At 43.3% G+C, this 115343-nt stretch carries 123 protein-coding genes, 2 pseudogenes and 1 riboswitch (1 of these 126 running past the window's edge); of the genes and pseudogenes, 98 read left to right on the plus strand and 27 right to left on the minus strand.

Annotated elements, in window-relative coordinates:
- Positions 1 to 246: pseudogene (locus G601_RS27305) on the plus strand (group II intron reverse transcriptase/maturase); the annotation flags it as partial.
- Between the two features lie 108 nt (positions 247 to 354).
- Here G601_RS27305 and G601_RS0106945 read toward each other — a convergent pair.
- Positions 355 to 798 carry a hypothetical protein gene (locus tag G601_RS0106945; RefSeq protein WP_026664932.1) on the minus strand — a complete coding sequence of 148 codons (444 nt, stop codon included), beginning with the start codon at positions 796 to 798 and terminating at the stop codon, positions 355 to 357.
- A gap of 253 nt (positions 799 to 1051) precedes the next feature.
- Between G601_RS0106945 and G601_RS0106950 the strand changes: the two genes are divergently transcribed.
- From G601_RS0106950 to G601_RS26055, 13 genes are all read left to right on the plus strand, one after another.
- Positions 1052 to 2182, plus strand: coding sequence for an AAA family ATPase (locus tag G601_RS0106950; protein ID WP_026664933.1), 1131 nt, complete (start codon positions 1052 to 1054; stop codon positions 2180 to 2182).
- 12 nt (positions 2183 to 2194) lie between these two features.
- Positions 2195 to 2359, plus strand: coding sequence for a hypothetical protein (locus tag G601_RS27185; protein ID WP_330368815.1), 165 nt, complete (start codon positions 2195 to 2197; stop codon positions 2357 to 2359).
- Complete coding sequence (locus G601_RS27190; protein ID WP_051205656.1) at positions 2353 to 2589, plus strand: hypothetical protein; 237 nt, start codon at positions 2353 to 2355, stop codon at positions 2587 to 2589. The genes G601_RS27185 and G601_RS27190 overlap by 7 nt, the downstream gene beginning before the upstream one ends.
- A 656-nt stretch (positions 2590 to 3245) precedes the next feature.
- Positions 3246 to 6695, plus strand: coding sequence for an SIR2 family protein (locus G601_RS0106960; protein ID WP_026664934.1), 3450 nt, complete (start codon positions 3246 to 3248; stop codon positions 6693 to 6695).
- 189 nt (positions 6696 to 6884) lie between these two features.
- Complete coding sequence (locus G601_RS0106965) at positions 6885 to 7640, plus strand: type IV toxin-antitoxin system AbiEi family antitoxin domain-containing protein (RefSeq protein ID WP_026664935.1); 756 nt, start codon at positions 6885 to 6887, stop codon at positions 7638 to 7640.
- A 147-nt stretch (positions 7641 to 7787) separates the two neighbouring features.
- Positions 7788 to 8240, plus strand: a complete 453-nt coding sequence (locus G601_RS0106970; protein ID WP_026493048.1) for a PaaI family thioesterase — start codon at positions 7788 to 7790, stop codon at positions 8238 to 8240.
- A gap of 366 nt (positions 8241 to 8606) precedes the next feature.
- Positions 8607 to 8720 carry a DUF3387 domain-containing protein gene (locus G601_RS26790; RefSeq protein WP_242834393.1) on the plus strand — a complete coding sequence of 38 codons (114 nt, stop codon included), beginning with the start codon at positions 8607 to 8609 and terminating at the stop codon, positions 8718 to 8720.
- A 63-nt stretch (positions 8721 to 8783) separates the two neighbouring features.
- The gene (locus G601_RS0106980; protein WP_026493467.1) at positions 8784 to 9026 is read left to right on the plus strand and encodes an AbrB/MazE/SpoVT family DNA-binding domain-containing protein; all 243 of its coding nucleotides are present in this window, start codon (positions 8784 to 8786) and stop codon (positions 9024 to 9026) included.
- Positions 9026 to 9331: a type II toxin-antitoxin system PemK/MazF family toxin gene (locus G601_RS0106985; RefSeq protein WP_026493468.1), complete on the plus strand. Its 306-nt coding sequence runs from the start codon at positions 9026 to 9028 to the stop codon at positions 9329 to 9331. Before G601_RS0106980 ends, G601_RS0106985 begins: the two co-directional genes overlap by 1 nt.
- Before the next feature lie 358 nt (positions 9332 to 9689).
- Entirely contained in the window at positions 9690 to 10253 is a 564-nt protein-coding gene (locus G601_RS0106990) for an AAA domain-containing protein (protein WP_026664936.1), read from the plus strand.
- A 25-nt stretch (positions 10254 to 10278) separates the two neighbouring features.
- On the plus strand, positions 10279 to 10644 hold the full coding sequence (locus G601_RS22295; protein ID WP_155829618.1) for a hypothetical protein: 366 nt from the start codon (positions 10279 to 10281) through the stop codon (positions 10642 to 10644).
- A 79-nt stretch (positions 10645 to 10723) separates the two neighbouring features.
- Positions 10724 to 11077, plus strand: coding sequence for a PspC domain-containing protein (locus G601_RS22300; protein WP_035790468.1), 354 nt, complete (start codon positions 10724 to 10726; stop codon positions 11075 to 11077).
- A 10-nt stretch (positions 11078 to 11087) separates the two neighbouring features.
- Positions 11088 to 11258, plus strand: coding sequence for a hypothetical protein (locus G601_RS26055; RefSeq protein WP_155829620.1), 171 nt, complete (start codon positions 11088 to 11090; stop codon positions 11256 to 11258).
- 214 nt (positions 11259 to 11472) lie between these two features.
- Here the strand turns inward: G601_RS26055 and G601_RS0107015 are convergent, their stop codons facing one another.
- Genes G601_RS0107015 through G601_RS0107030 form a run of 4 tightly spaced genes read right to left on the minus strand, consistent with a single transcriptional unit; the run spans position 11473 to position 14873 of the window.
- A complete protein-coding gene (locus G601_RS0107015; RefSeq protein WP_196808833.1) occupies positions 11473 to 11931 on the minus strand; it encodes a DUF3592 domain-containing protein in 459 nt (152 codons plus the stop codon).
- A 21-nt stretch (positions 11932 to 11952) separates the two neighbouring features.
- Positions 11953 to 13005 carry a DUF3592 domain-containing protein gene (locus tag G601_RS0107020; protein ID WP_026664937.1) on the minus strand — a complete coding sequence of 351 codons (1053 nt, stop codon included), beginning with the start codon at positions 13003 to 13005 and terminating at the stop codon, positions 11953 to 11955.
- Between the two features lie 18 nt (positions 13006 to 13023).
- Complete coding sequence (locus tag G601_RS0107025; RefSeq protein WP_026664938.1) at positions 13024 to 13323, minus strand: hypothetical protein; 300 nt, start codon at positions 13321 to 13323, stop codon at positions 13024 to 13026.
- 29 nt (positions 13324 to 13352) lie between these two features.
- Positions 13353 to 14873, minus strand: coding sequence for a hypothetical protein (locus G601_RS0107030; protein ID WP_155834483.1), 1521 nt, complete (start codon positions 14871 to 14873; stop codon positions 13353 to 13355).
- Positions 14874 to 15887: 1014 nt separating this feature from the next.
- On the opposite strand from G601_RS0107030, the gene G601_RS0107035 reads away from it, so the two are divergent.
- From G601_RS0107035 to G601_RS0107105, 15 genes and pseudogenes are all read left to right on the plus strand, one after another.
- Positions 15888 to 16247 carry an arsenate reductase family protein gene (locus G601_RS0107035; protein WP_026664940.1) on the plus strand — a complete coding sequence of 120 codons (360 nt, stop codon included), beginning with the start codon at positions 15888 to 15890 and terminating at the stop codon, positions 16245 to 16247.
- A 20-nt stretch (positions 16248 to 16267) separates the two neighbouring features.
- Positions 16268 to 16663 (plus strand): annotated as a pseudogene (locus tag G601_RS27310) ((deoxy)nucleoside triphosphate pyrophosphohydrolase); the annotation flags it as partial.
- Positions 16664 to 16732: 69 nt separating this feature from the next.
- Positions 16733 to 17257, plus strand: coding sequence for a class I SAM-dependent methyltransferase (locus tag G601_RS27315; RefSeq protein WP_242834396.1), 525 nt, complete (start codon positions 16733 to 16735; stop codon positions 17255 to 17257).
- Entirely contained in the window at positions 17244 to 17771 is a 528-nt protein-coding gene (locus G601_RS0107050; protein ID WP_026664941.1) for an NUDIX domain-containing protein, read from the plus strand. The genes G601_RS27315 and G601_RS0107050 overlap by 14 nt, the downstream gene beginning before the upstream one ends.
- A complete protein-coding gene (locus G601_RS0107055) occupies positions 17771 to 18859 on the plus strand; it encodes a macro domain-containing protein (RefSeq protein WP_026664942.1) in 1089 nt (362 codons plus the stop codon). The genes G601_RS0107050 and G601_RS0107055 overlap by 1 nt, the downstream gene beginning before the upstream one ends.
- Before the next feature lie 124 nt (positions 18860 to 18983).
- Positions 18984 to 19655 (plus strand): vWA domain-containing protein, encoded by a 672-nt coding sequence (locus G601_RS0107060; RefSeq protein ID WP_026664943.1) that lies wholly within the window; start codon positions 18984 to 18986, stop codon positions 19653 to 19655.
- A gap of 91 nt (positions 19656 to 19746) precedes the next feature.
- Positions 19747 to 20856 (plus strand): TlpA disulfide reductase family protein, encoded by a 1110-nt coding sequence (locus G601_RS24840; RefSeq protein WP_051205658.1) that lies wholly within the window; start codon positions 19747 to 19749, stop codon positions 20854 to 20856.
- Between the two features lie 98 nt (positions 20857 to 20954).
- The gene (locus G601_RS26415; RefSeq protein ID WP_196808834.1) at positions 20955 to 22304 is read left to right on the plus strand and encodes an ElyC/SanA/YdcF family protein; all 1350 of its coding nucleotides are present in this window, start codon (positions 20955 to 20957) and stop codon (positions 22302 to 22304) included.
- Positions 22305 to 22432: 128 nt separating this feature from the next.
- A complete protein-coding gene (locus tag G601_RS22320) occupies positions 22433 to 23962 on the plus strand; it encodes a S10 family peptidase (protein ID WP_196808835.1) in 1530 nt (509 codons plus the stop codon).
- 105 nt (positions 23963 to 24067) lie between these two features.
- Positions 24068 to 24370, plus strand: coding sequence for a Dabb family protein (locus G601_RS0107080; protein ID WP_026664944.1), 303 nt, complete (start codon positions 24068 to 24070; stop codon positions 24368 to 24370).
- Positions 24371 to 24408: 38 nt separating this feature from the next.
- Positions 24409 to 25101, plus strand: a complete 693-nt coding sequence (locus G601_RS0107085; protein ID WP_026664945.1) for an AlkZ-related protein — start codon at positions 24409 to 24411, stop codon at positions 25099 to 25101.
- A gap of 66 nt (positions 25102 to 25167) precedes the next feature.
- Positions 25168 to 25842: an HAD family hydrolase gene (locus G601_RS0107090; RefSeq protein WP_026664946.1), complete on the plus strand. Its 675-nt coding sequence runs from the start codon at positions 25168 to 25170 to the stop codon at positions 25840 to 25842.
- A 139-nt stretch (positions 25843 to 25981) separates the two neighbouring features.
- Entirely contained in the window at positions 25982 to 26137 is a 156-nt protein-coding gene (locus tag G601_RS26060) for a hypothetical protein (protein WP_155834484.1), read from the plus strand.
- Positions 26138 to 26341: 204 nt separating this feature from the next.
- Positions 26342 to 26494 carry a hypothetical protein gene (locus tag G601_RS26065; protein WP_155829623.1) on the plus strand — a complete coding sequence of 51 codons (153 nt, stop codon included), beginning with the start codon at positions 26342 to 26344 and terminating at the stop codon, positions 26492 to 26494.
- Between the two features lie 200 nt (positions 26495 to 26694).
- Positions 26695 to 26916: a GlsB/YeaQ/YmgE family stress response membrane protein gene (locus tag G601_RS0107105; RefSeq protein WP_081673441.1), complete on the plus strand. Its 222-nt coding sequence runs from the start codon at positions 26695 to 26697 to the stop codon at positions 26914 to 26916.
- A gap of 587 nt (positions 26917 to 27503) precedes the next feature.
- Here G601_RS0107105 and G601_RS0107115 read toward each other — a convergent pair.
- Positions 27504 to 27737 (minus strand): hypothetical protein, encoded by a 234-nt coding sequence (locus G601_RS0107115; protein ID WP_026664948.1) that lies wholly within the window; start codon positions 27735 to 27737, stop codon positions 27504 to 27506.
- A 239-nt stretch (positions 27738 to 27976) separates the two neighbouring features.
- On the opposite strand from G601_RS0107115, the gene G601_RS26070 reads away from it, so the two are divergent.
- Positions 27977 to 28141 carry a hypothetical protein gene (locus G601_RS26070; protein ID WP_155829624.1) on the plus strand — a complete coding sequence of 55 codons (165 nt, stop codon included), beginning with the start codon at positions 27977 to 27979 and terminating at the stop codon, positions 28139 to 28141.
- A gap of 47 nt (positions 28142 to 28188) precedes the next feature.
- On the opposite strand, the gene thpR is transcribed toward G601_RS26070, so the two are convergent.
- Complete coding sequence (gene thpR / locus G601_RS0107125) at positions 28189 to 28701, minus strand: RNA 2',3'-cyclic phosphodiesterase (RefSeq protein ID WP_026493482.1); 513 nt, start codon at positions 28699 to 28701, stop codon at positions 28189 to 28191.
- A 175-nt stretch (positions 28702 to 28876) separates the two neighbouring features.
- Between thpR and G601_RS0107130 the strand changes: the two genes are divergently transcribed.
- The 6 genes from G601_RS0107130 (at position 28877) to G601_RS0107155 (ending at position 33579) form a co-directional block, all read left to right on the plus strand.
- On the plus strand, positions 28877 to 29896 hold the full coding sequence (locus tag G601_RS0107130) for a nucleotidyltransferase domain-containing protein (protein ID WP_026493483.1): 1020 nt from the start codon (positions 28877 to 28879) through the stop codon (positions 29894 to 29896).
- Positions 29893 to 30657: a nucleotidyltransferase domain-containing protein gene (locus G601_RS0107135; RefSeq protein ID WP_026664949.1), complete on the plus strand. Its 765-nt coding sequence runs from the start codon at positions 29893 to 29895 to the stop codon at positions 30655 to 30657. Before G601_RS0107130 ends, G601_RS0107135 begins: the two co-directional genes overlap by 4 nt.
- A gap of 38 nt (positions 30658 to 30695) precedes the next feature.
- A complete protein-coding gene (gene bcp, locus G601_RS0107140; RefSeq protein WP_026664950.1) occupies positions 30696 to 31148 on the plus strand; it encodes a thioredoxin-dependent thiol peroxidase in 453 nt (150 codons plus the stop codon).
- Positions 31149 to 31324: 176 nt separating this feature from the next.
- Positions 31325 to 31660, plus strand: a complete 336-nt coding sequence (locus tag G601_RS0107145) for a helix-turn-helix transcriptional regulator (protein ID WP_026664951.1) — start codon at positions 31325 to 31327, stop codon at positions 31658 to 31660.
- Positions 31661 to 31673: 13 nt separating this feature from the next.
- Positions 31674 to 32456: an ImmA/IrrE family metallo-endopeptidase gene (locus G601_RS0107150; protein WP_026664952.1), complete on the plus strand. Its 783-nt coding sequence runs from the start codon at positions 31674 to 31676 to the stop codon at positions 32454 to 32456.
- 16 nt (positions 32457 to 32472) lie between these two features.
- Positions 32473 to 33579 (plus strand): hypothetical protein, encoded by a 1107-nt coding sequence (locus G601_RS0107155; protein WP_026664953.1) that lies wholly within the window; start codon positions 32473 to 32475, stop codon positions 33577 to 33579.
- 140 nt (positions 33580 to 33719) lie between these two features.
- Here G601_RS0107155 and G601_RS0107160 read toward each other — a convergent pair whose 3' ends face one another.
- Complete coding sequence (locus G601_RS0107160; protein WP_026664954.1) at positions 33720 to 34361, minus strand: trimeric intracellular cation channel family protein; 642 nt, start codon at positions 34359 to 34361, stop codon at positions 33720 to 33722.
- A gap of 28 nt (positions 34362 to 34389) precedes the next feature.
- Positions 34390 to 35376 (minus strand): WYL domain-containing protein, encoded by a 987-nt coding sequence (locus G601_RS0107165; RefSeq protein WP_026664955.1) that lies wholly within the window; start codon positions 35374 to 35376, stop codon positions 34390 to 34392.
- A 337-nt stretch (positions 35377 to 35713) separates the two neighbouring features.
- Between G601_RS0107165 and G601_RS0107170 the strand changes: the two genes are divergently transcribed.
- The 6 genes from G601_RS0107170 (at position 35714) to G601_RS22325 (ending at position 41652) form a co-directional block, all read left to right on the plus strand.
- The gene (locus tag G601_RS0107170) at positions 35714 to 37186 is read left to right on the plus strand and encodes a DUF2828 family protein (protein ID WP_026664956.1); all 1473 of its coding nucleotides are present in this window, start codon (positions 35714 to 35716) and stop codon (positions 37184 to 37186) included.
- Positions 37187 to 37238: 52 nt separating this feature from the next.
- Positions 37239 to 38456 (plus strand): RNA-splicing ligase RtcB, encoded by a 1218-nt coding sequence (locus G601_RS0107175; protein WP_026664957.1) that lies wholly within the window; start codon positions 37239 to 37241, stop codon positions 38454 to 38456.
- Between the two features lie 125 nt (positions 38457 to 38581).
- Complete coding sequence (locus tag G601_RS0107180) at positions 38582 to 39628, plus strand: M42 family metallopeptidase (protein WP_026664958.1); 1047 nt, start codon at positions 38582 to 38584, stop codon at positions 39626 to 39628.
- Between the two features lie 148 nt (positions 39629 to 39776).
- Positions 39777 to 40622 (plus strand): metallophosphoesterase, encoded by an 846-nt coding sequence (locus G601_RS0107185; RefSeq protein WP_051205659.1) that lies wholly within the window; start codon positions 39777 to 39779, stop codon positions 40620 to 40622.
- A 159-nt stretch (positions 40623 to 40781) separates the two neighbouring features.
- Complete coding sequence (locus G601_RS0107190; protein WP_026493495.1) at positions 40782 to 41153, plus strand: hypothetical protein; 372 nt, start codon at positions 40782 to 40784, stop codon at positions 41151 to 41153.
- A gap of 100 nt (positions 41154 to 41253) precedes the next feature.
- On the plus strand, positions 41254 to 41652 hold the full coding sequence (locus G601_RS22325; protein ID WP_035790469.1) for a hypothetical protein: 399 nt from the start codon (positions 41254 to 41256) through the stop codon (positions 41650 to 41652).
- A gap of 15 nt (positions 41653 to 41667) precedes the next feature.
- On the opposite strand, the gene G601_RS26075 is transcribed toward G601_RS22325, so the two are convergent.
- Positions 41668 to 41832, minus strand: coding sequence for a hypothetical protein (locus G601_RS26075; protein WP_155834485.1), 165 nt, complete (start codon positions 41830 to 41832; stop codon positions 41668 to 41670).
- Between the two features lie 177 nt (positions 41833 to 42009).
- On the opposite strand from G601_RS26075, the gene G601_RS22330 reads away from it, so the two are divergent.
- The 14 genes from G601_RS22330 (at position 42010) to pulA (ending at position 57288) form a co-directional block, all read left to right on the plus strand.
- Positions 42010 to 42522, plus strand: a complete 513-nt coding sequence (locus tag G601_RS22330) for a sprT domain-containing protein (protein WP_051205660.1) — start codon at positions 42010 to 42012, stop codon at positions 42520 to 42522.
- Positions 42523 to 42606: 84 nt separating this feature from the next.
- Complete coding sequence (locus tag G601_RS0107210) at positions 42607 to 43119, plus strand: O-acetyl-ADP-ribose deacetylase (protein WP_026664960.1); 513 nt, start codon at positions 42607 to 42609, stop codon at positions 43117 to 43119.
- Positions 43120 to 43230: 111 nt separating this feature from the next.
- On the plus strand, positions 43231 to 44034 hold the full coding sequence (locus tag G601_RS0107215; protein WP_026664961.1) for a hypothetical protein: 804 nt from the start codon (positions 43231 to 43233) through the stop codon (positions 44032 to 44034).
- A gap of 757 nt (positions 44035 to 44791) precedes the next feature.
- A riboswitch (FMN riboswitch) is annotated at positions 44792 to 44906 on the plus strand.
- Between the two features lie 394 nt (positions 44907 to 45300).
- Entirely contained in the window at positions 45301 to 46530 is a 1230-nt protein-coding gene (gene ribD, locus G601_RS22335; protein ID WP_081673428.1) for a bifunctional diaminohydroxyphosphoribosylaminopyrimidine deaminase/5-amino-6-(5-phosphoribosylamino)uracil reductase RibD, read from the plus strand.
- Positions 46515 to 47150, plus strand: a complete 636-nt coding sequence (ribE, locus tag G601_RS0107235; RefSeq protein WP_026664963.1) for a riboflavin synthase — start codon at positions 46515 to 46517, stop codon at positions 47148 to 47150. Before ribD ends, ribE begins: the two co-directional genes overlap by 16 nt.
- Positions 47122 to 48315: a bifunctional 3,4-dihydroxy-2-butanone-4-phosphate synthase/GTP cyclohydrolase II gene (locus G601_RS0107240; RefSeq protein ID WP_026664964.1), complete on the plus strand. Its 1194-nt coding sequence runs from the start codon at positions 47122 to 47124 to the stop codon at positions 48313 to 48315. Before ribE ends, G601_RS0107240 begins: the two co-directional genes overlap by 29 nt.
- A 98-nt stretch (positions 48316 to 48413) precedes the next feature.
- Positions 48414 to 48881 (plus strand): 6,7-dimethyl-8-ribityllumazine synthase, encoded by a 468-nt coding sequence (gene ribH / locus G601_RS0107245; protein ID WP_026493499.1) that lies wholly within the window; start codon positions 48414 to 48416, stop codon positions 48879 to 48881.
- A gap of 85 nt (positions 48882 to 48966) precedes the next feature.
- On the plus strand, positions 48967 to 49137 hold the full coding sequence (locus G601_RS0107250; RefSeq protein WP_026493500.1) for a hypothetical protein: 171 nt from the start codon (positions 48967 to 48969) through the stop codon (positions 49135 to 49137).
- A gap of 35 nt (positions 49138 to 49172) precedes the next feature.
- Positions 49173 to 50912, plus strand: a complete 1740-nt coding sequence (locus G601_RS0107255) for an ABC transporter ATP-binding protein (RefSeq protein WP_026664965.1) — start codon at positions 49173 to 49175, stop codon at positions 50910 to 50912.
- 80 nt (positions 50913 to 50992) lie between these two features.
- Positions 50993 to 51583 carry a TetR/AcrR family transcriptional regulator gene (locus G601_RS0107260; RefSeq protein ID WP_026664966.1) on the plus strand — a complete coding sequence of 197 codons (591 nt, stop codon included), beginning with the start codon at positions 50993 to 50995 and terminating at the stop codon, positions 51581 to 51583.
- Positions 51584 to 51765: 182 nt separating this feature from the next.
- Complete coding sequence (locus G601_RS0107265) at positions 51766 to 52611, plus strand: ABC transporter ATP-binding protein (protein ID WP_026664967.1); 846 nt, start codon at positions 51766 to 51768, stop codon at positions 52609 to 52611.
- Complete coding sequence (locus G601_RS0107270; RefSeq protein WP_026664968.1) at positions 52608 to 53291, plus strand: fluoroquinolone export ABC transporter permease subunit; 684 nt, start codon at positions 52608 to 52610, stop codon at positions 53289 to 53291. The genes G601_RS0107265 and G601_RS0107270 overlap by 4 nt, the downstream gene beginning before the upstream one ends.
- A complete protein-coding gene (locus G601_RS0107275) occupies positions 53288 to 54001 on the plus strand; it encodes an ABC transporter permease (protein WP_026664969.1) in 714 nt (237 codons plus the stop codon). The genes G601_RS0107270 and G601_RS0107275 overlap by 4 nt, the downstream gene beginning before the upstream one ends.
- Before the next feature lie 551 nt (positions 54002 to 54552).
- Positions 54553 to 57288 (plus strand): type I pullulanase, encoded by a 2736-nt coding sequence (pulA, locus tag G601_RS0107280; protein ID WP_026664970.1) that lies wholly within the window; start codon positions 54553 to 54555, stop codon positions 57286 to 57288.
- A gap of 1 nt (position 57289) precedes the next feature.
- Here the strand turns inward: pulA and G601_RS0107285 are convergent, their stop codons facing one another.
- A complete protein-coding gene (locus G601_RS0107285) occupies positions 57290 to 57634 on the minus strand; it encodes a winged helix-turn-helix transcriptional regulator (RefSeq protein WP_026493507.1) in 345 nt (114 codons plus the stop codon).
- Positions 57635 to 57754: 120 nt separating this feature from the next.
- On the opposite strand from G601_RS0107285, the gene G601_RS0107290 reads away from it, so the two are divergent.
- The 8 genes from G601_RS0107290 to G601_RS0107320 all read left to right on the plus strand — a co-directional run bounded on the left by G601_RS0107290 (position 57755) and on the right by G601_RS0107320 (position 65290).
- A complete protein-coding gene (locus tag G601_RS0107290; RefSeq protein WP_026664971.1) occupies positions 57755 to 57952 on the plus strand; it encodes a 4Fe-4S binding protein in 198 nt (65 codons plus the stop codon).
- A 26-nt stretch (positions 57953 to 57978) separates the two neighbouring features.
- Entirely contained in the window at positions 57979 to 58572 is a 594-nt protein-coding gene (locus G601_RS0107295) for a 4Fe-4S binding protein (RefSeq protein WP_026493509.1), read from the plus strand.
- 102 nt (positions 58573 to 58674) lie between these two features.
- Complete coding sequence (locus tag G601_RS0107300; RefSeq protein WP_026664972.1) at positions 58675 to 59067, plus strand: C-GCAxxG-C-C family protein; 393 nt, start codon at positions 58675 to 58677, stop codon at positions 59065 to 59067.
- Positions 59068 to 59076: 9 nt separating this feature from the next.
- Positions 59077 to 59364, plus strand: a complete 288-nt coding sequence (locus G601_RS26615) for a hypothetical protein (RefSeq protein WP_207638029.1) — start codon at positions 59077 to 59079, stop codon at positions 59362 to 59364.
- A gap of 344 nt (positions 59365 to 59708) precedes the next feature.
- Complete coding sequence (locus tag G601_RS0107305) at positions 59709 to 60800, plus strand: radical SAM protein (protein WP_026664973.1); 1092 nt, start codon at positions 59709 to 59711, stop codon at positions 60798 to 60800.
- A gap of 78 nt (positions 60801 to 60878) precedes the next feature.
- Positions 60879 to 61694, plus strand: coding sequence for a nitroreductase family protein (locus tag G601_RS0107310; protein ID WP_026493514.1), 816 nt, complete (start codon positions 60879 to 60881; stop codon positions 61692 to 61694).
- Between the two features lie 10 nt (positions 61695 to 61704).
- Positions 61705 to 63054: an MATE family efflux transporter gene (locus tag G601_RS0107315; protein ID WP_026664974.1), complete on the plus strand. Its 1350-nt coding sequence runs from the start codon at positions 61705 to 61707 to the stop codon at positions 63052 to 63054.
- A 79-nt stretch (positions 63055 to 63133) separates the two neighbouring features.
- Positions 63134 to 65290: an ATP-dependent helicase gene (locus tag G601_RS0107320; RefSeq protein WP_026664975.1), complete on the plus strand. Its 2157-nt coding sequence runs from the start codon at positions 63134 to 63136 to the stop codon at positions 65288 to 65290.
- Between the two features lie 60 nt (positions 65291 to 65350).
- On the opposite strand, the gene G601_RS22340 is transcribed toward G601_RS0107320, so the two are convergent.
- From G601_RS22340 to G601_RS0107345, 5 genes are all read right to left on the minus strand, one after another.
- Positions 65351 to 66022, minus strand: a complete 672-nt coding sequence (locus G601_RS22340; RefSeq protein ID WP_081673429.1) for a helix-turn-helix domain-containing protein — start codon at positions 66020 to 66022, stop codon at positions 65351 to 65353.
- A gap of 72 nt (positions 66023 to 66094) precedes the next feature.
- Positions 66095 to 66754 carry a hypothetical protein gene (locus G601_RS0107330; RefSeq protein WP_026664976.1) on the minus strand — a complete coding sequence of 220 codons (660 nt, stop codon included), beginning with the start codon at positions 66752 to 66754 and terminating at the stop codon, positions 66095 to 66097.
- Position 66755: 1 nt separating this feature from the next.
- Positions 66756 to 67415, minus strand: coding sequence for a hypothetical protein (locus tag G601_RS0107335; RefSeq protein ID WP_026493518.1), 660 nt, complete (start codon positions 67413 to 67415; stop codon positions 66756 to 66758).
- A 17-nt stretch (positions 67416 to 67432) separates the two neighbouring features.
- Complete coding sequence (locus G601_RS0107340; protein WP_026664977.1) at positions 67433 to 68344, minus strand: ATP-binding cassette domain-containing protein; 912 nt, start codon at positions 68342 to 68344, stop codon at positions 67433 to 67435.
- Position 68345: 1 nt separating this feature from the next.
- Positions 68346 to 68720, minus strand: a complete 375-nt coding sequence (locus tag G601_RS0107345; RefSeq protein ID WP_026664978.1) for a GntR family transcriptional regulator — start codon at positions 68718 to 68720, stop codon at positions 68346 to 68348.
- A gap of 74 nt (positions 68721 to 68794) precedes the next feature.
- Between G601_RS0107345 and G601_RS0107350 the strand changes: the two genes are divergently transcribed.
- The 12 genes from G601_RS0107350 (at position 68795) to G601_RS0107410 (ending at position 80482) form a co-directional block, all read left to right on the plus strand.
- On the plus strand, positions 68795 to 69220 hold the full coding sequence (locus tag G601_RS0107350; protein WP_207638030.1) for an ATP-binding protein: 426 nt from the start codon (positions 68795 to 68797) through the stop codon (positions 69218 to 69220).
- A 1040-nt stretch (positions 69221 to 70260) separates the two neighbouring features.
- Positions 70261 to 71601, plus strand: a complete 1341-nt coding sequence (locus tag G601_RS0107355; protein ID WP_026664980.1) for an MATE family efflux transporter — start codon at positions 70261 to 70263, stop codon at positions 71599 to 71601.
- A 30-nt stretch (positions 71602 to 71631) separates the two neighbouring features.
- Positions 71632 to 72297, plus strand: coding sequence for a zinc dependent phospholipase C family protein (locus G601_RS0107360; protein WP_026664981.1), 666 nt, complete (start codon positions 71632 to 71634; stop codon positions 72295 to 72297).
- Positions 72298 to 72553: 256 nt separating this feature from the next.
- On the plus strand, positions 72554 to 73759 hold the full coding sequence (locus G601_RS0107365; RefSeq protein WP_026664982.1) for an ABC transporter substrate-binding protein: 1206 nt from the start codon (positions 72554 to 72556) through the stop codon (positions 73757 to 73759).
- Positions 73760 to 73783: 24 nt separating this feature from the next.
- Positions 73784 to 74671, plus strand: a complete 888-nt coding sequence (locus G601_RS0107370) for a branched-chain amino acid ABC transporter permease (protein ID WP_026493526.1) — start codon at positions 73784 to 73786, stop codon at positions 74669 to 74671.
- 3 nt (positions 74672 to 74674) lie between these two features.
- Positions 74675 to 75871 carry a branched-chain amino acid ABC transporter permease gene (locus G601_RS0107375; protein ID WP_026664983.1) on the plus strand — a complete coding sequence of 399 codons (1197 nt, stop codon included), beginning with the start codon at positions 74675 to 74677 and terminating at the stop codon, positions 75869 to 75871.
- Positions 75872 to 75874: 3 nt separating this feature from the next.
- A complete protein-coding gene (locus G601_RS0107380; RefSeq protein ID WP_026493528.1) occupies positions 75875 to 76723 on the plus strand; it encodes an ABC transporter ATP-binding protein in 849 nt (282 codons plus the stop codon).
- Positions 76724 to 76876: 153 nt separating this feature from the next.
- Complete coding sequence (locus tag G601_RS0107390; protein WP_035787343.1) at positions 76877 to 77593, plus strand: ABC transporter ATP-binding protein; 717 nt, start codon at positions 76877 to 76879, stop codon at positions 77591 to 77593.
- An 833-nt stretch (positions 77594 to 78426) separates the two neighbouring features.
- Positions 78427 to 78921 carry a hypothetical protein gene (locus G601_RS0107395; protein WP_026664984.1) on the plus strand — a complete coding sequence of 165 codons (495 nt, stop codon included), beginning with the start codon at positions 78427 to 78429 and terminating at the stop codon, positions 78919 to 78921.
- Positions 78922 to 78966: 45 nt separating this feature from the next.
- Complete coding sequence (locus G601_RS0107400; protein ID WP_026664985.1) at positions 78967 to 79440, plus strand: hypothetical protein; 474 nt, start codon at positions 78967 to 78969, stop codon at positions 79438 to 79440.
- 119 nt (positions 79441 to 79559) lie between these two features.
- Positions 79560 to 79910 carry a hypothetical protein gene (locus G601_RS0107405; RefSeq protein ID WP_026493532.1) on the plus strand — a complete coding sequence of 117 codons (351 nt, stop codon included), beginning with the start codon at positions 79560 to 79562 and terminating at the stop codon, positions 79908 to 79910.
- A 14-nt stretch (positions 79911 to 79924) separates the two neighbouring features.
- On the plus strand, positions 79925 to 80482 hold the full coding sequence (locus G601_RS0107410) for a DUF2087 domain-containing protein (protein WP_026664986.1): 558 nt from the start codon (positions 79925 to 79927) through the stop codon (positions 80480 to 80482).
- 110 nt (positions 80483 to 80592) lie between these two features.
- Here the strand turns inward: G601_RS0107410 and coaBC are convergent, their stop codons facing one another.
- Complete coding sequence (gene coaBC, locus G601_RS0107415) at positions 80593 to 81789, minus strand: bifunctional phosphopantothenoylcysteine decarboxylase/phosphopantothenate--cysteine ligase CoaBC (RefSeq protein WP_026664987.1); 1197 nt, start codon at positions 81787 to 81789, stop codon at positions 80593 to 80595.
- Positions 81790 to 82053: 264 nt separating this feature from the next.
- Between coaBC and G601_RS0107420 the strand changes: the two genes are divergently transcribed.
- From G601_RS0107420 to G601_RS0107460, 9 genes are all read left to right on the plus strand, one after another.
- Entirely contained in the window at positions 82054 to 82677 is a 624-nt protein-coding gene (locus tag G601_RS0107420) for an ECF transporter S component (RefSeq protein WP_026664988.1), read from the plus strand.
- A gap of 65 nt (positions 82678 to 82742) precedes the next feature.
- Positions 82743 to 83510 carry a type III pantothenate kinase gene (locus G601_RS0107425; RefSeq protein ID WP_026664989.1) on the plus strand — a complete coding sequence of 256 codons (768 nt, stop codon included), beginning with the start codon at positions 82743 to 82745 and terminating at the stop codon, positions 83508 to 83510.
- 229 nt (positions 83511 to 83739) lie between these two features.
- Entirely contained in the window at positions 83740 to 85860 is a 2121-nt protein-coding gene (locus G601_RS22345; RefSeq protein ID WP_051205661.1) for a PAS domain-containing hybrid sensor histidine kinase/response regulator, read from the plus strand.
- 3 nt (positions 85861 to 85863) lie between these two features.
- Positions 85864 to 87483: a response regulator gene (locus G601_RS22350; protein ID WP_051205662.1), complete on the plus strand. Its 1620-nt coding sequence runs from the start codon at positions 85864 to 85866 to the stop codon at positions 87481 to 87483.
- Between the two features lie 21 nt (positions 87484 to 87504).
- Positions 87505 to 87867, plus strand: coding sequence for a response regulator (locus G601_RS22355; RefSeq protein WP_051205663.1), 363 nt, complete (start codon positions 87505 to 87507; stop codon positions 87865 to 87867).
- Positions 87868 to 87920: 53 nt separating this feature from the next.
- Positions 87921 to 89585: a response regulator gene (locus G601_RS0107445; RefSeq protein WP_026664990.1), complete on the plus strand. Its 1665-nt coding sequence runs from the start codon at positions 87921 to 87923 to the stop codon at positions 89583 to 89585.
- 105 nt (positions 89586 to 89690) lie between these two features.
- The gene (locus G601_RS0107450; RefSeq protein ID WP_026664991.1) at positions 89691 to 90713 is read left to right on the plus strand and encodes an NAD-dependent epimerase/dehydratase family protein; all 1023 of its coding nucleotides are present in this window, start codon (positions 89691 to 89693) and stop codon (positions 90711 to 90713) included.
- Between the two features lie 106 nt (positions 90714 to 90819).
- A complete protein-coding gene (locus G601_RS0107455) occupies positions 90820 to 91464 on the plus strand; it encodes an MBL fold metallo-hydrolase (protein WP_026664992.1) in 645 nt (214 codons plus the stop codon).
- Positions 91457 to 93001, plus strand: coding sequence for a Y-family DNA polymerase (locus G601_RS0107460; RefSeq protein WP_330368818.1), 1545 nt, complete (start codon positions 91457 to 91459; stop codon positions 92999 to 93001). The genes G601_RS0107455 and G601_RS0107460 overlap by 8 nt, the downstream gene beginning before the upstream one ends.
- A 9-nt stretch (positions 93002 to 93010) precedes the next feature.
- Here the strand turns inward: G601_RS0107460 and G601_RS0107465 are convergent, their stop codons facing one another.
- Positions 93011 to 93214, minus strand: coding sequence for a hypothetical protein (locus G601_RS0107465; RefSeq protein ID WP_035790470.1), 204 nt, complete (start codon positions 93212 to 93214; stop codon positions 93011 to 93013).
- A 53-nt stretch (positions 93215 to 93267) separates the two neighbouring features.
- Here G601_RS0107465 and G601_RS0107470 point away from each other — a divergent pair, with 53 nt between their 5' ends.
- Positions 93268 to 93834, plus strand: a complete 567-nt coding sequence (locus G601_RS0107470; RefSeq protein WP_026664995.1) for a rhomboid family intramembrane serine protease — start codon at positions 93268 to 93270, stop codon at positions 93832 to 93834.
- A gap of 83 nt (positions 93835 to 93917) precedes the next feature.
- On the opposite strand, the gene G601_RS0107475 is transcribed toward G601_RS0107470, so the two are convergent.
- Positions 93918 to 94139 (minus strand): hypothetical protein, encoded by a 222-nt coding sequence (locus G601_RS0107475; RefSeq protein ID WP_026493544.1) that lies wholly within the window; start codon positions 94137 to 94139, stop codon positions 93918 to 93920.
- Positions 94140 to 94367: 228 nt separating this feature from the next.
- Between G601_RS0107475 and G601_RS0107480 the strand changes: the two genes are divergently transcribed.
- The 3 genes from G601_RS0107480 to G601_RS27200 all read left to right on the plus strand — a co-directional run bounded on the left by G601_RS0107480 (position 94368) and on the right by G601_RS27200 (position 99318).
- On the plus strand, positions 94368 to 96926 hold the full coding sequence (locus G601_RS0107480) for a glycoside hydrolase family 3 protein (protein WP_051205664.1): 2559 nt from the start codon (positions 94368 to 94370) through the stop codon (positions 96924 to 96926).
- 156 nt (positions 96927 to 97082) lie between these two features.
- A complete protein-coding gene (locus G601_RS22360; protein WP_035790471.1) occupies positions 97083 to 98678 on the plus strand; it encodes a glycoside hydrolase family 9 protein in 1596 nt (531 codons plus the stop codon).
- A gap of 334 nt (positions 98679 to 99012) precedes the next feature.
- Positions 99013 to 99318, plus strand: coding sequence for a PspC domain-containing protein (locus G601_RS27200; protein WP_081673432.1), 306 nt, complete (start codon positions 99013 to 99015; stop codon positions 99316 to 99318).
- Positions 99319 to 100030: 712 nt separating this feature from the next.
- On the opposite strand, the gene G601_RS0107495 is transcribed toward G601_RS27200, so the two are convergent.
- A complete protein-coding gene (locus G601_RS0107495) occupies positions 100031 to 101401 on the minus strand; it encodes an MATE family efflux transporter (protein WP_026493547.1) in 1371 nt (456 codons plus the stop codon).
- A 459-nt stretch (positions 101402 to 101860) separates the two neighbouring features.
- Here G601_RS0107495 and G601_RS27205 point away from each other — a divergent pair, with 459 nt between their 5' ends.
- The 6 genes from G601_RS27205 (at position 101861) to G601_RS0107530 (ending at position 105774) form a co-directional block, all read left to right on the plus strand.
- A complete protein-coding gene (locus tag G601_RS27205) occupies positions 101861 to 102340 on the plus strand; it encodes an aldo/keto reductase (protein WP_330368819.1) in 480 nt (159 codons plus the stop codon).
- A 49-nt stretch (positions 102341 to 102389) separates the two neighbouring features.
- The gene (locus G601_RS0107510; RefSeq protein WP_026664999.1) at positions 102390 to 102602 is read left to right on the plus strand and encodes a hypothetical protein; all 213 of its coding nucleotides are present in this window, start codon (positions 102390 to 102392) and stop codon (positions 102600 to 102602) included.
- Positions 102603 to 102636: 34 nt separating this feature from the next.
- Positions 102637 to 103146, plus strand: a complete 510-nt coding sequence (gene msrA / locus G601_RS22370) for a peptide-methionine (S)-S-oxide reductase MsrA (protein ID WP_035790473.1) — start codon at positions 102637 to 102639, stop codon at positions 103144 to 103146.
- A gap of 108 nt (positions 103147 to 103254) precedes the next feature.
- Positions 103255 to 104496 (plus strand): hypothetical protein, encoded by a 1242-nt coding sequence (locus G601_RS0107520; protein WP_026665000.1) that lies wholly within the window; start codon positions 103255 to 103257, stop codon positions 104494 to 104496.
- An 81-nt stretch (positions 104497 to 104577) separates the two neighbouring features.
- Positions 104578 to 104886, plus strand: a complete 309-nt coding sequence (locus G601_RS0107525; protein WP_026665001.1) for a hypothetical protein — start codon at positions 104578 to 104580, stop codon at positions 104884 to 104886.
- A 36-nt stretch (positions 104887 to 104922) separates the two neighbouring features.
- Complete coding sequence (locus G601_RS0107530; RefSeq protein WP_026665002.1) at positions 104923 to 105774, plus strand: endo alpha-1,4 polygalactosaminidase; 852 nt, start codon at positions 104923 to 104925, stop codon at positions 105772 to 105774.
- On the opposite strand, the gene G601_RS0107535 is transcribed toward G601_RS0107530, so the two are convergent.
- On the minus strand, positions 105771 to 106292 hold the full coding sequence (locus G601_RS0107535; RefSeq protein WP_442852393.1) for a response regulator: 522 nt from the start codon (positions 106290 to 106292) through the stop codon (positions 105771 to 105773). The two genes, G601_RS0107530 and G601_RS0107535, sit on opposite strands and share 4 nt — an antisense overlap.
- Between G601_RS0107535 and G601_RS0107540 the strand changes: the two genes are divergently transcribed.
- The 3 genes from G601_RS0107540 to G601_RS0107550 all read left to right on the plus strand — a co-directional run bounded on the left by G601_RS0107540 (position 106197) and on the right by G601_RS0107550 (position 107809).
- On the plus strand, positions 106197 to 107093 hold the full coding sequence (locus G601_RS0107540) for a hypothetical protein (RefSeq protein ID WP_026665004.1): 897 nt from the start codon (positions 106197 to 106199) through the stop codon (positions 107091 to 107093). The genes G601_RS0107535 and G601_RS0107540 overlap by 96 nt on opposite strands.
- A 37-nt stretch (positions 107094 to 107130) precedes the next feature.
- On the plus strand, positions 107131 to 107448 hold the full coding sequence (locus G601_RS0107545) for a WXG100 family type VII secretion target (RefSeq protein WP_026493562.1): 318 nt from the start codon (positions 107131 to 107133) through the stop codon (positions 107446 to 107448).
- Between the two features lie 61 nt (positions 107449 to 107509).
- Positions 107510 to 107809, plus strand: a complete 300-nt coding sequence (locus tag G601_RS0107550; protein WP_026493563.1) for a WXG100 family type VII secretion target — start codon at positions 107510 to 107512, stop codon at positions 107807 to 107809.
- 143 nt (positions 107810 to 107952) lie between these two features.
- On the opposite strand, the gene G601_RS25695 is transcribed toward G601_RS0107550, so the two are convergent.
- The 6 genes from G601_RS25695 to G601_RS0107580 all read right to left on the minus strand — a co-directional run.
- A complete protein-coding gene (locus G601_RS25695) occupies positions 107953 to 109488 on the minus strand; it encodes a redoxin family protein (RefSeq protein ID WP_081673435.1) in 1536 nt (511 codons plus the stop codon).
- Positions 109481 to 109921, minus strand: coding sequence for a CD1871A family CXXC motif-containing protein (locus tag G601_RS26810; protein WP_035790474.1), 441 nt, complete (start codon positions 109919 to 109921; stop codon positions 109481 to 109483). The genes G601_RS25695 and G601_RS26810 overlap by 8 nt, the downstream gene beginning before the upstream one ends.
- A 44-nt stretch (positions 109922 to 109965) precedes the next feature.
- A complete protein-coding gene (locus G601_RS0107565; protein ID WP_026665005.1) occupies positions 109966 to 111831 on the minus strand; it encodes a S41 family peptidase in 1866 nt (621 codons plus the stop codon).
- A 21-nt stretch (positions 111832 to 111852) separates the two neighbouring features.
- A complete protein-coding gene (locus G601_RS24845) occupies positions 111853 to 112743 on the minus strand; it encodes a TlpA disulfide reductase family protein (protein WP_051205665.1) in 891 nt (296 codons plus the stop codon).
- Between the two features lie 173 nt (positions 112744 to 112916).
- A complete protein-coding gene (locus tag G601_RS0107575) occupies positions 112917 to 115151 on the minus strand; it encodes a CocE/NonD family hydrolase (protein WP_035790475.1) in 2235 nt (744 codons plus the stop codon).
- Positions 115152 to 115153: 2 nt separating this feature from the next.
- Positions 115154 to 115343, minus strand: the final stretch of a protein-coding gene (locus G601_RS0107580) for a hypothetical protein (RefSeq protein WP_026665007.1). The gene runs 494 nt beyond the window's last position; 190 of the gene's 684 nt are visible here — the last part of the coding sequence; its start codon lies off the right edge, out of view; the stop codon is at positions 115154 to 115156.

The raw sequence follows: 115343 nt of genomic DNA on the forward strand, positions 1-115343 counted from the left end.
AATATCAGGTATCGACTTCGCATGTGCATTTGGAAACACTGGAAAACTCCACAGAACAGAGCGAAGAACTTGGTAAAGCTAGGAATACCCAAATGGGCGGCATATAGAACCGCCTATAACGGAAAAGCGATTGCAAGCGTATGCTCAAAGACAGATGTGCAGAGAGCAATAAGCCCGAAAAGGCTTAAGCAATTTGGACTTATCTCAATGTTAGATTACTACACCGAGAGGTGTGTCACTTGTTAAGTTGATTGAACCGCCGTGTACGGAACCGTACGCACGGTGGTGTGAGAGGTCGAAAATGTCTCTATAATGAGACATTTTCTCCTACTCGATTTTTCTCAAATCAAATTCTTATGCAAAAAAGAGAACCAGAGCTGTGGCTCCGGCAACACTGATAAGCATTACTATTGCAAAGAATCTGAGCTTCGCGCCGCATTTATCTGTCTGAATCTCAGGAACACCATTGCGGGTAAGTGCATGAACGTCAAGATATTGCCCGGCCTGAAGATCTTTCTTGTTCGATAGAACAATCCCGCGGAGCATTTGACCATTGTAATTGTATTCTACCTCGTATTTTTCAAACGTCTGATAACATGGGGAATGTCCCGAGATGTAGGTCGCTTCCTTAACGGTTCCAAGACTTTTGATCACCCGGCCCGTATAAACATCTGCGCGATAATAATTGATCATGCCGATAAGGTCTGCTGACATGCGCCATAAAAGGTAGGCCAGAAATAATACCAGCACAATCTCGCATGAATTATCGAAAATTTTATTCCAAATTTGATCCCACATTATAAGTTCTCCTCCCAACTATAAATAGATAATACTCTGAAAATGTGAGGAGTTGAAGCGCTTGTATGGCAAGATATGGTGGGGTAATTTGTAAAACGAAAAAACGAGAGAATAAGAACGTGAAAACATTAAGGTGCGAATCAAAAATATTGAAAACGGAAAACACGTTGATAAATCTCTAAAATGACTATATAATCAAATTATTAGAAGATTAAAAACGCTAAATCCGAGAATAATAATTTGGGGTGATTATATGAAGATTATAGGAATACATGCAGAGGGACTTCCGCTATTTAAAAATGAATTGAATATAGGTTTTACAGTAACTCAGAGGGTATCAGATGATGATAAGGGATCTCTGATTCAGTTGTTCAATAATATTTACCTGAATCCCACAGAGGCAATTATCGGAATCAATGCGTCTGGAAAGACATCGGTTCTTAAAGTAGTGCTACTAGTGCTTGGATTATTAAATAATGAACCCATAAATCACCTTTACGTTAAGGATATTCTTGGCAAATCTGATGAAGTTGTGATAAGCACAGTCTTCTTTTCAAATGATAGTTTGTATAAGCTTAAAACAAAGATTAGCTTTAAGGATGACAGATACATAATTACTGATGAAGTACTAATGAGAAAGTCGGTAAATGATGTAAAGTCAAGAAAGACTATGTTGGAGTTTGACGACTCAATGATTATGACTACTCGTAAACAGGATGAGGAGTTTTTATCAGATGACGTAAGCATCGTTATAGCGCACAATAAGAAGAATAAAGAGCATATGCTTGTTGAAGATATGCTTTCATTTACGAATATAAATGTGTTGCCTATATCGGATGAGATTCCCCTGTCGATAATCTCTTTTTTAGATCCGACTGTAAAAGAGCTTTCATTTGAGAGACAAAATGGCAAGGAGCTTATTCATCTAGTATTCAAGGGGCAGGATGAGATTGTACTAAATAATGCTCGCGAACTTGAGAACTATCTTTCTTCTGGAACCATAAAAGGCATCATAACATTTAGCAAGGCAATGGAAGTGTTACGTCTTGGCGGATATATGGTCATTGATGAGGTAGAGAACCATTTTAATAAAGAAATAGTTGCTACACTTATCAGATTTTTTATGGACAATAAGCTTAATAAAAATGGTGCAGTATTAGTGTTTTCAACACATTATCCGGAATTGCTTGATGAGTATGACAGGAATGACAGTATCTATATAACAAGAAATCGTGATGGAATTGAACTGAAGAGATTGACAGAAGTCCTTAGCAGAAATGATATTAAGCGAAGTGAAGCCTATCAGAGTGGACTTCTTGATGGTACTACTCCTGCATATGAAGCATACATGCAACTAAAGAAAAGCATCGCAGCGTATGTATAAAGGAGGCTGCGGATGGAATTAAAACTTAGCAAGTATAAAGCATGTATCTGCGAGGGTTCTGCGGAAAATGCGATCATTGATATTCTCGTAGACGAGCATTTGCTTATATTTGAAAGAGAGGAAATGCTTGATGAGGAAGTCATCAGATGTAGGAACGCAAAGAGATTGAAATGCTGATTATTCTGAGTGAAGGGAAGTATAATCAATTTAAGAAATCAGGCAAAAAGCCAAGTGATTTCTGCAAACAGGATCTTAAAATGAGCAATGTAAAATCATATGATTTTGTTCATGACTATTTCAGCGATTCCAAGAATTTGGTTGATGCTATAAGGAAATATTTAGAAGTATCTAAAATTCAGAGGGGAGAATATACGCTCCTTGATTTACTTAGGCATAAAATGAAATAGAATGTCGATGCATTCAATAGAGAATATTGTTACACGAAAAAAGCCGGATTTTGTCCGGCTTTTCTCGTAGTGTCATCCTTACGCTCTGGAGGAAACTCCTTAGCGATAGAAAATTAAATCATTTGATATCTTTGGGTGAAGCATCGCCGCCCTGAATATCTTTCCCCTCAACAATGAACCGCAGGTTTTTCCTTGGCTTAGGTAAAGCATCGCTACCTTTGCTGGAATTTATCCTTTCGACTTTGGACTAGGCCTTAGTAAAGCATCGCTACCGTGGCTGTCCTTGTCTTATGTTCTGAGTTAATAATACTCTTGGAAATATCACAGAAGTATCACACAAGAAGAACCATGATTAAATATATAGAGGAGGACATAAATCATTGGGAGAGTGTGCTGCTTAATATAGTGGAAGTCTAGATCTTGATGGAGAATTTGATTAGAATGAATCGGTAGGTAGAGAGATTTGGTGATAAAAGAGGAAGTGAATTATGGAGATGTTTTAAAGTGATGTAGCTATGACATCACTTTTTTACTGTACTTTTTATGGGATATATAAAGTGGCACTAATAGAGTTGGTAGTGCTTTGTGAAGTGCTAATATAGAAACAGAATGGTAACTTACTGAAAAAAGCTGATAGAGTTAGAGAGGGTGATTAATTGTATATTAATGATATTTATTATCCAAATTCAATAGTGGATTCAATCAAGAGTGAAGGATTAGTTGTTTTTGCAGGAGCAGGAGCATCTATGGGGAGTCCAACATCATTACCAGACTATGAAAAACTGACTGAGAAAATTGCAGAAGGAATGGGGATAGCTATTCCTGAGGAGATTCAATATGATGTTTTTTTGGGGAAGCTGAAAGCAAATGGGGTTCCGGTTAATGAACTGGCTGCTGAAATGTTATCCAAAACATGTATAGAGCATAATAAATTGCATGAAGCAATTATTGACTTGTTTCCCAATTCAGAAGACATAAAAATAGTTACAACTAATTATGATGAGATGTTCGAACAAGTTTTGATAGCTAGAAAAAAAGCTTGTGCAATCTATAATGCTCCAGCATTACCGTTGGGGAATGACATTAAAGGTATAATTCATATTCATGGAAATGTAAAAGATCCTAAATACATGATTGTTACTGATGAGGATTTTGGAAAAGGTTATCTTACAGAAGGGTATGTTTCCAGATTTTTAATAAAATTATTTGAGACATACACAGTCTTATTTATTGGGTATAGCTATAATGACACTATTATGAGATATCTAACGAGGGCAATGTCCAGACAAAATATTGGTAAAAAATATATTTTGACTGACGATGGTAAATCAGATTGGTCGGCACTGGGCATTCAACCAATATTGTTCCCCAATAAGGATTTTTCCAGAATGAGAGAAAGTTTAAAAAAGTTTGGAAATTGTGTCAGAAGAGGGCTACTGGATTGGGAGAAGTTTTTTCTTGAGATAAAAGATGCTCCTCCTAAAGACTTAACTATAGGGGCAGAAGTTGATTATTGCATCGAGGATATCCAAAGAGCACGAATTATGGCGAAGATTATCCATGGAAAGGGGTGGATTGAATATTTAGATAGGAGACAAGTGTTTGATAAAAGTTTTTCAAAAAAGATAGATTTTTCTGAACATGATTTTTTATGGGCTGATTGGTTGTGTAGTAATTTTGTCGGGAAAGAAGATGATGCAATACTTGGACTTATGCTAAGACACAATAATATTGTTAATCAAAAGTTTGCAGAAATACTAGTACAAAAACTTATAAATAATTCTGAAATAAGTGGACGTATACTTGCAAGATATATTGTTTTGCTGAATGAGTTCTTGACAAATAGTTGGACTATTACTAGGTTGGTTAAAATGCTATTTAAGAGAAAAGAAAACCATTTGGCGTTTATTTTATTTAAAAAATTATTTGATTGTAGATATGTTCTTCAGAATGGTTGGGGATTGGAGAAGTCATATGAATTTGAGCATAGATTTTTGGGGGGCTATTATGAAATAAATGATACGTGGAAATTGATTGGAAAAGCACTCTGTAAGGATGATGCTTTGGGGTTGATATCATTTGTACAGATGACGATTGAAGAAATGTGCTATAAATATGCAAGCTTAAATTCGGTTTCAAGGGGTAAAGAACCATGGGAATTATCGATGCTGGTCATTGAAGAACGTGAGGAAGAAAGATTTAATGATGAGGAGCTTGATATATTGGCTGAGATCTATTTGGAGGCTATAAATAGTATTCAGGGTAGGAATTTAATATTGAGAACTATTCTTTTGCAACATCTTGATTCAGAATCTACACTTTTGAAAAAACTTTCATTAAAAGCCGTTAGAACTACTAAAGTTTTTGAACCAGGAGAAGTATTAAATATTCTTTTGGAACGTGAATTAATTGGCGAGTTCTTTGTAAAAGAACAGGTATTTTTACTTATAGCAGAGATTTTTTCAAAGCTGAATGAGAGAGAGAAAGATAGTGTGATTGATGCAATAGAAAGTTTGGATCAAGATGATGATGATCTGCTCGGAAAACGAAAAGTATATGATTGGTGTGAATGGATCCAAAGAGAATATGATAAGAATTCTAGATTAAATGGAATAATAAGTAGTTATAGCACTGAGTATGGCTTCAAACCCCATAAACATCCAGAATATATTATGGAACCCACAACGGTTACTTGGATTCAAGATATAAGTCCTATTTCAGAGGCCGAGTTAAAACAGCAATCGTATGCAGAGGCTGTAAAGTATATTAAAAATTTTAAGCCTGATCCTTTCGAAGGACCCAATAGATATGGACTGTTGAAGATGTTGTCTTCTTGTATTTCTAAAGATTACAATTGGACCAAAGGAATCGTTGGGGAACTGATTATTCAAAAAACGAAAGACGAACTACTTTGGCAGTATGTTTTCAGGGGAATAGAAGATGCTCACTTTGAGTTGAATCAGACTGTCGAACTTCTAGAATACTTGTCTTTATATATCGCTAATTGTAATTATGATAAGCATTTGTCGAGCTTTTTGTATGAAGTGACTAAGCTCGAAGATATAAAGAATTGCTTTGATAAATATGAGAAAAGACTATATTCAGTAGCTGAGATTATTTGGAATAATCGCAGTCATAAACAGATAAAGTTTGAAAGAAAAATTGATGCAACACTTAACACAACAAGTGGACTGATTCTTCTATCATTGATAAATATGCTCTATTGCTATAAAGAGTTGTGTTTTCCGTCAAAATATAAGAGATGCTTTGAACAAGCATTAAGAATACGGTCTTGGGAAAAAGATGTTTCAGTGTGTATTTTAGCAGGTCATTTCAACTTCTTTTATTATAGAGATAAGAAGTGGACAGTTGATAATTTAGAAGTGTATTTGAATGGTAAAAATAAAAGATATTTTTTAAGTGCGTGGGAGGGCATGACATATTTTTCCAGAAGAATTAACAAAGATACTATAGATATTATCACTCCTATCTATTTAGAGGCTTTGAAACATTTGGAATTACTTAAGGGTGAAACAAAGCATGGTTTTATTAATCTGCTATTAATTCTTATGATTTATGCTATTGAAAAACCAACATTGGAGTTTATTCCTGCACTTTATAATTATGCTACTGAGGATGATATCAGATTGTTTATCAGTGCAATAAGGAATCGATTAGCGGACATGGACGAGAACGACAAGACTAATTGGTGGAACCAATGGCTAAGGCTTTTTATAGATAATAGGAAGAAGAACAAACCTATTCCAATGTATGAAAAAGAAAAGATGGGCCTTTTATACTTGCTGACAGAACTTGATTGTGTTTTTGAGGAGGCTGTAGAAGTAATATGCAAAGGAATGTTGCCTAAGAATATCGATGGGGTGTTTTGGTGCTCTTTTGACGAGAAACAATTAGCGGCTAAACATCCACATAGTACAGTTGTTGCTATTACAAGCATTTTAGATGCTGTTACAAGTGTGGGGTATGATGATTTATTTATCAAAAATATTGTTAGTAAACTTAAAGATTTGAGTACAGAAGAGCAGCGGCAATTGCAAGAAGCACTTTTAAGGAAAAATATAACAATATCAGAAACTGGCAGATAATGATTAAATTTCTCTCGATTCTTTTGAATTCCTTATGTACTTTTGACAAACTAAACGGTTTATAAACGCTACATAATAATTTATAAATGAGTTATATTGCGATATATATAAACTTGATATGAATTTCAGATGGGTTTATAATTGTAACAAAATAAGTTGTAAACAGGTTATAATGCGAGGATTATAAACATGAATCTGTATTTCAAATTATTAAATAAACCCGTATTTAGGATAGCTGATGTAAACGAGCATTTTTGTAATATATATAGCGCACGTTCTGCGGTACAAAGATTGTTAAAAGCTGGGATGGTTAAGAAAATCAGAAATGATCTTTATACATGTGCGAATGGTGAGAATGGGATGGCTATTGCTAATCGTTTTCAGATAGGTAGTGCAATTAATGAAGGTGCATATATCTCACATCATTCTGCTATGGAATACTATGGAATTACAGATCAGGTATTTAATGATGTCTATGTTTCATCACCCAGGGTGTTTAATGACTTTGAATTTGAAGGATATAGTTATCATCATATTAAGCCTGGGATATCACAAGGAATACGAAAAGAAGAGTTTTCTGGAGGTATCGTTGTTACCGATAGAGAACGTACGGTTCTGGATTGTATAAAGGAAATGGACAAAATAGCAGGTGTTGAAGAAGTTATAGCTAATATTGATTCGATTGGTAGGCTTCAGGAAAAGAAATTACTTCAATATTTGGAGCAATATAACAACCAGTTCCTTTATCAAAAGGTAGGTCTTCTTCTAGAGCAGGCAGATGACAAGCATGGTTTATCAGACGCCTTTTTTGCAACTTGTAAAAGTAAGATAGGGAAGAGCAAAAGATATTTTACTACTTCTTCAAAGGCAGGAACATATAACGGGATATGGAGATTGGTGGTGCCAGAAAAAATATTTAGTATGAAAAATGGAGAAGGAATATGAATTAACTGAGGATATATTAGTAGGTTCGCATAGATTTTTGTAAGGTTATCGTCTGTCATTTCAAAATAAAATAGTGATATAATTGGCAATGGGGAGCTACTGCTTCCCTGTTGTTTTACATAAAAATAAATTAGAGGATACAGTTACATGAGAAAAGCAAGAACAGAAAAAGAAAATGCAATCAGAGAGAAGATGCTCGCTGAACTTTATGCGAATGAGTATAACAAGTTTATTGGATTCGAGGTGATGGAACTTAGTCCGACGTATAGTAAATCAAGGATCAAGTGTGATGAAAGACTTCACAATACATATGGAAGTATTCATGGAGGAGCACTGCTTTCCTTTGTTGATGTTATGGCAGGTGCTACAGGAAGTATGAGCGGTTACTATGTTACAACGGTTTCGGCTAATCTGAATTTCTTATTGCCAGCAGTTAATACTGAGTACATATATTGTGAATGTATGAAACTCAAGACAGGAAAGCATATCCTGGTATTCGATATCAGAGTTACAGATGATAATGGAAATCTCCTTGATAGCGGTGAATTTTCATTCTTTGCCAGCAAGGTACCGGTACTTGGAGACAGTTTGAAGTTTTAAATATATAAAAGCTGCATTTCTGCAGCTGAATTTTAGAGGGGCGCTGCCAGGTTATTATTAATCTGGCAGCTTGTGTTATGAAGAAAAGTTTCTATGAGGGGTTCTCAAGAGGTTTGCTTCTCTTGATAGGTCTAAGTTTAGAGTATTATCCTAAAGCGAAGCTAAAAGATATAGGGTAGAATGTGAAAGGTTTGTGAATTGCAAGGTATATAACTATAACGATTTTTTAAATATTCCACGAAAGAATATTTAATGGAATGCTCACAAATGAGAAGGTTATTGCTGAAATACTGAATTTGGCAAGGCAAATGTAGGCTGCGTAAGAAAGACAGCAATTAGGAATAACTGCGGGTGAGCTTGCTTTGTATGATGATCAAGAAGCTCATAAATAAGCATAAGTATCCACCGGAAGGAATTGATGATGTTATTCAGATAGTTATGAGCTGTGGACTGAAAACAACGATATGGATGAGCGTGTGAATACATACTTGATATAATCATATATCGGATATACAATGTATATACATAAAGGAGGTATATATTATGCAGACTCAGGTAAAAACTTGGGGTAATAGCCAAGGCATAAGACTTCCAAAAGAAGTACTTCAGGAAGCAGATGTGACTGTTGATGATATGCTGGATGTTAAAGTTTCGAATGGCGTCATAATGCTTACTAAACCTTTTAGACATAAATCATTGGAAGAGCGTGCTGCTGAATATGGTGGAAAGCTAGATCTAGATGGAGAATTTGACTGGGGTGAACCGGTAGGAAGAGAGATTTGGTAATGAAAGGAGAAATAAATCAGGGAGATATTCTTAAAATTGAAAGAATAAAAATGCCGGTATTGGTCGTAAGTAAGGATTTCTTCAATCAAACAGGGGAGATTATTGGTTGTCCTGTATATAAAAATGGGGAATCCGGAGCATTACATATAAAGATTGAAACAGAAGAAGTTACTGGCTATGTGCAATGTGAAAAAATGGCATTACTTGATATGAATAAAAGAGGGTATTCTAAACTGGATAGAATACATATACCGGCGATTATTGATATTACTGATGCAATCCAAAGCATTTTTGATTATGTATGATTTGGATAATAGTTAATTGCTAATATTTTTATTTATGTTACCGGCACTTTAATAGGGCCTGAAGTTTTAAATATATAAAAGCTGCATTTCTGCAGCTGAATTTTAGAGGGGCGCTGCCAGGTTATTATTAATCTGGCAGCTTGTGTTATGAAGAAAAGTTTCTATGAGGGGGTCTCAAGAGGTTTGCTGCTCTTGATAGGTCTAAGTTTAGAGTATTATCCTAAAGCGAAGCTAAAAAACATGAGTGAAAGTGTGAAAGGTTTGTGAAGGAGGAACATCTGGATGAGTGCATGAATGGAATACTTAAGCTATAATTGGTATGCAATAATTATATGTTCCTCAGATAGTTTGTGCTGCCATGAGCGCAAAAGAAAAGCTTGTCTTGGTAGGAGATTTTAGGCAGCTGCAGCCAATTGCGCAGGATCATAGAGAATCGGATATCACGGATATTGCATGTTCAACAGTTCACCAGTTCCAAGGATCAGAAAGAGACGTCATTATTTTTGATGCAGTGGAAAGTTATCCATCAACCAAGGCTGGCTATTTGATGAGCAAAGATATGGACTCAGTTACTAGGTTGGTGAACGTTGCTGTAACGCGAGCAAGAGGTAAGCTGGTTGTAGTTGCTAATACAAAGTTCTGGGAAAGAAGATTTGAAGGGACACAGCATATTTTCTATAAGCTTATTCAATTCCTCAAGGATAAGAGTAATATTACATCTACCCACGGGAAAAAACTGCATAAGTATATAATGCAACTTCCGGAGACAAAGAAAATTAAGAATTATCAAAATCTTGATGACGCAATAAAGATGTTTTCAGAGGATGCTGCAAAGGCACAGGAAAAGATAGTTATATCTATCCCTGATGGTGAGCTTGATTCCAAAACTCATGAGCAAGTCTTTAAAATCATTTTGGCTTGATGAACTTTTCTGGGATTTGATAGGCATGGAGAGCAATAAAGATGAACCGCTGTCTCTTAGGGCGATTGGTGCATTTGCGGTTTATGGAACACGGATTCGGGAGGATAGTACTGTCCTTGAAAATTGGTCAGAAGATGAGCTAAAAGAAGCTCTTACAAAATATATAGATCAGTTTTGTGATGATATAAAGAATGTGCCCGGCACTGCTTTTACAGAAAAGTTTGCTGAAGGTTATCATGGCGAGCTGCGTGAAGCGTTATATTACATCCATAATGGCGAGTACCAAAAGGCGCTTGAGGCAGTTGGGGATAAGAGAGGCTGTTTTACTAATGGCGATGTTAATATAAACGATGCTATACGAAATCTTTGTATGGAGGAGATTCGGAAATGAACACAATCAGTGCGACTCGTGACAGCGTGTGCATGGGGGATGATTGCGACGCACCGCATTTTGAGAGCTTTAGCTACGGATGAGAGGAGATGCTTTCGGAGTTTTTGACGAAGCTGTATGGTTATGTGGCCTGCGTTGGAGGCAGAACGATCAGATGGTTTGTGGTGTATGCGGAGGCCTTGGTGAGTATTTTGGGATTGATCCTACAATCATAAGAGTCATCTATATGATCCTCTTATTTACAACCGGTATCGGAATCCTTCCGTATATCATCCTTGCTATAGTAATGGATGAAGCACCTGAGAGCGAAAAGACCACTACTTACAATAGAAATACAAACAGTTACTCGGCAAATGATTATTATGAAACTAGTGAACCCGTTGGCTTTAAGCCCTTTTCAGATGATTCTGAGATAAAAGGATTTACTATCTAAGGAGATAAGGATGAAAATGACATCAAGATCAAGAGTAGTATTGGGAATAGTTTTTGCAGTGAGCGGAATTATGTGCCTCGTTGGAGGAAAAGCTCTTATGTCTGGTGTATGGTTTCTTTGCACAGCAGCTCACTTCTTTGATGCTTACAGGCTGCATTGCAAGGAAAAAGAAGAAATTTGACACGAGAACCATTAAAGGAATAGTAAAGAAAAAGCTTGTAGATTACTAAACAGTCTACAAGCTTTTTTATGTTCACTAATATTGAGGATTGTCATTTGGTGTAAATAATTCTCTAAACTCATTTCTGCCCGGAACCCATGCCTTCTCGTAGATATGTGTAAAATGATTTTTTACGGTTTGCTCTGAAATAAATTAAAAACTTAGGGGACCTTATCTAAATGACATTGGAACCGTCCCCTTTGACACGTTTATGGACAATAACGATACTGACACATCCGGCTATAATTGCCGCCGCGCCAAGTGATATCAGCAGTATGGGAAGCCACAGACCGGTCCATGCCCCCACATCCGTCGGATCATCGGGATTATAGTCAACCGTAACCGTGGAACCTATCTTCATATTATCTCCGCTGTCAATTGACCCTTCATATTCCTGTCCGTCAACGGTGTATTTGATATAATTCCTATATACTCTGCTATCATTATTATCCTCTGAATCATAACTTCCACTTAAAAGTTCGGAATCTGTAACTGTTGCCTCACACCTTGGATAGTCCTTCCTGTCACCATAAATAGTACTTGCATAGATACCGATCGCGATCACTATTATTCCGATGGGAATAACAGACCTTGCAAAGACATAATCCCTCATAAAATTAACAAATTTGCTCATCTTAACCATATTCTCCTCTTATCATATATTTCCTTCATTATTTTTTATTTTATCAAGTGTTCCAAGTATAGCTCCGTAGGTGCCGCCCTTGTCATCACCGGCTCCGCTTCTGGCGAAGGCCATAAGCGTAACAAACAGCAGATCAAGATATACCTCTGTCGTCCAAATACGATAAAAGCCCGGAATAGGTATCTTGCCTTCCACTTTATGTGCGTCTGTATCTTCCTCATGCGGGAACTGACTTGTCTGCACAGCGTGTGCAATTTCTTCTCCGTCCCGCAAAATGCGATATTCCATTCCTACAAGCGCACCCTCACCCGCTGTGACAGATGACTCGACACTTATGCCGTTTTGCTTCAAATGCTTCCATATATCCACGCCGTCAAATTCAAATGTATCATGAACATCGGCAAGAAGAGTACCCCAGGTGCTCTCAAGCACCTGTCCTACGAGATGTGGAACAGTCTTTCCATGTTCATGGTCTATGAAATCAAATTTATAGTCAACAGCCACACCGAAATTTGTCATTTTTGCCTCATAAAGCACTCTTCTGTTTTCATCTTCAATTCGATGACCCGCCTTGGGGGTGCCAAGGTCAGTAAGGAAATAGAGTTCTCTTTCCCCTCCCACAACATGCGGAGCATAACCTGTATATCCACTTAATTCCTGACGTTCCTTGTTTTCCTGCCTTTCTCCTCTTCCCTTGAAAATAGAGATTAAAACAAATGCCAGAATAAGCGGGCAAACGATCAGCAGATAAATGCCCATCCCGTTTTTGACATAGGCAAGCTCCGGGTTTGACGGATCGTATAAAACAGTGATCGTATTACCTACACTATCGGCTTTAACGGAATTATCAAGCTTAACGTTATAAGTTTCGCCGTCAACCTCATACTCCACAGTGGGCCGATAGGTTGTATCATCGCCGCTTCCTTCCTCTGTAAGGTCTGTAATCACGGCTGTTGTTTCCGCAAAACCCCGGGTCTGAAAAAAGGTGACGTTCACACCAACGCACAGACCTATAATTGCCAGTATCCCGGCAATAATTTTAACCATAGACTGATGAAAAATCATATACTAAATTCCTCCGTTTTACCTCTTCTTAGTAAACTCCTTCACGACAGATTCAATTCCGTCCTTTCTGGTGTATGAAGTTCCTCCGTCTCTCATATCTTCGGTTTTGACCGTTGAAGCAACGAAAGTGTTCTGATCGACTATCCTGTAAACTTCGCAATCTGCTTTCATACCCTTTGTCAGCAGTGTTTTCTCCACAGAGTCAAAATCATCAAAAAGCACAGAGCCTGCCGGAACTGTATCAGGATCCAGATCATCAATCTGCTGCATGTAATTAAGATAACCGACGCAGAATTTAAGTGATTCCTCGTAAATCACAGAAAAAACTTTTTAGGAAAAATACAGGTTCATTTTATTGTAAAATGATACTCTTTGGGCACGTTGTTCAGGTAATAGGCTTCCGGTACGGATCTGTCGGTATTCATATCCAAAGTGACTGTATAATCGCCGGGATCCCATGACACGACTTTATCTCCGTCCTGATTGAGATTGATCATATAGGTGTCGCTCGCAGTACAATAATAAATGGGATCGTTTGCGACAAACCGATCCTTTGCAACGACCGAACCATCGTCGTCACGTACAACTTTCCAGTCCACGATAAGATCCTTACCCTTCAGGTAATCCTCATCCAATATTACGCCACCCCTGTTGGCTATCAGGAAATTCAGATTGACCGGATCGCCGGATGAAAATTCAGTGACCGGTGCGGTATTCAGCGTTTCTCCGTAAAGATCTGCGATCGGCTCCGGCTCACTCGTTGTGAATAGAAGGTCCAGCGACAGATCCACGCTGTCATATGCGGTTTTTGTACCTTCCGTTTCCGTATTTGCCGCAATGATATCCTCGCTGTAATGCGGAAGTTCCTCCACTTCATAAAGGACCATTACCGTATCATATCCTTCATCTGCATAGCCATTCATCAGCCAATAAGGAGCATCGTTTACATCTTTACTGCGTTGCAAGTTATAAACCGTAACCGAATTCGGCCGTGCTTCCTTTGCAGCATCCTTCTGTTCTATCGTCGGGTTCTCACCTACACCGTCAGCCTCTGAGGGATGGGCATCATTATCCGGATCCACGATCACGATCGCTTTCATGCTTTCTTCTGTACCCACTGCATTCGGATCCGTAATGACTCCGACTACAGAAACAGCGTGATCGGCCTCAAGCAGTTCCCCTTCCGATTCAATCTTACCTACGCTCCCTATAAAACACACTGCGTCACTGTCTTGATCACCACAGTGCTTCAAGACTTCGATATTATTGGGTTCCTTGGTCAGGTCATATCCCGTAACCAGATTCGAACTGAAGAAAGATTTCATCAGTCCATCCTCCGAACGTAACTGGTCAATAAGCATGGCACTGTGCATGCTTTCATACGGTGCCATATAAAACTCACCCATAAAGAAAAAATCAACTGCAGCATCCGTATCGGCTCCGTCGTTTGTGATCTTCCGGTTGTAGTACCTGAAAACATCGTCCTCGGAAGAAAAGGTATTCCCTGTGATCGGATTCTGCAGTTTTTCTGCCCATCCGTTTACCCAGAGCGCATCGGCAAGAGCACCCGCCCAGCATTGCAAGGAATCATTATCCAGCTCCGGATCCATTTCAGCATGGGAAATAAGAGTATCCGAATCGGCATAATCATCATACTTTTCCGCATCGGCAAAAGCATCATCATAGATCGTAAGTCCATCTTCACTATCCGCATCGTAATACAAGGACAGGGCTTCAATCATGGCATCCTTGTTCTCATCCTTCAGCCCGTTCATGAAAAGATTATACTGATTTCCCTTTTGATCCGTAAAAGTCTCATTTACCGAAATATATCCCGCACCTCTTGTTGCCTTGCTGTTAAGATGCACGGTATGTTCTTCCATATCCGCGGTGATCGCGGTATCCGATGCCTCATTTTCAGATCTGTCTTCTGTTTCGTCGTCTGAACCGCTCTCCGAGGCCTCACTTGGCTCCTCGGTCTTGTTTAAATTAGCGTTCACATTTGCGCCGTATCCCGTCACCGAGAGGGTTGTCAGCATCAGGGCTGCTATCAACGATAATGCGCATCTATATTTCTTTTTAATACTCATGGAACATTCCTCCAATTATTCGCAAAAATCTTTACACCGCTCTCATTATGACGGTAAATGCTTACTTTCAATTATATGTATTGAATTGTATTCAATATATCCTATTCTTCCAGAAGTTTATCTAAATTATCTAACACCTCAAGTAGATCTGCATTCTCATAATTTAAATAAATCGGTTTGCAAATTAATTATATCAATATTCAAAATGCTTAATTCTTAAAAGACAATAAATAAGTCGGTATGTATTTTTAGTACAAAATCTAACGTTCAAATAAAAATATATAAATGAGATCTTGTCGATTATGACAATATGAGTAAAGGTCTGTAGAATGAATATAGCTGGGATGTCATAGTTTATTGATGATGAGCTAAAGGGGCTGTACTCGGATTTATTTGATAAGCATTTTACAGAAGAAAATAAGTAAGAAGGGACGTAAAAATTCTGAGATCTATACAGCTGTCAATGTTTTCAAATGGTTATAAAACATAAGAAGTATCAGGATTTTCAAGATATAAAAGAAATAGCAGAGGGATATATCTATGCTTTGTTAGCATTCTGAATGTAACGACTTAGAGAAAGCATGACAAATTGTAAAACAGAATATAATATGAAAAAAATTATGTTTGAGACAGCAGATTATCAAGGTTGTGGTCTGCTGTTTTGATATTGAACCTTCTGAAGGAAAAGCTTTTTTTAAAATAATCCATATTTCTATTGTAATGATAAAATAGAAGAGAAATGTTTTTATGAAAACCAATTCTAGAATGTTTACAGACAGGTAGGAGGTGCACATGAACAAAGTATATTGCTATTCAAAATGCTCCACATGTAAGAAAGCCCTGAAATGGCTTGATGATAACAATGTTAAGTACGAGCTGATCGACATCAAAGAGAACAACCCCGACGAGGATTCTTTGAGAAAATATCATAAAGCTAGCGGCCTTCCGCTGAAGAAGTTTTTTAATACCAGCGGGAAGATTTATAAGGATATGGAGTTGTCCAAGCGTTTGCCTGGAATGAGTGAAGATGAGCAGTTTAAGCTCCTTGCATCCGATGGAATGGTTGTGAAGAGACCTTTACTTGTAACTGACAAGAAGGTGCTGACAGGTTTCAAGGAGAGCGATTGGCAGGAAGCATTATTAAAAAAATAAAAACAGCGAGAGATTAAGGCATGAAAACAGTAAACGTTGTCGCAGCAATTATCTGCGATGATTACAAGAGAAAAACAAAGATATTCGCAACTCAGCGCGGATATGGGGATTATAAGGATGGCTGGGAATTCCCCGGAGGGAAAATTGAAGAAGGTGAGACTCCTGAAGAGGCGCTGGTTCGTGAGATTAAAGAAGAGCTTGGTGCTGAGATCGAGGTACATGATCTGATAGACATAATAGATTATGACTACGAGACTTTTCATCTTCATATGAACTGCTACTGGGCGACTGTTGCTGAAGGTAAGCTGCAGCTCCTAGAGCACGAAGCTGCGAAGTGGCTTGAGGTAAGTGACCTTAGAAGTGTGGACTGGCTTCCTGCGGATTTAGATCTTCTTCCCAAGCTTGCAGAAGCGATGGTTGATAAGAATGTAGAGTATTATGACGAGAATGCTGACTCCTTCTTTGCGGGAAGTGTCAATGCTGACATGTCCTATGAGAGAGACAGGTTCGTTGCGCTTCTTCCGGAACATGGTCATGTTTTGGATGCGGGCTGTGGTAGCGGACGAGATTCTAAGGCGTTCATGGATGCAGGCTTTTCTGTGACAGCTTTTGATGCTTCCAAAGAGATGAGGAAGAGAGCTTCTGAATATCTGGGGCGGGAAGTTCTGGATATGAGGTTCGAGGATATCAATTTTAATAATGAGTTCGACGGAGTCTGGGCCTGCGCTTCACTTCTTCACGTTCCTGTGGATCAGCTGCCGGAGACCATGAGGAAGCTGAACGCTTCGCTAAAAAGTGGCGGTGTTATCTACGCTTCTTTTAAATATGGCGATGGTACGAAGATGCGTGGCAGCCGTACCTTTAGCGATTTTAATGAGAAGAGCATAGTTCCGTTATTTGAAGATGCAGGATTTGAGATTCTGTTCAATGAGTCCGGAAATGACAACAGACCCGGAAGAGCAGATGAGATGTGGGTTAATGCCATAGCAAGGAAAAATGGAATATATTGAGATTTTTACAAGAGAAGGTAAGTCCACCGGGAAGATAATAGAAAAGCACGAGAAGAAACAGCCCGGGGACTATATAAAGCACGTTCTTATTATTATGAAGATCAGTGACAGTCCTGCTCCCGGAAAGGGCGAGGGCAGATATGTTGTTCAGCAGAGATCACTACTTGCAAAGTATTACGCCGGCAAATGGGATATGACAGGCGGCGGAGTAAGAGCAGGAGAATCTCCAAAAGAGGCAGCAGTCAGAGAATTGTCGGAAGAGCTTGGAATCAAGGTATCGCCTGATGATATGGAACTGGCCTTTGAGTATATTAAGGACTGGGATGACGGGACAGGATTACTGGCCTCGGTTTTCATGCTTCGTGTCGAGGTTCCTGAAGGCGGATTTGATTTTGACCGTTATGAAGTAAACGATGTAAGGGTTATGCCTTTTAGTGAGTTCTATGATCATATCATGGACCATAACGATGAAGAGATGGGCCGGGGTATCAGAGATATCGAGGGGAGACTATAATGCCATTTTCAATTATCAGAAATGACATAACAAAAGTAAAAGCAGACGCTATCGTAGACACAGCCAATCCTGATGTGGCAATAGGTGGTGGCGTTGATACTGCAATATATAAAGCTGCAGGTGAAGACAAGCTGCTTGAAGCCAGAAAACAAATAGGATATCTTGCACCAGGAGAGGTAGGAATAACTCCTGCGTTTAATCTCGATGCCAGATTCATCATCCACTCAAGCGGCCCCTTATGGGAAGGCGGAGATAAGGGCGAAGCAGAGCTACTTAGGAAATGCTACGATAAGTCCCTTTCTCTTGCTGCAGATAATGGCTGCGAGTCTATAGCTTTTCCGCTCCTTGCAACCGGGACCTATGGGTTCCCCAAGGAGCTTGGTCTTCAGATAGCGATTGATTCATTCACAAAGTTCCTTACAGACCATGAGATGGAGATCACTCTGGTTGTTTTCGGAGATGATGCCTATCATATATCCGGCAGAATCTTTGATGATGTTAAGAGCTTCATCGATGATGAGTATGTGGGCGGTGCTCTTGAGGCAGAGAATTACTACGAGAGTATGCCGGTAAACCGTATGATGTGCATGAAGGCTGCGGCTGTTAATCTCTATGTAGCTGATGAGGATTCTGATCTGGAGGCCCTGTACGGGGAAGAGGAATCAGAAGAATCCGCTTATTACGAAGCTGACATGATGTTTGGCGCTTCTAAGGAGAAGAGCCTTGACGAAGAACTTAAGGAAATGTACACGGATTCCTTTGCCAAGCACCTGCAGCAGCTTATAAATAAGAAGGGCCTTAAGAACTCAGAGGTTTATGCGGCTGCGAACATTTCCAAGCAGTACTTTTCCAAGCTCCTTAAGGGGCAGGTTAATCCTTCAAAGGAGAAGGTGCTGGCGCTGGCTGTGGGACTAAGGCTGAACCTTGATGAGGCGGTGGATTTCCTGGGACTTGCGGGATATGCCCTATCGCCGATCTCCCAAACGGATGTAATAGTAAAATATTATATAGTTCATAAGGAATACAACGTTTTGAATATTGATGTAACTCTCTTTGAATTCGGACTTGATCCGCTGTCGAAGGGATGATAAGGATGGTCGCCTGCGGGTTGACCATTTTTATTTGCCTTAGTAGTAACATGACACTATCAGATAGAGCTCCGCTGCAGAGGAGTATTGAACAATAAGTGTTTGAGACTATGGAGGTATAGATATGAGTAAAGGTTATACAGAGATTGTTTATATTCTGGACAGAAGCGGATCAATGGGCGGACTTGAGCTGGATACAATTGGTGGTTTCAATTCCATGATAAAAAAGCAGCGTGAGACTGGGGAAAAGGCATATGTTTCAACAATCCTTTTTGATGATGCGACAGAGGTCTTACATAACAGAGTCGATATCAGAGAGGTTAAGGATATTACTCCTAAGGAGTACTACGTCAGAGGCTGCACAGCGCTTCTTGATGCAGTTGGCGGAGCGATCAAGCACACGGTTAATGTTCACAGACACGCACCTAAGGGCGAGAAGCCTGAGAAGACTATTTTCGTAATAACTACTGATGGAATGGAGAATGCCAGCTGCAGATATTCCTACGGTCAGATTAAGAGGATGATCCAGCATGAGCAGAAGAAGTATGGATGGCAGTTTATTTTCATAGGTGCGAATATCGATTCCTACGCTGAGGCTCAGAGGTTTGGTATTAAAAAGGAAAGGGCTGTCAACTATATGCATGATGCGATGGGTACCGAGAAGCTCTACGCCGGTGTGTCCAAGGCGGTTTGCTCTGTGATGGTGGCGGATAGTGACATGGATCTGGAAGAAGAGCTTGATTTATGCGGCTGGGATGATGAAATTCGCATGGATTACGCTATGCGTCATAAATAATAAAACTTTAAGACAAACGTCATAGCAGCTTTATGGTTGTTTTTTATAATACCCATGTAGAGTGTTTTTCTAACAATGGGAGATTATGCTTATGAATAATAAGGTTATCAGATTTTTATGTGTACAAACAGTTGCTATGAGTATGGTGGCAGGACTTTGCGGCAGTGGCATGAAGGCTTCTGCGGTAAATGCCAAGGCGCCTGAGGTTTCAAGAAGAGAAGTTGACATGGATAATGTTACGCCTAATGAATTTAAGGACGAGGGCGTTACGCTTTATCTTCCACCTGAGTATACTGAGTCAAAGGGCATTGTCGATTTTACTGCAACGGATCTTACTTCCGGTGACGGAGTATACCTGGTAGAGGCTACCTATCGCGGAATGACGCAGGAGGATGTTGAGGCTCTTCAGGCAAAAGAAGACCGCACCGAGGAAGAGATGGACAAATACTATGGCTGCCAGCTGCCGATCTTCGAAATTGTCGCAATAGATAAAAACAGGGACGCTTCTGATCTTATTAAAATTGTTAATACGATGCTTGAAGGCTATGGTGCTGATGATAAGAGTGCAAAGGAGAGTGACCTTGACAAGATCGTTACAGTTGATGATTGCACCTTCTTTAGATCGATATTGGCTGAAGACGAGAATTACAAAAATCTCGAGCCGGAATTTAAAGAAGAGTATGATGTGCTCCTTTCTTATGCTGATTCGATAATTGAAAATGCAGATTATTATAAGCCCGAAGGAATGTTCCAGGGAATTATCGGGAAAAAGATTTCCTTTGAAACCACGGATATTGACGGAAATCCCATTAAGAGTGAGGATCTGTTTGCTGAGCACGATATCACTATGATAAATGTCTGGGCTACCTGGTGTGGCTGGTGTATCTCAGAGCTTCCGGAGCTCGAGGAGATAAATGGCAGAATCACTAAAGACAACTGTGCAATTGTTGGATTCCTGGGCGATGGAAATGACGATGAAACGATAGAGGAAGGCAAGGGACGACTTGCTGAAGCTGGTTGCACCTATACCAACATTCTTCCCTTCGATGGATGGGCGGAGATATTCGATATGAGCCAGGGATGGCCGACTTCGTTCCTTGTTGATTCAACAGGTACTATCATTGCAAGGCCCATAGTCGGAGCAAGGATCGGCATGTATGAGGACGCGATATATGATGCTTTAGAAGGAATAACTAAGTAGGCCACCTGTTCTGACGTTACCGAGGTGCCTGAAAAAGAATAAATTGCTATAATGATATCTGTTGTGAATATAATGAAGGGAATTTTTACGAGAGAATTATGACATACAGATTTATAGCATTATTCTGGATTGCGGTATTCTATGGAATCTATTTTACAAAGATGTTTATTCAGAGAAGGAAGGGGATTGTCACCAACCAGATCGCCAAGAGTAAGGTTCATGATAAAAGTTATCACATCGAGATGGTGATGAAGTATGCGACGATCGCAGTTCCGGTGGTCGAGGTTATATCAATAGTACTGGGCACATCAGGGCTTACCATCATCTGGAGAGTCATAGGTATGCATCTGGCCTTTCTTGGTAATGTGGTGTTCCTTCTTGCGGTCATTACCATGAAGGACAGCTGGAGAGCAGGCGTTGCCAGGGAGGAAAAGCGCGGACTTATAAAAAACGGCATATATAAATATTCGAGAAATCCCGCTTTCCTTGGCTTTGACCTGGTCTACATCGGAATTATGCTCATGTTTTACAATCCGGTTCTTATGGTGATAACTGTATGGGCCATGGTGATGCTTCATCTTCAGATCCTTCAGGAGGAAAAGTACCTTGAAGGGGAATTTGGTGATGAGTATACGGAGTACAAGGCTCAGGTTTCAAGGTATGCCGGCTGCGGCAAGGTAACCTTTGATAAAGCCGTTATGTATGTCTATTTTGTTCTGGGGATATGGTCTGTTATGTACTTTTTCACATGTCTTGCCTATGGCGGCGGTCTGAAACTGTCATGGGTGTGGCTGTGGATTCTTATTGCGGCGTTTTCCTTTATCAGAGTATTTATGCAGAAGAGGAAAATAGAAGGCAGCCCTGTCATTCGCCTTCCTAAAGTATTGGTTTGGATTTACAGGGCTGTTTTTGTTGCGTTGCTCACATTTTTCATATTCACTGAGACAAAGATTATCGGTGCAATGACAGCTGAGCCTAAGGAGAACCTTGATTACATCATCGTTCTTGGGGCAGGTCTTCGAGGAACTGAGCCGTCTAACCCCTTCAGAGTGAGGATTGAAAAGGCAGCCCAGTATTTAAAGGAAAATGAGGGCACAATTGTTGTGGCTTCCGGCGGTCAGGGTAAGCATGAGTCCATAAGTGAAGCGGAGTGCGCAAGAAGGAAGCTTACTGAGGTTTATGGAATCTCTGAGGACAGGATTATCCTGGAGGAGAAGTCTACGGATACGGAGGAGAATCTTAAGTACAGTCTGGAGATTATAGGTGATCCTTCCAAGAGTGCCGGCATTGTTACAAACGGATTTCATGAGCTCAGGGCTCTTTCTATAGCAAATGAGGTTGGGTATGAGAATGTATCATCAGTTCCTGCGGTGACTCTTATGCCTGTTGGAATTCATTACACTGTCCGCGAGTTTTTCGGAATGGTGGAGTTTTATTTAAAACACTGATGGTTGGCGGACTTTAGCTTTTCTTTCCAGTCTTTTTATAATTGGATAATTATTTCTTCAAACGGGAAACTGTATAATTATGATTGTTAAATGGTTATGCGACAATCAAATTTAAGCGAGGTATGGTTATGAAAAAAATGTTTCCCGCAAGATCCCTGGCAAAAAGATTTATAGGTCTGGTGCTTATGGTGAGCATGCTTACGATGTGCGTAGGTATGAATGATGAGGCTGATGCAGAAGCAGCGCCGTCCGGCACTTCAGAGCAGGCTGATCCAGATACAGTCACCACCAAGCACCAGGTTACCATAGATGGTAAGAAGGTTGCCTACACCGCAACTGCAGGTATGATGCCTGTGACTGCAGATGACAACGAATGTTTCATTTTTTATACTGCTTACACTTTGGATGGCGTAAAGGATAATAGTGAAAGGCCTGTAACCTTCGCATATAATGGCGGTCCCGGCTCATCATCCGAGTGGGTGCATCTTGGTTTTCTTGGACCACGCCGCGTAGAAACGGATGAGGCTGGTGAGCCAACTGAGTTCCCTTCTAAAATCGTAGATAACGAAAATTCCATTCTTGATCTTACGGATCTGGTTTTCATAGATCCCATAGGAACCGGGTATTCTCACGTGGGAGAAGGCGTTGATGAGGCATTTTTCTCAAACTATCAGGAGGATCTGGCTTCAATAGGCGAATTCATCCGTCTGTATACGACTAAAAACAATCGATGGTCATCACCTAAATATCTGGCAGGTGAGTCTTATGGTACATTTCGTTCTGTGGCCCTGGCTGACTATCTCTCAACAAACTTTGCTATGGGACTAAACGGCCTGATGCTTATTTCAAATTTAATGGATTTTTCTATTCTTAATGAATGTACGCAGAATGATCTTTCCTATGTGCTGCTGTTCCCTTCTTTGGCTGCATCAGGCTACTATCACAAGGTAGTGGACAAAAAATATCAGGATATGGAGCTTGAGGACTTCCTTAAAGAGGCCAGGACTTTTGCTGAGGAAGATTATCAGACCGCACTTTTCAAAGGGGAGAGGATCAGTTCTTCTGAAAAAGAGAGTGTTGCCAGGAAATATTCAGAACTTACAGGTCTTGATAAGGACTATGTTGTAAAGAGTAACCTCAGGGTATACCTTCTTGATTTCTGCATGAAACTGCTTGCTGATAAAGGAATGATGATAGGCAGGCTCGATAGCCGATATACAGCGCCTTTGGTAGGAAAAAGTGTAGAGGATTATGATGATCCTTCAGATTCGGTTCTTGATGCGTCTTTTAGTGCTGCGATCAACCAGTATATCTCTGAGGAATTGGGCTATCATACGGATAGGGTATATAATACATTGAATATGAAGGTAAACATGGACTGGACTTATAATAGTGATAATCAGATAATGGACCTTAAGGATAAAGTCAATAAGGTTATGTCCGATAATAAATATCTGAAGGTCTGGGTATTGGGCGGATATTACGATCTGGCGACTCCGTTTTGCAGTGCGGAATGGGTTTATGACCATGTACCGCTTCAGAAGGAGACAAGGAAAAATCTATCCTTTAAGTTCTACCAGTCAGGCCATATGATCTACATGCATCAGCCTTCTCTTGAAGAGTTCAGAAAAGACGCAAAAGAGTGGTACGCGAAGTAATATGTAAATTTGCAAAATTCGAGCCATTTGACAGTTTAATTGCTGTTGAATGGCTCTTTTTCTGATATATTTAAAATAGTATGACAGACTGAAAGGAGAACAGGAATGGTTAAGCATGTAATTATATGGACACTGAAGGATGAGCTTTCTGCAGAGGAGAAGGCATCTGTAAAGCAGGGAATCAAGGAAGGGCTCGAAGGCTTAAAGGGTAAGGTGCCCGGAATTGTGGATATCAAGGTTAATATAAATGGTCTTGCATCTTCCAATGCGGATCTGATGCTTGATTCAACTTTTGAGAATGAGGATGCGCTTAAGGGTTATGCGGTTCATCCTGAGCACGTAGCAGTAGCTGATACTAAGGTTAGACCTTATACAAAGATCAGGAGCTGCCTGGACTTTGAGGTTTGATTTAGGGCTATCGATTTTTATCAATGAGGGTTCAAAAGATGATCGATTCGGATATAAGGCGCAGAGAGGATCTGGTAGAGCTTGTTAATGAGATAGGTTTCCTGCCTTTCTTTTCAGGAAGGATAGAGGGATTCTCGCTGGAGGAGAATGTTTCATACGAGGCCTGGTATCAGGGACGCTGGAGTGGCAGAGTCCGCTGGGATGCCTGGGACTGGAAGGGTGAGGTTCTTCAGAACAGGGAGCTTGTGTATGGCAAGTTTTTTGAAAAGAAGGCCGGCTTTATCAGTAAGGATTTATGGCCTGATTTCTGCAATTATCGCAGGGATGGATATGATTTTGATGCCAGGTTCGATGATGGCCTCGCGCCCTACAAGGATAGGGATGTCGTGAATTATATTGAAGGCTCCGGAGCTATGCTGACGCGCGAGATCAAGCAGAATCTTAATTACAAAAAGGGCGGCAACAAAGGATTCGAGACGGTTATCACAAGACTTCAGATGCAGACCTATGTGGTGCCGGTGAACTTCGAATACAGTAAGCGCAAAAATGGCGAGGAGTACGGCTGGGGCAATTGCCGCTACGATGTTGCTGAAAGCTTCTGGGGAGATAAGCTCTGCAGGTCAGCCTATAAGCGAAGTCCCGAGGAGTCATTGGACAGGATCATAAAGCATATCAGAAAGGTTCTGCCCAGGATGGATGAGGAGGATCTGAGGGCGTTACTTAAGGGGTAAGGATGATTTGAGCTTGCTTCTTAGGGAGGAGTATAAAAAGTATGAATGCATGAGGGAGAATAAGGCATGATTAAAGCAGTCATATTTGATATGTTTGAGACGCTGGTTACGCTTTTTGAGGGGAAAACATATTTTGGAGAGAACATCGCAGCAGATGTTGGCGTTGATCCAGGGGCTTTCAGGAAAGAGTGGCATGCCATTGAAAAAGAGAGAAGCACAGGTGTATACACGATTGAGGAAGGCCTTGAGATTGTCTTAAAGAGGCTCGGTGCATATACAGAAGAAAATGTGCAGCTGGCTGCCGCAAAAAGAAGAGAGAATCTTGAGGATACTTTTAATGGAATTCCCGATGATTCAGTAAGGCTCCTGCAGGAGCTAAAGAAAAGGGGCATAAAGGTTGGCCTTATCACCAATACCTTTTCAGATGAGAGAGATTTTATAAGAAATAGTGAGATATTTAAGTATTTTGATGTGGCTTTGATTTCCTTTGAGCTGGGAATTTGCAAGCCGGACCTTGAGCTGTATAGGAAGATGACAGAGCTTCTGTGTGTAACAGCAGACGAGTGCCTGTATGTGGGAGATGGCGGATCAAAAGAATTATATGCCGCCAGAGAAGCGGGAATGCACCCGGTGCAGTGCTCCTGGTTCCACGAGCTGGCATTTGAGCCGCATATTCCTTGTCCTATACTTGAGGAATTTGATCAGGCTAAGAAGCAGCTTGATGTTTTGGAGTTTTTATAGACAAATCAGTGTAAAGCGGACCGTTATGAGTGTATTATGCGGTCTGCTTTTTATTGTGTGGTAAATATATTATCAGAAACATATAAAACACCACGTGGTACAATCAGTAACCAAGAAACTTATGAGAGGAGGATCCATTATGAGATTTCGAGATGTACAGGATTTAACAAAAACAATCAAGAGTGAACGTAGAGATGCAACCTATAACAGAATGCATGATGAGTTCCTCGACAGACTTTCAATGTTCTGCAGCAACAGGATGGTATCGATGTTTGGCGCTAATTTCTTTTTTTAATCAGCGCAGATATTGAATAAATGGAACGCTAAGCGTCAGAATCTTTGTGCTGAAGATTTTGGCGCTTTTGTTTCGTTATATAAAAAGTAAAGCCTGAGACATTTGTTGGACAGGGAGTGATAAAACTGTGATATAAGGATTGCTAATATTACATCATCAGGAAGATAACAACGAAAAAATATAGATTAGAGAGGTATATGGCTTATGCGTAGTTTTTTTGAAAGCTTTATGGAAGAAATTGGTTTCATCGACACAGCATCATACAGAAAGCCTTTTGGCAGACTTGATGAGTCAGATTACAGCAGAATCGAAGCTGAGCTTATAAGATTTGTGGATGAGCTGGCAGTAGGAAGATAATCTTATTTTACTGCATGCGGAGAATATAGTTATCGATATTGCAATCATGAATGTATATCCTGACATGAATCCACTATATACTTGTTTTATCGACGGAAACATTGATTTTGATGGTAAATAGGCTATCATAGATGATGGTGCCGCAATGGTACAAGAGAACAAAAATAGTGGAGGAAAGTATGATGTTGTTACTTTTGATTTTGAGTTTACTTTGGGGACTTCTTGCAGGATTTATTGCAAGTAAGATTATGGGTGAGAAATCAGGTACTCTTAAGAACATGATTCTTGGTGTGCTTGGTAGTGTTGTAGGACATTTCCTGTTTAAGCTTATCGGCTTTACTGCAACAGGATGGATCGGAAGCCTGATCGTTCCTGTGGTTGGTGCTTGCATTTGTATCTGGCTTGGCAGAAAGCTGTTTTAAGATTGTGGGAATGGGTAATTGAGTATATTGAGAATAATCTACACTCTTTTTGGGTGTGGATTATTTTTTTGTTGTTTTGCTGGTGGGGGGTGGATCTTGGTGGGGATTCTTGACGGGACTTTCTTGTTGGGGGAGCTTTGTGGGTTTTGGGGTAGGTTTTTGTGGGGATTTCTTTGCGGGGGCGGATTTTTTGTGGGGAGATATCTTGCAGAGGTTGCCATTACTTGCTTTTTACTTTGGCTCTTTTTTTATCACGTAGCTCTATTTTTCGTTCGGGTAGGAACTACGCGACATTTGGTTGAACAGGGATTAGTCGCGTAGGAAATGACCGCATTGAAGCATGCGATTACGTGAAAATTGCCAAGACATAGATAAGTCGCGTAGAAAAAGTAGATATTGGATCAAAAACTACGCGACTTTTGTTACAACCTAAGATAGGTCAAGTAGAAAAGACTATATTGATGCAAAGTACTACGTGAAAATAACCAAAAAGAAAGATTGCACAAGTAATGACGGCCGGTTGAGTAATAGTGGCCTTTAAGTAATAGCGGCCTTCCGGGAATTTTTCCCAATAGAGCTGAGGCGCGTTATCTCATATACCCGCAGGTTTCCTTCTCGGGCCCTTCGATTCCGGATTCATAATGCGCCCTAAACTCCATATTTATATCACGGATTTCTTTTAAGCCATCGATATAAGGCTGGTACATATCAGCGAGGCCTCCCATACATCCGTCACAGGATCCGCTGATATTTCCTATAGATTCAGCAACTATCTGCTCACGTTCTTCCTTTGTTGTATCCTTAATAAGAATCGACTTCATAAGTTCCTCCTTAGCGGTGGTCGGTATCTCTAGACCAAATTCCTTTGGTATTATAGTACATCTATTTGTGAATTAAAATTTCAAAAATCATCTCTAAAAAAGATATAAAAAAACATTTAAAAAAGCCCTAAAGGATTTGGGGTACCCCATCGATATATTTCCTGTAAGCGAAAAAGAACATTCAAAATGGCCAGTATGAATGAAACAACATTAAAAAAGATTTAATGGAGGTCACTCTTATGTATATGTACGAACTGTTTCTTTCAAATGATGTAGAAGGCAATAACATTCACTTTATCCAGACAAATCACAAGGTTGATAACCTTGATAAGTGGCTTAAAAAGCTCGTAAAAGACAACGTTATCTCTGAAGATGTAGCTAACGCAGTAACATTTGTTTGGTAATCGCTTTAACAACGGTTACCAATTCCCGGTTGAAACATTGGTGGCATTTAAAATGCCCTAACATAACCAATTTCGGTGTAGATCATTCCGTGCTTTCCCTGCTCGGATTTCATTAACGAAATACCTTTAACTCGCATAGTTTCTTCGATTTCAGCATCTGTCTGAATCGGGAATTCTCTATTGCCGCTAGCTCTTCTGACAAGTGTGATATGAGACATGAATTTTTTCCTGTCAAAATCAATATCATTGTCAGAAAGAGCCCTTCTAAGGCGTTTCACATAATCGTGAAGATCAGGATTATCCAGAACATTAGCAAAAACCATATCCTTAAAGCGTCTTGTTCCGGAAACCTTGATAGAAAAAGATCTTAGCGGGACATCCCGCATTATTTCCTCAATCTTTTCAGGTTCATCATTTTCACCGATGAACGCAAGAGTCATGTGCAGGTTTTCAGGTCTTGTAAAATGTCCTTTTATACCGGATCTCATAAGATCATCCTGCATCTCGATAAGTGCATCTGTCATATTCTCGTCTAAGATAATTGCAATGAATAAGCGCATAAAACAATCCTCCTGTTAGTGTATCATTATTGTTGATACGCTTTTTTCATGTGTATTTACGATTTCTTTGAGCTAGAATAAATGTTAGAGTTATTTATAGTATAAAATAAATGAATGGTAGATGGAAACCAGGGAATGATATGTCCCGATTAAGTTGAAAGAGGTTTTGTAATAGATGGACTTTAAGAAGCTTATGAACTCGGAGGAGTACGATTTCCTTCGCACAAATGAAAGACTAGGGAACAGGATAATGCTGCTGGGACTTGGAGGCAGCTATTCATACGGGACCAACAATGAGGGCAGCGACATTGACTTTAGAGGCGTGACACTTCAGATGCCCTCTGATCTTTTGGGGATGACTGAATTCGATCAGTACGAGGATGACAAGACCGATACGGTTATTTATGGATTCAACAAGCATGTAAAACTGCTCCTGGAGTGCAATCCCAATACCTGCGAGATTCTTGGGCTTGACGAGGACCAGTATCTGATCAAGTCGGAGCTTGGACAGGAGCTGATCGATAACACCAGTATTTTCCTGTCTAAAAGAGCTATCAAATCATTCGGGGGATATGCTGATGCGCAGCTTCGCAGGCTCCAGAATGCTATCGCGCGGGACACGCTTCCTCAGAGTGACAGGGAGAAGCACATATTAAAATCGGTCATGAATGCCCTTGATGATGTGAACAGAAGATATTATGGAAAAAATGGCAGCATCAGACTTTACATCGATAAGGCTGAAAATCCCGAGCTCGACACGGAAATCTTTGTTGATGCAAATTACGAGCATTTTGCGCTAAGAGATTACGCTGATATCTGGGGTGTGATGAGGAGCGTCATTCGTGATTACGACAAGATAGGAAAACGCAACAAGAAAAAGGATGACAACCACCTTAATAAACACGCCATGCACCTTATCAGACTTTTCATGATGGCAATTGATATTCTTGAAAAGGGCGAGATCATCACACACAGGACAGAGGACCTTCCGACACTTCTTGCAATTCGCAGAGGTGATTTCATGAAGGCGGATGGCACATTTTCCGAGGACTTCTATGAAATACTTGAGGAGTATGAGAGAAGATTAGATGAAGCCGCAGCGAACACCAGGCTTCCCGATAACCCTGATATGGAGAAGGTTGAGAAGTTTGTGGAGAGAATCAACAGATATGCGGCAACCGGTGAACTGTTATGAGAGATATTGAAAAAGAGATAAATGAAAAGCTTGATGAAATTGAAGAGAGGGAAAACGTGCGCATTCTGCATGCGGTTGAGTCCGGAAGCAGGGCCTGGGGATTCGCATCTCCTGATAGCGACTATGATGTGAGGTTTGTTTACGTCAGGAAAAAAGAGGACTATCTTCGGCTTGATGAGCCAAGGGACGTCATTGAGTGGCAGCTTGACGAGGTTCTGGATATAAACGGATGGGATCTCAAAAAGGCGCTGAAGCAGTTCGCCCGCGGAAATGCCACACTTTTCGAGTGGAGCGGCTCTCCTATCGTCTATAGAACAACTCCTGAATGGAAGAAGATAACTGAGGTGTCCAGGCAGTATTTTTCAGAAAAATCGGCGGTCTATCATTACTACGGCACGGCCAACAAAACATATAGCGAGTATCTTACAGGTGATATGGTGAGATACAAGAAGTACTTCTATGCGCTGCGGCCGCTGATGGCAGCTTTGTATATTGAGGAGAAGCATGAGGCGCCACCGGTTTTGTTTGATGATCTTCTTGTACTCGATATTGATTCTGAGCTCAGGACGGCTATTGATGAGCTGCTTGAGATAAAAAAGAGGACCACGGAAAAGGAAGAAAATCCGCAGCTTCCAGTGATTAAAAGGTTCATCGAGACAGAGGTGGAAAAACAGAAGGAAATTGCTGACAGCCTGCCCGATGATCATAACAGGGACTGGTCAGCACTGGAAAAACTGTTTTTGGAAATATTGGATAAGTGAAATGAACATAAGAGAAAAGTTGGAAAAGGAGGTTATTCATGTTAGAAGTAGGAACAAAGGCACCTGCATTTGAGCTCCCGGATCAGAACGGAGTTATGCATAAGCTGGAAGATTACAGAGGTAAAAAGGTGATTCTGTATTTTTATCCGAAGGACAACACAGCCGGTTGCACCAAGCAGGCCTGCGGCTTTTCAGAAAGATATCCTCAGTTTACAGAGAAGGGAGCTGTGGTTCTCGGAGTGAGCAAGGACACAGTTGCTTCTCACAAGAAATTCGAGGAAAAGTATGGGCTCGCATTCACGCTTCTCGCAGATCCTGAGCGCAAGGTCATAGAGGCTTATGATGTGTGGAAGGAGAAAAAGAACTATGGCAAGGTGTCCATGGGAGTTGTGAGAACCACATATCTTATAGATGAAGAGGGAATCATCATCAGGGCTAATGATAAGGTTAAGGCTGCTGATGATCCTGAGAAAATGTTGGGTGAACTGTAAGAAAAGTTTGGAAGAGAAGAAAATAGAGCAAAAAGACCGATATGAGTAAATCATACGGTCTTTTTTATGTTTTGATGATGTAACATTTAAATATTAAAATGTTATAAAATTATAACATTTAATATTGATATTGAATCCATCTATGGTATTATCATATCGGGAACGGAGGTTTTGTAATGAATAAAATGTTAGGAAGCCGAATCAGGGCATTAAGAATTGCAAACGATATTACACAGGAGCAGATGGCTGAACATCTAGGTGTGAGCAGGCAGAAATATGCTCGTATTGAGAACGGAGCCAACAGTATCACACTTGATATTCTTTCGAGAATTGCTAAGGTCCTTAGTGTAACAGTTGCAGATATTACAAGAGTTCTTGATGAAACACCTGCTGTTGCATACAGGACAGGCGCGGAAGATACTGCCTCTTCAGATAAAATATTTGATATGCTTGATTTATTCTACGCAAATAAGCACATGTATGACCGACTTCACCAGAGAGAGATGGATTAAAAGGGGTGTTTAAATGCAGGAGAGTAGAAAAAGAGAAATTCGTATTAAAGCAGATGCCTTCAGGGGAAAATGTAAGATTAGCCGCTACGGCATTATGGATCTTTTCAGAGAATGTGACAGATGTGGATATAAATTGCTTCGATATCCGCTGGGAGAAAATGCAGACCTTGGTTTTGCTACTAAGAAAGATGAAGATGTGGTTATATTTACAAATTCATCCAATAGACTTTCAAGGGAGATTTTTACCTTAGCTCATGAGATTGGGCATGTTATATTGCACTTTAAGGAGAACAGTTCCTTTATTGATAACAATACTACGATTGCTGGAGGCAATATGGATGTTAAAGAGCAGGAGGCGAATTATTTTGCAGCCTGTCTTCTTATGCCTGCGGATGATGTCTCCCGCTTTCTTGATCTTGAGATAGCTAATCAGGAAAATGGAGCGCTATCAGCAATGGATATTGCCAGAATTATGTCTGAGTTCAGTGTGAGTTTTGACATGGCACTTAACAGACTTGAAAGTCTTGGGAAAATAGGTTCAAACCAGAAATTGCGCTTGGATAATGAAAAGATTGAGAAAAAGGTTGGAAATCTTCTTCGCAGCGCATCAGGAAATATCAGATTGAACTTAGCAAGTAATGAGATTGGTATTCCGTATGAGTATATAGATTACGTTATTTACAATTATAATCATAACGCGATCCCTAGAGAGACGTTGGAAAAAGTGCTGGAATGCTATCAACTATCTTATGAAGATATCAGCGACAAGATAGATGTTCAACCTATTAATTATTGATAAAGGAGAAAATGGTTTGAGGAATTATAAAATTTGGGGAATTATATTAGGAACGGCAATATTGGCAGCAGGATGTTCTAAGCTAGCTGCAGAAAATAAAGCTGTAGAAACAAAATCCGGATCTGACACAGATTGGGCAACGGAAATTAACTCTACGGAGAATGCTAAGGCTGATGCTGAAACAGATACTTCTGCTACAGATACTGATGCGGCAGCAGGTACAGCAGATATCGAAACAACCGACGAGGCTCAGGAGGATACTGCAACTCAGGAAGAGGCTGCAACAGAAGAAGCTTCAGATGAGACCACCGTACCGGAAACAACCACAGCAAGCGACGGCACCTTTGACCGTACATATCTCGAGGAAAACAACGGTCAGTATACCTACAGACTGACAGATCAGGCGCTGATCGAAAAATATAATGAGCTTTATGCGGACGCCTTTGCCAGCGTTATAGATTCCTATAACTATGTCATGGAACAGCAGAACCAGAGCTATAATTCCGGTAACGATTATTCCGGAAGCAGTCTGGTGCTCAGGGATAATAAGGAGAACAGTTTTATGAAAACCGGCTCCTATTATGAAATGGATTACAATTTCGATCTCCACAATGTTGGTTACACCTATGTGGACCTGGACAGCGATGGGACCTATGAGATGCTTTTCGGAGTAATGCATGACAGCGATTCGGAATGGAGTAACGGAAGTGTGTTTGAGAGAGCCTTTGCGCTGGTTGATGGAAAGGTTGTAAAGATCTGCGAAGGCGGAAGCAGGGAATCATTCTGGCTTGGCTCAGACGGATACATTTACAATTACGGTAGTGGCGGAGCTGCATACTGGGGCACTGAGAGGATGCATTTTGACGTTGCAGAGATCGCAAACAGCATGGATCTGAGAGATATTGACTGGGGTAACAGAGGATTCATGGGGGATGAGTACCTGGGCTATTACGAAAGGCCTATCCATATCACAGGAGACTACACGGACCTCTATACCGCAGCTCAAGATACGAAGAACGATATAACCGAAGATGAGTTCAATACTTTGAATGATGAGTGGGATTCAAGACAGATCATAATTGACTGGATCCAGTTCCCCGATAATTTAATAAAAAATTCCTGATTTTTTAAAAAATAATGGCACACAATTGAATTACAATAGAGAGGTAAGTTCAGATAACTAACTTGGTAATTCAATGAAAGGAAGGTCAGGATATGGCGAACTTTGATTATGATGTGTTGTTCATACAGCCTGCCAGTTTTTTATAATTCTACTTTCGGAAGATTCCATAGGAAGTGTCTCGCCATAACTCTTAACAGGATAACAAGGGCGAAGCTGCTTACCATGGCTATGGTCCAGGTGTGCATGAATTCATGCATGATGACCATGGTGATTCCACCAATAATAACGGGAAGTGCGTAAACATGCTTTACGAAAATAGCGGGCATCTGGTTTGAGAGGACATCGCGCAGAACGCCGCCGCCGACACCTGTGATAAAGCCAAGGAATACCAGAAGGAACAGGTCATCCTCGTATCCAAAGTTAGCTCCAATCATAATGCCGTCTACCATGAAGGCTGCAAGTCCCAGCGTGTCTGAGATAAACAGTCCTTTGTCATATATGCCTGAGAATTTTGCAGGCATACCCTTACGATAATACATTATAAAAAATACGATATTTGCCACAATTGCTGCGACAATGACATAGAACGGATTGATGAACATCTGCGGCGGGAAATTGCCCATCACGATGTCTCTGGTAAGTCCGCCTCCGCAGGCAGTCATGATGGCGAGAATGTTTACTCCGAATATGTCCATTTTCTTATGGATTCCGGTGATCGCGCCGGATATTGCAAAGGCAACTGTGCCTATGAAATCAAAAATTACTAAAAGTGATATCGACATAACTTAGTCCCTCAATATTATCTGTAATTTATTTACTATATTCTCTCAAAGCATAGTAGTAGTATTTACGCAGCTTTTCCTTAAGAGAAGCCGGTTTTATCACAACGGCATCTCTTCCCAAACGTTTGAAGTAATCCTCCAGCTGCAGCTCAGGCCAGTCGAAGTAATAGAGATCGCCTTCGATCTTTGAGACAATAGGCCTGTTTTTGGTGATTACCTTGAACATCCTTTTTCCGTATTTATTAAGTTTCACTACGGCAGATACGGTCGCCGATACAGAGTGAGGACTTCTGACAGCCTTTTCCTGAAGCTCTTTTTGCAGATTTTCATCAATCTCAAATATATCTGACGTCACAAAGGCGCTCCTGATCCTGGAGATTCTGAAGGTCCTCGGAGTCTGTGAGCGTATGTCTCTGCACAGCAGGTAGTTACACTGCTCCTCCTTCGAAGGCGCTATGAAGTAGGGCTCAACGGTGAAGGAGTGATCACGCTCAGATGATGTGGTAGTGAAGGTCATGATGTGGTGAGTCTTGAGCGCTTTTTCTATATCCTCGTAGGTATCCTTGAAAATGATTGCCTCTCTTCGATCCCTTGGAATGGAAAGATATGAATTGAACATATCCTTAAGATACTGCGAAAGGGAAGTGCCGCGAAGCATGTTGTTTTCAATAATCCGGATTATATCATAGGATGAGCCGCTTACGGTAAGGGTCACGGCTATGTTTTTGGAGTTTGATACCTTATCGCTCTTTATGTAGGTGCTGACGATCTTATCCGCGAGCAGGGACGCATCCTTATCGGATATGGAGGTCATGCCGGTGAGGTCAGCCATTATGCTATTAAGCAGCGCTTCACTGTCGCGTCTGTACTGATCGAAGTAATTGACGATGAGGACCTTGAGGAATGCGTTGAGGTTGACGGTTTCGTCCTTCTTGGTGAACTCAAAAAGCTCAGCATCGTTAATTAGTCTTGATCTTGTATCCTCAGATAAATATATTTTATATTTCTCAGTCATTGAGTACCTCTTAAATGGGGTTATGAAAAATGAAATAATAAACGTAATATACGCATTTATTATATCATATTGGGGTTGCAGAATGTAAACTAACTGCATCTTTTTATATCCATTTTCCTGAGCTATGATTAAATCACAACAAAGCCAAAGACACAAACAGCAACGTGGTTGGCAGGCAGGACTCCGGTCCCGCTCGCGGGTTCAAATCCCGCCCCGCAAGGGAGACGTGTCTTGAAGGGCAACAATAAAAGGTGCATACAGCAATTACTACCATCGACTGTCAATCGAACAATCTGCCCGAAGGGGCAGAGGCACCTTGTTTTTGGAGGATAAAATTATGTTAGAGTTTTTAAAGAAGGAAGCAAATAAAACTAATACAGAAAACGGCGCAGTTACATACGTATCAACTCAGTCCGATTGTCTCGATATGTTCGCGACAATCGGAGCGCTTAGAGGAGCTTCCGATGATGATATAGTTTGCAGATTTATGAAGGCTTATGCAGAGGATGCTGATCTTGCAATGAAAATGCTTTTCTTTGCTAGAGATATCAGAGGCGGTCTTGGTGAGAGAAGAGTTTTCAGAGTGATCCTTGAGTTCCTTGCCATAACTGAGCCTGAATCTGTTAAAAAGAATATCGAGAACGTGGCGGAGTACGGCAGATTCGATGACCTTCTTGCTCTCATCGGGACACCTGTTGAGAAGGAAGTTATGGCTTACATCGCTAAGACCTTGAAACACGATATCGAGATCATGGCCGGTTTTCATGCAGAAAACGAGACCGTATCACTTCTTGCAAAATGGCTCCCTTCAGTTAACACCAGCAACAAGGAAGCTGTGAAAAACGCAAGAAAGATCGCAAGAGCCATGGGCATGACCGATGCTGAGTACAGAAAAACCTTATCAGCATTAAGAACCCAGATCAAAATCATCGAGAACAACTTAAGAGAAAAGGACTACACCTTCGCTTATGAGAAGCAGCCTTCCAAGGCTTTATATAAATACAGACAGGCCTTCATCAGAAATGACAGAGCCAGATACGAGACCTTCATAAAAAGAGCAGAGGAAGATCCTTCAGTTATGCATACTGGTACCCTTGCACCTTACGATGTGATCGCTCCTGTGATAAGAAGAGCTACATTTTCCGAGGGTGAGAGACGTGCCATGAATGCAACCTGGAACGCGCTCGAGAACTTTGCAGGTGCTGAGAATTCTTTGGTTGTTGTCGACGGCTCAGGCTCCATGTACTGGGGTCAGGGTACTACTCCTGCAGCGGTTGCTCAGTCACTTGGCATCTACTTTGCAGAGAGGAACACAGGCGCTTTTCATAATCACTTCATAACCTTCTCGACCAATCCCAGATTAGTTGAGATAAAGGGTAGAGATATTGTGGAAAAGGTTCGTTATTGCATGGGCTTCAACGAGTGTGCAAACACAGATATCGAGAAGACCTTCAGCCTTATCCTCAGAACTGCGGTCAACAACAGATTGAAGCAGTCTGACATGCCTGAGAAACTCTACATCATTTCCGATATGGAATTTGACTGCTGCGCGGGTAACGCAAAGGCTACCAATTTCGAGCATGCAAAGGCTGAATTTGCGAGATACGGCTACAAGCTTCCCCAGATAGTTTTCTGGAATGTGAATAGCCGCAATGCGCAGCAGCCTGTTAAGATGAACGACCGCGGTGTGGCACTTGTTTCAGGCTGCTCACCTCAGATATTCTCGATGTTAAAAGAGGGTGATCTCGAACCTTACAAATTTATGATGAGCGTTCTCAAATCAGAGAGATATAAGAAAATTGCAGCATAGATAACTGGGCTGGCAGAATGAAACTGTCGGCCCGATACGAGAGGACATTATAATGAACACAATTGAGATAAAGGGAAAAGTAAACACAGCCATCTGCTACGCGAAGGTAGTAGAGGACGAGGCTATAGAGCAGATCCGCAGAATGTGCGACTTTCCCATGACAGAAGGCTCCAAGATAAGAATCATGCCGGACGTTCATGCGGGCAAGGGCTGCACCATCGGAACCACCATGACCATCAGGGACAAGGCGGTTCCCAACGTGGTGGGCGTGGACATAGGCTGCGGCATGTACACAGTTAATGTAGGAAAAAATCCTATCGATTTAGAGAAGCTTGACGCTGCAGCTTTTCTTATCCCTTCAGGACGTAATGTGTGGGAGGGAAGAACTGAGAGATTTGATCTGACAGAGCTTCGCTGCTACAGAATGCTGAAGGAGACAAAGCGCCTTGAGAGATCCCTGGGCACACTTGGCGGCGGTAACCACTTCATCGAGGTGGACAAGGCAGCAGACGGAACGCAGTACCTGGTTATCCATTCAGGCTCCAGAAACCTTGGTAAGCAGGTGGCTGAGTATTACCAGTCTCTGGCAGTTGACCTTGATAAGGGAATCGGCGAGTATTTCGAGGCGAGAGATGAGCTTATCAGAGTTTACAAGGAGCTGGGGAGACGCAATGAGATCCAGGATGCCTTAAAAGAGCTGTACAATAAAAAGTACAATGAGTTCCCCGGCACCATGCCTGCGGACCTTTGCTACTTATCAGGGAAATACTTAGAGGACTATCTTCACGATGTTGAGATCTGCCAGCGCTTTGCAACGAGAAACCGCGAAAAGATGGCAGAGATCCTGCTGGAGAAGGCGGGAATTGCAGGCGGAGAGGCTTTTCATACGGTTCACAACTACATCGACACAGACGAGATGATATTAAGAAAAGGCTCCATTGCAGCTCATAAGGGCGAGAAGGTGCTGATTCCCATAAACATGAGAGATGGTTCCGTCTTAGCAGTTGGTAAGGGCAACCCCGAGTGGAACTACTCAGCTCCCCACGGCGCAGGAAGACTCATGTCCAGAACCACAGCCAAGAACAATATCTCCATGGAGGAGTACGAGGAGGCCATGAAGGGCGTGTTCACTTCTTCCGTGTGCGAGGCGACTTTAGACGAAGCGCCAATGGCGTATAAATCTCTTGATGACATCATCGATGTGATAAAGGAGTCGGTGGACATCGTGGATGTGATGAAGCCCATCTACAATTTCAAGGCAGCAGACTAAGTCCGAAATTTATGAAAAGTTGTCATCTGACGGAAAAACACCGTCAGGTGACTTTTTTTATATGCGTAAAAGCGATATATTAGATAAGGTATGTTAGCTTGAAATAATAATTGCAGGAGGGAAACATGAAGAAAATTGCATTAACAAAATATACGGATTTTATTGTTGAAGAGACTACAACTCTTCTGAATATTGATTCACCCACAGGATACACTGAGGAAGCAGCGAACTGGGTGAAGAGCGAGTTTGAAAAGCTTGGATTTAAGGCGACTAAGACAAACAAGGGCGGCGTTGTCGTTGACCTTACAGGAGAGGATAAGAATGACGGACTTCTTCTTGAGGCACACGCAGATACCCTCGGCGGAATGGTTGCAACTATTAAGGATAACGGAAGACTCGAACTTACAAATCTTGGCGGAATGAATGCCAACAATGCAGAGACTGAGAATGTGCGCGTTATAACCAAGTTCGACGGAATTTACGAAGGAACCTTCCAGCTCAACAACGCATCACTTCACGTAAACGGTGAATACAATGACACAAAGAGAAGCTGGGATACCTGCGAGGTTGTCCTTGATGAGGATGTTAATAGCAAGGAAGATACTGAAAAGCTCGGTATTTCCGTGGGCGATTTCGTTTGCTTTGAGCCCAATGTGAGAGTTACAAAGTCAGGCTACATCAAGTCAAGATTCCTTGATGATAAGCTCAGCGTTGGAATTTTGCTGGGCCTTGCAAAGTACATCAAGGATAACAAGATAACTCCCAAGAGAGCGCTTTATGCTCACATCACAGTTTTCGAAGAGGTTGGACACGGCGGATGCGGAAGCGTTCCGGAAGGCTGCACTGAGGCAATCTCAGTAGATATGGGATGTGTCGGCGACGGCCTTACCTGTACAGAGAAGCAGGTTTCCATCTGCGCTAAGGACAGCGGCGGCCCCTACAACTATGAGATCGTAAAGGGACTTGTGGAAGCTGCCAAGAAGAGCGGAGCAGACTATGCTATCGACATTTATCCTCATTACGGAAGTGATGTTGAGGCAACTCTCGAAGCAGGAAATGACTTGAAGCACGGCCTTATCGGAGCAGGTGTTTATGCATCTCACGGCTATGAGAGAAGCCACAGAGACGGTGCTGAGAATGTACTCAGACTCCTGATTCAGTACGCGCTGTAATATCACAAAAAATAGTGTGATAAATCTGTGATCATAAATGAGCTGATAAAAAATTGAAAATATAATAAAAAAAGTGAATATAGATGGGCGATCGCTACGGCGGTCGCCTTTTCGTTTTTTTAGATAAATATGGTAGAATTAGTGCATTATGAAAAAAGAAAAATTTAAATTTATAAAAACAAAACGATTCAAGGTGATTTTCATAGTAATCCTGATACTGATCGCAGCAACTGCGTGGTATGAGATCCCGGTGACGGAGTACGTAACAATCAGCAGTGGCGGGAAGGTTACGAATCCTGTGAGGTTTGCGCTTGTGACGGACCTTCATTCGGAGCTCTACGGGGCGGACCAGGCAGACCTCATTGACAGGATCGATCGTGAGAATGTGGATGCGATTCTGTTATCAGGCGACATTGTGGATGATAGGTTCAAGGACACCACCGCACGAATTTTTATAAATAAAATCGCTGCGAAATATCCCTGCTATTATGTGTCTGGGAACCATGAATTCTGGAGTGGCAGAATAGGCGTGATAAAGGATTTCATGACTGCTGCGGGAGTTACGGTTCTTGAGGGTGCTGCAAGTCAGCTGGAGATCGGCGGGACCACGGTTGATATATGCGGAGTGGATGACCCTACCTACATGACTTCTGAGGAATTTTTAGCACAGCTGGATACGGCATTGGCTGAATCTGATGAAGATCATTTCAGGATACTTTTATCACACAGGCCTGAAAAAGTGGATATTTACGAAAACTATGACTTTGATCTTGTGCTTTGCGGACACGCTCACGGAGGACAGTGGAAAATTCCATTCACACAGATTGGAGTTCACGCGCCGAACCAGGGCCTTTTCCCAAGGTTTGTGGATGGCGTATATGAGCTCAGTAACGGCTCTAAAATGGTCGTCAGCAGAGGCCTTGCCAGGTTGAGACAACCTTATCCCAGATTCTTCAATCATCCTGAGGTTGTGATTATTGATATCACGGAATAAGCGAGGATACGACAAATAGCTGCCGAATAACCATAAAAACAAAAAATCGATGACATAAACGTTTCTATTTCGCCGGAAAGATAGTATAATTGCAGCTGTATACTGTTTAATATATAGGTATACGAGAGGGAATCTCTTGTTAGTTAGGAGGAAAAGAGTATGTCAAAGAAAACTATGGGGTGGATACTTGTTATTATCGGTTTATTCATGTTGTTCAAAATGGTAAGGGTATCATCATTTGGATTCTATAGCATCGGAGGCAGGGTTAACACATCTGCAATAGTGTTGGTGCTTCTGATTGTTTCCGGAATTGCTGTAGTTGTTAATAAAAACAAATTCACATGGGGATGCTTTGTATTGTCTCTGGCATTTTTAGTTGTAGCACTTATACTTGGCACAGAACTTTACTTTGCATATTCAACACTTACAGATGTTCTTCTCGTATTAGTTCCTGTTGTATTCGGAGCAGGTCTCATCATTAAGAGCGCTTTTGAGAAACACAAGAAAAAGGAAAATAAATACGAGTACTAAGAATTAATGATTTTAGATATTTGAAAAAATGAGCTTGTAAAGCAGGTTGAGCTTTGCAAGCTCTTTTGACATATTATTACCGGAAAGAGAAGGAGTAAAAATGGCTAAGGAAGAACTGACTATAAATGTAAGAATTACAGGGGTTCAGGAAGTTAAGGGACACACCGGAACAGGCAGAATGATCCTTTTTGACGGGGATGCGGACTGCGAGAATTTCAAAGGAAAAATACTTCCCGGCGGCGTAGATACGCAGAAAGAACTCGATGGGAAATTCACACTTTCAGCAAGATATATTCTTGAAGGCAAGGATTTTGAGGGCAAGGATTGCAAGATTTTCGTAGAAAATAATGGCGAGCCCGGCGAGGATGGGCAGCTTAAGACTGTGCCCAGAGTGCTCACAGACAGCGAGGCGCTCTCATATCTTGAAAACAAGGCTCTCTTCGGATCAATAGAGGAGATACCGGGTGGCGTGAGGATTCACGTTTTTTCAGAAGACTGACACGAAGCTACGGGATCAGAACAGGAAAAGCTGCACGCAAATTACAGCACAGGCTGCTGCGACTATTAAACCGGCTGCAATGAGCTTTGTTTTGTAGGTGCTTACGTTTTTGTAGCGTCCGTTATATTCGACGGTATCTATGACCTTATATTTTTTGTCAGGAACGTTCAATTTTCCCATAATGTTAGTCCTCCCTATAGAGCGAAGATGCACAGTGTGCATGCGCTCAGACTTTTCATTTTGAAAATGATAGCTTTAAAATGTGTTCAAAATGGGGAGGAGAGATAAAACATTTATAAAAAAAGCTTGTAAAAAATATAATGCGAACGACAGGAATAGTGAGAGAAACGCAGATTTATGAAGGATTTTAACAGATTAAAAGAGGAGTGCCTGAGGGAGATTGCCGATTGCGGAATCGAGATCGGGCAGGTGAAATCATGGACGATCAACTCCAGAGCCATGAGCAGATGGGGCCAGTGCAGGAAGGAAGTTGACGGGACCTTTTCAATTCAGATATCGGACCGTTTGCTTGAGGACGACCGCATCACGGAAAAGGCCTGCAAGGAGACCATTATTCATGAGATTCTGCACACCTGCAAGGGTTGCATGACGCATCAGGGAAAATGGAAGACCTACGCGGATATGATGAATCTCAGATATGGCTACAATATTAAGCGTATAACCCGCGGCGAGGAAAAGGGTGTCGAGAACTACAAACCCAAGCAGATGGCTGTGAAATACATCATGACCTGCGGTGGATGCGGCGCGACGATTTACAGAAAACGGAGCAGTAAGTTTACCAGAAATTACAGGAACTACAGCTGCACAAGATGCGGAGCTGTGGCCTGGAGCAGGAAGACGGTAAAGTAGTTTTATGATGATTGTTTGAAGCCTTGATATGGTGAGGAGCAAATAGATTTGATAGGATAATAAAGGCGTTATGGAGGTGGGAAAATGAGTTCATTAAAATATCATGCTGGAGATATTACAAAGCTGGCAGTTGATGCAATAGTTAATGCGGCTAACTCAAGTCTGTTGGGCGGTGGCGGAGTTGACGGATGCATTCACAGGGCAGCAGGTCCTGAGCTTCTAGCAGAGTGCAGAACTCTGAACGGATGCAGAACCGGTGAAGCTAAGATTACGGCAGGGTACAAGCTTCCTGCGAAGCATGTCATTCACACCGTGGGTCCGATATATAGTGGTCGCGCTTCCGATGCGCAGGATCTTAGAAACTGCTACTGGAACAGCCTGGAGCTTGCGAAGGCAAATGATCTTCACAGCATAGCTTTTCCGGGAATTTCAACGGGAGTATACGGTTATCCCAAGAAGGATGCTGCAAAGATCGCGCTTGAAACAGTTAGTGAATGGCTTGAGGCTAATCCGGATTATGAGATGGAGATAACCATCGTCAATTTTTCAGAAGAGGATTATCTTATCTATCAGACGGTTGCAGCCGAGCTGGGATGAGAAATCATCCGGAGTGTGGGGACTCCAATAGGGATGATGTGTGAATGTGTATGCTTGTGAGAGCATGCCGGAATGTTGTTATGTATTAAGTTTGTAGAGGGAATGAAAAGTATGGGATTAAATGGTTTGGTAATTGGATTTGTGGTTTTGATTTTGCTTACCGCTCTTCGCGGAAGGGACAGAGGACTGTACGGAATATTGTACGGCATTATGACCTGGGCGATGGTGATTATTCTTCTGCCGACAGCCACGGTGCGTGTATCCGATAAGCTTGGTGAGCATGAAGAGGTACGAGCTAAGGTTGAAGAGGCAGTTGATCCTTATGTGGACGTGATCGCAGTTGGATTTATCTCTGACAAGATCAGCGGTATGGTTGCGGAGTCGGGACTTCTTAATGATTCTCTTAAGGGTATTGAGGGAAGTGAAGAGCTGTTGAAGGAGTATGAGAAGATGGCTCTTGGCGAGGAGCTTGATGCCGATAAGGTGAAGGATATGATCTTCGGTGAGGGTAGTGATATTGAAAAGCTTAGTGATAGTCTGAAGCTGGGTGATGGGGTTAAGTTGCCGTCTATTGTCAGGGATCAGGCTAAGGCTATCATTGTAGACTATGTAATTTATTTGATTTCAGTTGTCATCGGTTATATCTTAATTAAGCTACTGGCTGCCTTTGCAGGAATGTTCATCAAGAGCTTCCTGTCAGACCATAAGCGCTCCGACATCGATAACCTTGGCATTCTGTGGGGATTCGCCGAGGGTGTTCTCTATGTGTTTGTTGCACTTCTTCTTGTGTCAGCTGTGGCCCAGACCGGATTTGGCAAACTTATGGTGGCCATGGTCACCCAGAATAATATTTTGAAGTATATGTACGAGAATAATGTGCTGAGATTTGTGTTGGAGAATATGCCGAAGATTTGAGGCGGGATGTAATATTGGAATATTTGTTGGGAATATTCGTTAGTAATGGTGAGCGGTAGCCGTAGGGCTGCCGCTTTTTAATGATATAGGAAATTTCTCCGAAATTCCTATATCATAAAAAGCGCTCCGCTATGGATGCGCACTCGCGCGATAGGAATATGTTGCCTTCAGCAACCGCGCTCGGCGCGAGAATGTCGCAAGCGACATTCTTTCTTGTTGCTTTTTTGTGTGGTGGAGGGATTTGTTGATGGGAGCAGGATGATATATGGTTGTTGGCTGAAATTTGTTGTTGGGGAGGGTAATAGTTGGGGAGTGTTCATCCGATAGGGACTATTTTGGATGAACAGACGTAAATCAAGTTGAGATTATGAGGGAGCGTTCGCCCAGTAGGGGAAATATTTGTGAAATAGGTGTAACGCTTGAATAAGAAAATTAACGGAATTACGTTTGTAGTACGCCGATACCTCTTTCAACAAGATTTCTGACTGAAAAAAGTATGCGGGGGAGAAAAGCTAGAAGTGTGGGAAAGCTGATAGGGGCTGAAAAGTTCAGTCAACCTTCCGGTAAGAAAGAATTCTGGCGTAAAGGGGTTCAGAAATGTATTCTGTTATCCGTGAAGCGTTACGTCAATAGAGCACAAAAGAGAGCAATAGACTGAAAAACACACCAATTTATGGTATAAACATGTGGGGGGAAAAATAATAGAGTTTCGTTGACACAAGCGATTTAATGCTTTTAAATTGCACTTAATTGAATAAGCTATCTTCAGGGCAGGGTGCGATTCCCTACCGGCGGTAAAGCCCGCGAGCCGAAAGGCATGATCCGGTGAGATTCCGGGGCCGACAGTATAGTCTGGATGGAAGAAGATGTGATACTTTTTAGCATGTTTGTCCCTGAGAATATTTATGTTCTCAGGGATTTTTATATCACCGGAAATTTTCGAAACGGCGGTGATGGGCTGGATGAATGTCCTATAAATGCAGAGAGTAACGTGAATGTCCTGAATAGTAATGTTCAGGACTTTTTCTTTTGTTGCACAAGACCGGCAAGCGAATGGATGCTTGCATACAAATTCATTTGCCGGTTGTAAGAACATGGAGCACGAAGTGCGGAATGTTCGTGTGCGAAATCGAGTAGGAGTCAGCCTACTCGATTTAGAAATACCTTCTGAAGGCTTATAAAAGGAAAAGGTTCCGCTATGGATTTTTATCCGGAAATGAAGCGGACAGCGGGGAGATATGCGAAGAAGTAAAGGGGAATGAAGGTATGAACGATGAAATGTATATGAGGCGGGCGTTGGAACTGGCCGTCAGGGGACGGGGGTACACGAATCCCAATCCCATGGTGGGTGCGGTGATTGTGAAAGATGGAAGAATAATCGGCGAGGGCTACCATGAAAAGTACGGGCAGCTTCATGCTGAGAGGAATGCGCTGAAGAACTGCACCGAGAGTGCGGAGGGCGCCACGATATATGTGACCTTGGAGCCGTGCTGTCATTACGGGAAAACTCCTCCCTGCACCGAGGCCATCATAGAGAGCGGAATTAAAAGAGTTGTTGTGGGGATGCTGGACGTAAATCCTGTGGTTGCAGGCAATGGGGTGCGAATCCTGGAGGAACACGGAATCGAAGTAACCGTGGGAGTCTTGGAGGAGGAATGCCGAAAACTGAACAAGATTTTTATTAAATATATTTCTGAAAAAATCCCTTTTGTAACAATGAAATATGCCATGACATCCGATGGGAAAATTGCGACGGTGACCGGCCAGTCAAAGTGGATAACCGGCACAAGTTCCAGGGAAAATGTGCATAGAACAAGACACGCCATGATGGGCATCATGGTGGGAGTCGGGACAGTGATAGTAGATGATCCCATGCTGGATGTGAGATTGTCGGAGTTTGCAGAAGGAAGTACCTCAATAGATAGTGCATCAAAAGAAAAGGGGAACATTTGCGACAGGGAATCCAGAGAACCCATGAACCCCATAAGAATCATCTGTGACAGCAATCTGTGCACACCGCCCGATGCAAGAGTGGTGCGTACTGCAAAGGATATCAGAACCATAATCGCTACGGTTTCCGATGATGCTGAAAAGATAAAAATGTTTGAGGACAAGGGCTGTGAGGTTGTAAAGGTTGATGCTTTTAACGGAAAGGTTGATCTTAAAAAGCTCATGATAATACTTGGCGAAATAGGTATAGACAGCATTCTTCTTGAAGGCGGTGGAGAGCTGAATTTCAGTGCCATGAAGGCGCAGATAGTTGATGAGGTTCAGATTTACATGGCGCCAAAGATTTTCGGAGGGTGCGCGAAGTCACCGGTTGGAGGTAGAGGAATCGAGAACATTGATGAGGCTGTGAAGCTTAACCCCATTAAGGTGGAAATGTTTGACGGTGATATTTTCATAGAGAATGAGGTGATCTATGGGGATGAAGCCATGAACATTAGCGGTGGTGAATTGCAGCCAGGAATGGAGGCGCTATGTTTACAGGCATAATTGAAGAGATAGGGAAAGTGCAGTCCCTTAAAAGGGACAGTAAAGAGAGCCACCTGGTGATAGGAGCAACGAAGGTTCTTGAGGATGTTCATATAGGTGACAGCATCGCTGTGAATGGGGTGTGCCTTACGGTTGTCAGCTTTTCATCAGGGGGGTTCACAGTTGATGTGATGAATGAGACCTTTATGAGGTCCAGCCTTGGGCAGCTTCGAGTTGGCGAGGAGGTCAATCTGGAGAGGGCCATGGCTGCAAATGGCAGGTTTGGCGGGCACATCGTCAGCGGTCACATCGACGGCACGGGAAGAATTAAGTCAGTGTTCGATGATGGCAATGCGAAGTGGTACGAGATCAGCGTAGGCTCAGAGCTCCTTGAGGGAATCGTGATGAAGGGCTCCGTTGCGATTGACGGAATCAGCCTCACGGTTGCCAGGGTGACTACTTCGAGCTTTGCGGTTTCGATTATTCCGCACACGCTTGATGCCACGATCCTAAGGGGGAAAAGGGCAGGCCAGGTTGTAAACATCGAGACCGACATGATCGGAAAATATATAAAAATGTTTGTGAAGGATGATAAGGGAAGGGAGAGCGTTTATGAAAAGATTAGTCGAGGAAGCTATTGAAGAGCTGAAAAGGGGTAAGCTGATCCTCGTCGTGGATGATGAGGACAGGGAAAACGAGGGGGATCTTATTTGTGCAGCGGAGTTTGCGACAACGGAAAATGTGAACTTCATGGCGAGCAAGGCGAAGGGACTTATCTGCATGCCTATGAGCAGTGAATATGCTGAGAGGCTGCAGTTTTATCCTATGACAAAGGTGAACACCGACAACCATGAGACTGCGTTTACAGTATCTATCGATCATAAGGATACCACCACTGGAATCTCAGCGAAGGAGCGTGGCCTGACTGCAAGAATGGTGGTTTCGGAAGATGCCACTGCTGCGGATTTTAGAAGACCGGGGCACATGTTTCCGCTTGTTGCAAAGGAAGGCGGAGTGCTGGTAAGGGGCGGTCACACCGAGGCGACAGTTGATCTTATGAGGCTTGCAGGCCTTAAGGAGTGCGGACTCTGTTGTGAGATCATGGCAGAGGACGGCTCCATGATGAGACGAAAAGAGCTTGAGAAATTCGCTTCTGAAAATGATCTCGTGATGATCACAATTGAGGAGCTCAAGGAATACCGCAAGATTTTTGACACTATAGTTGAGTGTTCTTCAATTGCGAAGATGCCCACAAAGTACGGTGAATTCATGGCTCACTGCTATGTAAACAAGATCACCGGAGAGCACCATGTGGCACTTGTTAAGGGCGACATCGGGGATGGCGAGGATGTGCTTTGCAGAGTTCATTCTGAGTGCCTCACAGGAGATGTGTTTGGTTCCATGAGATGCGACTGCGGTCAGCAGCTTGAGGCAGCCATGAAGATGATCGAGGAAGAGGGCAGAGGAATTCTTCTATACATGAGGCAGGAAGGAAGAGGCATCGGTCTTGTGAATAAGCTGAAGGCATACAAGCTTCAGGAGGAAGGAATGGATACTCTTGATGCCAACATCGCTTTGGGATTCCCCGGAGACCTCAGAGAGTACTACGTGGGAGCCCAGATTTTAAGGGAGATTGGAGTGAAGTCACTTAATTTACTGACCAATAATCCGGACAAGGTGTATCAGCTTAAGGACTACGGGATATCCATAAATAAGAGAGTGCCTATCGAAATAGAGGCCAATGTGTTTGACCTGTTTTACCTTCAGACAAAGAGAGCCAGAATGGGGCATCTCTTGAGAGTGTGATGGGGCAATTTTCATAAAGAAAAGATATGGGCGAAGCCCGAAATAAAAGGCATAAAAAATAAATTCAAAATAAAAAAACAACAGGAGGAGTTTTGATCATGAAAACATTCGAAGGAAAGTTAGTATCAGAGGGAATCAAGGTGGGAATTGTTGCTGCAAGGTTCAACGAGTTCATCACTTCAAAGCTTCTTGGAGGCGCAGTGGACGCACTCACAAGAGAGAACGTTAATGAGGATGATATAGATGTGGCCTGGGTTCCCGGCGCTTTTGAGATTCCGCTGGTGGCATCAAAAATGGCAAAGAGCGGAAAGTATGATGCAATCATCTGCCTTGGAGCAGTTATCCGTGGTTCAACCTCACATTACGATTATGTATGCGCTGAGGTGTCAAAGGGAATCGCGCAGGTCAGCTTAAATGAAGGACTTCCCGTGATGTTCGGCGTTCTTACAACTGACACGATCGAGCAGGCAATCGAGCGCGCAGGCACAAAGGCAGGTAACAAGGGCTTTGAGTGTGGTCAGGGTGCTATCGAGATGGTGAACGTCATCAGACAGATCGGAGCCTGAGAATATTTAGAGGGAATTATTCATCCTGCTATGGCGATGGAGCAGCGCTGGACTTATAATTACATAAAAGAAAGGAAGGTTACTTATGGAAACTTGGTTTTATGTAGTAGAAAGTATCGAAGGTGATTACGCGAATTTGCGTAGAACCGATATTGAATCTGATGATCTTAAGCTCGTAGCGCGTGCTCTTTTACCTGAGGGGATTGCAGAGGGAACGCAGCTGAAGTATGAGCTCATGCAGTATACGATCGTGTAAAAAGTGCCTATAAAAGTTTACTTGGAGGAGAGGCTATGAAAATGCTTTGGAGGCTCAGCCGGGAGGCAATCCGGTATAGAACACTGTATGTTATTGCGATTTTATCTACACTGATGCTCACGGCGGTGAACCTTATTGCGCCAAAGCTGCTCTCGTCCATGACTGGAATTGTGGAAAGAGGCGTTGATGATGCGGGACTTCGGAAAATCGGCGTTCTGACAGCAGGTCTTGTGGTGCTGTATCTTTTGCGTATCCTTTTCAGATTCCTTAGTAATTACCTGGCACATAAGGCGGCGTGGTATCTGGTTGGAGATATGCGAACCAAGGTCTATGACAAGGTCGAGCGCATGCATCTGGGATTTTTTCACGACAAGCAGACCGGTGACCTCATGAGCCGCGTGGTCAATGACACCAGGGATTTCGAGCTTCTCTACGCTCACATCATTCCCGAGACCATCACCAACATCGTGACCTTCGTTGGTGTTCTTGTGGTGCTTCTTACCATCAATTTCAAGCTGGCGCTTATCACCTGCATGCCTATTCCGCTTATTCTTCTGTCAGGTGTTATCTTCTCAAAAAAGGTCCGCCCGTACTTCAGAGCTTCTCAGAAAAAGATGGGCGAGCTTAACGGAAAGCTTCAAGACAACTTTTCAGGTATTCAGGAAATCCAGTCCTTCGGCCGTGAGGAATATGAGTCGGGAAAAGTGGATGTTCAGAACTTTGAGCACATCCGCGCAATGCTCCAGGCCCTTAAATTAAGCGGCATTTTTCATCCATCTGTGGAATTCATATCGTCCCTCGGGACCATCCTCGTGGTGGGCTTTGGCGGATATCTGGCCTATCAGGGCGGCATCGACGTGGAGGACATCGTGGCGTTCCTTCTGTATCTTAGTCTGTTCTACGGCCCCATTACCGGCATGGCGAATCTTCTTGAAAATATGCAGCAGTCCATGGCAGGCGCAGAGCGCGTTCTGGCTGTTCTTGATACTCCCTGTGAGATTCAGGATAAGCCCGGTGCAAGGGATATCAGGGATGTTAGCGGCGACATACAATTTGAGCACGTGAGCTTTTCATACGGTGACGACATACCGGTTCTGAAGGACGTATCCTTCCATTGTGAGCCGGGAAAAATGCTGGCGCTTGTTGGTCCCACAGGTGTAGGAAAAACAACACTTACGCAGCTTATCTCAAGATTCTATGAACCCACTTCGGGTAAGATTCTTATTGACGGAAATGATATTCAGGATGTGACCCTTGAAAGTCTGAGGCGGAACATTTCTCCTGTTTTGCAGGATACGTTTCTCTTTAACGGAACAATCGCTGAGAATATCGGCTATGCGGTGCCGGAGGCTTCTCTAGATGAGATCATGGAGGCTGCAAAGGCTGCGGATATTCACGATAGCATCATGCTGATGCCCCAGGGGTATGACACCCAGGTGGGTGAGCGTGGTCTTCGCTTGTCAGGCGGTCAGAAGCAGCGCGTTGCTATCGCAAGAGCTATTCTTAGAAAATCACCGATCATCATTCTGGATGAAGCGACTGCGTCTGTGGACGTTGAGACGGAGAGACAGATTCAGAAGTCTATCAGCAGTATAGCAGGAAAGCACACTATTATCGCAATTGCCCACAGACTTTCTACCATTCGCAATGCGGATAAGATTCTCGTTATCGAGGATGGCTCCATTGTGGAGGAGGGTACACATGATGAGCTTGTGGCGCTGGGCGGCAGCTATGCAAGAATGAATAAGATTCAGACAAGTGGGATCAGTGCGTAAAAGTGTTGTGTTGACAAAATAAAATGAAGGGATTATATTGACTATAAAGTAAATTGTAGTCAAAAAGGATGTGAATAGATTTGCCTAAGAGTTATTCGGATCAGGAAAGGGAATATATCGTAAAACGCCTTAAGGAAGAGGCGGTGAAGTGCCTGTCACAGTATGGAGTTCGCCGCACCACAGTAGATGAGCTTGTAAAGCGCGTGGGTATTCCCAAGGGTACCTTTTACCTGTTTTATAAATCTAAAGAGCTGCTATTATTTGAGGTAATTCAGGAGCAGCACGATGCGATCAATAACGACCTGGCTGCTGCACTTTCTGTTATTTCAAGGAAGGCCATTACAGCAGATACTCTGACAGACCTGATTTTTGATTTCTTTAAGAAGACAGAGGAGATGCCGATACTTAAGCTTCTTGATACCGATGAGGTGGAGCTCCTTGTGAGAAAGCTTCCCAAGGAAGTGGTGGAGGCACATCTTCAGGATGATACAGATACCATAGGCCAGATGCTTTCCATGTTCCCGGTGAAAAAGGATGTGGACGTAAAGGCGATCAGTGCAGCGTTTCATGCTATATATTTTGCAACGTTGCATAAAGCAGATATCGGAGAAGACAGCTATGATGAGGCCTTGAAGATACTGATACGCGGAGTGGTGAGTCAGCTGATGTGATTAGTTTAATGAGCAGGAAGAGATAGTTAAGATTAGAGGATATTGTAATTAAAAATATGTAGTCCGTTGGATGAAGTATTTTGATGATATGAACATAATGAGTCCGGTGAAAAGCCGGACTTTAAACAAATCTTTAATTGACTAAATATTTACATATAGTCAAATGGATATGAGGAGACGATATGATACAAGTAAAAAATCTTACCTTCAGCTATACCAAAAAGCCCTTTATTAAGGACATGAATTTCTCAGTAAATGAGGGAGAGATCTTCGGATTCCTTGGGCCCTCCGGCGCGGGAAAGAGCACACTTCAAAAGATACTTCTGGGAATGCTTCCGGGATATCAGGGCTCTGCAATTGTTGGTGGCACAGAGTGCAGAGATCACGGTTCAGAGTTCTATCAGTCCATCGGAGTGGACTTCGAGTATTCGACCATGTACGAGAAGCTCTCAGCCAGAGAGAACCTTGAGTTCTTTTCATCTCTTTATGACAAAAGAGCGCGCTCCATCGACGAACTTCTCATGGCAGTCGGACTTGAAAATGACGCCGATAAGCGGGTTTCGGATTTTTCAAAGGGAATGAAGAGCCGCCTGAACTTCATAAAGGCTCTGGTGCATGACCCTAAGCTCCTGTTTCTGGATGAGCCTACAAGCGGACTTGATCCTGCAAACAATCGTCTAATGAAGGACATGATCCTGGAGGAGAAGAAAAGAGGTAAGACCATTCTTCTTACAACTCACAATATGCAGGATGCAACTGAGCTCTGCGACAGAGTTGCGTTCATCGTGGGTGGACAGATCTATGCCATGGACAGCCCGCACAACCTGATAATGTCAAAGGGAGCAGCCGTTGTCACCTACACCTGGATCCAGAATGGTGAGCAGACTGCCAGCTGCGAACTGGAGAAGATGTCAGAGGACAAGCAGCTGCAGGAGCTTATCGCTAAGAATCAGCTTCAGTCAATTCACAGCAGCGAACCGACACTTAATGATATTTTCATGGAGATCACGGGGAGGACGCTGGTATGAGAAGGTGGTTAAATCTTTTCATTTGGGATATGAGATTTCAGGCGAGATACGGCTTTTACCTGCTATATGCGTTTCTAACGATTTTCTATACTGCTGTGCTATTTGCACTTCCAATTTCTTGGAGAGGGAAGACAGCATCAATGCTGATATTTTCTGATCCTGCAGCCATGGGGCTCTTCTTCATGGGAGCGATTGTCTTACTTGAAAAGAGCCAAAGGGTAACTGCTTTCTTTGCGATTACTCCGCTCAAAGCCTTTGAGTATGTACTGTCAAAGGTGCTGTCACTAAACGCGATAGCCCTTGTGGTAGCAGGTGTTCTGGCATTTGTGTCAGGAAGCAGACATGTGATTTTAGTGCTTGTCGGAACATTTTTATCAGGCGCGATTTTTACACTTTTTGGAGTGCTTGTTGCTACTAAGATAACGAGCCTTAATCAGTTTATTCTGTTCACGGTTCCTGTAGAGGCAGCCGGCTTTTTACCAGCAATTTTGCATCTGTTTGGAATTACTCCGGACTATCTGAAATACTATCCTGCCAATGCCTGTATGGATTTGGTGTCTGGAAGAGGTGTTACATTTATTGGACTGCTATTTACATTCGCACTAATTATTTTCTTGTTTTACTTTGCCTGCCACGAGGTGCTTAGAATGTGGCAGGAACAGGGAGGCGCGAAGATATGAGAACTATTAGAATCAGTTTTATACATATGCTGGGATTTGTTCGAAGGGACATGATGCTTCTGGCTGCCGGTGTTTCGCCCATTTTTATTGGACTGGTAATTCGACTTGGAATCCCTTTTTCTGAAAAGATGCTTACGGAAATGACAGGGCTTCCCTATGTTCTTGTGCCATATTTTAGTCTGTTTGATATTTTATATGCCGCGATTATACCGGTTATATTTTGCTTCATAACCGCTATGGTAATGCTTGAAGAGCGCGATGATCACATCGACAGATATCTCTTTGTTACACAGCTTGGACGCTTCGGCTATTATGTTTCAAGAGTTGTATTGCCGGCTGCATTTTCCTTTGTGGTGACTGCGATTCTGCTTCCTGCTTGCAAGCTTTCGGATTTATCTGTACTTGAATTGTTATTCCTTTCTCTTGCAGGAACTCTTCAGGGAATCATCATCGCTCTTCTTGTGGTGGGTTTTTCTGCCAACAAGCTTGAAGGTATGGCAGTTACGAAGGTTTCATCTCTTATAATGCTTGGTGCTCTAGCGCCCTACTTTATCCCAGGGCCTTACAGGTATCTCCTTTCTTTCATGCCTTCTTTCTGGATAGGGATGGTGATAACTGAGAAGCAGCCAATTTTCATGCTTGTGTCTGTTCTTGTTGCTGCGCTGTGGATAGTTGTTTTGTGGAAAAAAGTGAGGCGGAAAAATAACTGAGACAACTATAAGATGGATTTGGGTAGAAATAGTTGTCTGGAAAAAGAATTGGAACAACTAGATAGTATATTTGTGTAGAAATAGTTGTCCGGAAAAAGAATCGGAACAACTAGAAGTGGTATTGAAGTGGAAATAGTTGTCCGGAAAAAGAATCGGAACAACTAGAAGTGGTATTGAAGTGGAAATAGTTGTCCGGGAATAAACCGGGAACAACTAAATAGTATATTTGTGTAGAAATAGTTGTCTAGAAATAAAACCGGAACAACTAGACGATGGTAATTGGAAGAAAAAGTTGTCCGGAAAAAGAATTGGAACAACTAGATAGTATATTTGGGTAGAAATAGTTGCCCGGAAATAAAAACGGAACAACTAAATAGTATATTTGTAAAGAAACTAGAATCTCCCTAAAACCAACACATCCAAACATCTCCAAGTATAAAAGAAAACGTAAAAGCAAAAATACCCCTTTACTCCGTAAATCTAATGTAGTAGAATACGCCTAATGGAAAACGTTTTCTGAATCGATTTTTTACTACAAGGGAGGTTACTAAGTGAACAGAGCAAAAAGAAGTACTACTTTTGTCATGGCCCTGGTTATGGCACTTACGCTCATGCTGTCCGGTTTGGGGAAGACCGTAACAGTAAGAGCGGCTGAGGGAGTGACGTTTAAGCTTCACTACCACAGGGAAGATGGGGACTACAAGAAATGGGATGCATGGCTGTGGACTGAAGGCGGCGAAGGCGGAGGTTATCCTTTTGAGGAAGAGGATGGCGAGATGGTTGCGACCATGTCTGTGCAGCCCGGAGCGACCAAGGTTGGTTTCATCGTTAGAACTGAGGAATGGGATAAGGACGTAGAGGCTGACCAATTTGTAGACATTTCAGAAGTAGTATCTGGTACAGTACACGCCTATGTTGAGTCAGGCGTGGAAGGTGCAGTGAAAGAATATGGAGATGATGTTGTGACTGGAACGAAATTAAAGAGCGCTATTTATGACGGAAAAAACACAGTAACATTACTTTTTACAGGGGAGCTTGATGCTGAGCAGGAGAAGACTTTCTATGTCGTTGGAAGACTTGGCGAGACTGAGGTTACAGAGGTTAGCCTCAAGGAAAAGGCATCAGACAGCGAGTACTATTACGACCTTACAATCGCTGATGAGCTTGACCCCACAAGGAATTACAGAGTTGGATTTGAGGAGCAGGAGTATCCTGTGAACATGCCTGTAATTTATTCAACTAAGGAGTTCGAGGACAAGTACACCTACGAGGGCGACGATCTCGGAGCTGTCTATGAAAAGGACAAGACAACCTTCCGCCTCTGGGCGCCTACTGCTGAGCAGGTTTTCCTGAATCTGTATGAGAGCGGTAAGAGCTGGGAGGAAGACCTCAGGGAAAAGGTTGAGATGAAGGCTGACGTAAACGGCACATGGGTTGTTGAGGTGCCCGGAGATCTCGCCGGAACCTATTACACCTTCACAGCGGTTCTCGATGGACTTAACGTGGAGGCCTGCGATCCCTATGCCAGAACCACAGGCGTTAACGGCAAGAGAGCGATGGTTGTTGACCTTGCTGCTACTAATCCTGAGGGCTGGGATGAGGACAAGAACCCTCATGCAGACGAGAGCATCAATGATGCGATTCTCTACGAGCTTCACGTGAGAGATTTTTCAGTTGCTAACGAGGCTGAGCTTGGTGATGATGCAGGAAAATACACTGCATTTGCAAAGACCGGAACAAAGACAGCAGGCGGTCAGCCCACAGGAATTGACTACCTGAAGGACCTTGGAATAACCCACGTACACATCCTTCCTTTCTACGATTTCGGATCAGTTGATGAAAATTCGAAGTCCACAGATCAGTTCAACTGGGGCTACGATCCGGTGAACTTTAACGTGCCTGAGGGCTCATATTCAACAGATCCTTACAACGGAGAGGTTCGCGTGGCTGAGGCTAAGCAGATGGTGAAGGCCCTTCATGACAATGGTTTGTCGATCGTTATGGACGTTGTTTATAACCATGTTTATAGTGGAAAAGATTTCTGTGTAAACAGATTAGTTCCGGGATATTTTTCAAGAATCAGTGATGACGGAACTTATTCAAACGGTTCAGGCTGTGGTAATGACACAGCTTCCGAGCGTTCTATGGTAAGAAAATATATTGTGGATTCAGTTCGCTACTGGGCTGATGAGTATCACATCGACGGCTTCAGATTTGACCTGGTGGGACTTCTTGATGTTGATACCATTAACGAGATCATGACTGAGGTTCACAAGACTCATCCCGATGTTATCTTCTACGGTGAAGGCTGGAGCATGGACACCAAGGTTACCAAGGAAAATGTGACTCTTGCGACACAGAGGGCTTCCGAGAAGACTCCCGGCTTTGCATATTTTAATGACAATATCCGTGACGGACTTAAGGGAAGTGTGTTCAGCACAGATGAGACCGGATGGGCATCTGGTGCCACAGGGAAAGAGCAGAACATGATCGCATCCTTCAAGGCAGAGGAGGTGTGGAGCAAGAATCCCACACAGATCGTGCAGTACGCGTCATGTCACGACAACAACACTCTTTTCGACAGGATTGCTACCGCGCGAGAGGACGTTGACAGAGATACAAGAATCAAGATGAGTAACCTTGCAGCTGCTTATTATCTGACTTCTGAGGGAATACCCTTCATGCAGGCAGGTGAAGAGATTCTCAGGACCAAGGAGAAGGAAGACGGAACCTATGATTCCAACAGCTTCAGCTCCGGAGATGCGGTGAACTGCTTAAAATGGGATACTCTTGATGATCCTGAATACAAAGCAAATCTCGATTTTTACAAGGGACTTATTTCATTTAGAAAAGCGCATGGACTTCTTAGACTATCAACAACTGATGAGGTTGAAAAGAGAGTAACTGCAGTTGAAGGACTTGATAAAAATGTGGTTGCCTTTAACCTTGATAATGCTGATAAGGGCGTTGCCGGTGAGGAAGCAGAGAATATTTTCCTCGCTTTTAATCCAAATGAGACAGAGACAAGCGTTCAGCTTCCGGAAGGTAACTGGAGCATCTGCGCAAAGGGCATCCAGGCGGGAACCGAGTCTCTTGGCACAGCAAGCGGAACCATAACTATCGCGCCTGTATCAGCGGTTATCCTGACAAAGGGCGATAGCATAGCTTTCAAGGCTTCTGCAAACGGAGCAAACAAGGGCGTTATCGGCGGCGTGGTTGCTGCTTCTGCGGCAGGTGCAGCTGCACTCCTGGCATTTACTCTTTCTAGAAAAAAGAAGAAGCAATAAATTACAGATTGTCCTCACCCCATTTTTTTAATTCCAAAAGAATGGGGATGAGGCTTTTTGCTTTTTCAGTGAGATTGTACTCGACTCTTACGGGCATCTCGTCATACTGTTTTCTCTCAACGAGGCCGTCTGCCTCAAGCTCTTTTAATGAATTCGCCAGCATGGTGTTGGTTATGCCGTGAACTGCGCGGGTCAGCTCTCCGTATCGGACAACTTCGTTATAATCAATCACACAGAGGATCATGATCTTCCACTTGCCACCGACGATGTCGATGACCTTCTTTAATCCACAGCCCTTTCCGGCAATGTCTTCACATAATGGTTCTTTTTTCGCTATTTTACTCATGGTATAGTTTTCCTTACTAGGTATATATGAACTGCGTACTTGATACATTTTTTATACCACCTATAATAATGGTGTCGGCAGAAAATAACAAGTAAGAATTTAGGAAGGAGATTTTCCAATATGAGAAAGGCAGCTAATGATATAGACAGATGCGTTGCCTGCGGAGTTTGTGCCCTTCAGTGCCCACGGGAGGCGATAGACATCTACAAGGGCTGCTATGCTGTGGTCAATGTAGCGAAATGCGTCGGCTGTGGAATATGTGAAAAGGCGTGCCCGGCAGGTTCGATAAGGGTAACTGATGATGGAGTCGGCCGCTGAGCCTTGATGGAAATGGAGTTTTAAAAATGGCATCAAATAAGAAAAAGCATTGGTATGACTATCTTTGGATATGGTCAATTGTATATTTTGCGCTGGGATTTTTTAACATCCTGTTCGCGTGGCTGGGAATGATCGATTTCATACTTCCCCTGATCTTTGCAATCGTGGGTGGAAATAAGTGGTTCTGCAACCACATGTGTGGAAGAGGGCAGCTTTTCTGGGTTCTCGGAAGAAATCTGAAGTGCTCCAGGAAAAAGCAGGCACCAAGGTGGCTCTCATCAAAGTGGTTCAGATACGGTTTTCTTGCATTTTTCCTGACTATGTTTGGGACAATGGTGTTCCAGACCTACCTTGTGTTCTCAGGTGCGGGCTCACTGAAAAAAGCGATCAAGCTCTTCTGGACATTTAAAGTGCCGTGGCATTGGGCGTATAATGGAAGTGTGTTCCCGGACTGGGTGGCTCAGTTTGGATTTGGCTTTTACAGCCTCATGCTGACATCAACACTCATCGGACTTATTGTGATGGTGCTCTATAAGGAAAGAACCTGGTGTTCATTCTGCCCCATGGGAACTATGACTCAGGGAATTTGTAAGTTGAAAAATAAGAGTGGCAAGAACTGATTTTGTTGTTTGGGAAAATGCTATCCTGTAGGATAGTTATTGATATAACGAATATATTTTATTCATAAAAAGTAAATTATTATTGAAAAGGAATGGAGAATTATGACTTTAGAAGAAAGAGCTCAGAAGGCAGTAGAATTAAAAACTTCAGGAAGGTATAACTGTGCGCAGTCTGTTACTGTTGCACTTGCTGATGAGACAGGCTTATCAGAGGAACAGCTCAGACAGATATCTGCAGGCTTTTGCGCAGGAATGGGTAACATGGAAGCAACCTGCGGAGCACTTATCGGCGCTGGCATGATCGCAGGTCTCAAAACTGAAGGTCAGGGCACACTTGGAAAGACAAAGCAGATCCAGGAAGAGTTTGCTAAAAGGTGCGGAGCAATTAAGTGCCGTGATCTTAAGGCGGTTACTGATGGTAAGCCGCTGTGCCCCTGCGAGGAATGCGTAAGGAATGCGGTGCTGGTTTATGGTGAAGTTATGGGACTTCAGTGAATATAGGGATTGAATAGATTTGTTGGTGGTATTACAGACCGGAGCGTGAGCTTCGGTCTTTTTGTGGTCTCTTTGCTTGGTCTCTTTGCTTTTTTGCGGGTTCTTTTTGAGGGGCGGTTGAGTCAGTGGAGCTCAATATATAAAAACCGACGTACCGATATCCGAAATTTAAAACAAGATTTTGAAGACCTTTCGCCCTGTATTACTGAAATGAAGGGAATAGACGTAATTTTGGATGCGACTTTTCCAACAAATTTTTTCTCAGAGAAAATTTTGCCAGAAAAAGTAAGTCTATAAGGAATATGAGACAAAACTGACTGAACGCAGACGGAATAACGTCAACTTTTGAAAAGAGCAAGTAAGTCAGTAGGCCCAAAATTGCACAAGCCGGATGAACACCCGCAACAAGAAAAGAGAAAATTCAACCAGAAACCAAGAAAAGCACAAAAACAGATGAACATCGGACTATCAAAGCAATTAACCCAGACACACAGGATCCCAATTTTTTCCTGAATGGATTATTATATTTAGTAGAAAAACAGTCAGGTTAACGATTGCTAACAATTTAAATGCAATAAATGTTTAAATCTGATATAATAACTGCGCATGTAAGATTTGTTTTTTATTAAGAGGTATTTGACATGGCAGAAGTATTTGATATTCAGAAGTATATGACAAGGGGTGTAGAGCGCGTTGTAGCTGACGCAATAAGAGCTACATTAAAGAACCCCAAGGAGAGCGCCTACATGGCAAAGTTTGCAATGGCCAGCAAGGCTGCTTCCAAAAAGAGAGCAAAGAGCGAGGCAGAGGGAGAGCATATTCCTCCGTTTTTGATAGCAAGTATCACCAGCAGCTGTAACCTTCACTGCGCAGGCTGTTACTCAAGATGTAACAACGCAACAGAGGATGCAGAGCCCGTGGATCAGCTTACTGATCAGAACTGGAGCAATGTGTTTGAGGAGGCCGATGACCTCGGAGTCAGCTTCATTCTTCTTGCATGTGGCGAGCCCCTTCTTAGAAAGGGTGTCATCGAGGCTGCGGGAAAAAAGCAGAATATACTGTTTCCGATTTTCACAAACGGAACCTATATGACTGAGAAGTATTTCGATGAGTTCGACAAGTGCCGTAACCTGATCCCTATCATGAGTATCGAGGGCGAGAAGGAGGCAACTGATAAAAGACGCGGAGAGGGTGTCTACGACAAGCTTGTTTCCAACATGGATGAGCTTAAGGAAAGAGGCATAATCTTCGGAGCTTCCGTAACTGTGACAACTGAGAATATCAAGGAAGTATCTTCCGAGCGCTTCATAAACATGCTGTCTGAAAAAGGCTGTAAGACAGTGATCTTCGTTGAGTTCGTGCCGGTGACAGAGGATTCAGAGTACCTGGCTCCCGGCGAAGAGGACAGAGAATATCTTAAGGCTGAGATCATGCGTCTTAGAAAAGAGCATGAGGAAATGGTTTTCGTATCCTTCCCCGGCGATGAGAAAAATTCCGGCGGATGCATTGCAGCAGGCAGAGGATTTTTCCATATTAATTCCCATGGTGGCGCAGAGCCCTGCCCGTTCTCACCCTACTCAGACATCAATGTGAAGGAGACTTCACTCAGGGATGCCATGAAGTCCAAGCTGTTCCACAGCCTTCAGGACGAGGGAGTTCTTCTCGACGATCACAAGGGTGGATGCGTTCTTTATGAAAAGAGGCAGCAGGTCGAAGAATTGCTAAATGCATGACAAAAAATGAGTATCTTCCTGAATATAGAAGATGTAAACTTGATAGTTGAGGGGCAATAAAGTTTTGGAGGATGAAAAATGAGCAACTTTTTAGAGCTTTCTAAAAGCAGAAGAAGTGTAAGAACTTTTGATAAAAACAGACTTGATGATTCCGTTATAAATGAGCTTAAGCAGTTTGCTGACAGTATCACCAATCCCTACGGAGTGCCTGTCAGATTCGTGTTCCTTGATAAGGATGAGAACGATCTTTCAAGCCCTGTGCTCTCAGGTGAGAAGACCTATGTGAGCGCTGTTGTGAAAAAGACAGAGCACGCGGAGGAGGCTTACGGCTACGCTTTTGAAGCACTTTTAATGCATGCGCATGAGATGGGACTTGGAACTGTCTGGATCGGTGGAACAATGCCCAGAGAGAAATTCGAGGAGGCAACAGGACTTGCAGCGAATGATCTTATGCCCTGCATGAGCCCGCTTGGAAAGCCTGCAGACAAGATGTCAATTAAGGAAACTCTCATGAGAAAGGGAGTTAAGGCTGACAGCAGAAAGAAATTTGAAGAGCTGTTTTTTGAAGAAGATTTCAATACTCCTCTGACAGAGGCTAAGGCAGAGTCCCTGGGACTTAAGGATGCACTTGAGTGTCTCAGGGTTGCACCATCAGCAGTTAACAAACAGCCCTGGCGTGTTATAATTAATGGAAACGAAGCACATTTTTATGAGAGACATGACAAGGGCTTTACAACACCTGACTATGACCTTCAGAAGATCGATGTGGGCATTGGAATGTACCACTTCGAGAAGGAACTTGCGGCCAGCGGGAAGACGGCCACTCTTGAAGTAAAGGATCCCGGAATTAAAGCGCCTTCAGATGTCGATTACGTTGCAACTTATAGGTGGTAAAAGTAATCTAATGGCTAATTCAAAAAATTATGACATGCTTAACGGCAGTCTTATAGACAAAATAGTATTATTTGCAATTCCGCTTGCAATATCCAGCATTTTTCAGCAGCTATTTAACGCTGCTGATCTTGCTGTTGTGGGAAGATTTGCATCTCCTGAGGCTATGGCAGCGGTGGGAAGTAATTCATCGGTTATTTCACTGATAATAAGCTTCTTCATCGGTCTGTCCATCGGTGCCAACGCCCTTATTGCGATGCAGATCGGAGGCGGAAAAAAGAATGAGATAAACGAAACCGTTCACACTGTAATTGCGGTATCCCTTTTGGCAGGATGCGCGATTATTTTGATCGGTTTCTTTTTATCGGGGCCGATCCTTGTCATGATGGGAGCACCATCCAATGTCCTTGGTCTGGCAAAGCTATACCTCAGGATTTATTTCTTTGCAATGCCTGCGATCATGGTCTACAACTACGGCTCTGCAGTCCTGAGAAGTAAGGGGGATTCCAAGAGACCCCTTTATGCGATGCTGATATCAGGTGTGATCAACGTTATTCTGAATCTGATATTTGTAGTTGTTTTTCATCTGCATGTAATTGGTGTAGCGCTTGCAACAGTTTTGTCTAACCTTTTTGGCGCCGGATATATTCTGTATATTTTATTTAATGAGGAAGAGACCTTCAGACTTGACCTCAGAAAACTCAGTATCAAGAAGCAATACCTTATCCGCATGATGCAGATAGGTCTTCCTGCAGGACTTCAGGGCGTTGTCTTTTCATTATCCAACGTGGTTATCCAGTCGACTGTAAACAGCTTTGGTTCAGATGCCATCGCGGGTTCAACGGCCGCTGCCAATTTTGATTTCATATCCTACTGTGCGATGAGTGCCTTCGCGCAGTCTGCCGTAACCTTCACCAGCCAGAATTATGGCGCTAAGAAATTTGACAGATGCAAAAGAGTTTTCAGGATATGTATGGCCTGCGGTATCGGAGCTTCGGCGCTGGTTGTGTTCCTTTTTGTGACCTTCAGATATCAGGCGATCAGTATCTTCACAACAGAGCCTGCTATCATCGAGTTCGCAATGAAGAGAATCATGAATGCCTTTTTATTCCACTTCCTTATTGGAAGCTATGAGATAAGCGGTGGCTGTCTTCGCGGTATGAACCATTCGCTGACACCTACACTTATTTCTATTTTCGGAACCTGCGTATTCAGACTTATCTATGTCTTTACCTATATTCCGACTCACCACACCTTTGAGGAGCTTTTCAGAGTTTATCCCCTTTCATGGGTGATAACCGGAATCGCCACGATTTCGGTGTATCTGATCGTGAGACGCAAGGAATTTGCACGTCTTAGCTGAAAATAAATATGCCCTGTTGCATGCCGAACGCATGTTTGCTAGAATTGTATATATTAAGTAATAAAAGCGGGGATATGTCATGCAGGAAATTCTTGATTGTTTAAATGAAGCACAGCGGGAGGCGGTTACTTCAACCGAAGGCTACGTACGTGTTATAGCGGGTGCCGGAAGCGGTAAGACAAGGGCTTTGTCGCACCGCTTTGCTTATCTTGTAAACGGTCTTGGAATCATGCCGGGGCACATTCTCTGCGTCACCTTCACTAACAAATCTGCCAATGAAATGAGACAGCGTATTCACCGCCTCACCGGAGACAACGACACAGGATACATCAACACTTTTCATGGATTCTGCGTCTCTGTGTTACAGGAGGATTCTCACGCGGTTTCCTATCCCAAGAGCTTTCTCGTTCTTGATAATTCCGATATCGATGATATGTTGAAAATCATATATGAGGAGCGTGGACTTTCCCTCCGCGACATGACCTTCAGTGCCGCCAGGGATATGTTTGAGATACGTAAGATTTTCAAGGAACCGGAATATTATCTTGATATGATCACCATGTCCCTTGAGACTCTTAAGGAAAAATACGACAGCGCAACTACTGCGGAGGACATACTGTTCTATGGCTATCTCTATCAGGAAAAGAAGTGCTTTGGACTTGATTACAATGATCTTATAAAATTCTCGCTTTACATCTTTTCACAAAATGAAGATATCAAGCTCAAGTGGCAAAAACGTCTTGAGTACATAATGATCGACGAGTTTCAGGATATCGACAGCCTTCAGTATGAGCTGATGGAGGTTCTCTCAGGCTACCATAAGAATCTTTTTATAGTAGGCGACCCGGACCAGACCATCTACACCTGGCGCGGTGCGAACGTGAAGTACCTCTTGGATTTTGATAAAAACTTCCCTGATGTAAAGACAATCATGATGAATGATAATTATCGTTCAACTCCGCAGATCCTTGGGGCAGTTAATTCACTGATTGATAAAAATACCCAGAGAATCAAAAAGGAGCTTACGCCTACACTTCCTTCGGGAGAGAGCGTCCTCTGTCATCTGGCTCCTAATACTGCCGAGGAGGCGGACTGGATAACTGGAGAGATTCTGGCCATGAAGGGGATGGGCATTCCCTACCGCGACATGACAATTCTTTATCGTGCCCACTATGTCACCAGGACAATAGAAGAGGGACTTTTAAAGGAAAAGATTCCTTATACGATCTATTCTGGTGTCCAGTTTTTTGGACGGATGGAAATAAAGGACGCACTTTGTTATCTGCGAATGATTGTTTACAGGGATGACATTTCATTTAGAAGAATCGCCAATGTGCCCAAGAGGAATCTGGGAAAACGCCGCATGAGTTTTCTGGAGCAGTACGCAGCGGAAAATAAGTGCTCACTTTATAAGGCGCTTCACGAGAATCTTGATAACGATATAATGCGTGGCACCAAGGCAGGAAAATTTATTGACCTTATCGAGAGATTTGCTGACAGCTATGAAGGGCTGCCGGTTTCAGAGGTTTTGTCAAAGATACTAAATGAGAGTGGCTATGAAGAGATGCTGAGGACTGAGGGCGCGCAGGAGAGACTTGATAATCTTGCAGAGCTTAAGCAGTCAGTGTTTGAGTACGAAACCACCTGCGGTGAGGAGGTTGGTCTGGAAGATTATCTTAAGCACGTGGCGCTTTTTACCAATGCTGACTCTGATGCGGGGCAGGAGGACAAGGTCCGCCTCATGACAGTACATGCTGCAAAGGGATTGGAATTCCCCTACGTATTTTTGTGTGGCATGAACGAGGGTATTTTTCCTTCAAGAAAAATCCATACTCTGGAGGGGATGGAGGAGGAGCGAAGACTGGCCTTTGTAGCTATGACAAGAGCGAAAAAGAGACTATTCATATCAGAGGCCGGGGGAATGAATTTCGAGGGAATCCCCAGGTATCCTTCAAGATTCATTCTGGACATCGATCAGAACCTGTTAGAGTTTACCGAGAAGCCTGATGATGCGATGCTGACAGCAGTAAGGAAATATATCGATAACGACTCCAGACACTTAAAGGGAGCAGAGAAGCTTAACCTGCTAGAGCCCGGACAGCGGGTGGAGCATGCAATTCTTGGTCAGGGAACAATCCTGGAGCTAAACACGGAGGAGCAAAGCTACCTCATTAAGTTCGATGGTATGGAGACAACAAGGCAGATTTCCTTTAAGGTGAAGCTGAGGAAGATATAGATATTTTCATTACAACATAAAAAGGATCCCCACAAACTAAAGGGGACCCTTTTTCATGCATTATCCAAATAGTTTTTTAGCTGTTTCTTCCAGCTCCTGTCGCTCTTTGGTATTGTCGTAGGAACTGTCCTTATCATCAATTCCCTTTATAACTTCAAGCTCAAAGAGACCATGCTTGTTGCAGTAGAAGTAAATCTTTTTAACGCCGGATATCTTGAATCTGGCTTCGGGATTTCCTTCCGGGTAGAGCTTTGTTATCTCCACTCTGTCGTGTGACATTGCTGCAACGAATGAGATATAGTGCGACTTTGTCATTTCATGCTCGATGCGGACGTAATATTCATCCTCCACGCGCTCAACGAAAATCTTGTGAGCTTCATCTGTGGGCTCAGCCACTTCAGGCTTAAGAGTGACACCGTGGCAGGTGATGACTGACTGCCCCATACTGTGGATAACATTGCCGCAGACGGGGCATACGTAAAATACCGAGCGCAGCATGTTGGCTGATACATTCACGTTGCTGACAGTGGTTCCGGAGATAAGCTCCGTGACGGAAACGTGGAAGATCTCGGCAATCGGTTCGAGTAAAGTGATGTCAGGATATCCTTTTCCTGTTTCCCATTTTGATATGGCTTTGTCACTTACTCCCAGGGAGTCAGCGAGCTGGCTCTGAGTTATCTTGTTCTTTTCGCGCAGTTCCTTTATAACTGCTCCTGTTACATATTGGTTCATTGTAATTCCCTCCTCTGATCCTGATTCTAAATCAGAGGGTAGCCCTTAGCTACCTACGCAAAGTAGAGATGATCATTTTGAAATTCTTCCAAGCTGCTTGTAGATTGTCTTTGATAGATCCTTTCTATATAGAGCGAATGACATTACTATGGCTGTTATGATTCCAAAGATCACAAGGACGTAGCTCAGGCCTATTGCATGGCTCATGCTGCCTCCTGCGAGCTTGTCGAACAGAACTGTGGAATGTCTCGTCCCTGTAAGCATAAGAGCAATAATGATTGCAACAAGCGATATAATTGAGGTAAGCATGTATTTATAGGTGAGTGATATAAAAATCAAATCAGCTGCTGTCAGAATTGCTGACAGGATTATGTAATTGCCTGAAAAGGATGCCTCAAAAGTGCCGTTTTTCGCAAGGGCTATGCGGTGCAGGACTATGAGAGAGAAAATGACAAGTGTAAACGGAACTACAAATATATAGGGAAACACTGTCTGGGAGTGCTTCTTGAGCGTTGATGACTGCATAAGTGCTGAGGTGTTTGCCATGTAGGCTACTTGGTAAACCACTGAAACAGGCATGAGCAGATACATTGACCCAAGCAGAAATTCGTCCGGAAGAAGGAATTCATATACAAATCCAACAGCCCAAATTACTAAGACCATACAAAACTGTGTCTTGATTCCCGGAGTATATTTTGCCATCTTTAACATCTTTTTTGTGTCGTTCATCATTTTAATCAGCCTCCTTAAAGCTTCGGTAGTAATTATTTTGCATAGCCTTTACCATAAATCTGGTGATATGTAAGGATATGAAAAGTGATACGAAAAGTGGTACTGCCGGATTGATAATTCTTAAATAGTAGCTCAAAAATCCTACCAGAAATGCCACAGCACAGCCAAGGACTGTTACTATAAAACATCCCAGTGAAAAATAAATATTATAGGTAATCACTTTTCTTAGTAGCAGTAATGATGCGGTGTTTGCAGCATACATTCCAAAGATCAGTGAGAGTGACATAAAGATAATTCTTAAGTTGTTTTCTTTTCCGGTAGACATCACCAGCAGCATGGTTGGAACAATTGAAAGCGTAAACTGTATAAGCCTTCTGACCTGGTCTGTTACTGCTCCGATTTTCAAAAGATCCTTTGCCTGCAGTGAGCATCGAAGCATTCCGTATTCATAGTCTTTTGCCAGTACGCCGTTATAGGCGAAGTAATCACCAAAATAGTCAATATACAGCATCCATACAGAGGCAAATATCAGGGAAAGATATCCAATCTCTGATACTAGAGCCATGTTCATAAGGAATATTACGACCGGACACACTAAAAGCGTAGCAAGTGTAAGAAGGTCAGGGCAAAAGGTTCTGTAGGTTTTCAAGATTTTTTTCATAGGTCATATTCCCCCGATTATTTTGAATAGCTGAGTCTGGTGTTGGCGCGCATGATGCCTACTGAAAGCTGGGTCAGGGTAGGTACCTCGGTGGTGATATCAAGTCCCGCAAGCTTATCAAGGTTATCTGAAAGGCAGAGACCTTCGAAACCAAAGCTGTTGGAGGTCATGTCAAAGAGGTACTTTTTAGCAACTTCCTCGCAGCTCTTTTCACCCTTAACATATACATATTTTTCCTTGAGATCCTCTACAAAGCCATGCTCAACAACGGTGCCGTTCTCGATTATTACTGCGTAGTCTGTAACGTTCTCCATATCGGCGATGTTGTGTGTTGAGTAGATGACTGAGTTCTCGCCCTCGTTAGATGCGATATAGTCGCGGATCATGGTGCAGAGAGTCTCTCTCATCAGGGGATCTAAGGGTGATGCGGGCTCATCAAGGAGAAGGAGATTGGTCTTTCTTGAAAGAACACCTGCAAGCATCAGCTTTGTTCTTGTTCCATCTGAAAGATTGCTTATCTTCTTGTTCTTTTCAAAAACATTGCCATTACCTACAGCAAGATCCTTTAACAGGGAGTCGTACTTGTTTTCATCAAAATCATCAAACAGAAGTGACTGTACTTCCTTGGCCTGCTTCATGTTCCAGTGGGGAAGGAAGTAGGTGCCTGTTCCTGTGTAGCCGATACTGTTTTTTACAACAGGGTTAGACTCTCTGTCGCTTTCTGTGTACTTGTCAAAATATGTGATCTCGCCCTTGTGATCAAGGTTGATGCCGGCGATCATGTTTAAAAGTGTGGTCTTACCAGCGCCGTTTTCACCGATAAGAGCTGTTGCAAATCCCTTGGGAAAATCAAGGCTTTCTATCTTGAGATTAAAATCCTTATAGTTTTTTTCAATATTCTTACAAGATATAACTGTCTGTGTTTTCATGTCATTCCTCCTCGAAGCTTAGTAAAGTAGTTAACATTTCCTGTAATTCTTTGTCGCTCATCTTTGCGATCCTGGCAAAGCGGATGGCTTCAGTAAGGGCGGCTTCAACCTTGCGTGTATGCTGCTCCTTTAACATCTCTCCGTCCTGGGCGTTCACGTAATAGCCCTTGCCCTGGACTGCGGTGACAAGTCCCTCCTCTGCCAGAAGTTCGTAGGCCTTGATCGTTGTGATAACACTGATCCGAAGCTCCTTGGCCAGTCCTCGTATTGAGGGGAGGTATTCACCCTGTTCAAATTTGCCTTCCAGTATTTCTGAGCGGAAGTTATCAGCTATCTGCTGATAGATCGGTACACCCGAATTCATTAAGATTTTCATATTGACCTCACAGAAAAATTAGTAGGTGTATATATCAACTGTATATGTGTTATATATACAGTAATTACATTCGGGTGTCAACACCTTTTTTTACGAAAAATCGATTTTTTGAAGCTGATATTAATTCCTATGAAGATGTTATGGAAGCTTCAAAGAACATAGTCAGGATGTGCCTGGAAAATGGCGCCAGCAAGCGCGCCGGAAACTTGCTGGGTCTCTTTGTTGAGGAGATGGGCAAGAACATAATCGACCACGGATTTGATGATGGCAAGACACACAGCGCAGGCGTCAGACTTGTCTGCGAAGATGACGGCTTTATGATTAGACTGCGGGATGACTGCAGAGCCTTCAATCCTGTTAACTGGCTTGAGATGCATGAATCCACTGACAAGATGAAGAATATCGGAATAAGAATGGTAATGGGACTTACTAAGGATGTTAAGTATTTGTCGGTCCTTCAGATGAATAGTCTGATCATAAATGTCAGGATGGAACAGTAGTGTATGGTAGTAATGGGGGTATGGACCTGCTATAGTGAACGATGGGGTTACTATGGGGCTGCTATGGGGCTAGTGGAACCGGGTTCCTCTGGAGACTAGTGGGAGCAGGTTCCCCCCTGGAGACCGCGACATTTGAATGAAATGTTGATACAACACGTAGTAAAAAGCGTGGAAGGCGTAAAGCTACGTGATATTCGCCAGAGTATAGAAAAAGCACGTAATAAAAACAGCAGGAATGCTAAAACTACGTGACGTTTGACGCTGAACATGAAAATGACGCGTATGAAATCGTTACATTGATTCTATAATTACGTGATATTCTGCTGCACAAGAAAATGACACGTAGAAAAACGCTACATTGAAGCATAAGTTACGTGACATTTGCATTAGCATAGAGAAAACACGTAATAAAACCAGAATGGTAGTCAAAAACTACGCGATATTTTCGCGGGACAGAAAAATTTCACGTAGAAACTAACAACCCCAACAAAATCCTACGTGCACTACCATAAAAACGAGAACCATACACGTAGAGACAGCGAAAAGAAAATAGCGCCATAAACTAACGCATCTTCAATTGAATAATGGGCGCCGGAGCGCCCATTTAATCCTTGATTGGCATGACTACCTTGTATCTGAAAGGATATGCTGGTCAACCCTGCGCAAAGCGCACCATTAGTGGCTTCGGGGTTGACAAGCATATCCCGTAAGATATCATAGTCATAAAGCCAATCAAGAGATTAGAAACTGCTCCCTTGACTTTTTTTCTTTATGAATGTTATCATACCCGAAGATTAAATATTGCTAGTAGGGTTTTGGAGATATTACCAGTGGCGGCGGATAGCTGCCAGATATCAGCAAGACCACGGTAAGGACATCCATAATCCGATCGGTTATGAGGTGTCTTTTTTGTTGCACAAGACCGGCAAGCGAATGGATGCTTGCATACAAATTCATTTGCCGGTTGTAAGAACATGGAGCACGAAGTGCGGAATGTTCGTGTGCGAAATCGAGCCTACTAGATTTTTGAAGGAGTATTCATGAGTAACGATTTATTTGAAAAAGCACCAATAAGGGAGGCGTACTTAAAGCTTGCTATTCCGGTAGTCCTCAGCATGGTAGTGCAGCTGGTTTACAGCATGGTGGACACCTACTTTATAGCACTTACCGGTAACACTTCACTTATCGCAGGTGTTTCTGTGTGCACACCGCTTTTTACACTGTTTCTTGCATTTGGTGATATGTTTGCACTGGGCGGAAGCTCCTATATTTCAAGACTTCTTGGAGCAGGAAAAGGTGAGGACGGAAAGAGACTCAGCGTTTTTTGTATGTACGCAGCTATAGGCTTTGGCATTCTCACGACGATCGTACTACTGATGTTTAAGACACCGATCCTAAGATTCCTCGGCGCGGATGGTGACGTCATGAACTATGCAGGCCAGTATTATCAGTTCATAGTCCTTGGCAGCTGCTTCATTATTTATTCACTGGTTCCCTCTAATCTTTTGAGAACCGTGGGACATCCCAATGCTTCAATGATCACTTCAATAATCGGTGCGGTTGTGAATATCATTCTGGATCCTGTTTTCATCTTCGGACTTGGAATGGGAGCTGCAGGTGCAGCTATCGCAACGGTTATCGGATACATCACTTCAGACTTGTTCGCAATCTGGTACACAGCTACCAAGTGCGATGGACTGTCAGTTAAGCTTGGTGATTTTGGACTTCAGCCGGGAGAGCTTGGAAAAATCTTTGCTGTAGGTCTTCCCGCATCCGTTACGAATTTTACACAGACAATCGGAATCACTCTCACAAACCGTGCGCTTTCAGGCTACGGCAGTGACTCAATTGCAGTTATGGGAATCGTTCTGAAAATCGTAAACATTGTAATGCTTGTAATTGTAGGCCTTGCCTTCGGTGGACAGCCTCTTACAGGTTATGTATTTGGTTCAGGTAATAAGGAGAGACTTAAGAAGGTTCTGTCCTTTGCGTATCGCATAGTTGGCGGAACGGCAGCAGTGATGGCAGCAATTGTTGCACTTTTGGCAAATCCCCTTATGGGAGCCTTTTTAAAGGACAACGCACTTATATCTCAGGGAGTGCTTATGCTGAGACTCCAGATGCCCGGAATGATCCTCATGGGACTGAGCCTTGTGACTATATGCACCTTCCAGTCTATGGGTAAGGGAATGCCTGCACTTATTTTGTCACTGTGCAGACAGGGCATTGTGTATGCTGTGGTCATCACTGTTTTCCAGATGCTATTTGGATATTACGGCGTTATCTCATCACAGCTTGGCGCAGACGTGGTTTCTGTTATAATAGCGGCAGGACTTTTCCTGATGTTCATTAAGCCTGAGCTTACTGAAGATGCCCACTAACTAATATTCAAAATCAGTAACGGAGTTAAAATGGCAGGTCAGATTACACACATGGAAATTGCATACAGACTGGCAGAGCGCCTTGGGATAGACGAGGGAATCGAAGAGTTTATTCTCGGATCCGTGGCGCCTGACTCTGTTCATTTTGCAGATAATTATCTTGAGAAGAAAATCCATTCCCATATATTTGAAAACTGCGGACCCTGGGGAGATACTCAGGACTACGAGCAGTGGCTAAAAAATATAAAGAATTTCTGGGAAAAATATGGGACAGTAGAAAAGGATGACAAAAGGAGACTTTTCATACTTGGAATCTGTGCCCACTGCTATACAGATTACTGGAATGATCTTCTGATATGGAGAGCGCTTCAGGCGAAGAACGTTCCGCCAATGGACAATGAGAATTTCAAAAAGGTCTACGCTCCCGAAACCATGCTAATAGACAGGTGGCTTTACCAGCAGCTGGACAGAGGTCCTGAGATTTTGGAGCTTCTTGGGAATTCAAAGGAAGAGGATTTTGGGGACTTTGTAAGAGCCATAGACATGAAAAACATGAAGGAGCATCTTATAAATACCCAGTATAATCTACCGGATCCAATTGATGTTTCAGGGCATCGTTTCTATACATCAGCCATGATGCTATGGTTTCTTGATGAGACCACAGACAGAGTTTTCAAGCAGCTAAAAGAGCTGTAAAAATTCTGTTGCCAAATCCAAACTACGGAGTATAATAAGTTCAAACAAAGGCGTTTTGATTCACAATGTGATTCAAAGCGCCTATTTTTTTTACTTTATCACTTTGCCTATTCACATGGACAAATTATTTAATCCAATAATAATATTATTAAAAAACGCATATAATATTTCGTTTTTAAGCTAAATATATTATTATTGTAATAGATGCTGAATTTGTGAATAACGGTACGAAAACAGTTTGAGGAGGAATTTAATAATGAGAGTAAGAAAAGTTCTTGCAACTGTAATGGCAGGCATTATGACTTTCAGTCTTTGTGCATGCTCGTCTTCGACAGGTTCTGCGCCTGCGTCATCAGGTTCTTCGTCCGGCGATACCATTAAGATCGGTGTCTTCGAGCCTTCTACCGGTGATTCTGCTTCCGGAGGAAAGAAGGAAATCCTTGGTATGCAATATGCAAATTCAGAGACACCTACTGTAGAAGTTGGTGGCAAAACCTATAATGTCGAGTTGGTTATGGCTGACAATGGTTCTTCAGCAGATAAGGCTCCTTCCGCAGCTTCTGAGCTGGTTGGTAAGGATGTATCACTTGTTCTTGGTTCATACGGTTCAGGCGTTTCAATGGCAGGTGGTCCCAAGTTTGAAGAGGCTGGTCTTGCAGCTATCGGTGTAACCTGTACAAATCCCAATGTTACAGCGGGTAACGATTATTATTTCAGAATTTGTTTCCTTGATAATTTCCAGGCTGACGTTCTAGCGAACTTCGCTATTGATAAGTTCTCAGCTAAAAAAGCTTATTGCCTCGGTGAGAACGGCAACGAGTACGATCAGGGTCTTGTAGTCTTCTTCAAGCAGGTGTTTGAGGCAGCTGGCGGTGAGGTAATCACTGACTCCTTCCCGACAAACAACTCTGATTTCACATCTTACCTTAACAAGGCTAAGAGCGAAGGCGCTGATGTAATTTTTACACCTGTATCAATCGCTTATGCAAAACAGATCATGGAGCAGGCTGCTTCACTTGATATCGGAATTCCTTTCCTTGGATCAGATACTCTTGATGACAACATGGTTCTTGAGGCAACCAAGGGAACAAACCTTCAGCTTTACGTTTCAACTTTCTATCAGGAGGGTGGTTCAGAGGAATTCGATAAGGGCATCAAGGAGTACATCAACGGTAACTCAAGTGCTCTTACAGCAAACGGTGGAAATGACACAATCTCAGCAGTTACAGCAATGGGTTATGACGCATACTATGTAGCTCTTGAAGCAATCAAGGCTGCAGGCTCAGGCGATAAGGCTGCCATCAAGTCAGCTATTTCAGGCGTTAAGTATGACGGTGTATCCGGCTCAATCGCTTTTGATGAGGTCGGTGATGCAGTTCGTGACACAGCTTATATCAAGACTGCAGATACAGCTACAGGAACATGGGCATTTGAAAAGGTTCAGACCGGTAGCGCAAAATAAGAAATTTTAAAGGATGATATTTTTATGGAATACGTCATTTCAATATTACTCTCCGGTATATCAGTAGGCGGGCAGTACGCGCTTATCGCTATTGGATACACTCTTGTATACGGAATACTTCGTCTTATCAACTTTGCTCACGGCGATGTATTCATGGTTGCCGGACTTCTTGGAATCTACTTCACAGCGACCCTTCCTATAGGAGGGTCGCTTCCTCTGGTTATTTTGGTAACTGTTCTTCTGGGCTTCACCATTGAGAGAGCGGCATATAAGCCCCTTCGAAATGCACCCAGAATGTCAGTTATGATCTCGGCTATCGGTGTCAGTTACCTTCTGCAAAATACTGCGACCTACGTAACTGGCGGACAGCCCATGACATATCCTACAATTCCGTTTTTGTCTGACACGGTGAATGTAGCAGGAACTCAGACAAAATGGGTAGTTATCATCACTCCCATTCTTGTGCTTGTTCTCGTCTTTGCACTTACCCAGCTTATAAACAGAACGAAAATCGGTATGGCCATGCGTGCTGTTTCAAAGGATTTTGAGACAAGCCGTCTCATGGGAATTAAGATTAACAGCGTAATTTCTGTCACATTTATTATTGGTTCAGCTCTTGCAGCAGTTGGTTCTATCCTGTTCTTTACGAACTATCCTGCGATAACTCCTACTGCCGGAGCAATGCCCGGACTTAAGGCATTTGTTGCTGCTGTTTTTGGCGGAATCGGTTCGATCCCCGGAGCTGTTATAGGTGCGTTCCTCATTGGTATCTGTGAGACCATCATCAAGGGACTGCCCTCAGCATGGGATGTTTCCGTATTTTCCGATGCATTTACTTTTGCGCTTCTGATAATAATTCTGGTATTCAAACCGCAGGGACTCTTCGGAGAAGCTGCTACTGATAAGGTGTGACGTATGAAACAAAAAAAGATAAATCTAAGAGCATTGGCAGCTATCGCCGTGATGCTTTTAATAATTATACTTCTTGAAAATATAAGCTCCATTATTCCGGGGCTTCCTCAGGTGTTCTGGCCCACAAGTCCTTTGTTCACCGTGTTAAAAAAGGCTGCCGTATACTCACTGGTTGCGGTATCAATGAACCTTCTTAACGGTTTTACAGGGCTGTTCTCACTGGGACAGGCAGGCTTTATGCTCCTTGGTGCATACACCTACGCAATTCTCATGGTGCCTGCAGCATCCAAGGAACAGGTTTACTACCTCTTTGGAGGATGTGCCTTCAATTCTTCGATCATTGATATCCTTGGCGGTATCTTTGGAACCACAGGTGTGGGCGGAGCCATCAGCATGATAATCGGCTGCATCATTGCAATCATTCTTGCAGGCTGTGTTGCAGGATTTTTTGCTTATCTCATAGGCTTCCCTGTACTTCGCTTGAAAAGTGATTATCTTGCGATCGCTACCCTTGGTTTTGCAGAGATTCTCCGTGCCATTTTCCAGTGGCAGAAGCTCGGTAAAATTACAAACGGTGCAAACATGATAAAGGGCTTCCCGACATTTTCAAGCTTCAATATCACAGACGGAGCAGGACACGAGATAGTAAGGCTTTCAACATTTGTGCCCTTCCTTATCTCAACTGTCTGCATCGTGATAATTGTGCTTCTTATCAACAGTTCATACGGCAGAGCCTTCAAGTCCATCAGAGATGATGAGGTTGCTGCAGAGGCTATGGGAATCAATCTCTTTAGTCACAAGATGTTATCCTTTGTTATTTCCAGCTTCTTTGCAGGAGTTGGCGGTGCACTTTTTGCAATGTATGTTGCCAACGCACAGGCTAAGGCATTCACATCTGTTATGACCTACGAGATTCTTCTTATCGTTGTTATCGGTGGAATCGGCTCCGTAAGCGGAAGCGTGCTTGCTACTTTCCTGTATGTTGCATGCTCCGAGTGGTGGCTCAGATTCCTCGACAGTGAATTATACATTGGCAGCTTCAAAGTTCCGTTCCTTAGAAACGGTTTCCGTATGGTGGTATTTTCAATCGTCATCATGGTAATCGTGCTGTTCTTTTCACAGGGAATTATGGGAGAAAAAGAGATTAGTTTGGGAGCGCTTTTTGACAGAAGCTCTCGAAAAAAGGAAAGGAAAGAATAAGACATGGGGAACGCTTTACGTCTTGAAAATATAACAATGCAGTTTGGCGGCGTTGTTTCAGTTAATAACCTGACCCTTGATGTGGAGGAGCACAAGATCACCGCACTGATAGGACCTAACGGTGCAGGAAAAACCACAGCGTTTAACTGCATCACAGGAGTTTATCAGCCCACCAACGGTCAGATAGAGTTTATGGGTCAGCCCATAGTAAGAAATCACCCGACAGGAAAAGCTGCAAAAACCTACAAGGGTGAGAACGCGGATAAATATGCGAAAGATGCAGTTCTTTCACCGACTCCGGATCAGATTACAGGTCTTGGAATTGCCCGTACTTTTCAGAACATCCGTCTCTGGAAGAGCATGACTGTTTTTGACAACGTGCTTATTGCAAAGCATCAGCATGCTAAGCAGAATGTCTTTTCCGCAATTTTCAGAGGTAATATGGCTGAAGAGAAGAGGATGAGAGAGGAGACCATGGAGCTTCTTAAGGAGCAGGGTCTTGATGCCTACAAGGATGAGCTGGCAGTCAGCCTTCCGTATGGTCTTCAGAGACGCCTTGAGATTGCAAGAGCTCTTGCAACAAATCCCAAGCTCCTTCTTCTTGATGAGCCCGCTGCCGGAATGAACCCGCAGGAAACTATCGAGCTTGCTGAATTTGTAAGACAGATAAGAGATAAGTATGATCTCACAGTTTTCCTGATTGAGCATCATATGGATCTTGTCATGAATATTTCTGATTACATTTATGTAATCGATTTTGGAAGCGAGATAGCGCAGGGTGTTCCTAAGGAGGTTCAGCAGAACCAGCGAGTTATCGAGGCATATTTAGGTGTAACTGAGGAGGAAGGCTAATCTGTGAAGACTTGGTGAGGTTTTTGCGAACCTAGTCTGAACGTGTTCTGGGGAGCGAAGCGATGTGCAGATCACCTGGCGAGGTATTTTCGAGCCTGGTGAGATGTCATACAGAGTAGATCAGAACTTCCTTGAAGAATTGGAGTGATATTTATGAGCGAAAAGGTTTTACAGATAGACAACTTACAGATTGGATATGGCGGTATCGAGGCTGTCCGCGGCATAAGCTTTGACGTTAATAAGGGCGAGATTGTTACCCTTATCGGTGCCAACGGAGCGGGCAAGAGCTCAATACTTCGCACCTTATCCGGACTTGTTAAGCCCAAGGGCGGCAAGGTAATCTTCGAGGGTGAGGACATTACCGGTAAGGATCCTACTCTCATCGTACAGAAGGGAATGATGATGGTTCCCGAGGGAAGAAGGATTTTTCCTAATCTTACAGTACTTGAGAATCTTAAGATCGGTGCTTATCTTAGAAATGATGATCTTGAGCAGGATATTGAGATGGTCTTCGGATACTTCCCGAGACTTAAGGAGAGAGCATGGCAGGCAGGTGGTACTCTTTCAGGTGGTGAGCAGCAGATGCTTGCTGTTGGACGAGCTCTTATGGGAAGACCCAAGCTCCTTATGATGGATGAACCTTCTCTTGGACTTGCTCCTATCGTAGTGCAGGGTATATTCGATATTATCCGCAAGATTCACGAGGACGGAGCTACTGTTCTTCTTATCGAGCAGAATGCGAACATGGCGTTGCACGTTGCTGACAGAGCGTATGTTATCGAGAACGGTAAGATATCAATGGAGGGCACCGGCGCAGAGCTGCTTGAGGATGAGCAGGTTAAGGCAGCGTACCTTGGTAGTGCGAAGTAAGGTGGATTTTGTTAGGTATTGTGGATAATAGAAGAGTTGTAGATATTTGATGAGAGTTTCGGGTATCTAAAAAGTTGGGCTTCATGAAGTGGTTGCTTTGTGAAGTCCTTTTTTGTGGTTTTGGGGATATGATGGGAGCTATGAAGGTTTTTTTTGGCGGGAGGTGGGGACATATGCTTTTTTGTTCTTTTTCAGTGTTCTTTTTCTTTTTCGGGGTGGCGTTACGTCTGTGGTGTGCTTTTTATGAAAATAGACTGAATAGATTGTTAGTCTAGAGGCGGTTGTTTAGCCCTATTTTGGGGTGTGTTACGCCGGTGGTCCTGTAGGAGATGATATAGACGTACCAGGTTCTGAAATAAAGTATAGTTTTCGGAGGGCTGTTACACCTACTGACTTAGAATGTACTATACTGACTGAATTTTCTTATCCAAAAATTTGTTGAAAAAGGGTTCCTCATAAAATGAACGCTATGGAGTTCAACCGATACCTCTTTCAACAAGCTTATAGACGTAACGCATACGAAATAACGATAACTTTTAAGGAGAAGTGTTACGCCAGGAATACTTTGTACAAGCTTATAGACGTAAAGGGAGGAAAAACACCCCGCTAAGGGAGAAGACAAGAGCAGGAAATAGTCGCAAAATTGAAAATAATTACACTAGTGACCGTGAGAAGGCATATGAGCAGATGTTAGCGATGAGAAAAAGATAGAAAGGATGCTTCCTAATTATGTAGGGTATTCTTTTTTATAAGAATAATGTTGACAAAAATAATTTACAGATTTATATTTAGACAAACATCAAATTAGAAACATAAAGAGAGGAAAGATAATTATGAAAATGGATATATACAAGAAAATAGTTAAGGCTGCCGGAATAATGACAGGAGATATGGTGCTTATCCAGTACTGGATGGAGGAGAGCTTAAGCGATGATGTGGCATTTTTGCAGGCAGAGATTGCGGCTGCGGGAGCTACACCTGTGATGGTGGTTCAGAATCTGAAGATAAGTCAGATGATAAATGAGAATGCGACAAAGACCACTTATGGCGATAAGTTCTTCAAACTGTATGAGGATGCGGATGTGGTCATCGACCTGATGGAGAGACCGGTAGGTGTTCTTACTAAACCTCTTGAACCTGAGAAGATGCAGCTTCTTGGTCAGTATATGGGAAGGCTGTTTCAGACCTGTGCAACCAGGAGGAAGATGCTGCAGCTTCGCGTTCCTACAAAGACTATGGCCGAGAAGGAAGGTCTCTCCTTTGAAGAATATCGTGAGAGAATGGAAGCAGCGTTGGACATTGACTATGATGCACTTAAGGATGAGTGAGAGAAGCTTAAGGCGGTTACAGAGAAGCATTCAGGTGTTACAATTATGACCGGAGATGGGAAGTATGCGCTGGACATGGCATTTGGCGACAGACAGTGGAGCGTGGATGCCGGAGATGGCGACATTCCCTGCGGCGAGATTAGCGTGGCGCCTGTCGAGAATGAGACCAATGGAGAGGTTTTCTTTGAGAAGATATATCTTCCGGATGCGGAGAATCCGAGAATCAGACATGACTTTGACAAGGTAGTTCTCACTTTAAAAAATGGTGTAATAGAGAGCTCTGATAATGAGGATTTCAACAAGCTTTTAGAGAGCTATGGAAAAGAAAACAGCACAGTGTGCGAGCTGGGAATCGGCATGAATCCCGGAGTGACAAGTCTTTGCGGCTGCGCAGTACTTGATGAAAAAATGATAGGAACCTTCCATATCGGAATCGGAGATAATACAATGTTTGGTGGAGAGGACGAAGCGGACTTCCACAACGATCTCGTGGGTGTGGGAGAGCTTAACTGGAAGTAAAGCTGTTTTTGTTTGGAAGAACAAAAAAGCCAGAACCAACATAAAGCCAAGAATAATAAACTTAGCGCCAAGAAAAATAGCATTGGCGAATTAAATAGAAAAGTTTGGGAGATTTAATTATGAGCGAAAAAGGACAAGAATTTTTTAAATATCTTGATGATAGAAAATCAGCAGTTTTATCGGAAGTAAAATCCCTCGCTGCAGAGGACAGAACAGACGAGAGCAACATCTTAAAGGCCAAGGCCAACATCTACGACATCAGCAAAGCTGTGTTTGGAGTGGCTGAAAAGGCAGTTTCAGAGGAGCAGCTTAGGGATGAGTTTTTGAAGAAGTTTGGTAACATCACAGGTCAGTGGGAGAAGGCCTACGAGCAGGCAAAGGTCCATGATGACAGCTACAAGATACTTGTTGAGGAAGCCAAGCTTTCAGCGGTAAGTGAGATAAAAGAGAAGGCTGCAGAGCTTTTTTGACTGGGAGGTAAACTATGACTGAGACTCAGGCGATAGCACTGTTTAAATGTCTTGCAGATAAATCGAGAATACAGATACTTAAGTCCCTCATGACAGAGGAGATGTATGTTGAGCGACTTTCGGAGAGGCTTGGGCTGACACCTGCAACCATATCCTTTCACCTGAAAAAGCTTGTGGATGCGGGAGCTGTGAAATCCAGGAAGGAGCAGTATTACACGATCTACTCCATCAATGACGAGGTCTTCAACGTGACAATCCTTGATATTTTGAAGGAGGAGTCCGAGGAGAAAAATCTTCAGAAGGAGCGTGATGATGCGTACAGGAAGAAGGTAATCGACAGCTTCTTCGAGTATGGCAAGCTTAAAAGTATTCCCACTCAGCGCAAGAAGGAGCGCATAGTTCTTGAGGAAATCGCAAAGGCCTTCGAGGAAGGAAAGGAATACACGGAGAGGGAAGTTAATATAATAATCGCCGATTTTAATGATGATTTCTGCACCATCCGAAGAGATATGGTTGCGGAAAAGCTTCTTGAGAGGGATAAGACAAAATACAAAATCCGCAAGAATTGGTAGGTTTACGACAATAATGTTTAGGAGAACAAAGTAATAAAGAAAAAGTAAGAAAAAGTCTTCCCTGAAAAGATTAACCAATCCACCAGGGAAGACTTTTATTATTTATACCATCACACTTTCTTCAACCTCAAAATCTCATCCAGCAACGCATTAGCCGCCTCATCCTTACTCATAATCGGCAGCTCCTTCTGATCATCCTTTGTGATAAGTGTAAGAATATTTGTATCCGTTCCAAATCCTGCGCCCTCAACCTTCACATTGTTGGCAGCGATCATGTCGAGATTCTTCTTTGTGAGCTTTGCCTTGCTGTTCTCTATCATGTTCTCGGTTTCCATTGAGAAGCCGCATAAAAACTGGCTATCCCTCTTGCGCTCACCCAGAGTTTTTAATATATCAGTGGTTCTCTCAAGGGGAATGGACATGTCACCGTCATCCTTCTTGATCTTGTTGTCAGCAACCGTGGCGGGTCTGTAATCAGCGACGGCAGCAGCTTTTATCACGATGTCTGATGTATCAAAATCGGCCATTACTGCATCGTACATATCCTTGGCGGAAACGATGTCCACAACCTTCATGTAGGGAGGCTTTGGAAGATCGGAGGGGCCTGTCACGAGAGTTACGTCGGCGCCTCTTCGGGATGCTGCCTTTGCGATGGCATAGCCCATTTTTCCTGTGGAGTGATTGGTCAAAAATCTGACGGGATCAATAGCTTCGCGGGTGGGACCGGCGGTTACGAGAACCTTCATTCCTGTCATGTCCTTTTCGTGAGAGCAGGTGTGAAGACACACTTCAAGGAGACTCTCGGGAGAAGGGAGTTTGCCCTTGCCGACTGCGCCGCAGGCGAGACGTCCGCTGTCGGGCTCGATGATCTCCCAGCCGTAGTGGCGGAGCTTCTCGATATTATCCTGAGTCACCGGATTCTCCAGCATGTTAGTGTTCATGGAAGGCGCGATAGCCTTGGGACATCTGCAGGCGAGAACGGTTGTGGTCAGCATGTCGTCTGCGATTCCGTGGGCGAACTTTGCGATTATATTAGCGGTGGCGGGAGCGACGATCACCATGTCAGCTTTGTCTGCAACGGAGATGTGCTCAACGCTGTGAACGAAATTCCTGTCAAAGGTATCTGTCAGCGCTTTGTTCCCCGTGAGTTGTTCGAAGGTAACAGGAGTTACAAATTTTGTTGCATTTTCAGTCATGATGACCTGGACGTTGGCATGCTGTTTTACCAGTGCTGAAGCCAGCTCGCAGGCCTTGTAACATGCGATTCCTCCGGTTACTCCCAGTACAATATTTTTACCACCAAGCATAATTAAACCCTCTCTTTTTTCATGAAAACAATTTGAATTAACTCTATCACAAAAGAGTGTAATTGCAAGAAAACTTGTGGAAGAAAAAATAATTTTTCATTGGGGTTGAAGTCACGAATTCCTATGATATAATCAGTTTGGTTTTGATATCGGGTAAACGTCCACTGTACCTTTTTCAAGGACAGGAGGAACAAACGCCTGTCCCGATGTCGTAATTCTAAGCACCGTATCCGCGGAAGGCGGAACGCAAGCAAGGAGGAAAAAATGAATAACAGTTTTAATCTCAGAAGGATGACAGAACTTGCCATCTTTGTCACTATCATTCTTGTAATGAAGATAACAGGATTATCTTCAATTCCGGTTGGACCACTTGTAATGACCTTCACAATGGTGCCGATCGCTATCGGAGCAATGCTCCTTGGTCCCGCAGAGGGCGCAGCTTTGGGATTCGCTTATGGTCTCACAAGCCTTAGCGATGCAATCACCGGAACATCAGCCATGACAGGCTTCTTTTTCCAGATCAGTCCTATACATACAATTATTCTCTGCGTTGGTATGAGAACTCTTGTTGGCTTTCTTACAGGCTATATCTTTAAGGTTCTTAGGAAAATCGACAGCAAGAAAATCTGGTGCTACTATGTCGGCGGACTTCTTGCACCCATGCTCAACACAGTACTTTTCATGGGATACATCGTTCTCTTTTTCTACAAGACAGAGTTCGTACAGAACCTCGTAACCAAGCTTGGCGCAGTTAACCCTATCATGTTCGTAATTCTTCTCGTTGGACTTCAGGGTATGGTCGAGTGGTTCACAGGCTGCCTTGTTGGCGGAACTGTGGCTAAGGCTGTAGCTCATGCAGTTAAGAGAGACGTAGAAGTAGCGTGCTGATTGCAGTCAGACATTTTGAGAGTCAAATTTAAAGTAATAAAAAGCTATCGGAGGAAGTAACACACATGATCCTGGCTATAGATGTAGGAAATACAAACATTGTTCTCGGAGGCGTCGAGAATGGAGAGGAGCAGTTTTCGGTAAGGATTGCAAGCGACCGCAATAAAACCGCAGACCAGTACGCTCTTGATCTTCAGGGAATCTTAAGCATGCATCATGTGGATCCGTCTGAAATTGAGGGAGGGATAATTTCATCGGTTGTGCCGTATCTTCAGTCGGTGCTTCCCCGAGCAGTGAAAATCCTTACAGGTATCGACATACTGGTTGTGGGCCCTGACCTTGATACCGGGCTCGACATCCGTACCGATAATCCTAAGGCAGTCGGAAGCGACTTAATAGTCGGAGCTGTTGCAGCCCGCGCCAAGTACAAGCTTCCCATCGCGATCGTGGACATGGGAACAGCAACTACAATGTCAGTCATCGATGAGAACGGCAGCTATATCGGGGGCATGATCATCCCAGGTCTCTGGGTTTCACTGAATGCCCTTTCATCCCTGGCAGCCCAGCTTCCCAACATCGATCTCACAGGAAAAGCGGAAGTGCTTGGCACTAATACAGTAGACTGCATGCGCGCCGGCTCACTTATCGGATGTGCCGCCATGCTGGACGGTATTATAGACAGAGTCGAGGAAGAGCTTGGAAAGCCGGTGAGCGCTGTACTCGCAGGAGGAGTCAGCTCTCTCGTTGCACCCTACTGCAAGAGAGATTTCCACCTCGAGCCCGACATCCTCATACGAGGACTTCAGATATTATATGAACGAAATACAAAATAACTTTCTTGTGAATGGGTATAACATGAAAATAATGGCGCAGACTAAAAATGGTCTGTGCTATTTTTATGCGAATAAATAATTAAACATTTATAAATTATCGTTATAAAGGCTTTATATAAGGTATAATCTGAGTAGTCAGAGTTGTTAAATATGCTAGTATCGTGTCCTATTGCCTGGGCACATAAGACCAGACTGAAAATTGGTTTCAATTTGCGTAAGGGTAGTGCATATGAGTAACACAATCTACAATGGAAATCTTTCCGACAAAATGCCGGATGAACAGATATTTACAGCGATAGAGTGGCTTGCAGAACAGATGCCCGGAGGGTTCTTTATTTACAGGGCAGATGAAGGGCAGGAGATTCTGTATGTCAATCAGGCGACACTGCTTATATTTGGGTGCGAAACAATCGAGGAATTCAAGGAGCACACCGGCTATACTTTTCGTGGAATGGTCCACCCAGAAGATTACGAGGAGATTCAGGAGTCTATAGATGAGCAGATTGCTGATGAAGATAATAAGCACAACCTTGATTATGTTATTTACAGGATAATCAGGAAGGATGGCGAGGAACGGTGGGTTGATGACTATGGCCGTTTTACTTATCTTCCCGGCTTCGGCGATGTCTACTATGTTTTCATATCGGATATAACTGAAACAAGAATAGCGCAGGAACAGCGCGAGAGGAATGAACAGCTGGAGAGGCTCCTTGCTGAGGCTGAGCAGGCAAATATGGCAAAGACAGCGTTTTTGTCAAATATGAGTCACGAAATAAGAACGCCTATCACGGCTATTCTCGGTATGAATGAGATGATTCAGCGGGAGAGCAGTGATCCGGCTATTTTGGAGTACTCTGAGAATATAAGAAAAGCGGGCACGAGCCTTCTTAGAATAATTAGCGACATTCTGGACTTCTCCAAGATAGAGACAGGCAGGATGGAGCTGGTGCTGGAGCCTTATTCTACAAAGGCTCTGTATGCCGATCTCTATAACCTTGTGCAGCTGCGGGCAGAGTCCAAGGGAATCGGACTTAAATTCGAGGTTGATCCCCAGATACCTGAAAAGCTCCTTGGTGATGAGATAAGGATAAAGCAGATCATCTCCAATATTCTTACTAATTCAATTAAGTATACGGAGAGGGGCTATGTAAAGCTTATAGCCTATCTTGAATCCATTCAGGACGGGATTGCCAATATCGAGATCACCGTGCTGGATACTGGAATCGGAATCCGTGAGGAGGAGATGGCAAGGCTGTTTGAAGCCTTCGACAGACTTGATGTAAAGAGGACCAGAACAATCGAGGGAACGGGCCTTGGACTTGCCATAACCAAGCACCTTTTATCACTTATGGGTTCAAAGCTTGAGGTCGAGAGTGAGTACGAAAGAGGTTCAAGCTTCTCATTTTACCTAAAGCAAAAGGTGATCGATGAAACGCCTGTGGGCGAGGTGGATTTCACCCAGATTGAAAAGGATAAAAGAAACCCTCTCAAAAAGCACAGCTACTTTGTGGCTAAGGACTTAAAAATCCTGGTTGTTGACGATACGCCCATGAACCTTCAGGTAATAAAAGGGCTTCTCAAAAGAACCTGCATGAAAATTGACACTGCTTCAGGTGGCGCGGAGTGCCTTATGAAAATTGGCCAAGGCTCCTATGACATGGTTTTCCTGGACTACAGAATGCCCAACATGAACGGTGTTGAGACCCTGGATGAGATAAAGCGAAGGTTCCCCGATTTTTATGAAAAGGTGCCGATAATATCTCTCACCGCAAGCGCGATATCAGGTGATAAGGAAAAGCTCCTGGCTGCGGGATTTACAGACTATCTTGCAAAGCCTGTAAACATCGATGAGATGGAGAAAATGATGATGAAGTATCTTCCGGGGGATGCCATCTCGATCGTCGATCCAACCGCAAAGGGAAATGACGAGGCAAAGGGGAATGACGTGGCAGAGGAGAATCCCGCAGAAGAGGAGGATGATGAGCTTCAGGAGTTACCCAAGGTTTTGAGGGAGTACAAGGGCATTGATGCCGGGAAAGGCATAGAGTACTGCGGGGATGCCGATGATTACATGTATGTGATTCAGACCTATGCTAAATCAGTTAATGATAAGGCAGCACAGATAGAGAAAAATCTCGCAGAGAAGGACATGGATAATTACATAATAAATGTCCACTCTTTAAAGAGTACGTCCCTGGCGATAGGTGCAACGCAGCTCTCAGAAAAAGCGAAAGCCCTTGAGGCAGCGGCAAAGGAAGGAAAAACAGATAACATCGAAGAGGATACCAAACAACTTCTGTCAGATTACAGGGAACTAAAGACTGTGCTAGATGCAGCACTTAAGGAGTAAAAAATGAGTGATGATTACAGCAAGCTGATTGAAGAGGTACAGAAAAAGAACAAGATTCTGGAGAAGGCCTTGGAGGAGGCGGAGCAGGCAAATATGGCAAAAACCGCTTTTCTCTCAAATATGAGCCATGAGATAAGAACGCCCATGAACGCCATCATAGGGCTTTATAACATAGCGCTCAAAAATCCGGACCTGCCTGATGAAACCAGGGAAATCCTGAATAAAATCGGTGGAAGTGCAAATCACCTTCTTTCACTTATAAACGACATACTTGATATGAGCCGCATCGAGTCGGGAAAGGTTACCGTAAAAAAGCAGGACTTTTCCTTCGGAGATATGCTGGAGCAGATAAATACCATGGTGGAATCCCAGTGTGATGATAAGGGGCTGGAGTTCGTCTGCCATATTAACGGCCATGTAGATGACTACTATATCGGGGATGATATGAAGCTAAAACAGGCTCTCATCAACATCCTCGGTAATGCGGTCAAATTCACCGAGGCTCCGGGAACCGTGTCATTTCTGGTGGAAGAGATCAAGCGTGATAAAAAGAACGGCCACATTTGTTTTAAGATAAAGGACACCGGAATCGGAATGGATGAGGATTATCTTCCCAAGGTATTTGAGCCGTTTTCACAGGAGGTTGAGGGCGCAAGCAATAAATACGGAAGTACAGGCCTTGGAATGGCTATCACCAAGAAAATCGTGGAGATGATGAACGGCACCATAGAGGTCGAATCCACGAAAAATGTGGGAACAACCTTCACGGTTACTGTTCCACTTGGCATTAGTGAGAAGCTTGGAAGCGGTGATGAGTTTGATCCCGGAAAAATAAAGACGCTGATTCTTGATGATGATGTGACAGCCTGCGAGCATGCGCAGCTTGTTCTTGGAAGAATTGGAATTGCAGCGGATTACTGTCTTAGCGGCAAGGAAGCGCTATCTATTATTGAAAAGAGCAAGGCCAGACAGGAGTCTTATCAGCTGTTTCTTGTGGACTGGAAGATGCCGGAGATGGACGGAATCCAGGTGACGAGGGCACTTCGCGAGGACTACAAGGATGAGAGCACAACGATAATCCTTACCACCTATAACTGGGATGAGATTCTGGATGAGGCATTAAAAGCGGGTGTTGATGCTTTTCTTGCAAAACCGCTTTTTGCAGGCAGTATCAGGAAAGAGATAAAAGAGATAATCGCGGATAAGCGCAAGAGATATCGCGAAGCTGCGAAGGTTTCACTTAAGGGCAGGAAGGTCCTTATCGCAGAGGACATGGAAATCAACGCTCTTATCATGAAGCAGATTCTTAAGATGAAGGAGATCGAGGCGGATCACGCATCGGATGGTCTCGAGGCGATAAAGCTTTTTGAAGAGAGTCCTGTGGGCGGATATGATGCAATCCTTATGGATATTCGAATGCCCAAATGTGACGGTCTCAAAGCAACCGAGAGGATTCGAAAGCTTGAAAGAGAGGATGCGAAGAGCGTCCCGATAATCGCACTTTCAGCAAATGCCTTTGATGAGGATGTGGAGCTGTCAATAAAAGCGGGGCTTAACGCACATCTGTCAAAGCCGGTTGAACCGGATGCACTTTTTAGTGCGCTGCAGAAATACATAAAGTAAAGCATAACGGGGGATGAGATTATGGCTGTGATTTTACTTGTTGATGATGATGAAGATATTCTTGCAATGAGCGGAAGATGGCTTGAAAAGGCAGGATATGAGGTTATTAAGGCGATGTCAGGAAGCGAAGCGCTTAGCGCACTTTCGGCAAATAAGATCGATCTGGTTCTTCTGGATTATGTCATGCCTGATATGAACGGAACTGAGACTCTTAAGAAAATCCGTGAGGATGAGAGGTTTGCAGAACTCCCAGTAATCCTGCGAACAGGTATGGCGGACAATGACATCGAGGGTGAGGTAGCAGGTCTTAACCCTCAGAAGATTTTGCCAAAGTCCGAGGGGAAGGGTCCGTTCCTCGAGGCAGTAGCTGAAGCGCTAGCGTAAGACCATAGATTAAGCGTATTACCTTATTTATGAAAGAAGGAGTACAAGGCTGTATGGAAAACAATACGTCCAGGGTTCTTATAGTTGATGATATGCTGGCAAACAGAATAATTCTTTCTTCGCTTCTTGCGTCCAACGGTGTTTCCTCCGATCAGGTGGAGACCGGTATGGACTGCATAAACATGTGCGAGCAGAACCGCTATGACCTTATCCTTTTGGATCATAGGATGCCGGATATGGATGGCGTTGACACTCTTGTGAGGCTTAAGGATATTTTCAGGACCCAGGGGCGAAGCACACCTGTCGTGTGTCACACAACTGAGGAAGGACGAAGCAATATCAATCTATATAAAGCTGCCGGTTTTGCAGACGTACTGATAAAGCCAATAGACCCGAAGCAATTATCTGAGATACTTCTGACCTACCTTGCAAAGCAGGATGAGACCATACGTGAGGAGCAGGAAAAGAAGCAGCAGGAGCAGAAGGAAAAGACTGAAGTTCACGTAAGGGATGAGGTTGAAAAGCTTCCGCTTTGGCTTAAAAATACACCGCTCTTAGACCTGGTTCAGGGCGTAACAAACTGCGAGACAGCAGAGGATTACATGGAAACCCTCACTGTGTTTGCAGCCTCTATCAAGCAAAAGACCAATGAAATTCTTAATTTCTATGAAAAGAAGGATTGGGAAATGTACACCATGAGAGTGCATTCCCTAAAGAGCGTATCTGCTCTTATCGGTGCAAGGAAGCTGAGCGAGCTTGCAGCCTCCATGGAGAAGGCAGGCAAGGATAAAAAATATAACACCATACTTGATGAGAACAGATATCTCATGGAGGAATACAGAGCCTTACAGACTGTGCTCTCACCCCTCATCGAGGATAAGACGAAAAAGGAAGTGCCTGAGGAAAAGGAGCAGAAACAGGAAAGTGCACCTGACTTTGATGACAGATGTGTTCTTTTCATAGAGGGAATATCAAGTATCTCAAATAAGGGACTCGCACAGAAGCTTCAAAGTGCGGACTTTACAGTGATAAGATGCGATGCCGATCCGGGCAAGATAATTAAGCACAGAGCGTCAGCTGACATTGTTATCTACTACCCCGGAGATGATGATAAATCCCGCATCACGGTTATCATGAATCATCTGGGAGAGATGTGCCGGGATGATAATAAGATACTGTGCCTTGTGGGTGAAAGCAGCGACCTGGAATTCGCCATGTCCCTGGAGGGGGCTGACCGCGTTTCAAAGATATACAGAAGGCCCGTTAACATCGATGCTTTCGTGGATGATATAGACAGCTTTGCTCTGATTGAGAAGGAGTATCACAAGAAAAAGTCCATATTTGTGGTGGATGACGACCCTGATTTCCTTAAAATCATGGACCACTGGCTTTCGCCTATTTACAACGTCTATCTCTTCTCAACGGGTGAGGATGCAATTGACGGGCTCTCATCATATATGCCTGACCTACTTCTCCTGGACTATGAGATGCCGGGCATGAACGGGTATGAGCTTATGAACAGAATAAAATCCGTACCGGAAACAAATCAGATTCCCATCATATTCCTCACAGGAAAAAATGATAAGGAACACGTATTTAAGATTCTGGAAAACAAGCCGGACGGATATCTCTTAAAGTCCTCCCAGAAGGAGTCACTCTTAGATGCCATCAGCAGATTCTTTGCTGAGAGTGCCTTCAAGGCATCCATGGAGGTGTAAGGCTTCTTTAAATGATTCCTCCGAAGGCGTATACTAAGATTCAGGGATAGTTTGTTTCCAATTGTTTTGGGCGCAAACGTAGATACGTAGAAGGAGGGTTACGACATGAAGGCGCTTTTTATTGGCGGAACAGGCACAATAAGTATGGGTATAGTCAGGAGACTTGCGGAGGATCCTCTGTGGGAGGTGTATCTTCTTAACAGAGGTAACAGAAGGGACGAGGTGCCTTCTTCTGTAAAGCAGATCGTTGCTGATATTAACGATGAGTTCGACGTAAGGAAAAAGCTCGAGGGAATGGAGTTTGACGTTGTAAGTGATTTCATCGTTTTTGATGTGAAGGCTGTGGAGAGAGACTACAGACTTTTTAAGGGAAAGACGAAGCAGTATATTTTCATAAGCTCTGCCTCAGCTTACAATAAGCCGGCAGCAGGTTATGTGATAACTGAAGGGACAACCCTTGCAAATCCTTACTGGGAGTACTCCAGGAACAAGATTGCAATTGAGGAGTTTTTGATGAAAAAGTACAGGGAAGAGGGATTCCCTGTGACAATAGTAAGGCCCAGCCACACCTATAATGAAAAGAATGTGCCCCTTGGAGTTCATGGAAATAAGGGCTTCTATCAGGTTGTAAAGCGTATGCAGGAGGGTAAGCCCGTTATCATTCAGGGAGACGGTTCCTCACTTTGGGCAGTTACCTTTAACAGCGATTTTGCTATAGGATTCACGGGACTTATGGGTAACAGGCACGCCATCGGTGAGGCCTTCCAGATAACAGGTGATGAGATACTGACCTGGGACCAGATCTATCAGACCATCGCAGATGCCCTGGGAGTTAAGCTTAAGCCCTACCATGTGTCATCGGAATTTTTGAGTGAAGTGGGCGAAAAGTACGGCTATGATTTCAGGGGGAGTCTTCTCGGAGATAAGGCAGTATCTGTGGTTTTCGACAACAGCAAGCTTAAGAAGCTGGTGCCTCAGATGACTACCAATGTTCCTTTCCATAAGGGTGTTCGCATTGCACTTGATTATGTTTTTGCACATCCTGAAAAATATGAAGAGGATCCTGAGTTTGATGCTTTTTGCGACAAGGTGATAGAAGCCCTTGAAAATGCGAAAAAAAGTATATAAAAGGCGGTTTTATAGGGTTTAATAATTTGTAACAATTTATTATAATATTGTTATCAATTTGTTTATTTAAAGTTATAGAGGGAAAAGGTTTTTAAGGGAGTATTTAATGTTAGATAATATTGAAGTGTTCACACATAGCAGCATACGAGTAAAATTCGGAGGTGGAACGATTTACGTCGATCCCTTCAGGATAAGAGAAAAAACCAATGATGCTGATTATGTTCTGATCACACACGCACATTACGATCATTTTTCACTGGAGGACATCCGCAAGGTTATCAAGGAGTCCACAGTCCTCGTATGTCCTGAGAGAATGGTGGAGGATGCCAGAGAGCTTGAGCGTGAGGTAAAGGTAATCGTTACGGTTAAACCCGGGGTGTACAAGGAGTTTGATGGCTTCGAGATCGAGACCATCCCCGCGTACAACAATATCAAGCCCTTCCACCCGAAGCGTGCGGAGTGGGTTGGCTACATTTTAAGAGTTGATGGTAAGCGCGTTTATATCGCAGGCGACACCGGCGTGACCAAGGAAGCCAAGAAGGTAAAATGCGATATCGCCATGGTACCCGTAGGCGGAACCTACACCATGGATGTTAAGAAGGCGGCTGACCTTATCAATACAATCAGACCTGAATATGCAATTCCTACACATTACGGTACGATCGTTGGAAAGCAGACTGACGGTAAAGCCTTTGCAGGACTTGTTAAGAGCCCGGTGAAGGTTGTAGAGAAAATACAGTATTTTGAGTGAGACAAGTAATAATCAAAAATCCTATATCGCGATAGATCTGAAATCCTTTTATGCATCGGTGGAATGCCAGGATATAACCAGGAATCCGCTGACTACGCACCTCGTAGTTGCAGACAGGAGCAGAACTTCCAAGACAATCTGTCTGGCTGTTTCCCCATCCCTGAAAAAATACGGGATACCGGGAAGAGCCAGGCTTTTTGAAGTGGAGCAGAAGGTTAAGGATATAAATGAGGAGAGGCTGAGGAAGGCTCCCGGCAGAGTTTTCATAGGTGAGTCCGATGACGAGGAGGAGCTTGCAAAGGATCCTTCTCTAAAGCTTGGCTTCATAGCAGCCGTTCCCAGAATGGCAAGGTACATGGAGGTAAGCACCGAGATCTACAGGACCTACCTTAAATTTATCGCTCCCGAGGATATTCATGTGTACTCCATTGATGAGGTTTTCATAGATGCGACGGGGTACCTGAGCATTCACAAAAAGACTCCGAGAGAGCTGGCAATGATGCTGATACAGGCGGTGAAGGAAGCGACAGGAATTACGGCCACGGCTGGAGTTGGAACGAATCTTTATCTCGCCAAGGTTGCGATGGACATCGTGGCGAAGCACGTGGAGGCTGATGAAAATGGCGTGTGCATAGCTGAGCTTGATGAGATGAGCTATCGAAGGGAGCTCTGGGAGCACACCCCGCTTACGGATTTTTGGAGAGTGGGAAGGGGCTATGTGAAAAAGCTCTCCTCCATGGGACTTTACACCATGGGAGATATCGCAAGGTGCAGCCTTGGAAGCTCTAAGGATTTTCATAATGAGGAGCTCTTATACAAGACCTTCGGAATAAACGCTGAGCTCCTGATAGACCACGCCTGGGGTTACGAGCCCTGCACCATGGAGATGATTAAGAACTATAAGCCTGAGAATAACAGCCTCAGCCAGGGTCAGGTTTTGCATTGCCCATACACCTACGACAAGGCGAGGATAATTGTCAGGGAGATGGCGGACGCGCTGGCTATGCAGCTTATGGATGGTGGCAAGGTTACAGATCAGGTGGTACTCACCGTGGGCTATGACATGGAGAGCCTTAAGGATCCAGAGATTTCAAAGAAATATAAGGGTAAGATCAAGAAGGACTACTACGGAAGAGAGGTGCCGGAGCACGCCCACGGAAGCTTTAAGCTAGAGGGCTTTACATCTCTTTCGGGGCACATAATAGATGCAGCGCTTGAGATATATGACGAGCACGTAAATCCCGATCTCCTCATCAGAAGGGTTAACATTGTGGCGGCCCATGTTCTTGATGAAGCCGATGCAAAAAAGCAGGCGGAGGAGACCTACGAGCAGCTTTCACTTTTTGATAATTATGAGGAAAAAAGTCTGAAGGAAAAGGAGAGGAAGGAAGCCGATGAAAAGGAGCTTGCGCTTCAGAAGGCAACTCTCGAGATTCAAAAACGCTTCGGGAAAAATGCCATTGTTAAGGGGACGTCTCTCCAGGAAGGTGCAACCGGAATGGAGAGGGGAAGACAGATAGGCGGACATAAGGCGTAAACGCACATTTCAGCATTCAGGGAATTCTTCCTCCGGATGCTCGGCCTTGAGGATGTTCTCCTCGAAGGTTTTCCCTGCGTCAGATATCTTGTCATCATAGCCCGTGAGCGCTGCGAAGGGCATGAACTGAGCAGCCCTGTTCTCCATTGGCATAGGGGCATGATTTTTTGAAATTGGTCTTTTCAGATTGATGATATCGTCGTACTTTCCCATAGGAACAGTATAGAATACTATGGTTAGTGACACAAATTATTTAGGAGGCTAGTATGAAAAAGTTCAAGATCACATTCAATTCCCCGGTAACACTGGGATTCATTTTTATCAGCTTTGCGGTGCTGCTACTGAATTTCATAACAGTAGGAAAATCGAACATGTTCCTGTTTATGACCTATCACTCATCGCTGGCATCACCCTTTACTTACATAAGGATGCTGACTCACGTCTTTGGACACAGCGGCTGGGAGCACTTCATAGGTAACGCGACATACCTGCTTCTCCTTGGTCCCATGCTTGAGGAAAAGTACGGCTCACCAAAGCTCGTAATGGTAATAATCATCACCGCAATTGTGACGGGCCTCGTAAACTTCATAATCTTTCCCAATGCAGCCCTCTGCGGCGCCAGCGGCGTAGTATTTGCCTTTATCCTTATGACCTCATTCACAGGCTTTAAGGAGGGTGAGATTCCGCTGACCTTCATCCTTGTAACCGTAGTTTTCATCGGGCAGCAGGTATACGAAGGCATCTTTCTTCAGGACAACGTATCAAATTTAACTCATATCCTTGGTGGTATCGTAGGAGCTGTTGTTGGTTATAGACTAAATAAGAATCGTTAATGGACAATATTTTATAAAATACAAAGAAGCGCCAGTCATGCATAAAATGACTGGCGTTAATTATTGATCTTTTTTATTCTGTTTTAATAGGAGATAACCTGGTAGTCTTTGTTCCAGATGAGCTCCAGGCCATCGAAGAGATATGTAAGCTTGCCATCAGGGTATAAACTGATGAACTTACTGGTGATATCGGAAGGATTATCCTTGGAATTGTAGAAAACACCGCCAATATCATTGTACCCCTGCTTGTCGTAAATGAAACCGTCAATAGTTATCCTGGAAGGAAAAGCAGCTAAATCTGGCATATTCTTGACTCCTTTTTATGGTGAAGGGTTGTCGTATCTCTAGTGCCTATTCTAACACTAATATATGCAAATGTAATTGATGAAAATTAATCATTGGAATTTTGAAATTGGGCATAAAATTGCAATAAATATAATGCATTAATGATTGATTTCATATATTTATGCAAAAATATTGTAGTAAAATGTGAGAGTCGAAACATTACTTTTTTAGAGAAGGAGACAATGACAATGGGTATTTGGAGAGCATCTAAGGTGGCAGAGATGTCTGCCAGAGAAAAAGCACATATGGAGAAGGTTCGAGGGTTTGCGGCTGAAGGTATGGTGCTTCTTGAAAATGACGGAACACTTCCGCTTGGGGACGGAGTTAAGAAGATAGCGTTGTTTGGTAACGGTGCACGTCACATGATCAAAGGAGGAAAGGGCTCTGGAGACGTTAACAGCAGAAGCGTGGTTGGAATCGAGCAGGGTATAAAGGAAGCAGGATACGAGATCGTGTCAGGTGCATGGCTTGATGGCTATGATAAGATCTGCGTGGATTCAAGGGCTAAGTATGACGAGCACATCCAGGAGATGGTAAAGAGCACAGGTAATCCCATGGTTGCTTTCATGGAGTACTTCAACAATCCCTATCACGATCCTGATGTTCAGGAGATCGCTGATGGCGAGATGGAGGACGCTGATGCCGCTGTTTATGTGATTGCAAGAGATTCCGGTGAGGGCCGCGACCGCAAGCCTGTTGCAGGTGACTATGAGCTCACAGACAACGAGAAGAAGAACATCGAGAAGCTTGCTGCCCGCTACGATAAGTTTGTTGTAGCTCTTAACGTGGGCGGTGTTATTGATACCAAGGCTCTCAGAAGCACCAAGGGGGTTGGCGCTGTTCTGTTAATGAGCCAGGCAGGTAACGTTATTGGAACTGTTTTTGCAGATGTTCTTTTCGGAAAATCAATGCCTACAGGACACCTTGCTATGACATGGGCTGAGAACTATTCAGACTATCCGGCCTATGACACCTTCAGCTCCCAGAACGGTGACGTTGATGATGAATACTACAAGGAAGGCATTTACGTAGGATATCGCTATTTTGATTCATTCGGTAAAAAGCCCGCATATTCCTTCGGATATGGACTTTCATATACAGATTTTGAGATTTGCACCAAGGAAGTGACCCTCGATGGCGAGGTAGTTACAGCTAAGGTCAGTGTGAAAAATACAGGAAGTAAGTTCAGCGGAAAGCAGCTGGTTCAGCTCTATGTTTCAGCACCTGATGGAAAGCTTGAAAAGCCCGTTAAGGAGCTTAAGGCCTTTGCAAAGACCAAGGAGCTTGCTCCCGGAGAAGAGGAGGTTCTTACTCTTAAGGCTAAGGTTTCAGAGTTTGCATCATACGATGAGGAGTCTGCTTCCTACATTCTTGAGCCCGGTAAGTACTTCATCAGAATCGGTGAAAATGCAGGCTGCACACATGTTGTTGCTGCTGTAGAGGTTACATCTCTTATTACAACCTACAAGCTTTCAAACAGATTCGAGATCGACACAAAGCTTGAAGAACTCTCAGCTAAGGGTGATAAGGCACTTACATACGACGATGAGGAGGATGAAAAGGCAAGCGCCAGGGTTCTTACTCTCGCAGATGGCGTAATTAAGACTATTACTACTGAGTATGAGGGCGAGCCTGTTGAGCTTAAGAACGACAGCGCTGAAAAAGTTACTCTGGCAGATGTTAAGGCAGGAAAGGCAATTCTCGATGATCTTCTCGGACAGCTCACAAGAGAGGAGATGGCTGACCTTTGCGTAGGTACAGCAAGAGGCGGCTTTGGTCAGACTTCAGTTATCGGAACAGCTTCTGCTGTTGTACCCGGTGCTGCCGGAGATACAAGCTCCAAGATGGCTGACGACAGAGGCGTTCACAACCTTGTACTTGCAGACGGACCTGCAGGTCTTAGACTTACACCTTATTTCGCTGTAGATGAAGAGGATAAGTTCATCCCTGAGCTTAGTGCCATGGCCTTCGATTTTCCCGGTAAGGACGAAGGTCCCAAGACTGACATCAAGGGCGAGGTTACAAAGTACTATCAGTACTGCACAGCTATTCCGATCGCAACAATGCTTGCTCAGACCTGGAACATGGATGTAATCGAGGAGGCAGGTGACCTTGTAGGTGCAGAGATGGAGGAGCTTGGAGTTAACCTGTGGCTTGCTCCCGGAATGAACATACAGAAGAATCCTCTTTGCGGAAGAAATTTCGAGTACTATTCAGAGGATCCGTTCTATGCAGGAATGTGCGCAGCAGCAGATACCAAGGGCGTTCAGAAGCACAAGGGCTGCGGTACAACAATCAAGCACTTTGCATGCAACAACCAGGAAGATAACAGAATGCATACAAATGCTCATGTAAGCGAGCGTGCCCTCAGAGAGATTTACCTCAAGGGCTTCGAGGTTGCAGTTAAGGAATCTCAGCCGCTTTCAATCATGACAAGCTATAACCTCATCAACGGCAAGCACGCAGCTAACAACTACGATCTTCTCACAGCTGTATGCCGCAACGAGTGGGGCTTCGAGGGCGTTGTTATGACTGACTGGGGAACCACCGGCGGAATCGAGATGGAGCAGAGAAAGTTTAAGTATGGAAGCTCCAACGCTGCAGACTGCGTAAGAACAGGTAATGACCTTACAATGCCCGGCTCAGACGCTGACGTTCAGAACATTCTTGATGCAGGTGTTACAAGAGCAGAGCTTCAGTCCTGCGCCAGAAGAATCCTCGATTGTGTTCTTAAGTGCAGATATTGATTTGATGGTTTTATGAAAAAGAAGTAAATAGAGTTTAAACAAGAGCTTCCCGCACTAACAAAATGGGCATTTTCCCGTGATGATAGTGTGGGAAGTTTTTGTAATATATGGTAAGATAAGCAAAGCTAAGAAGTTTACTGGACTAGAGGAGGTTGTATGATCTACGTGAATCAGGCCGGCTATGCGCCGGAAGAGGTAAAACACGCAACTTTGGTGGGGGATAAGAACTACACACTCTGCAACAAGGACGGAAAGGTGATAAAGAACGGTGAGTGCGAGCTCTCGTTTGACGCCAACAGTGCAGAGGAAGCAGCAGTTATCGATTTTTCAGAGGTGAAGGAAGAGGGTACATATTACTTCACAGATGGAAAGGGTAACAAAAGCGCTGAGTTTGTTATTGGGAAAAAGCATTACGACGAAGCTCTCTGGGCTTCAATGAAGATGTTTTATTTCCAGCGCTGCGGCATGGAGCTTGAGGAAAAGTATGCCGGAGTATTTGCAAGAAAGGCCTGCCACTGCGGCGGCGGACACATGCTTGAGGATAAGTCCATAAAACGCAAAATGCTGGGCGGCTGGCATGACGCAGGTGATTACGGAAGATATGTGACAGCAGGTGCTGTTGCTCTCGGACACATTTTATATGGTTATGAGATGTTCCCTGAGGAACTGGGGCTGGACCTCAACATTCCGGAGAGCGGCGGTGCGATGCCGGATATCCTTGCTGAGTGCAAGTATGAGTTAGACTGGATCCTTGATATGCAGGATGAGGACGGCGGTGTTCATCATAAGTGTACATCCCAGAATTTCTGCGGATTTATCATGCCTGATGAGGATGATCTTCCTATGGTCATCACTCCTGTATCAAGTCTTGCAACAGCTGACTTTGCAGCAATCATGGCTCTCGCAAGCCGCATTTACAGACAGTACGATGCAGCTTACGCCGACACTCTTGCAGATGCAGCAAGGAAGTCATGGGACTGGCTTGTAAAAAATCCTTCATTCCTTTTTGAGAATCCGAAGGAAGTTACAACAGGAACCTACGAGGATATGTGCGATACCGACGAGAGACTTTGGGCAGCAACCGAGATGTATCGCCTTGATAAAAACGAAGATGCAAAGAAGATCATTTTCGCTGTAATGGAGCTTCGCATAAATCTCTCATGCCTTGGATGGGCAGACGTCGGAGGCTTTGGAACTCTGGCTGTAATAAACGGCGGAGCAGAGCTTTTCGGAGAGGACCTTTACAAGAGAATGACTCTTAAGTGGCTCGATGAAGCTGACAGATTAAAGGGCCTTGCTGAGAGTAACGCCTTTGGAATTACACTAAGACCTGAGGAATTCACCTGGGGAAGTAACATGGTGGTTCTCATGAATTCCATGATCTTATGTGTGGCTCATCGTCTTACAAAGGATGACAGCTATCTTGAGGCGGCGGAGTATCAGCTTGATTACATCTTCGGAAGAAATGCTATGGACCTTAGCTATGTGACAGGAATTGGTGAGAGAGCATTCAGACACCCTCATCTTCGTCCCACAGAGGCTGACGGAATAGATGAGCCTATCCCGGGATTCGTATCAGGTGGTCCGAACTACAGACCCTGCGACGAAGCTGCTAATCCTGATAACATGTCAGATAAGCCTGCCATGAGAAGATATGCGGATGATATGAGATCCTACTCAACCAATGAGATAACAATTTATTGGAATTCACCTCTTGTGTTTGCACTTGGGTACATGAATTCGGTTAAGTGATGATTAGTCCTCACAGTGAGGATGAGCTTTGAAATAGAATTAAATCTGTGTAATACGGACCTGATTCAGTGAATGAGTCGGGTCTGTATTTTTTTGATGGTATTTTGACTTTGGAATAAGTGATATGGCGGATGAGATTGGGCAGTGTGTGAAATAGTGATTTGTAACGGTACTTCAACGTGCTAAATAGGAAAATTAACTGTATCGTTTTCGCCATAATCATAATTTATGCGGAGATGACTGGGAGTTATATTAGTTACATCAAATAGAAATGCGAATCCGAAGCATCTTCGGGGGACATAAACAATGTGTGATGCAAAGAAAGGTGAGTATTATGAGTAAAAAGAAATTAGTTAAAAGCAACAATCGTAAGATCTGTGGCGTATGTGGTGGTATCGCTGAGTATTTCGGAATTGATCCATTCATTGTCAGACTCATTTGGGGAATCTTAGCATTTGCATGGGGAACAAGTATTTTCGTTTATATCCTGCTTGCATTTATCATGAACGACAGTCCTGATTATATCGAGGGTGATGAGTATAGATCAGAGCCCAGAAACATCGAGGAGAAGAACGTGATCAATGCAGAGCCCGTTGGATTTAGACTGAACAACGGCGTTAAGGAAGAAATTTACCGCTAATCACAGCGCAGGATAAGCATATATAGAGGGAACTATATATTTGATATATATTGAAGCCCCGGAGCACGAGAGGGAACGTGTTCCGGGGCTTTTTGTAGTGTTTTTTTGTTTGGTTTGTGGCCTTTTTGGGAGCGGTGGCGGTGGTTTGGTGGAGGGGTTACGTCTATCTGTGGAGTTGCTTCTAAACTGGTTGTTGCGCTGGAGTGCTGGGGCGGTGGCGTTACGTCTATCTGTTTGATTGCCCTTTAATCGGTTGCCTCGCGGGAGCTTTGTTCCGGGAGGTATTGCGTCAATCCGCGAGCAATTATTCCAACCGGTTGCACTGAGAGAAAGCTTGTTGGAAGGTTGTTACGCCGGGCTAGGGGATTGTCACTAAATCGGTTACCTCGCGGGCGCAACATTCAGAGCGGCGTTGCGTCAATCCGCGAACAATTATCCAGACCGGTTGAACTAAGAGAAAGCAAGTTGGAAAGGGATTACGCCGGCCTGGGGGCTTGTCCCTAAATCGGTTACCTCGCGGTGGCAACATTCAGGGCGGCGTTGCGTCAATCAGCGAACAATTATTCATACTGGTTGAACTAAGAGAAAGCTTGTTGGAAAGGAATTACGCCGGCCTGGGGGATTATCCCTAAACTGGTTACCTCGCGGGTAAAATCCACATAGATGAGGTACGTCAATCCGCGAACAAAACCTCCCATAGACTTCACACCATTCATTTCGCCTTATTATTAGTCTTCCACAAGAACAGTCTGATAAGGAATAATGTTCCTCGTACGCATAACTCTGTGCACATAGCTATCCATGCGCCCTTAAGTCCATACTTTGAACCAAGAAATGCAGCCAGTGGAATTCTTACAGTCCAGACACTTATGAGATTGAGTACACTTGAAAGAAGTGTCTCTCCTGCACCTCTGAACACACCGGCTGCAACAATTGAAGCTCCATAAAGCGGTTCTGCAAATGCTTCAATTCTGAGGATCTGCGTTCCCAATTCTCTGATCTGCTCATCAGGAGTGAGGATTCCAATCATCTGCGGTGCAAGTATCCACATAAGTGCACCACTTAATCCCATTATTGTCATGCCAAGAGCAACCGCAATAAAGCCCAGTCTTTTTCCGAGCGCTTTTCTTTTTGCACCAATACACTGTCCTACAACAGTTGTTGCAGCGACACCTATTCCAAAGCCCGGCATGTAGCACAGACTCTCTGCGGTTATTGAGAATGAATTAGCTGCAACAGCGATAGTTCCAAAGGGTGAAACAATTCTTGTAAACGCAACGTAAGCAAAGCCCATGATGATATTGTCGATTGCAACCGGAATGGCTATTTTCAAAGCCTTCGGCAGTTCTTCATTTGCAAAGATCCTGAACCGCGGAATCTCTTCTCTTCGTCCTGCAATGTGCAGCATCTCTGAACGAACTAAGAGAAGATAAAGCATGATGCATGCTGTAATAACTATGGATATAGATGTACCAAGAGCCGCACCAACTACGCCTAATCTAGGAATGAGCAGCGCATTAAATAGTACATCAAGTGCACACATAATAATGCTGAATATGCTGGGAAGTCTGATGTTTCCGCTGGATTGGATCATTCCCTGGGATACATAAAGCATCTCATGAATTGGAATTGTCAGAGCATAAACAAGAAAATAGTTTGACGCATCATGTCTTATTTCCGGTGCACCACCCATCCATGTGGGTAAGAATCCGCTTATGATAACGCCTGTCGCAGAGAGAACAACACTAAACAAAAGCGCTGTAAGAAGTCCCCATCTGACTATCATTCGCGCACCGGCCTCATCCTTTGCTCCAATTCTGTGTGCCACGCGTACCGTAAATCCCATACTTGCAGCGGTCATAACTCCGCCAAAAAGCCAGGTGGTACTAGATACGAGACCTATGGACGCCGAGGCTCCAGCACCCAAATGCCCTACCATGGATGCGTCTATATATTGCATTATTATTGATGAAATCTGAGCCAAAATCGCCGGAAGACTAAGATGAAGAATCAAAGAAATCTCTTCTCTTAAAGTAAGCTTTTGACCATTTCTTATTGCCTTTAATGGATCTTTCGTTGTCATTGAAATCTGTTCCTTGTTCGTAATTTTCCAGAAATGGATATTACTTTGCACACTATTTATTGTCAAGTATACGTATCTTATTGGCTCTCTTTCAACTTGATTTTTCACTGTTTAACCGATCTGAATAATTGCTCGCGGATTGACGTACCTCATCTATGTGGATTTTACCCGCGAGGTAACCAGCTTAGGGATAATCCCCCAGGCCGGCGTAATTCCTTTCCAACAAGCTTTCTCTTAGTTCAACCGGTATGAATAATAGTTCGCGGATTGGCGTAACGTCCCATTGAACAAAGCACCCGCGAGGTAACCAGTTTAGGGATAATCCCCCAGGCAGGCGTAATTCCTTTTTAACTTGCTTTCTCTCAGTGCAACCGGTATGAATAATAGTTCGCGGATTGACGTAACGTCGCCCAAAACAGAACCTCCGCGAGGTAACCGATATAAGTGTAATCGGACAAATTGACGCAACGTCGCCCGAAACAGCCCCTCCGCGAGGTAACCGATATAAGTGTAATAGGGCAAATTGACGCAACGCCGCCCGGAACAGCCCCTCCCCGAGGTAACCAGTCGATAGTAAATCAAACATATAGACGTAACTTCCCCCTCGCCAGGCGGCGACACATCGCTTCAGAAAATAACAACATTCCCACAAATCAGGCATGGTCACCTCTTCAGGTTGGCATGTTTGGCGGAACCTTCATTGACAATCCGGATTTCCCTGAGCTCAACAAGGTTCTTGGAGAGCTGGCAGACAGAGAAGGCGTGTCCAAGGCAGCAGTAGCAATCGCATGGATCTTAAGGCATCCGGCAAAAATGCAGGCGATAATCGGAACCATGAATCCTGAGCATATCAAGGATATCTGCACAGCGACTGACGTTAAGCTCTCACATCACGATTGGTATGAATTATATCTTGCAGCTGGAAAGTTCTTACCGTAAAGTATACTCATAGACACAATTTAATCTGATAATATTGAAAAGGATGGCTATGGGGGCAAGAACAAAAAAGGAATGGATCATAAGATCCGTGATTTTGATGGTGGCGCTGGGATGCGTGATTCTTGCTTACGGAATGACGATGGTCATTAAATCCGGTGCGGGAACGCTTATATGTGTTGCGCTGGTTGGGCCTGTTGCCGGAATATTCCTTCCGGTGAATGAGAGGATAGTTGCCGGAATTATGAAAAAATTCCGTTACTAGATAAATTTAAGAAAGTCAGAAGAGGAAAAAATGAATGAGTGAAACAATCTATTTTGCAGGGGGATGCTTCTGGGGAACCCAGAGATTTTTTGATCAGTTTGATGGAGTAGAGAGTACGGAAACCGGCTATGCCAACGGACCGACACAGAACCCCACCTACGAGGAGGTCTGCAACGATTCAGGCCACGCCGAGACAGTTAAGGTGGTGTACGACAGCAGCAGGATAAGCCTCGAGGAGCTTATCGATAATTATTTCAAGATTGTCGATCCGGTTTCAGTTAATAAGCAGGGCGGGGATGAAGGAATCCAGTACCGCACAGGAATCTATTATACAGACAATGCGCAGCTTCCGATCATTCAGAAGAAGATGGAGGAGCTTGAAAAAGAGATCGGCCAGAAGAGTGCTATTGAGGTGTGTGAGCTTGAAAACTTCTACAGCGCTGAGGAATACCATCAGAAGTACCTTGTGAAAAATCCTACAGGATATTGCCACATTCCTGCTGTGATGTTCGAGCTTTACAAGAAAAAAGGCAAGGCAGAGTAAGCGCTTGTTTAGTGGATTTTTGCATTGTATAATTAACAAGAATCTTAATAAAAATTTTTTTTATGAAGGTGCTCTTATAGGGCACCTTTATTGATGTGAAAGGGAACTATGAAAAAAAGAGTAATGATGTTGCTTTTGGCAACCGTGTTGGGAATTGGAGCTACAGCTTGTGGCAGTGACAAGGATAGTCAGGATAAGTCTGAATTAGTCATGGACGAATCCAAAAAGAAGGCGGATACAGAGACTTCAGAAGACTCAGAAGCAGCCACAGATGAATCTACAGAAACTACTGAGAACGCAGATGCTTCTTCAGAAGAAGCTTCAGCAGAGAATAGCAAAAACTCAGAAGATGCTGAAAATGCAGAATCTGAATCTACAACAGAAACAGATGCTTTAGATGAGACAGAAAACGCAGAAACCCCCGATGGTATCTGGGAGACCTACCTGGCTTCCTCCGACAAAGATGCAATCGGCATGGATGATGAGAATGGCAATCCCTACACCATAATCTACAAGGGACAGTTTGCAGACGATACCTTCACTGCCTACGGTTCAATGGGCTATAGAAGTGATTATGATTCTGACAGCACCTATATCACCGATGAAGAGCCGCATGTTTTCAAGCTTAGTGAGGATGCGGTCTATAACAACACCAAGGGACAGCAGGTAACGAAGGAAGAGTTCGCAGAGCTTTTCAATGAGGGAATGTCCAAGAAGTATCATCTCGGAATGCTGGTAAAGGAGGGAATGGTATCCCACTTCTTCCTGGATGAAGTTAACTTTGCACCCAATCTTCCGTCTGAGCAGGCTGCTACGGATATGAGAGACTTCTTCTTCCCGGAGGGTGAGGGCGAGTATAACTATGACGTTTATAATCTCATGCTTGAGGATGATGAGAGCGTCAAGGTGAAGGTTGAAAAGAAAGAGACCTACAGCGAGGGTGATGTGTACACCATAACTCTCCTTCGTGATGAATGCCCCGGAAGTACAGATGTAGACGGATCTGACAGATTCAGACTTGGCTACTACTATGTAACAGAAGGCTCAATATATTACCTCAGAGACATTGTGGACGAGACTCCTGCTGAGGAGGACTTCTTAGAAAACGGCGTAGGTGTCTGTGCGCCTGAGGATGATGAGAGCACAGTGGATACCTTCGAGCTTAGAATTGAGCACGATGGCGATATCTGCAGATACAGATGCTGGGATACCGCAGTTGAGACAGGCTGGTACTGCAGAATGGAGTGGACTAAGGGAGTAGGACTCACCTACTACAGATCCGGTTATGGCGCAGAAGCAGAACCCATCGAAATAGCCCTCGAAGGCGTGGAAGTAGATCGTGAGTCTTAACTGAATCGATAGACGCGACATCACGATAAGCGCAGCAGATTTTCCAGAACCCTGACAACCCAAAACAAAGGGGGACCAATCATGACAATACACCAAATCCTACAAAACCAAATCGATTCAATATACGGCAAGAGCCTTGGCGAGAAAACCGGCAGGGTTCTTATCCCTGCCTTCATTGGAGACTTCCGTAAGGTTCTTGAAAAGAGCGACCTTGGCACCACAGTCTCCGAGGAATACATGACTGAGGATAAGAAGATGCACCTTATCTTCACGGGACAGCGAAGGATGGGGGCAGCAGGCTTCGACTTCATTGTCACATCCTGCAAATGCAACGATAAAGAGCTGCTGACAGGGGAGCTTTCACTCTTTCCTGCAATAGCGGGCTTATAACTTCTTTCAGGGGGGGAACATACTTGGAGGAAACGTATGAAAAAGAAATTTATCATTTCTAAACTTCTGATCTTTTCACTGATGATATGCTTCGTACTTGGGAGCTTAAGGTTTAACGTCAATGCGGCGAAGAAGAAATTCGCCTATGATTACGGCGTGTTCCTGTCGGTTAATTCCGGGAAAAGTGCCTTTAAGAAATTCAAGGATTACAAGACGATAGTGATCGATGTTCAGAACGGCTTTTTGTCAAAGGATATTAAGAAGCTTAAAAAGCAGGGCCACAAGGTCTACAGCTACATCAACGTCGGTGCCATCGAGAATTACAGAGATTACTATAAAAGCTACGAGGACATAACCCTCGGTGTATACGAGAACTGGCCTGATGAGAAGTGGGTTAATGTCCATGATGAAAAGTGGCAGAGATTTATTTTGGATGACCTCTCATCGAAGATCATTTCCACAGGCGTGGACGGCTTTTTTGTGGATAACATAGATGTCTATTACCAATACCATAACGACGATATCTACTCCGGCGTGGAGACCATACTTAAAGGCCTTAAGAAAAAGGGCAAGGTCATCATCAACGGCGGAGATACATTTGTCACAGAATATTATGATAAAAACAGAAGCCTAAATGATATTCTTGACGGCGTAAATCAGGAGACTGTTTTCTCAAGGATTATCGATTATGACAAGGATAAGTTCGGGAAAAACAGCTCCTTAGACGCAAAGTACTTCAAGAAATATATGAAGCTTGTAAAGAAGTGCAGGAAAAAATGCTACCTTCTGGAATACACGAAGGATAAGAATCTTAGCAACAAAATTCAAAAATACTGCAAGAAAAAAGGCTATAAATACTATATTTCAGATAAGCTGGATCTGTCTTAAAAAGCTGCCGGATACCTCAAATGCTCCAGCTGCTTGGTGACCTTCTCCTTTGTCAGTGGCTTTAATATCAGGCCGCTGCAAAACATATCCAGAGCCTTCATGGCGTTAGCCGGATTCTCGGTAATGAATATTATGTTTGCATGGGGATTTAAATCGATCAGCTTCTGTGCCAGAACAAAAGCGTTCTCATTAGATAATTCCGCATCGATAAATGCGGTGGAAATGCTATTGGTGGTTGCGTGGCTGTAGGAATCAACAGCGTTGCTGAAGCTGTCGAGACGGTCGTTGCTTATAATATCTGAAATCATCAAAGAGTATTTTGTCTTTAAATCAGGGTTATCTTCAACCAGAATAACTGAACCGGTAGCACTATCCTGATAATCTGCCGGCATGTCGGATCTATCCAAAGCGCCACCGCTTGGATGGTCCGATTTGTTATATCTTACAACAAGGTCAGATATACTGATATTCAGAGCGCGGGAAATTTTGTCCAGCATTTCAAGGTCGGGCTTACGTATTCCGACTTCCCAGTTTCCAACACATTTTCTTGTGACGAAAAGCATGTCTGCAAGGAAGAGCTGCAAAAAAAGGATCGTTTTTCTGCTAAAACCGGCACTGTATATGAAGATAATTTAATAGAAGCTGAAGGCGAAGTAACTGTATATGGAGCCGAAGTTGAAGGTGAAAAAAGTGGCAAGCTTTTGCATAGAAAGGGAAGTGCCTCTGCAAAATTCCTGACTACTGACTTTAGCGCAGCTGCCGGAGTAGGTTCATATGTTGTTAAAGATAAAGATGGCAAGCAACATCAAGCCTTTGGAGTGCAGGCAAAAGCAGGTGGAAACCTTTTCATAGGCAGAGCTAAAGCCGCAGGTTCACTTTCGTTATTTAAAAAAGGAGCGTTGGGAGTTCAGGGAGATATTGACGTTAAGGTTGGAGGAGTAGCAGCAGAGGTTGGTGGCTGTTGTCAATACATTCCCGGAAAAGGGTTTGAAATGGCCGTGAAGGCAGAAGCGGGACTATATGCTGTAAATGTAACTGCCTCTGCCGGAGTAACTGTTCTTGGAATAAAAGCCGATGTAACAGCATCCTTACAATTTGGAATAGGAGGCAAATTCAATATCGGATTTAAGGATGGAAAATTCCAAATGGAAGTGGGTGCATGTGTTGGACTTGGTGGTTCCTTAGGAATATCGTTAGATTTTAATGGACTAGTAAATATGATTAAAAAATTAAGGGAAGACATTAAATATGCTACTCTTGGACCAAGGACGGCAGACGGTAAACCGGTAGTTATAGTAAGTCCGATTTTTCAACCATAATAACAATTATGTATATAAATATTAAGGAGGTATACAAATGGCAAATGTAATCAGAGTAACACCAGAGGAACTGAAGGCAGCTGCATCAAGAATGGAAACGTGTTCCGATGCCTTGAAAAAGGAGACGGATGAGATGGTCGAAATAGTTGATACTCTTACTGGTCGTATTTGGAGTGGTGAAGCTCAGAAAGAGTATGTGTCCAGGTTTGATGCTCTTTCGATGGACATTGAAATGCTTCATAAGCTGATCAGTGAGCATGTTGAGCACCTTAATACGATTGCAAACGAGTATCAGACTGCTGAGAACACAAATAAGGAAGTTGTAGAGTCACTCTCAGCGAACATCATTTCCTGACAAAATATAAAGTGAAAAAAGTAGAATAGATTATCGTATAGAAAAAATAGGAGGTAATGATATGCCGGAATTTATTGTAACAGCACAGGAAGTTAAGAATAAAGCGATGGAGCTTCGCAAGATTAATGCTGAATTCAAAAAAACAGCAAGTGACCTTGAAGGTGAGCAGACACGTCTTAATACTATGTGGGAAGGCGATGCTCATGATAATTTTGATATGGCATATAAAAAGAATAAGGTACACATTGAGAACTTCTATAATGCAATTGAAAATTATTGCGTCAAGCTTGATGAAATTGCTGCTAACTATGCTAATGCAGAGAACAGAAATGTTTCACTGGCAGCCGGACAAGACGCATAAGTATGTAGAAGAAGGACATTAATAAGCGTGTTGCAAGCCTGAATAAGAAAAACATAATGCATGAAAAAACAGTGGAAGGATTTAAAACCTATCCACTGTTTTTATATGGCAGAAATGAATTTTAAATAAGGTTATATCCGGTATCACTCTGCAGAGGATGCCTTTTCATAGAGCATCTCAAGGGCTTCCGGTGTCACAGAACCGACCTGGTTATATATGACATTACCCTTTTTATCCAGGACGATTGTCTGAGGAAGAGCGCTGGAGCCGTTTACTATTTTGAATATGGTCTCTGCATCATCATCGATGGCAAAGGGGATATCCCATCCCTTCTCTGCGATGTAGGCGTTAACATCCTCGGTTGTGAGATTGGCATGTACTGCCAGCATTGCGATGTCACCCTCGTGTTTGTGATAGAGCTCGTTAAAGTGAGGAAGCTCCTTGACGCAGGGACCGCAGTAGGTTGCCCACAGGTTGATGAATACTACTTTACCTTTTGTGTCTGAGAGGTTGAAGGTGCTTCCGTCTATGCACTTGGTTTCGAAGGTTTTAAGACGCTGACCGATTTCATAGCCTTCGGGTGCGATGCTTTCTGTCTCGGGAGTTTCGGTTGAAGTGTTTTCAGATACCTGAGCGTTGGTATCTGCCGCATCTGCGCTTGCTTTTAGTGAAGGATCAAGGAAATTGGTCCAGATAATTGCAAATGCGAGAACAAGGACAGCTATGATGCCTATGACAGGTGCTGCCTTCTTAACCTTATTTTCTTCCTCTGTATTTACGAATTCCTGCTTGTGTGGCTGGATAAGTGTGAACCCACCGGCTTTCATTGACAGCGCACCCTGGTTGCAGCGTGCAACGCACTGGGCGCAGTGGATACATTCGTGGTCGCCTACTTTTTTAACATCCATCTTACAGAATCTTACGCAGGCGCCGCAGTTGTTGCAGCGATTAGCATCGACCTTAACGCCGATGACTGAGAGTTTGTTGAATATTCCGTAGATTGCGCCAAGGGGGCAGAGAAAACGGCAAAATGACCTGTAACAGAAAATGCACGCCAGGATCACTATTACCATGATTATGAATTTCTGTGTGAAGATTGGTCCAAGCATTGACAGAAAGCTTGGATTTTTGGGAATCATAAGCATAGCTCCTTCAGAGGTTCCTGCAGGGCATATGTATTTACAGAATCCCGGAACCGGGATTCCCTGGAAGATTCCGTAGTAAACTGGAATTGACACCACAAAGATGACGATGATTATGTACTTGAGATAACTGAGAGCTCTTGTAAAACGGCTCTTTTTTAATTTTGGAGTGGGAATCTTGTGCAGAAGCTCCTGGAGCATGCCGAGAGGACATATCCATCCGCAGATGGTTCTTCCTAGGAGCATGCCATAGAGTAGAATGATTCCAAGTACGTAGAATCCGATATGTTTATTAAGAGATCCAAGGGCATTCTGAATGGATCCCAGGGGACATGCACCGATTGCCCCGGGGCAGGAATAGCAGTTGAATCCGGGAACGCAGACGGCTTTCGATTTTCCTGTGAAAATCTGTCCCTCTGCAAAGCCCCTAAGATGCGCATTATAAAGAAGAGCACTATAAAGCTGTATTATCCTTCGCTTTGTAGGCTTGTGCGCGTTCCACCATGATACGTTTACCGAAGATTGATTATTATCCAAGGCCTATACACTCCGTACATATTTTGGATGCCTTAATAAGCACATCACTCATGCTTCCGTTGAAGATACCGATAATGATGAATATGATGGCTAATGCCAGGACGGTAAGCCTGACCTTGTTTGTAATATTGTCCGCCCCCGTGTTAGCCACATTCTTACCTATATCGATACCGGTTGCTGCCTTGTCCTGATTGTCATCACGAACACTAAGGAAGGTACTTAGGATTGTTACAAGAGCGATCAGGACAAATAAAGGCAAAACAAAAACAGCGTTATCAGCAATTGCCTCTGCAGTGTATATGTTTGCCATGGGATTTTCCGCACGCGCAGCCAGACCTTTCATATAAATAGAGAGGTCCAGTACGATCAGTACGGCGGCAGTTATAACACACAAAAGAGCTTCAATTGTCAGTAAAACTGTTTTCTTATTCATAGTTAAAACCTCATGTTTTTTCAGGGAAAATACCCCGAAGAGATTTAATATAATCCGTGAATATAATTTGTCAGTTTTTGTCGGTCATAAAAATTTTTAAGATTTGATATCACATAGTCCGGATCTGTTCCCTTATCAATGTCATAAAAGACGCCATTTTTCACAAATGACAGTTGATAATGACCTGACAGCTGGAATACCGATCCGGTGGCAGTGGACATATGAAGAACGCAGCAGGTTCCGCCACCTGAGGTCTGGCCCAGCAGTGTGACCTTATGGCTGCTCTTAAATATGCAGGGAACAAGGTTACCGCATGAAAAGCTGATGGGAGATATCAGGCAGTAGAGCTTGTAGCCTGACAGGGAATCCTTTTCATCATATTCGTGGTTAAGGTCAGAATCCACATAGTAATAGTCTGTGGTCATGGCATCTGTAAACAGGTTGCGCAGGGAGTATTGACCTTCTCCCAGGAACATTCCTATCACATACGCAGCAGCATCAACATCGCCTCCTGTATTAAGGGAAAGGTCAAGAACCACATTTTTGACAGGACTGCCTTTTCGCGTAATTTGCTGATAGCTGTACAGCATGCCACCTATGGTGTCAGAGAAGTTACTGTCAGGAGGATTCTTATAATAGTCCTGAGTTGTAGTTATAAATTTATCGAATGTGATATATGCAGTATCTCCTATCTCTTCATAAAAAGGGACTTCGTCATAATAGCTATCTCTGATGTCACTGAGTCTGGTTTGAAATTCTTCAAAGGAAACGGTTGAACTTCCTTCAGGTGGCACATTATCAGGGTCATATCCTTTGTAATAGGATGGGGCAACGTAGGTGCTGTGGAGGTCATCCAGATGAACATTTAGCAGCTCCTGAATAGCGCCGTCTACCGTAGCGGGGTCAGTACTTAACAGGTCGGCTTTAAGACCGGTGTTATCAAAAAAGTTTTCAAAGGTGCTTATGCCATGTAAGTCCTTAAGGCCATACAGATTATCAAGTGCGAGACATAATTCATTGTAGCTGAACTTGACCAGATCCTCAGGGATACTTCCGGCGGGAGCACTGTAATATACTTTTCCAAGGTCATAGAGTCGCCCCCTGGGATTGATAATTTCATTATATCCAAGGATAATAACCGATTCTCCATTAAAGAGAAGGCTGAAGTAATTATCAACACAAAGAAAATCACTTATCGTTGCTAGCGGAACAAAACAGCCTTCCTCTGTGCCTATAATGTCGATGTTATAGTCTGACAGAGAAAGGGTGATTTCATTCCCATATCTTTCATAGGCATAATCGGTGTGCTGAAAATAATTGGTGGTTCCGTCCGGATTGAAATCATTTCTTTTCATTATATCGATAAGTCTTATTGAATCCGGAGGCAGGATAAATGCATCATAGTCAAAGTAGGTAATGGTATCCTTGTCGGAATCCACTTCCATCGTGTATTCGTTTTCTCTTGTGAGTGTTGATACACTGCCGTATTCCGATAGCTCCAGCTCGTAGGTGGGATAATATGTAGAGTGGTAAATATATTCCAGGAGGTATTCGGTTTCGGCCATGGATATGTAAGGGACAGATGGCATATGGTCAAAAAAAGCCAGATTAATTCTGTCCGGATTGAAGGAGCTGCCTAAGTAAAGGGGGAACTCCTTGTAGGTTACTTTATAATCTGTAGCCGGTTTGGCTTCGCTTTTACTTTCTTTATCCTCCGATAAGGGAGTAGTTGTATGTAAATCAGCAGAGCCGTCCTGCGCGGTGTCGCTTACCGTATCCCGATCAGCTTCGACACGGACCGGGTTCTCGGCCTTTGGCGTATCCTTAACGGCAGGACTGCTTCCGCATGACATGGAAACAAAGGCACAGAGCGCAAATATTGGTATTAAGCGAACTGTATTCTTTGTCATTATAGTTATTTCCTCTGGGGCTTAATTCTTTTCAATAGTGATAGTAAGAACAGTGTTGTTCTTTTCTGTCTTGTATGCATCCGTGTGTTTTTTGTAGCCCTCCGGAACCTTGAGAATATGTACATCATAAATTCCTGCGGGCTCTTCAAAGGAGGCTATTCCCTTATCATCTGTCACACCCATCATGCAGGTGTTATCAGTACAGAATTGAACCATTGCACCGGGAACGGGATTGCTATCTGTATCTACTACTATGATCTGATAGGCCTTATCTGTTGAGCTTGATAATTTGTTTCCGCTTGTAGGTGTTGGAGGTACTGTGCCTTCCAGAAGTGCGTCGATATAATCCTCATATTCATCTACAAGTGCACCACTGATGGGATTGCCTACAAGCTCACCATTGCTGTTTACAAAGAAAGAAGTGGGCCAGCCCTCACTCATGTCGAGGGTTTCGTACCATTCATCCCAGGTAATAAGGTTAGTATAGGTTACGCCATTTTCCTGGAGGAGTGCAGTTGCTTCATTTAAGCTGTCTTCATCCTCAATGTCCGCGCAAACTCCTACTATCTGGCAGTTCTTGGCAGCAAGTCTGTCGTTTATCTGCTCCAATTCTGAGAGCTCACCAACGCAGAAGCCGCACCAGGTGGCCCATACATTTACCATGGTTATTTCGCAGGGGGCAAAAAGGTCCTCACTGCTGACAACATTGCCATCTAAGTCCTGAGTTACAAAGCTAAGCTGTCTACTTGGAACAGAAGCGCTGGTAGCAGTGGCTTCATCCTGAATATCTTTCTTTTCACCTATATTTGCTGACGCATTGACAGAGGTATTGGCTCCGCAGGCAAGAAGGCCTAAAGTAAGTGTGAGTAATAAAGCTGAAGTTGTTAATTTTTTGAATAAATTATTTTTCATAACAATCACCATTCCTTTTAAAACCCAAGACATAAATAATGGCTTAAATATGCTCAGACACTACATAGTTACATGAATTAATTATAATCTAACTGGCCTTTGTTCTCGATTAAGAAACTATTAAATCTACTGAGTTCAGAGGCTCTTTTTATTAAAAAAAAATAATTAATTTATTATTCTGCGATAAGAGGAAGCTCTGCATACAGAGATTTATTGTCAATTACATAGGAGTAGTTGTAATCATCCAGGCGGTCCGGAATCTCTTCTTCATAGAAAAAGTTCTCATCAAGAAAAACTATGTAAGGATCCCAGGTCATTAAAAGGAGCTTTAGGCTGTGACCTTTTTCCACGGTATATACTGTAGGTATCATGTAGAAGGTGTAATCATAGTACTTGCCGGTCTGTAGATCCTCACTTTCCGCATATTCGGAGGATTTTGGGCCACGACCGGGATTGGCAAGGTCAGTCCATCCATGGGATATGCATTTTGCGGTGGTGGGAGTTTGTTCCGGTTCTACAATGACAATAGGTTCTGCTCCGCCACCTATATCAACTACATCAATGTCCTTTGAGGGAAGAAGATTCTCATCTTCCTTATAGCATATATAGGCGTCAAATAGTTTACCTTCATCGACGGTATCTATCAGAACTGCTGTTATCATAAGACCTTCGAGATCGGTGTTGGGAGTTGACAGCTTTGCATGTATTTCGGGAACTCCGGAAATGGTTGCTCCTTCGGGGATATCAACATCGTATATTGCTGCATTGGAGATAGGCATTTCAAGGTAGAAATTCTCCATTTCTTCGACAGGGAATTCTGAATCCGGATAATAACTAATTGTATAATCGCCGAGCCCTTCGCTTGTAACGTCTGTTTTTGAATCGCTTTCTTCCGGATAAATCACGCACTTTTTATATTTTCCAAAGGAGTCATATTCATCAAATTCTCCGGTGATGTTATTCTGCGCAGTGATCTCAGCCATGTTTTCAATGCCGTTATCAACGCCATAGAGGTAATGGGCGAGCCACTTGTTTTCTATTTCTAACCATGGTTCATTATCGACCATTATGTTTCTGATTGTAGCGTGCCCATCCTGATGAAGCACCAGCTTAACTGTTTTGTTGGCCTTTTTGAAGGCGTTATACATAAGCTGTGCCTGTCTGGTATTGACGTTTATGTCATTTAGTCCCTGAATAATAAGAGCTGAGCAGTTTATTTTTTCATAGTCATCAGAGTAATCCGATTCAGCCCATATTTGAGTGTATTTTCCATTGGCTACGTCCTCGTCCTGTTCTACCTGCCACAGCCAGGAGCGATATTCGTCATTAAGTACGGTCCAGTCATCATCAAGAAAAACTCCGCCACAGTTATACAGCGCGAGTGCATGCTTGTAGGATGGATCTGAACGAAGGGGCACACCCTGGGAATTGGTGTAGTCATACCAGGAGGCGATGCCTGCGTAGGGGATGATTGTCTCAAGACCCTTTACACCTGTAGTGGCAACTTCATAGGGGAGTGTACCGCCGTAGGAGCAGCCGGTCATGGCGACTTTGCCATTTGACCAGTCAGCCTTGATTTCTATGTTGTTTTCTTTGTCGGTAAAGGCAATTCTGTCTCCTGTCAGCCATTCTACGACGCATTTGTGAGAATCGCGCTCCAGATCCGTACCGCAAAGTTCAAACCCCTCTGATCCGAAGGTGCCTATACCACAGGCTTCAACTATGGCATAACCACGCACCAGGTAATAGTCTAATTCTATTCCATACTCATAACTGAGTTGACCTGTCTTTGCGATAGTGTAGTCCCAGTCATCCGGATTGGCACAGAGGGCGGCTTCTTTTGTGCTCATATCACCGGAAGGAGTCCTCTTTTCACCTGCCTTATAAAGCTTTTCATAGTCGAAGGGCTTCTCGAGATATGTGTATTTTTCTCCTTCAGCTTCGGAAAAGTACTCTGAATTGACAGTACCTGCGGCGTAAGGTGTGGGATCGTAGATAGTAGCCGCTTTATACTTGCCATCTACAGCAGCAGTAGGTACCTGGACGAATGCTTTGACCAGATCTGCTTTTCCGTCATTGTCGGTGTCGTGATCTGTTTCAACATAGACGCAGAATCTCTGAATGTCATTATTTTCGTTGGTGTAATCGGAAGATCGCATTTCAGAATAATTGAGCATGGGTAAAAGTTTCCCATGCTCAATGCGAAGTATGCCTTCATATCCTATTTCTGACGTAGCTTCATCAAGGCCATCCGCCACGGGAACATTATTCTCAAGGGGAGATGACTTCAAGCTGTAAGCATCGGTTTGAAATGGTTTGCCTGATTGCTGCCTTGGAGTAGAGGAGCTTCCGCATGCGGATATAGTAAGACAGCATATCAGGGAAACTAATATAATAGATTGTTTCATTATCAGTTAATCCTTCTTACATAGGCATAGCCGCGCTTGGTGCTGCCATAGCCTGCATTAAAGAAATTGATTCTGCCTTCTCTGTAAAGCTTCTTGTTTCTGTTTGTAAGCTGACCGTTTCTAAGACCTACAACGCCGAAATATACGGGATCATGATCGCCCGGAATCAGGACTCTGTATACATAAACAGTT

Source organism: Butyrivibrio sp. FC2001 (genome assembly GCF_000424125.1).
GTDB lineage: Bacteria > Bacillota > Clostridia > Lachnospirales > Lachnospiraceae > Butyrivibrio.

What these genes read in the sequence shown, in the direction of transcription:
- G601_RS0106945 (WP_026664932.1), bottom strand. Translation starts at nt 798, where the DNA reads ATGTGGGATCAAATTTGGAATAAAATTTTCGATAATTCATGCGAGATT.
- G601_RS0106950 (WP_026664933.1), top strand. Translation starts at nt 1,052, where the DNA reads ATGAAGATTATAGGAATACATGCAGAGGGACTTCCGCTATTTAAAAAT.
- G601_RS27185 (WP_330368815.1), top strand. Translation starts at nt 2,195, where the DNA reads ATGGAATTAAAACTTAGCAAGTATAAAGCATGTATCTGCGAGGGTTCT.
- G601_RS27190 (WP_051205656.1), top strand. Translation starts at nt 2,353, where the DNA reads ATGCTGATTATTCTGAGTGAAGGGAAGTATAATCAATTTAAGAAATCA.
- G601_RS0106965 (WP_026664935.1), top strand. Translation starts at nt 6,885, where the DNA reads ATGAATCTGTATTTCAAATTATTAAATAAACCCGTATTTAGGATAGCT.
- G601_RS0106970 (WP_026493048.1), top strand. Translation starts at nt 7,788, where the DNA reads ATGAGAAAAGCAAGAACAGAAAAAGAAAATGCAATCAGAGAGAAGATG.
- G601_RS26790 (WP_242834393.1), top strand. Translation starts at nt 8,607, where the DNA reads ATGATGATCAAGAAGCTCATAAATAAGCATAAGTATCCACCGGAAGGA.
- G601_RS0106980 (WP_026493467.1), top strand. Translation starts at nt 8,784, where the DNA reads ATGCAGACTCAGGTAAAAACTTGGGGTAATAGCCAAGGCATAAGACTT.
- G601_RS0106985 (WP_026493468.1), top strand. Translation starts at nt 9,026, where the DNA reads ATGAAAGGAGAAATAAATCAGGGAGATATTCTTAAAATTGAAAGAATA.
- G601_RS0106990 (WP_026664936.1), top strand. Translation starts at nt 9,690, where the DNA reads ATGAGCGCAAAAGAAAAGCTTGTCTTGGTAGGAGATTTTAGGCAGCTG.
- G601_RS22295 (WP_155829618.1), top strand. Translation starts at nt 10,279, where the DNA reads ATGGAGAGCAATAAAGATGAACCGCTGTCTCTTAGGGCGATTGGTGCA.
- G601_RS22300 (WP_035790468.1), top strand. Translation starts at nt 10,724, where the DNA reads ATGAGAGGAGATGCTTTCGGAGTTTTTGACGAAGCTGTATGGTTATGT.
- G601_RS26055 (WP_155829620.1), top strand. Translation starts at nt 11,088, where the DNA reads ATGAAAATGACATCAAGATCAAGAGTAGTATTGGGAATAGTTTTTGCA.
- G601_RS0107015 (WP_196808833.1), bottom strand. Translation starts at nt 11,931, where the DNA reads ATGAGCAAATTTGTTAATTTTATGAGGGATTATGTCTTTGCAAGGTCT.
- G601_RS0107020 (WP_026664937.1), bottom strand. Translation starts at nt 13,005, where the DNA reads ATGATTTTTCATCAGTCTATGGTTAAAATTATTGCCGGGATACTGGCA.
- G601_RS0107035 (WP_026664940.1), top strand. Translation starts at nt 15,888, where the DNA reads ATGAACAAAGTATATTGCTATTCAAAATGCTCCACATGTAAGAAAGCC.
- G601_RS27315 (WP_242834396.1), top strand. Translation starts at nt 16,733, where the DNA reads ATGTCCTATGAGAGAGACAGGTTCGTTGCGCTTCTTCCGGAACATGGT.
- G601_RS0107050 (WP_026664941.1), top strand. Translation starts at nt 17,244, where the DNA reads ATGGAATATATTGAGATTTTTACAAGAGAAGGTAAGTCCACCGGGAAG.
- G601_RS0107055 (WP_026664942.1), top strand. Translation starts at nt 17,771, where the DNA reads ATGCCATTTTCAATTATCAGAAATGACATAACAAAAGTAAAAGCAGAC.
- G601_RS0107060 (WP_026664943.1), top strand. Translation starts at nt 18,984, where the DNA reads ATGAGTAAAGGTTATACAGAGATTGTTTATATTCTGGACAGAAGCGGA.
- G601_RS24840 (WP_051205658.1), top strand. Translation starts at nt 19,747, where the DNA reads ATGAATAATAAGGTTATCAGATTTTTATGTGTACAAACAGTTGCTATG.
- G601_RS26415 (WP_196808834.1), top strand. Translation starts at nt 20,955, where the DNA reads ATGACATACAGATTTATAGCATTATTCTGGATTGCGGTATTCTATGGA.
- G601_RS22320 (WP_196808835.1), top strand. Translation starts at nt 22,433, where the DNA reads ATGAAAAAAATGTTTCCCGCAAGATCCCTGGCAAAAAGATTTATAGGT.
- G601_RS0107080 (WP_026664944.1), top strand. Translation starts at nt 24,068, where the DNA reads ATGGTTAAGCATGTAATTATATGGACACTGAAGGATGAGCTTTCTGCA.
- G601_RS0107085 (WP_026664945.1), top strand. Translation starts at nt 24,409, where the DNA reads ATGATCGATTCGGATATAAGGCGCAGAGAGGATCTGGTAGAGCTTGTT.
- G601_RS0107090 (WP_026664946.1), top strand. Translation starts at nt 25,168, where the DNA reads ATGATTAAAGCAGTCATATTTGATATGTTTGAGACGCTGGTTACGCTT.
- G601_RS26060 (WP_155834484.1), top strand. Translation starts at nt 25,982, where the DNA reads ATGAGATTTCGAGATGTACAGGATTTAACAAAAACAATCAAGAGTGAA.
- G601_RS26065 (WP_155829623.1), top strand. Translation starts at nt 26,342, where the DNA reads ATGCGTAGTTTTTTTGAAAGCTTTATGGAAGAAATTGGTTTCATCGAC.
- G601_RS0107115 (WP_026664948.1), bottom strand. Translation starts at nt 27,737, where the DNA reads ATGAAGTCGATTCTTATTAAGGATACAACAAAGGAAGAACGTGAGCAG.
- G601_RS26070 (WP_155829624.1), top strand. Translation starts at nt 27,977, where the DNA reads ATGTATATGTACGAACTGTTTCTTTCAAATGATGTAGAAGGCAATAAC.
- thpR (WP_026493482.1), bottom strand. Translation starts at nt 28,701, where the DNA reads ATGCGCTTATTCATTGCAATTATCTTAGACGAGAATATGACAGATGCA.
- G601_RS0107130 (WP_026493483.1), top strand. Translation starts at nt 28,877, where the DNA reads ATGGACTTTAAGAAGCTTATGAACTCGGAGGAGTACGATTTCCTTCGC.
- G601_RS0107135 (WP_026664949.1), top strand. Translation starts at nt 29,893, where the DNA reads ATGAGAGATATTGAAAAAGAGATAAATGAAAAGCTTGATGAAATTGAA.
- bcp (WP_026664950.1), top strand. Translation starts at nt 30,696, where the DNA reads ATGTTAGAAGTAGGAACAAAGGCACCTGCATTTGAGCTCCCGGATCAG.
- G601_RS0107145 (WP_026664951.1), top strand. Translation starts at nt 31,325, where the DNA reads ATGAATAAAATGTTAGGAAGCCGAATCAGGGCATTAAGAATTGCAAAC.
- G601_RS0107150 (WP_026664952.1), top strand. Translation starts at nt 31,674, where the DNA reads ATGCAGGAGAGTAGAAAAAGAGAAATTCGTATTAAAGCAGATGCCTTC.
- G601_RS0107160 (WP_026664954.1), bottom strand. Translation starts at nt 34,361, where the DNA reads ATGTCGATATCACTTTTAGTAATTTTTGATTTCATAGGCACAGTTGCC.
- G601_RS0107165 (WP_026664955.1), bottom strand. Translation starts at nt 35,376, where the DNA reads ATGACTGAGAAATATAAAATATATTTATCTGAGGATACAAGATCAAGA.
- G601_RS0107170 (WP_026664956.1), top strand. Translation starts at nt 35,714, where the DNA reads ATGTTAGAGTTTTTAAAGAAGGAAGCAAATAAAACTAATACAGAAAAC.
- G601_RS0107175 (WP_026664957.1), top strand. Translation starts at nt 37,239, where the DNA reads ATGAACACAATTGAGATAAAGGGAAAAGTAAACACAGCCATCTGCTAC.
- G601_RS0107180 (WP_026664958.1), top strand. Translation starts at nt 38,582, where the DNA reads ATGAAGAAAATTGCATTAACAAAATATACGGATTTTATTGTTGAAGAG.
- G601_RS0107185 (WP_051205659.1), top strand. Translation starts at nt 39,777, where the DNA reads ATGAAAAAAGAAAAATTTAAATTTATAAAAACAAAACGATTCAAGGTG.
- G601_RS0107190 (WP_026493495.1), top strand. Translation starts at nt 40,782, where the DNA reads ATGTCAAAGAAAACTATGGGGTGGATACTTGTTATTATCGGTTTATTC.
- G601_RS22325 (WP_035790469.1), top strand. Translation starts at nt 41,254, where the DNA reads ATGGCTAAGGAAGAACTGACTATAAATGTAAGAATTACAGGGGTTCAG.
- G601_RS26075 (WP_155834485.1), bottom strand. Translation starts at nt 41,832, where the DNA reads ATGGGAAAATTGAACGTTCCTGACAAAAAATATAAGGTCATAGATACC.
- G601_RS22330 (WP_051205660.1), top strand. Translation starts at nt 42,010, where the DNA reads ATGAAGGATTTTAACAGATTAAAAGAGGAGTGCCTGAGGGAGATTGCC.
- G601_RS0107210 (WP_026664960.1), top strand. Translation starts at nt 42,607, where the DNA reads ATGAGTTCATTAAAATATCATGCTGGAGATATTACAAAGCTGGCAGTT.
- G601_RS0107215 (WP_026664961.1), top strand. Translation starts at nt 43,231, where the DNA reads ATGGGATTAAATGGTTTGGTAATTGGATTTGTGGTTTTGATTTTGCTT.
- ribD (WP_081673428.1), top strand. Translation starts at nt 45,301, where the DNA reads ATGAACGATGAAATGTATATGAGGCGGGCGTTGGAACTGGCCGTCAGG.
- ribE (WP_026664963.1), top strand. Translation starts at nt 46,515, where the DNA reads ATGTTTACAGGCATAATTGAAGAGATAGGGAAAGTGCAGTCCCTTAAA.
- G601_RS0107240 (WP_026664964.1), top strand. Translation starts at nt 47,122, where the DNA reads ATGAAAAGATTAGTCGAGGAAGCTATTGAAGAGCTGAAAAGGGGTAAG.
- ribH (WP_026493499.1), top strand. Translation starts at nt 48,414, where the DNA reads ATGAAAACATTCGAAGGAAAGTTAGTATCAGAGGGAATCAAGGTGGGA.
- G601_RS0107250 (WP_026493500.1), top strand. Translation starts at nt 48,967, where the DNA reads ATGGAAACTTGGTTTTATGTAGTAGAAAGTATCGAAGGTGATTACGCG.
- G601_RS0107255 (WP_026664965.1), top strand. Translation starts at nt 49,173, where the DNA reads ATGAAAATGCTTTGGAGGCTCAGCCGGGAGGCAATCCGGTATAGAACA.
- G601_RS0107265 (WP_026664967.1), top strand. Translation starts at nt 51,766, where the DNA reads ATGATACAAGTAAAAAATCTTACCTTCAGCTATACCAAAAAGCCCTTT.
- G601_RS0107270 (WP_026664968.1), top strand. Translation starts at nt 52,608, where the DNA reads ATGAGAAGGTGGTTAAATCTTTTCATTTGGGATATGAGATTTCAGGCG.
- G601_RS0107275 (WP_026664969.1), top strand. Translation starts at nt 53,288, where the DNA reads ATGAGAACTATTAGAATCAGTTTTATACATATGCTGGGATTTGTTCGA.
- G601_RS0107285 (WP_026493507.1), bottom strand. Translation starts at nt 57,634, where the DNA reads ATGAGTAAAATAGCGAAAAAAGAACCATTATGTGAAGACATTGCCGGA.
- G601_RS0107290 (WP_026664971.1), top strand. Translation starts at nt 57,755, where the DNA reads ATGAGAAAGGCAGCTAATGATATAGACAGATGCGTTGCCTGCGGAGTT.
- G601_RS0107295 (WP_026493509.1), top strand. Translation starts at nt 57,979, where the DNA reads ATGGCATCAAATAAGAAAAAGCATTGGTATGACTATCTTTGGATATGG.
- G601_RS0107300 (WP_026664972.1), top strand. Translation starts at nt 58,675, where the DNA reads ATGACTTTAGAAGAAAGAGCTCAGAAGGCAGTAGAATTAAAAACTTCA.
- G601_RS0107305 (WP_026664973.1), top strand. Translation starts at nt 59,709, where the DNA reads ATGGCAGAAGTATTTGATATTCAGAAGTATATGACAAGGGGTGTAGAG.
- G601_RS0107310 (WP_026493514.1), top strand. Translation starts at nt 60,879, where the DNA reads ATGAGCAACTTTTTAGAGCTTTCTAAAAGCAGAAGAAGTGTAAGAACT.
- G601_RS0107315 (WP_026664974.1), top strand. Translation starts at nt 61,705, where the DNA reads ATGGCTAATTCAAAAAATTATGACATGCTTAACGGCAGTCTTATAGAC.
- G601_RS0107320 (WP_026664975.1), top strand. Translation starts at nt 63,134, where the DNA reads ATGCAGGAAATTCTTGATTGTTTAAATGAAGCACAGCGGGAGGCGGTT.
- G601_RS22340 (WP_081673429.1), bottom strand. Translation starts at nt 66,022, where the DNA reads ATGAACCAATATGTAACAGGAGCAGTTATAAAGGAACTGCGCGAAAAG.
- G601_RS0107330 (WP_026664976.1), bottom strand. Translation starts at nt 66,754, where the DNA reads ATGATGAACGACACAAAAAAGATGTTAAAGATGGCAAAATATACTCCG.
- G601_RS0107335 (WP_026493518.1), bottom strand. Translation starts at nt 67,415, where the DNA reads ATGAAAAAAATCTTGAAAACCTACAGAACCTTTTGCCCTGACCTTCTT.
- G601_RS0107340 (WP_026664977.1), bottom strand. Translation starts at nt 68,344, where the DNA reads ATGAAAACACAGACAGTTATATCTTGTAAGAATATTGAAAAAAACTAT.
- G601_RS0107345 (WP_026664978.1), bottom strand. Translation starts at nt 68,720, where the DNA reads ATGAAAATCTTAATGAATTCGGGTGTACCGATCTATCAGCAGATAGCT.
- G601_RS0107355 (WP_026664980.1), top strand. Translation starts at nt 70,261, where the DNA reads ATGAGTAACGATTTATTTGAAAAAGCACCAATAAGGGAGGCGTACTTA.
- G601_RS0107360 (WP_026664981.1), top strand. Translation starts at nt 71,632, where the DNA reads ATGGCAGGTCAGATTACACACATGGAAATTGCATACAGACTGGCAGAG.
- G601_RS0107365 (WP_026664982.1), top strand. Translation starts at nt 72,554, where the DNA reads ATGAGAGTAAGAAAAGTTCTTGCAACTGTAATGGCAGGCATTATGACT.
- G601_RS0107370 (WP_026493526.1), top strand. Translation starts at nt 73,784, where the DNA reads ATGGAATACGTCATTTCAATATTACTCTCCGGTATATCAGTAGGCGGG.
- G601_RS0107375 (WP_026664983.1), top strand. Translation starts at nt 74,675, where the DNA reads ATGAAACAAAAAAAGATAAATCTAAGAGCATTGGCAGCTATCGCCGTG.
- G601_RS0107380 (WP_026493528.1), top strand. Translation starts at nt 75,875, where the DNA reads ATGGGGAACGCTTTACGTCTTGAAAATATAACAATGCAGTTTGGCGGC.
- G601_RS0107390 (WP_035787343.1), top strand. Translation starts at nt 76,877, where the DNA reads ATGAGCGAAAAGGTTTTACAGATAGACAACTTACAGATTGGATATGGC.
- G601_RS0107395 (WP_026664984.1), top strand. Translation starts at nt 78,427, where the DNA reads ATGAAAATGGATATATACAAGAAAATAGTTAAGGCTGCCGGAATAATG.
- G601_RS0107400 (WP_026664985.1), top strand. Translation starts at nt 78,967, where the DNA reads ATGACCGGAGATGGGAAGTATGCGCTGGACATGGCATTTGGCGACAGA.
- G601_RS0107405 (WP_026493532.1), top strand. Translation starts at nt 79,560, where the DNA reads ATGAGCGAAAAAGGACAAGAATTTTTTAAATATCTTGATGATAGAAAA.
- G601_RS0107410 (WP_026664986.1), top strand. Translation starts at nt 79,925, where the DNA reads ATGACTGAGACTCAGGCGATAGCACTGTTTAAATGTCTTGCAGATAAA.
- coaBC (WP_026664987.1), bottom strand. Translation starts at nt 81,789, where the DNA reads ATGCTTGGTGGTAAAAATATTGTACTGGGAGTAACCGGAGGAATCGCA.
- G601_RS0107420 (WP_026664988.1), top strand. Translation starts at nt 82,054, where the DNA reads ATGAATAACAGTTTTAATCTCAGAAGGATGACAGAACTTGCCATCTTT.
- G601_RS0107425 (WP_026664989.1), top strand. Translation starts at nt 82,743, where the DNA reads ATGATCCTGGCTATAGATGTAGGAAATACAAACATTGTTCTCGGAGGC.
- G601_RS22345 (WP_051205661.1), top strand. Translation starts at nt 83,740, where the DNA reads ATGAGTAACACAATCTACAATGGAAATCTTTCCGACAAAATGCCGGAT.
- G601_RS22350 (WP_051205662.1), top strand. Translation starts at nt 85,864, where the DNA reads ATGAGTGATGATTACAGCAAGCTGATTGAAGAGGTACAGAAAAAGAAC.
- G601_RS22355 (WP_051205663.1), top strand. Translation starts at nt 87,505, where the DNA reads ATGGCTGTGATTTTACTTGTTGATGATGATGAAGATATTCTTGCAATG.
- G601_RS0107445 (WP_026664990.1), top strand. Translation starts at nt 87,921, where the DNA reads ATGGAAAACAATACGTCCAGGGTTCTTATAGTTGATGATATGCTGGCA.
- G601_RS0107450 (WP_026664991.1), top strand. Translation starts at nt 89,691, where the DNA reads ATGAAGGCGCTTTTTATTGGCGGAACAGGCACAATAAGTATGGGTATA.
- G601_RS0107455 (WP_026664992.1), top strand. Translation starts at nt 90,820, where the DNA reads ATGTTAGATAATATTGAAGTGTTCACACATAGCAGCATACGAGTAAAA.
- G601_RS0107465 (WP_035790470.1), bottom strand. Translation starts at nt 93,214, where the DNA reads ATGGGAAAGTACGACGATATCATCAATCTGAAAAGACCAATTTCAAAA.
- G601_RS0107470 (WP_026664995.1), top strand. Translation starts at nt 93,268, where the DNA reads ATGAAAAAGTTCAAGATCACATTCAATTCCCCGGTAACACTGGGATTC.
- G601_RS0107475 (WP_026493544.1), bottom strand. Translation starts at nt 94,139, where the DNA reads ATGCCAGATTTAGCTGCTTTTCCTTCCAGGATAACTATTGACGGTTTC.
- G601_RS0107480 (WP_051205664.1), top strand. Translation starts at nt 94,368, where the DNA reads ATGGGTATTTGGAGAGCATCTAAGGTGGCAGAGATGTCTGCCAGAGAA.
- G601_RS22360 (WP_035790471.1), top strand. Translation starts at nt 97,083, where the DNA reads ATGATCTACGTGAATCAGGCCGGCTATGCGCCGGAAGAGGTAAAACAC.
- G601_RS27200 (WP_081673432.1), top strand. Translation starts at nt 99,013, where the DNA reads ATGAGTAAAAAGAAATTAGTTAAAAGCAACAATCGTAAGATCTGTGGC.
- G601_RS0107495 (WP_026493547.1), bottom strand. Translation starts at nt 101,401, where the DNA reads ATGACAACGAAAGATCCATTAAAGGCAATAAGAAATGGTCAAAAGCTT.
- G601_RS0107510 (WP_026664999.1), top strand. Translation starts at nt 102,390, where the DNA reads ATGGGGGCAAGAACAAAAAAGGAATGGATCATAAGATCCGTGATTTTG.
- msrA (WP_035790473.1), top strand. Translation starts at nt 102,637, where the DNA reads ATGAGTGAAACAATCTATTTTGCAGGGGGATGCTTCTGGGGAACCCAG.
- G601_RS0107520 (WP_026665000.1), top strand. Translation starts at nt 103,255, where the DNA reads ATGAAAAAAAGAGTAATGATGTTGCTTTTGGCAACCGTGTTGGGAATT.
- G601_RS0107525 (WP_026665001.1), top strand. Translation starts at nt 104,578, where the DNA reads ATGACAATACACCAAATCCTACAAAACCAAATCGATTCAATATACGGC.
- G601_RS0107530 (WP_026665002.1), top strand. Translation starts at nt 104,923, where the DNA reads ATGAAAAAGAAATTTATCATTTCTAAACTTCTGATCTTTTCACTGATG.
- G601_RS0107540 (WP_026665004.1), top strand. Translation starts at nt 106,197, where the DNA reads ATGGTCCGATTTGTTATATCTTACAACAAGGTCAGATATACTGATATT.
- G601_RS0107545 (WP_026493562.1), top strand. Translation starts at nt 107,131, where the DNA reads ATGGCAAATGTAATCAGAGTAACACCAGAGGAACTGAAGGCAGCTGCA.
- G601_RS0107550 (WP_026493563.1), top strand. Translation starts at nt 107,510, where the DNA reads ATGCCGGAATTTATTGTAACAGCACAGGAAGTTAAGAATAAAGCGATG.
- G601_RS26810 (WP_035790474.1), bottom strand. Translation starts at nt 109,921, where the DNA reads ATGAATAAGAAAACAGTTTTACTGACAATTGAAGCTCTTTTGTGTGTT.
- G601_RS0107565 (WP_026665005.1), bottom strand. Translation starts at nt 111,831, where the DNA reads ATGACAAAGAATACAGTTCGCTTAATACCAATATTTGCGCTCTGTGCC.
- G601_RS24845 (WP_051205665.1), bottom strand. Translation starts at nt 112,743, where the DNA reads ATGAAAAATAATTTATTCAAAAAATTAACAACTTCAGCTTTATTACTC.
- G601_RS0107575 (WP_035790475.1), bottom strand. Translation starts at nt 115,151, where the DNA reads ATGAAACAATCTATTATATTAGTTTCCCTGATATGCTGTCTTACTATA.